Genomic DNA, 112510 nt, shown 5'->3' on the forward strand with positions numbered 1-112510 from the left:
CGACTCTCCAAAGCCAATGAATTCCGTCACCCTGAATCTGGTTCAGGGTCCATTTCTCCACATCGGGCTGAGCACGAAAAAGCTCGATGGATGCTGAAAAAAGTTCAGCATGACGAAAAGAGACAGATTATGACCAAACCCAAAGTCCTCATCTCCGACAAGATGGACCCCAATGCAGCCAAGATCTTTGCCGAGCGCGGCTGCGACGTTGACGTCATCACCGGGAAAGCGCCCGAAGAGCTCAAGGCGATCATCGGCCAGTATGACGGCCTGGCGATCCGTTCGGCGACGAAGGTGACCAAGGAAATCCTCGACGCCGCGCCGAACCTCAAGGTGATCGGTCGCGCCGGCATCGGGGTCGACAATGTCGACATACCTTACGCCAGTTCGAAGGGCGTCGTGGTGATGAACACGCCGTTCGGCAATTCGATCACGACCGCCGAACATGCGATTGCGATGATCATGGCGCTTGCCCGCCAGATCCCAGCGGCTGACCGCCGCACGCAGGCAGGCGAATGGCCCAAGAACGATTTCATGGGCATCGAAGTGACCGGCAAGACGCTGGGCCTTATCGGTGCGGGCAATATCGGTTCGATCGTGGCCAGCCGCGCGCAGGGTCTCAAGATGAAGGTGATCGCATACGATCCCTTTTTGACCGAAGATCGCGCGATCGAAATGGGCGTCGAAAAGGTCGATCTCGACACGCTGCTGAGCCGCGCCGATTTCGTCAGCCTCCATACTCCGCTGACCGATCAGACGCGCAACATCCTCAGCCGCGAGCGGCTCGAGAATGCCAAGCCGGGCATCCGCATCGTCAATTGCGCGCGCGGCGGGTTGATCGACGAAGTCGCGCTGAAGGACCTGCTGCTGAGCGGGCAGGTTGCCGGAGCCGCGCTCGACGTGTTCGAGAAGGAGCCGCCTGCCCCCGATCACCCGCTGTTTGGCACGCCCGGCTTCATCTGCACCCCGCACCTTGGCGCTTCGACCACTGAAGCGCAGGTCAATGTCGCGTTGCAGGTTGCCGAGCAGATCAGCGATTTCCTCGTCAATGGCGGTGTCACCAATGCGCTCAACATGCCTTCGCTCAGCGCGGAGGAAGCGCCCAAACTCAAGCCCTACATGGCGCTCGCCGAAAAGCTCGGCAGCCTGGTGGGCCAGCTGTCGCACGGCAATCTCGAGAAGATCAGCATCGAGCGCGAAGGCGCTGCGGCCAGCCTCAACGGCAAGCCGATCACCGGCGCGGTGCTGGCCGGCTTCATGCGCCGCTTTTCGGACAGCGTGAACATGGTCAATGCGCCCTATCTCGCCCGGGAGCGCGGGCTCGACGTGCGCGAGGTCCGGCACGACCGCGAAGGCGTGTACCACACGCTGGTGCGCGTGACGGTCGAAACCAGCCAGGGCCCGCGCTCGGTTGCGGGTACGCTGTTCGGCGATGCCGCGCCGCGCCTGGTCGAGATCTTCGGCATCGGGATCGAAGCGGACCTTGCCGGGCACATGCTCTATATCGTCAATGAAGACGCGCCGGGCTTCATCGGGCGCATCGGGACGCTGCTGGGCCAGTCTGGCATCAACATCGGCACCTTCCACCTTGGCCGCCGTCAGGCCGGTGGCGAAGCGGTGCTGTTGCTGAGCGTCGACCAGCCGATCGGTGACGATATCATCCAGCAGGCGGCCAAGGTCGAAGGCGTCAAAATGGTCAAGGCGCTGGAATTTTGAGCGCCAATCGGGCAAGCGCCCGGATGTCATGACCGAAGCTGACGACCTGCTGCCCGAAGGGCTCGAAGACCGGCTACCGCAAGAGGCGGAGCGGATCACGCGTGCCATGCGCGCCTGCCTGGATGTGCTGGCGAGCCATGGCTATGCGCGGGTCCGCCCGCCGCTGGTCGAATTCGAAAGGTCGCTCGCAGGCCGGATGGACGGGGTGCAGCCACGCCGCATGTTCCGCTTCGTCGATCCGTCCAGCCTGCGCACGCTTGCACTGCGTAGCGATATCACGCCGCAGATCGGGCGAATTTCGGCGACCAGCCTTGCAGCTGCGCCGCGTCCGCTGCGCCTTGCCTATTGCGGCGAGACAACTGTGATCAAGGCGGACCAGCTCGAACCTGCGCGCGAGCGGTTGCAGCTGGGTGCCGAGCTGATCGGAGCGGATACGGTCGTCGCGGCGGGCGAAGTCGTGGCGATCGCGGTCGAGGCTTTGGCGGCTGCAGGGCTGACCGGCATTTCGGTCGATTTCACCCTGCCGGACCTTGTCGACACGCTGGCGGTCGAGGCCATGCCGCTGGCGCCGGAGCAGGTCGATGCGGTGCGCCGCGAGCTCGACATGAAGGATGCAGGCGGACTCAAGGAAGCGGGCGGTGAGGCTTATTTGCCGCTGCTCTATGCCACCGGCGCATTCGACGAAGCGGTGGCCAAGCTGCAAGCGATCGATGCGGGCGGGGCACTTGCGAGCAGGATTGCCGGGCTCAAGGCGATCGCATCCAGAATTGGCGACCGTGCGCGCATCACGCTCGACCCGACCGAACGCCACGGCTTCGAATACCAGAGCTGGTTCGGCTTCACCCTGTTCGCCGAGGGGCTGCGCGGCACGCTGGGCCGGGGTGGCACCTATCTGATCAAGGGCAGCGAAGAAGCCGCGACCGGCTTCTCGCTCTATGTCGACCAGCTGGCGCAGGCGGTGGGCGATGCCGCGCCGTGCAACACGCTTTACCTGCCGTCGGGCCACGATGCAGCGGCTGCGGCGCAGCTGCGCGCCGATGGATGGCGGACGATAGCGCAGATCGGCGACGGTGAAGACCCCCGTGCGCTGGGCTGCACCCACGTGCTTGAGAGTGGGAAACCCGTCGAGATCTAGGCGGAGGCTGCAGTGGGCAGATTGTTCTGCTAGCCGCCAAACAGTTTCTTGAGCCAGGCATCGACCACGGGCGTCGCCGGATAGTCGGGATCGCCCAGCCTGCGGTTGATCTCCGCATGGCCTTGCAATCCCCGCCCTTCAAAGCCTTGCACTGTCGCATCCGTGCCGCCCTTGCGCAGCGCTTCGCCTAGTCCCTTGCTTTGCGCGGTCCCGTCCCTGCGCTGGACGTGCAGGATCAGGAAGGCGGGGGCATTGGGCGCGGCGGCGTGATGCGTTGGTGACAGCGCCTTCTGCCGCGCCGGACCGGTGCCGAACGCCTGCTTGTAGGTATCGCCCATCAGCCGCGCGTTCTCGTCCATCTGCGCGGGTACGTCATAGGCTGCGCCATCAAGCGGGATCACGCCTTTGACATCGCGATAGGAAAGGCCGGCGCCGCGCAGATATTGTGGGTCGGTGCCGACCAGTGCGACCAGATGCGCGCCCGCGCTATGGCCCATCAGGACCACGCGGCTGCGATCGATCTTCAGCCGGTCCGCTTCCGCCAACAGCTTGGCGAGCGCGGCGGCAACGTCGGCTGCCTGCTGTTCGACCGTAGCGTCGGGCACCAGCCGGTAGTTGATCGACGCGAAGTGATAGCCTTGCCCGTTGTAATGCGGGGCCTTGAACTCACCCGTGGCATTGCGCTTGTCGCCGCGCTGCCACCCGCCGCCGTGGACGAAAAGGACCAGCGGGGCAGGGCGTTCGGTCGATACCGGATGGAAATCGAGCTTCTGCAGCGGGTCGCTGCCATAGGCAATCTCTTGCGCCCCTTGGCGGAGCGACTGGCGCGCTTCTCTCTGCGCGTCGCCGCGATTCGCCTGGACGCGTTCGCGCAGGCTCTGGCGGCAAGATGCGCTCAGCTCGTCGCGCTTCTCGGCCATGCAGTTGCGCAACTGGCCGCGGTCGGTACCGCAAAGTCGCACGATCTCCTGTCGACATTCCGCAGGGAGGCGTGCGCGCTCTTGGGCCATGGCGGTGACTGCGCCACATACGGCAAGCCCGGCGATGATCATGCGAGTTGTGCGCATCGTCTATCTCCCTGTAAACGCGCCAAGGCTAGGCCGCGCGTCCGCGAATGCCAGTCGCGATTTGTCGCAAGCTGTCGCAACCGCCCGCACCATACACGCCGCGCCGCTTGACTTGCCTATGCCCCACGCTCTAACCCGCGCGGCGCATCCGGGGCCGCAAGGCTCCCTCTATTTCCGTCCCTTGGTCGAGTCCTGTCGAAGGACCATGAGGATCCCCCTGGCAGGGGGTAAGGTGTAAGCATGGCCAACGTAACCGTGATCGGGGCCCAATGGGGCGATGAGGGCAAGGGCAAGATCGTCGACTGGCTGGCCAGCCGCGCCGATGCCGTCGTCCGCTTCCAGGGCGGCCACAATGCCGGCCACACGCTGGTAGTGGGCAACACCACCTACAAGCTCAGCTTGCTGCCCTCGGGCATCGTCACCGGAACGCTTTCGATCATCGGCAATGGCGTGGTGCTCGACCCGTGGGCGCTCAAGGCTGAGATCGAAAAGCTCGAGGGGCAGGGCGTCACCATCACGGACGACAATTTCGCGATTGCCGACAATTGCCCGCTGATCCTGCCGATCCACCGCGATCTCGACGCCCTGCGCGAGACAGCAGCGGGCAGCGGAAAGATCGGCACAACTGGGCGCGGTATCGGCCCGGCCTATGAAGACAAGGTCGGCCGCCGTGCGATCCGCGTGTGCGATTTGGCGCATCTCGACAGCCTTGAACCGCAGCTCGACCGGCTCTGCGCGCACCACGATGCGCTGCGCGCCGGCTTCGACCAGCCGCCGGTCGATCGCGAGCGCCTGCTCGCCGACCTCGCTAAGATTGCGCCTTTCGTGCTGCGTTTTGCCCAGCCGGTGTGGAAGCGGCTGAAGAAGGTGCGCAAGGCCGGTGCGCGTATCCTGTTCGAAGGTGCGCAAGGCGTCCTGCTCGACATCGACCATGGCACCTATCCCTTCGTCACCAGTTCGAACACGGTCAGCGGCACTGCGGCGGCGGGTTCGGGCCTCGGCCCCAATTCGACCGGCTTCGTGCTGGGGATCGTCAAGGCTTACACCACGCGCGTCGGCAGCGGCCCGTTCCCGACCGAGCTCGACGATGATGTCGGCCAGCGGCTGGGCGAGCGCGGGCACGAATTCGGCACCGTCACCGGGCGCAAGCGCCGCTGCGGCTGGTTCGATGCCGTTCTGGTGCGCCAGAGCTGCGCTATCTCGGGCGTCACCGGGATAGCGCTGACCAAGCTCGACGTGCTCGACGGCTTCGACAAGGTGAAGATCTGCACCGGCTATCGCCTGAACGGCAAGATCATGGACTATTTCCCCAGCCATGCAGGCGATCAGGCAGCGGTCGAGCCGATCTATGAGGAAATGGACGGCTGGCACGAAACCACCGCCGGCGCGCGCAGCTGGGCCGACCTCCCGGCCAATGCGATCAAATATATCCAGCGGGTGCAGGAGCTGATCGAAACGCCCGTGGCGCTGGTTTCGACCAGCCCCGAGCGCGATGACACGATCCTGGTGCGCGATCCCTTCATGGACTGATCGCAGGCTGTGAGAATTCGTCTGAATTCTTGACCTGATCTATCTTTGTTCCTACCCTGTTCGCGATTTTCGTGAATCGGGAACGTGTTTGTATGAGCGGATCGGACGAATTCCGGCATTGGCCGGCAAGCGACGGAGCCGGATTGGCTGCGAGCGTCTCGGTCTTCGCGGATCGTCCGGCATTGCGCGACCAGATGGCGGAAGACCTGGCCGATGCCGGGTTCCGCCTGGTCAAGGCAGGCGAAGTAGCTGCGCTCCTCGATGGCGAGCTTGCCGCGCTGGGCGACGTAGTGCTGCTCGATTGTCCGGTGGTCGATGCGGGCAGGATGGCGGCACTGGCGCGGCTCGACATGAGGGTGGCGCGATCCGGAGCCCAGTTGATCGTCTCTACCTCGCTTGAGGCGCTGGATGACGTATTCGCCTGTTTCGACCAGTCGCAGCCGCAGATATTGGTCGATCCGGGCCGTGCGGAGCGGGTGGTGGCGGTGGGGCGCATCCTCGGCCATCTGGCAGGCAGGCGAGTGCGAGAGCTCTCTCGCGAGGACCGTGCGGCCCTGCTGCAGCTGACGCAGCAGGTCGATGCGATCGCGCGCCAGCTTGAAGGCCTTCGATCGCGGCTTGGCGACGATGAGGGTGAGCCGAAGCACCTTGGCGCTCGGCGCAGCGCATTTCGTGGCTTTGCGGATAGCTCGCGGGTCGAAAAATTGGCCAAGCCGGGCCTGCCCGAGGCGCGGCTTGTTCGCGAGATCATTCGCCATCGCCAGGCGCGCGCGAAGTTCTTCGATGCGGCACTGTTTGCCGATCCTGCATGGGACATGCTGCTCGATCTCACTGCCGCGCATGCCGAAAAACTTCAGGTATCGGTCACCTCGCTTTGCATCGCTTCAGGGGTGCCGCCGACGACGGCACTGCGCTGGGTGCGGCAAATGACCGAAGCGGGCCTCTTTGAACGGGTGGAGGATGCGGCAGACAAGCGCCGCGCGTTCATCTCGCTCAGCGACACGGCGCGCGATGCCATGGCATGCTATTTCGCGGAGATCGGCCAGCCTGCCTTGGCTTACGCAGCCTGAGCCTACCGAGGCTCGTAACGCAGGACTACCGTAAGCCCTTCGCGTTCCCTGTCGCGCTCTTCTTCGCTGAAAGGCAGCCGACTGGCGTCCGCACGGGAGCGGTTCAGGATCGCTTCGGGTATGGCGCCATCGAGCAGCAGCGTGTCTGCTTCGCCCAGCAGGCGCGCATGCCGAAGGGTCAAATCTTCCGGATCATCGCTCCAGAGCTCGACCGTCTCGGACTGAGAGGCAGCGGGTCGATGCGCGCCATCCAGCCAGCTTTCGACCCGTTCGGGCGCTGATGGGTCGAACGGATCAAGCGCGCCGCCCGCGCTCAATGCCTCGTCAAGCGCTCGCCGTCGTTCGCCGGCTTCGGGAAAGCGCGCATGCAACCGCTCGCGCGCATTCTGGAGGGCCTTCGCCAGCCGACCCAGCGATTGCGGCAGGATCGCTTCGAGCCGCAGCCGCAAATGCTTGGCCAGCCCCGCAGACGCTCCACCCGTTCCGACCGCCACGAGCACCGGGTCTCGATCGAGAATGCTGGGAGTGGTGAAGTCGCATAATTCCGGCATGTCGACCACATTCACCAGCATTCCGGCGCAGCGCAAATTGATCGCCGCATTCTCGCAGGCCCACGAATCCTCATAGGCGACAAACGCCAATCGCACGCCTTCGTCTAGCGCACGCTGCATATCGGCTTCGACGATCCCTCCGGCGCGTTCGACAAGGCGTCGCTTCGGTTCGGCGGCGGCACCATCGCCCAGAACCAGAACCTTATGGCCATTGATCCGGTGGAACAGCGGCAGCGAATTGATCATGCCGGCCGATCCGGATCAGAGCCAGTCGGGAACGCGCTCGGCGTCCATAATCGCTGCAGCCGGAATTCGGTCAGCCACCACAGCGTAGCGATCGCCGTCCACCAGCACTTCAGGCACAAAACCGCGTGAATTGTACGAGCTGGCCATGGACGCGCCATAGGCTCCGCCGGTACAAAACACTGCCAGATCACCCGCGACCAGCGCGTCACATTCACGATCGCGCGCAAAAGTATCGCCGGTCTCGCAGATCGGGCCGACGATATTCGCAGTCATCCGTTCGCCACTGGGCTCCACTGCTATGAAATCGTGCCACGCGCCATAGAGCGCCGGGCGCGCGAGATCGTTCATCGCCGAATCGACGATCACGAACGGTGGGCCATTGCCGCCGCGCTTTACACGCACGACCTGCGTCAGGAGGACTCCGGCATTGCCCGCAATCACGCGACCTGGCTCGAAGGTGAGGTGAACGCCCCAATCCTTGGTCACCCGCGCCACCATCGCGCCATATTCTGCAGGTGAAGGTGGGTTCTCGCCAGCCCTGTAGGGAACGCCAAGCCCACCGCCGAGGTCGACATGACTGATCGTGTGCCCTGCGGCGCGCAGGTCTTCGATCAGCTTGCCAACCTTCGCGAAAGCAGTTTCGAGCGGCTCAAGATCGAGCAACTGGCTGCCGATGTGGACCGCCACTCCGCGCAGGTTCAACCCTTGGAGAGAGGCCAGTTCATCATAGGCCTCGCGCGCATGGACCAGCGGGATGCCGAACTTGTTCTCCGCCTTGCCGGTCGAGATCTTCTCATGCGTTTTGGCGTCGACATCGGGGTTGATGCGCAGGCAGGCAGGTGCCCGTTCGCCACGTGCGGCGGCCAGTTCGGCCAACTCTCGCCCTTCCTCGCGCGATTCGATGTTGAATTGCCCGATGCCCTTGTCGAGCCCAAGTTCGAGTTCGGCCCGGGTCTTGCCGACGCCCGAGAATACGATCATTTCTGGCGCCATGCCCGCAGCCAGGGCGCGGATGAGCTCGCCACCCGACACGACGTCGGCGCCGAAGCCCTGTTGCTGCAGCACTTTCAGCACTGCGAGGTTGGGATTGGCCTTTACCGCAAAGGCGATCAGCTTCTGCGGCACGCCTTCAAGGCCTTCGCGGAACACCCGGGCATGCCGTTCCAGCGTGGCGCGCGAATAGACATAGACCGGCGTGCCGACTTCTTCGGCGATGCGCGGCAAGGGCACGTCTTCAGCGTGCAGCACGCCATTCTTCAGAGCGAAATGGTCCATGTGTGTCCCGTTGTGGCCTATTCCGGCGGGAGATCGAAAGGATCGTCGGCGCGCTCTTCCGAGCGGCGCCTCAGCTCGACGCTGCGCTGAGGTGCAGCTAGCGTCTCGATTTCGAGCAGTTCTTCGGCCTTGGGCTGCTCGGTTGCACCGTATGGCGCAGGCGGCAAATCCTGGTTGGCGAGCGGCTCAAGATCGGTTTTTTGCCCGCAGGCGGCAAGCAGCAGGCTGGCGGCAAGGATCAGTTTTTTCTTCATCTGCCGGTCATCCCCAATGCCTGCCGCGCTTCGGCCACGCGCCGTTCTACCTCCTTCGGCGCAGTCCCGCCATAGGAAGCGCGCGATGCGACCGAAGCATCGACCGACAGCGCCTTGTAGACGCGATCGTCGATGCGGCTGTCGATCGCCTGCAGCACGTCGAGCGGCAACTGGTCTAGCGCGACGCCGTCTGCCTCTGCGCGTTTGACTGCCGCTCCGGTGATGTGGTGCGCTTCGCGGAACGGAATGTCCGCCTCGCGCACCAGCCAGTCGGCAAGGTCGGTCGCTGTGGCATAGCCAAGCTCGGCCGCCTGCCGCATGCGGTCGGTGCGGAATTCGCTCTCGGCCACCATGCCGGTCATCGCGGCTATGCTGAGGGCGAGCAGGCCCGCCGCTTCGAAAACCGGCGGCTTGTCATCCTGCATGTCCTTCGAATAGGCCAGCGGCAGCCCCTTCATCGTCACCATCAGCGCGGTGGCGCAGCCGATCACCCGCCCGGCATGGCCGCGCACCAGCTCGGCTGCATCGGGGTTCTTCTTCTGCGGCATGATCGAGCTGCCGGTCGAAAGACTGTCGGGCAAGCGCACGAAGCCGAACGGCTGGCTCGCCCAGATGATGAACTCTTCCGCAAGCCGCGACAGGTGGAGCGCGCACTGGCTGGCCGCCATCAGGTAGTCGAGCGCGAAGTCGCGATCGGACACGGCGTCAAGGCTGTTGGCGGTGGGCCGTTCGAAACCGAGCGCCTGCGCCGTCGTCGCGCGATCGATCGGGAAGCCGGTCCCGGCCAGCGCCGCGCTGCCGAGCGGGCATTCATTGAGGCGGCTGCGCGCATCGGCGAAACGGCTGCGGTCACGCCGCAGCATCTCGTAATAGGCCATCAAATGATGGCCGAGCGTCACCGGCTGCGCGGTCTGGAGATGCGTGAAGCCGGGCATGGTGCTGGCGGAATGCTCCCCGGCGCGGGTCACCAACGCGCGCTGCAACGCGGCGAGCCCTTCGTCGGCCTGGTCCATCGCATCGCGCACCCAGAGGCGGAAATCGGTCGCGACCTGGTCATTTCGGCTGCGCGCGGTATGGAGTCGCCCCGCCACAGGGCCCACCAGTTCGGCCAGCCGTGCCTCGGTGGTCATGTGGATGTCTTCAAGATCCCAGTTCTCGGGCACGCCGTCGCGTTCATATTCGGCCGCGACCTGGTCGAGGCCGTCCGTAATCGTCGCTGCATCCTCTGCACCTACGATGCCCTGCGCGCCGAGCATGGCGACATGCGCTTTGGATGCGGCGATATCCTGCCGCCACAGCGCCTTGTCGAACGGGATCGAGGCGTTGATTTCGCGCATGATCGCGCTAGGGCCTTCGGCAAATCTGCCGCCCCACATCTGATTGGAGCCCGACATGTCCTTACGGCTATCGTTCACTATTCTCGCCTCGGCGCTGTTTCTTGCCGCCTGCGATAGTGGCGCAGGCGACGCGGCGCAACAGCAGGAGCAATTGGGCGAGGCCAAGCAGGAATTGGCGGGCGAGATCGATCGCAGCTTTGCGGGCGAACTGATGCCTGCCGTGACGGTCACTGACCCGACGGGCAAGCAGCTTAACCTGGGTGCGCTGCAAGGCCAGCCAGTGCTGCTCAACCTGTGGGCGACCTGGTGCGCGCCCTGCGTGGTCGAGATGCCGATGCTGGACCAGCTTGCCGCCACCAAGCAGGGCGAATTGCGGGTGATCACCGTGAGCCAGGACATGCGCGGGGCCGATGTGGTGGTGCCTTTCTTCGAAGCGCGGCAGTTCGCCCATCTCGAACCATGGCTTGACCCGCAGAACGACCTTGGCGCGAGCTATGACGGCGGCGGTGTCATGCCGCTGACAGTGCTCTACAATGCTTCGGGCGAGGAAGTGTTTCGCGTGGCGGGCGGCTATCACTGGGACAGCGAAGAGGCGCTGGCGGCGATAGAGGAAGCACTCAAGGAATAGCGTTCCGCGCGAGCATTTAGAGCACGCGAACGATGATGCAGGTGAGATTGTCCGGCGCGCCGCGGCTCAACACGATGGACTCGATCTCTTCGACGGCTTGGACCGGATTACGCGAGGCGACCAGTTCGCCGATTTCGGCGTCGGCCATGACCCTGGTTACGCCGTCGCTTGCCAGCAGGAAAAGATCGCCCGGAAGCGCTTTGCCCGCAACGCAATCGACTTCGAGTTCGCGCCTTGCGCCGACTGCACGGGTGATCACATTGGCATCGGGATGGTGGGCCGCTTCCTCCGGCGACAACATGCCTGAGCGGACCAGTTCGTCGACCAGGCTGTGATCGTGAGTGATCTGGGTCGCTTCGCGCCCGCGGATCAAATAGCATCGGCTGTCGCCCGCCCACAGGCAGCGATATTCGCCATCGCGAATGGCCAGGACGACCACTGTCGATCCGATGGTGCGCGGGATCGGCGATCCCTGGGCCAGTTTCAGCAGCTCGAGATTGACCTGCTGGACCAGCGCCTCCGCCTGCTCGGCAATTTCGCTCGAAGAACCGTCCGGCGGCAGCTTCGAAAGGGCCTCGACCAGCTTTCCTGAAGCGACTTCGCCCGCTTCGTGGCCACCCATTCCATCGGCCACCGCCCACACCGAGATTTCAGTGCGGTCGAGGTAATTGTCTTCGTTGACCTTGCGTTTCAAACCGACATTCGTCGTCGAAGCACTGAAGTATCTCACACTCACGCCCCACCTGCCGAAAATCCCGCTTGGAATAGAGGATATCCCATCTAACATGGCAAACGGATTCTCTAGTGGCAGGGGGAAAATAGCCCAATGAGCAAGGCGTATAGCAATCGTGCATTGCCAGCCGGAACGGTGCTGCGCGAATGGCGCCTCGAAGAGGTCCTTGGCGTCGGAGGCTTCGGGATCGTCTACAAGGGCCGCGGGATATATTTCAACGAACTTGTTGCAATCAAAGAATATTTCCCTTCCTCCATCAGCGAACGGGGAGAGGATGACACGGTCGTTCCGATCGATTCCGATGCTGAGGAGGTCCATGCGCTCGGGCTGAAGAAGTTCGTCGAGGAAGCCAAACTGCTGTGGAATCTCTCCACGCCAACGCGCCACCCGAACATCGTGAGCGTGCGCAGCTTGTTCGAGATTCACGGCACCGCCTACATGGTGATGGACTTCGAAGACGGCACTTCGCTGTCTCGCATGCTGAAAAAAGGCCAGAAATTCAACGAAGCCAGCCTGCGCTCAATGATCCTGCCGATCGCAGAAGGGCTCGAACGCGCGCACCGCGTTGGCGTGCTGCATCGCGACATCAAGCCACCCAACATCATCATCAATGACGACGGCCGATCGGTGCTGATCGACTTCGGCTCGGCTCGCTTCGAATCCGGTGAAGCGACAAGCACCAAGGTCACCTTCCACACGCCGCCCTATGCGGCGATCGAGCAATATGTCCGCACTTTCCCGCAAGGGCCCTGGACCGACATCTACGCGCTCGGCGTAGTGCTCTACGAGTGCATCACCGGCGAAAAGCCCGCGGAAGTACTTGAGCGGATGCATGGGGACGCCGGAACGCCGCTGGTTGAAGGGAATTGGCCGGGGTTCAGCCGCGGATTCCTGAGTGCGGTCGATCGTGCAATGGCAGTCAGGCCGACAGATCGTCCGCAATCGATTTCCGAGTGGATCGCGATGCTCGACGGGGCCGCCATCGAGGAAGAGGACGACGAAGAGGAAGCGGCAACTCGCATCGGCACCTGGGACACGACGACGCCGAGCATAGTGCCGGTAGCGCCGGCCAAGGAAGGATTTGCCGGTTCCGATCGAAAGATCGAGACAGGCGTACCCGACACGCCCAGCAAGGCCGAATTCAGCAAGCGCGCGGATGAAGCGAAGCCTGCGCCAATAGCGAGCGATGAGGCCGCTTCGAAACCGTCCACGAAGGCCAAGGACAAGGCGAAAGCCAAGGAAGAGCCCTTGGCAGAAACGCCTCCACCGCAGTCGACCGAAGTCGAAGGCTTCGTGGCCGAGCCGCAGCTTGTTCCGCCCGCTGCAGAGAAGTCGGCAGACAAAGCCAAGGCGGAGCCCGCCAAGGACAAGGCAGGCAAATCCGACCAGAAGCCCAAGCCAGCCGGGGCGAAGCCTGAAAGCAAGGGCGGCCTTCCGACGAAGGCAATTGCAGGCGGCGTGGCGGCGGTGACGCTGATCGCTATCGTCGGCTGGTCGCTCACCGGATCCGACACCGAGAGTCCCAGCACTCCGGCGGACTCGATTGCGCTCACGGAAGATCTTGCGGGCGTGGCGACGACCGAGATCGATGCCGCGACAGCTGCCAGGCTGGCTGAAGAAGCGCGGACCGCTGGTATGCCACGCGATCTCGTGGCGATGCTTGATCCCGCTTCGGGCGCGGCGGAAGCTGGTGGACGTTCAGGCGTTCCCAAGACCACGATCACGACGCTCGCCGGTTTCGGCCTCGCAGCCGTGGCCAAGGCGAGATCGCTGGTGTCCTCGGTCCAGCAGCCCGGCCAGCGCAATGCGCAGCGGATGAGGGACGGCGTGGCTGCGCTCGAGAAAAGCGCTGCAGCAATCAAGGCCAGCGAGCAGCCCGAAGCAGCGGTCGCTTCGACCCGAGAACTGATCGGCTCGTTCAGCCAATTGAGCGGCCTCGTGGCTTCCGCGCGGCTCGCCGCTAAATCGGACAATCCGGACGCGCAGCCGAACGAAGTGGCGAGTTTGGCGAGTTCGCAACCCGCCGCTATCCTTCCGCAACCCAGCGATACTCCTACCGCCAGTGCGGGCGGTGGCGCACCGGTTTCGGATCGTAGCCGTCGCGATTTTGCGAGCGCGCTGAGCGGAGCCCGATCGATCGCGCGGCAAGTTATCCGTTTGGAGGATCGCAACCGCCCGGGTTCCAACGCCACCGAGCAGGAAAAGCAGGATTACAGGGTGCGGCAGGCAGCGGCGACCGCGGCTCGGGATTATGACAAATATCTCGATGGGCTTGAGGCTTCGATGCGCGGAAACATCACCGATGCAGATGCCGTTCAGTCGATCGCCAAGGCTAACCAGACGCGCGCTTACCTGTCCGATCTGCTCAAGCGGTCGCAGCTGACCCTGCGATAGTCGGGCCCGCCTAAGCGGGAACCTGTAGCGACCTTTCGCTATAGGCCACCGTCCATTCGTTGAGGTCGGACAGCATGATTTCCGCCGTCCGCTCGAGCTCACCGGCCAGCGCCTCGATATCGCGCACTTGCGCAAGCTTCTGGGCATTGGTCGCAAGCGAATTGGCGGTATTCGCCGAGCGGCTGGCCGCGAGCAAATGCTCGCCATGACCACGCATGCCGAACACGGCTGCGCCAAGCGCAGGGAAGCCGGCCGTCACGAAAACAAAGCCGTATTTGAGGTCCTTGAGCAGTTGTGGGGCCGCCACGTTCAAGATTAGGTAGATCCCGCATGCCGCGATGACGCTGGCCATCACCACTTCGCCGACCAGATGCAGGCGGTGGTCGAGCTCGTGCATGCGTTTAGCGTTAATGCGGTGATAGGCGACCTGGTCTTCGACGTCGTTTTGCACAACCTCGTCGGCCAGATCGCGAATGGCCTGTGCATCCATGGTTCCGTCAGGGCTGGGCATTTCGCGCCAGATCGCTGCGGAATACCAGCGGGTCCAGTCACCCACTGCGCCCCGGCCGCGGCTCGCGGAGACATGTTCGTTGCGGAAGGGCGGTCCGACGAGGCCGGTGCGCTTGAGATATGGTAGTGGTCGCAGGCATTCGGCCAGATGGCGATATTGCAGCCATTTGCGATGCCAGCCGCCTTCACTGCCGACCTTGGTGTTGAACAGCAGCATTCCGATCAGCGTGAGTTCGCCGACCACCAGCCACGCCTTGATGTCCGGAAGCAGCAGGCCGGCGAGCGCCGTCAGGACAGCAAGTGCCGCTAGCATGTAGTTTGTGATGTGGCCGCCACGGAATAGCTGCGCATAGCGAATGGCCAGGAAATTGGACCATTCATAGGCGAGCGCTTGCCGCTCGTATCCCGATCCAAATTTGGCTTTGTAGCTCTCGAGCGCATCGGCCAGCGGCATCTGGTGCCACGGCGCCGAGGGCAATTTCTTTACACCCAGCATCGCCAGCAAGAGCGGGTATTCGATCCGTGGATTGAAGGTCACTTCCTCTTCGGCAAAGAATGTCTCAAGGTCGCCTAATCCCATTTCGACGGCAGGGGTCAGGACGTCGCGGACGATGGCTTCAAGGTCGTCATCGGTTTCGAGCGGTGCGATCTCCGGATCGACAATATCTCCGCCAGTCAACAGCCGGGTCTTGCCGAGCGTTTCGTTTTCGCGGTCCACCGGCACATGCAGCACCGGCACTCCGCCGCGCAGTGCCAGGTCGACGACATGGGCCGTCCCACCGGGGCCATTGCCTTCCTTGCCGTCCCACACGGCGATGAGCACGTCCGCAGCGGCAATTACCGCCTTGCCGACCATGACATAGGCGTGGTTCTCCGCCTCGCGTGTTCCCGGCAAGGCGAAATAGCTGTCGGCCGCCTCAAGGTGCTCGCAGAACTCGCGATGCTCGCTGCTGTCGGAGAAGTCGCGGCGATACTCGTCGACCGGGAAGGGCAGCAGTGCGCGAACCTGGTAGTTGCGCTTCTTGGCGGCAGTGGCGGCAAGCTGGTCAGCGCCTGTCGCCAGCGCTGTGTGCAAGCGCAGAAGTGGTGGTGCATCGGCGAACACGCTGTGCGGATCAGAGCTAATTGCTTGAGCGGCCGCCATCAACCGCTCGAAACAGCGGTCGATCCTCGTCTCGAGCTTGGCCACGATCGCATCGCTCAGCACATGCGCCCTGTGGCCGGTGATACCGACGTTGAGCGTCAGCTTGGGGCGAGGCGGGTGGAGGCTGGTCAAGTGCGATGAAGTCAAGCGAGTGCCGAAGTCCTGAGCTCGTGAACGAGTTCGCACTGCCCGATCTTGAGCACCGAGCCAACCGGCAGGATTGCTTGCCCGACAACCTTCTCGTCATCGACAAAGGTGCCATTGGTCGATCCCAAATCGTGCACGATCAGATCGTCGCCATCCAATTCCACCCTGCAGTGCCGACGCGACACATGCGGGTCTGCCAGGATCACCTCTGCAGGTGCGGTCCGGCCGATGTGCAGTCCGGCGCCGATCGGAAACTGCTTCTCGGCTCGTCCGTTCACGACCAGATGGAGGAAATGTTCGGGCCCCTGCGGCGCAGGCTCGAATGCAGAGAACTGCGTCGCCTCATAGGCTTCGTCCTCATCGTCATCATCAGTCGCCGCGAATGACGGGAAGGCCGACGGTGACGCTGCAGGCGAGATTACAGGATTAGCCGCGGGGGAAGGGGCCGCTTCCACAGCGCCGGCCTGCTGGCGCTTGCTGCGGATGGTACGATGCAGGTCGAGCAGGAACTGTTCCCACGCGGGGTCGGCGACGTCGCCGTTCCAATGGATCAGTTCAATCGTGTGCAGCAATTCGAAAATGATCGGCCGGGTGCAAGGTTCGATTACGACGGGTACCAGCTTGCCGGAGCGATCCGCCGAAGATGCTTCGGCGCGAACCCAGCGCGAGTTGACCGATTTGGGGGACCACAGCACGATGACAGCCTTGGCTTCGGCCAATTGCCGCTCGATCACCATGTCGAAACTTTCGCCCGAATGGATCGCTGCATCCCACCACACGACAAAGCCTTCGCGTTCGAGGCAGGTTGCCACGACGCGCGCCTTCGCGCGATCCTCCCGGCTATAGGAGATGAAAATATCCGTTTCAGGCAACGCCATGGCCCCTAGTTGCACTGGTTAAAGATGCGGTAATTCTGTTTTTATTGCAATGCCGCATATCAATTCAAAACCTAAAGTCCCCCGATAGGACACACGCTTACGCAAATGTGATCAACCGGACCGGTGGCGATGCAGTGCGGCGGGATTGACCAGGTTCCAGGAAAATTTTCGACTACCAACAAAAATGCCGCCCGGCCAAGGAGGCCGAGCGGCAAGTTTACGAGGCCACTCCAAAGAGTGGGTGGACGCGCCGGGCGGGTGTGGCGGTGGGGTAATTCAGCCCGACGCGTCCATAAGGCGGGGATCAGAAGCCGAAGCGCAATGATCCCCGAACCGTGTACGCCGTTCCGCCAAGCCGGTCCTCAAGACCGAGCTCGCCAAGCAAAGTGAATACTGAATTGCCGCCCATCGCCTTGAGCGAGGCGTACCAGCCGCCCGTGCTCTGCTCCGGATCGAGCGTGAAGCTTTCGCCGTCTTCGAAATGGGCCGTGGTCGAGCCAAGTTTGCCCGCGACGACTTCGCGCCAGCCGCCTTCGCCTTCGACACGGAACCAGTTCTTTTCGTATTGCCCCATGCCGACGAAATCGATGCCAAGGACAACTCCGCCATTGACCGCGAGCTCGTCGCTGCTGCGGCTTTCCACCGTCAGCGGCAGGCCTTCGTCACCACCATCCTCGGTATAGCCATCTTCGCTCAGTTTGATGTAGTCGACTGATGCTTGCGGACGGAAGAAGAAGTAGCGCCAGCCACCCTCCATCGACGCACCCGCGGTGAAGCTGGTGACCGTGCCGCCCCAATCGCGCAGAATCTTCTTCTCAATCGGCGTGTCGCCGACTTTGCCGGCAAAGATACGCTTTCCTTCGAAATCGGCCTTGCCAATCGAACCGCGGCCGAAGGCGCTGAATCCACCCCATTTGCCAAGCCAATGTGCAGCCAGTTCATAAGTATTGGACAGGACATTGTTATACTTGTTGTTGCCGGTGGAATACTCGTTCCAGAGCCAGGTGGCCGATACGCCGAACGCGCCCAGGTCGGTTTCGATCGCGCCCGTTGCCGACAGGCCGAGCCCGTTTAGGTCGATCGCTGCAGATTCGCCTTCGTCCTTGTCCGCACCCCAGCCGGCTGCGTTCAGCGTGAGGTTGAAATCGCCGGTCTGATACACCGGTCCGATCGGATCGTTCAGCTGGCGCGAAAAGGCGCGTATGCCCTGGCTTACGCCCAGGAAGGCGCCACCTGCATGGTCGGGCAGCATCTGGCCGACCGTATAGCGGAAATAGTCGGCATCAGTGATAGCGAGGAAGACTTCTTCAAGGTCTTCGTCATTCGCCAGGGCTTCAACAACAGCATCATATGCCGCAGATTGTGCCAGGTTGAGGCCCAGCTCGGTCGTAGTCCGGCGAGCAACGTCGATCGCCAATTGGTTAGGCCCCGCATTGTTCGCCACGGTTGCCTTGAACATGAAAGGTACGAAATCGTCATTCACCTTGAGGCCCGAGGCGCCGGTCAGCGTGCCCGCCGACAACACGACATAACGGCCTTCCGCATCATGCACATCGGCGAGGATGATGCCGAGCGTGGCATCCTTTTCGATCACCGCGTTTCCGGTGACGGTCAGGGCGGTTCCATCGCCCGATGCCGGGTTGAGCGTGACGAGCAGGACGCCGTCCTTGCCCAGGTTGAGCGAGCCCAGCGTGGCAGGCTGGCGAATGTCGAGCACGCCGCCGTTGACGGTAACCGCAAGGCCGCCCGCGTTCAGCACAGAGCCGCTGAAGCGCGACGTCCCGCCGAGTGTGAGCGTGTCGCTGCCACCGCCGAAATCGACGGTACCAGAGAAGATGGAGGTCCCCAGCAGGCTCATCACATCATTGCCTGCACCGAAGGTGGCTTTACCCGAAACGACCGCATCGCCCGAGAGGTTGAACGTGTCGTTGCCCCCGCCAAAGGTCACGTCGCCCACGACCTTGCCGTCGGCGACGCTGAAAAGATCGTTGCCGCTGCCGAGGCGGATGTTGCCTTCGATTGAGGGAGCAGCAACCCCCGCACCGACTTGCGTCTGTCGCAAGGTCACGCCGGTGGTATTGGCCGACAGGTCGATCGCAATGTTCCGCCCGGAATCGGCCTTTGCCCCAGTGGCGACAATTGCACCGCTGTTTTCGACCAGCGTCACGGTGCCGCTGGCATCGACGATCGCGATTGCGGTCGCCTTTTCGCCGGCAGTCGCCTTGATGGTGCCGCTATTGCGGATCGTGGGCAGGTTGGCGCCCGCGTCGACCCGGATCGCCGTGCTGATGGCCCCGGTGGTGTTGCCCGTGACGCTACTGATTGTGCCCGAATTCTGGAGCTGCGGCGTGCTCGCTCCCGAACCGAAGCGCAGTGCCGTGGCGTCCGAATCCCTCGACGTCGCGGCGATTTCGCCGGCAACCCCGATACCGTTGGCTATGGTGACACTGCCGCCGCGCCCGCCGATAAGCATGCCGTTTCCGTCAACCCCGGCGTATACGCCGTGTCCGGCGATCTTGCCATCGACCAGAATGCCGAATTTCGAGGCGCTGTTGGCGATCTCACCGATGGTGATGTCGCGACTGGCTGAGCCGATGACGACCGCAGGCGCGGCGCCATAGGTCAGGATGCTGGCATTGCCTTCCTTGTCATCGTCGATGCCGTCGCCATCTTCGTCCTTGTTGGCGGCGTTCGTATCCTTTGGGGCGATGGCGAAGCGAATGCCACCTGTAACATTCCCTTCCACCATCAGCGCGGATCCGCCCTGAAGCAGGTCGTCTGCATCGAGCTTCGAGGGGTCGGTCGGCGAAGTCGTGTAGCGATAGCCGGTCGACTTGATGTTGCCCTGGACTTCCATCGTGCCGTTAACGTCGCCCGTGAACTGTGCGGCGACCGCTCCCGCACCGGTCGCTGAGACCGTGCCGGCGAGGCGGACGTTGCCGTTGATGGCTTCTGCGCGAATTGCGGTGCTGCCTTCCCCCACCACGGTCGTCGTGCCATTGTGCGTGAAATTGCCGGTGAGCGTGCCGCCCAGCCAGATACCGGCGGAATAATTGCCTTCGACAGTGATTTTGCCGTCATTCACGACATTGCCGGTGTGCGCGCCCAGCGTACGGATCCCGTATCGGCCGTTCCCGATTGCAAAGGGGCCATCGAGATCGCCGTCATTGTCGGTGTCGGTCGGAGTATAGCTTTCGGCAACTTCGATATTGCCCGTGTTCACGATGTTGCCCGTGGTGTCGGCAATGGCAACGATGCCATGCGCCCCATTGGCATTGTTGACGGTGATGTTGCCCGCATTGGAGACGTTGTGATTGGTGTCCATCCTTACAGCGGTTCCGCCGCCGGTGATGGTCACCGAGCCGTCCTTGGTAATCGACACTTCTCCGGGCGCGCCAGCGTTGGCGGTCGAGGTCTGCACCGGCGCAGTGACCGGTGTCGAAATCGGCGCGGCCGAAAGCGCGGGGGTAATGGCAATAATGGCCGTGGAGGCCATAAGGCTGCGGTACATCTGCAAGTAACTCCTGAACGGTTTTGCTCAGGAGACGGAGACAAAACTCCGCAGCCTTGGCCGCAGCCTTGGCCGCAGCCATATTTTTTTAGAAGGAAGCGTCGATTCCCAGCCGCAGCGTGCGCGGCCGCAGCGGCGTGATTTGCGCCCGCCCGGTCGTGAACGGGGTACCCAGCGCAAACCGGTTGCCGGTCTCGTCGGTCAGGTTCGAGACCCCCAGCGACAGGCCGAAGCGATCGTTGCCAAGGCGCAGGTCCACACCGGAATCGAAATAATTGCCCTGGCTTTCGCCCAGTTCGGGGCCGACACCAAGGCGAGATCGGCCGATGAATTGCGCCCAGCCATTGGCGGTGAATTCGAGGTCGCGCCCAACGGGCCGTACGTATTCGAAGGCGAAGCGCCCGGTGAACGCAGCGATATTGGGTATCTGGGTGACCGGCCCGGCCAGAATCTCGGGAACGGGCTTGTCGACATCGCTGTCGTTGACCGTGAAGCCGCTATCGAGCCGCAGCGCGTCGGTGATTTGGAACCCGGCCGAAATTGTCGCTGCAAGAATGCGCCCGTCGCCGATGTTGGCGGTACTCGGCAGGCCGACCGGGTCGATGAAGTCGGCCTGGATATCCTTCCACCTGGTGAACGAGACATTGGCCGCGAAGTTGAAGTCGCCTCGCCCCTGCCTCCCGTAACGTCCGCCGATCTCAATCGTCGATACGTGGTCGTTAAGGAAACGGCTGACATAGTCGCCGGTCACCGCCAGCCCGCCGGGCCGGAACCCTTCCTGGTAGCGGAAATAGAGCGAGGTCTTATCCAGCGGGGTGGCGACAATTGAAAAAGCCGGGAGGAATGCAGTCTCGCGTCGGCTAGATGTATTCGCCTCCAGCAAGCGCACGCTTTCCGGAGTAAGCGCGAAGAACCGGATGTTCGTGCCTGACCCGCCCAGCCATGAGGCGGTGAAGCGTCCACCGAAGCTGGCGACCAGAATATCGCCGAGCCGCTTGCTGGCTTCGCCATAGAGCGTGAGCTCGTCGATGGCGTTGCGCACGCCGGCCGAAGGGAGCGGGTCATCGGGGGCACCGAACGAGCGGTTGAGCGTCGAACGGTTGTGAACGTAGCTCGCGCCGACCAGCCAGCCCCAGTCGCCCTCGAGCGGCTTCCAGACGCGCGTTTCATTGGCGATCATGTCCGTGTCATTGGCTTGCACGAATATGCGCTCGGGTCCGTCCGGCGCGGTCGCGTCATAATTCTCCTTGACCGATTGCCAGCTAAGGCCGGTCGAACTGCGGATGAGGATATCGTCGGCCAGCTCTCCCGACACGACCAGCTGGCCCTGCACATAATCCGCCGCAAAGCCCTCGGTCACGCTTGCCGCGCGCGACAGGGGTGGACCATCACGGTCGGCATATTGGCTGTCATCGCCGTCGGTGGTCTTGCCGATCGCGATCATGTCGACGAACCAGCCGCCGCCTGCATCGACCCGCAATGCCGCGCGGCCGCTGATCGTGTCGGTTCGGTTGACGTCGCGCCTGCCAAGCAGCGGCTTGTCGATATAGCCGCCCTGACTGTCGGCATCGATGTTGAGCCGCAATGCCGCGACATCGCCTGCCACAGGCAGGTTGATCACGGCGCTTGCATCCGCGCCCAATGCCCCATGCTGTGTGGCGCTGCCGCCGATGGCGGCCGATCCGCTCGCAAAGCCGGGCTCGGGCAGATTGGGGACGAGGCGGATGATGCCGCCGAGCGAACCCGCACCGTAGAGCGCGCCTTGCGGTCCCTCAAGCACTTCGACGCGCTCAAGATCGGACAGGCGCAGGTCAGGATCCGGCGCATTGTAGCTGAGCCGCAAATCGCCGAAATACTGGCCCACCGTCGACTGGGTGGGGCCAGTGAAGCTCGAATCCGCGATCCCGCGAATGAAAAGCTTGTTGCGCCCGCTGCCGAGATGGGTCGAGGTGAGCGACGACATGCGCCGTGCGAGCTTCTCGGTCCCGCCGACTCCGCCGATCGTAAGCTCCTCGCCATCGACCATCGTGAGATGGCCGGGATAGTCCTCGATCCGCGTGTCGCGCTTGCTGCCGATGACGACGATTGGTTCGGGTGCTGCCTCTTCCAGCGGTGCTGCGGTAGTCACTATAGCGGCGATCTTGCGCGGCGGCTGGGCGGCGCGCCGGGTGCTTGCCTTTACCGGCACAAGCCGCCAGCTGCTTTGCCCGATGCGCACCGCAGTGGCGTTGGCCGCGCTTGCGAGTTGCTGGATCGCTTCTTCTGCGGAAAGCGTTCCGCGGATCGCTGGCACGCGCCGCTTGGCGAGCGCGCGATCGGTGATGACCACGCTGGAGCCAGTCTGTTGTGCGATCATCACCGCCGCGTCACCCGCCTTGCCGGCAGGAACGGCGATCTCGACGTCCCGTGCATTGGCCGAAACGGCCAGCAGTGCCGCCAGAGGCGCGATAAAGGCGGGCAGCAGGCGCATTTCAGCTGGCTGAGATCACCCACTTCTCGCCCGATTTGCGCACGCTGACGCCGAGCAGCGCGCCGAGCGATGCCGGGTCGTCACGGACCGGAGCGAACAACAGGCTGCCCGATACGCGCATGTCGGAAGCACCGGGCGCAACTTCGAAGTCGATGCCGGTCGAGCGCGAAAGGTCGGCGACGAGGTCGACCAGCAATTCGTCACGGAAAGTGAGCCTGCCCTCACGCCATTCGCCGACTTGCGACAGCGAAACCGCGCCGAGTTCATACGAAGCGCGACTTTCGTCGAGCGTCAGCAGCTGTCCCTTCGCGACTTCGACGTTTTCATCATCGGGATTGAGCAGCACGGCGCCATCGGAAACAGCGACCGCGATCTTCGTGCCGGAAAATTTGACGTCGAAAACCGTGCCGATGTCGACCAGCGTATTGTCACCCACTTCGACCCGGAAGGGGTGATCCGCGTCATGCGCCAGCGTGAACAGTGCCTGCCCGCGGTCGAGCACTACTACGCTCGGGTCGTCGCGGTCGAAGGTCATCTTGGAGCCTCCGGCCAGGTACACTTCGCCGCCCGCCTCCAGCTGGACGAGGCGCGAGGCACCCGGCTGCGTCTCGATCGAATAGGTCGGGTCGTTGAGCAGCCACGCGCCGAACACGGCCGTGATCGCCGCAGCCATGCTCGCCGCCAGCGCAAACCAGCGGCGGTTGACCATGGGCCCCGCCGTTTCGTTGTCGTTTACCGGAGCGGCGGCATCGCCAAGCGCCTCGGCCGCATCCTCCACGCCGGCCTTGACCCGATCATAGGCTTCCGCATGAGCAGGATCGGCTTCGAGCCATTCGATAAAGCTGTCCCAATCGGCGAAATCGGGCTCGCCGGTGCGCACTGCCCAAGCGGCAGCTTGCTCAAGGATCTGATTGTCATGCGTCACGATCTTGTACTCCTGACTGCAAGACGGAGACGATCGGTTCATGCCTCATCGATGCGCTCCTTCAGTTCCGCCAGCGCACTATAGGCACGCCGCAAATCGCTTTCGACCGTGCTCAGGCTCACTCCCATTTCCTCGGCCACCGCGCGTTGCGGGATCCCGTCGATGCGATGACGCCGGAAAATGGCCGAAGTCCTTTCCCCGAGCGAGTCGAGAACCTGCCTCACTTCGCGCAAATATTGTTCGGCGATCAGTTTCCGTTCGGCCGAGGGCGCGTCCGAAACGCCGGGATCGTCTCCGCCAGTCGCTTCGCTCCAATTGCGATTGCGCAGCGCGGCCTGGCGCTCGGAACGATAGCGGTCGATCATCAGCAGGTCGGCGACGCGGAAAAGATAGGGCAGGGGTGCGGAAATCGGGCCTGTCGCCGCGGTGTTGATCCTGACCCACACTTCGTGCAGCAAATCTTCCGCAGCATCGCCCGCCCCGCGCGCCAGCAGGAAGCGCAGCAACCGCTCGCGATGCTCGACAAAGGCGCGAGCAAGTCCATCGGCTTGCGGTGTCTGTGTCATGGTATGGGGTGCGCCGAAGGTTCCGGAATTTGAGCGACGATTTGCCGTGGTTGAGCGATTTACAATGAAGATTGGTGCGCGGCCAGCGTAAGGCGCAAGCAACTAGTCGCAAATCGGGCCAAGGGGAAGCGCTGCACGTCGCGATTTGATGAACCGATACTTTGAAATTCGGGCAGGGCGAGCCCGCCGCATGAAGGAAGCCAGATGATCGAGACCGAAAGATTGTTGCTGCGCCGCTGGAAAGCCAGCGACCTCGATCCGTTCAGCGAAATGGGGCAGGACCCTGAAGTGATGCGGCATTTCCCCAAATTCCTCAGCCGCGAGGAATGCGAAGTGATGATCCGGGACCGGATCGAAGTGCATCTGGAGCGGCACGGCTTCGGGTTTTGGGCGGTCGAGCGAATCGAAGACCAGGCGTTCCTCGGCTTTGTGGGCATCGCGCATGTCGGCTTCGCTTGCCCGATCGAGGGGGAGGTCGAGATCGGCTGGCGGCTGGCGAGGCACGCCTGGGGCAAGGGCTATGCCTTCGAAGCTGCATCGGCGGCGATGGAGTTCGGCTTCGGCAATCTGGACCTCGACCGGATCGTGGCGATGACTGTGATCGGCAACGAGCCTTCGTGGCGGCTGATGCAAAAGCTCGGCATGACCAGGACACCCGAACTCGATTTCGACCACCCGTGGATCGAGGAGGGGCATTTGCTGCGCCCGCATATTGTCTATTGCAAGGACGCTCCGGCCCGATAGCGCCCTGGCCGTCGATCAAGGCATGGTGGGCGGTGACGGGCTCGAACCGCCGACCCTCTCGGTGTAAACGAGATGCTCTACCAACTGAGCTAACCGCCCCCCCTGCCTCGCTGCGGAGAAGCGCGCTATCTAGCGTGGCTTCGCGCAAAATCAATTGCCCATTGCTTGCCGGTCGGTTTAGGCGGGCGCCATAATGATCAAACGGGTTTCAGTATTTGCCACGGGCGGCACCATCGCCGGGATTGCGGGGTCCGCGATCGCAAGGGATTATCGCGCGGGCCAGATCCGGATCGAGGATTATCTCGAACAGGCAGGCGGGCTGGGGCTGGAGGCGGAACTGTCCGGCCGCCAGATCGCCAATATCGATTCGGCAGACATGGGCCCGGCGGTTTGGAGCGACCTTCATCCGGCGATCATGGGCGCACTCGCGGACGGTAATTGCGACGGCGTGATCGTGACGCATGGCACCGACACGCTCGAAGAAACCGCTTTCCTGCTCGATTTGACTCTACCCGCCACCAAGCCGGTGGTGGTCGTGGGCGCGATGCGTCCGGCCGATGCCGTTGGGTATGACGGCCTGAGGAACTTCGCCAATGCTGTGCGCGTAGCATGCGATTCCGAAGCGGCCGGGCGCGGCGTGCTGGTGGTGATGGGGGACCGCGTGTTCGCCGCACGCGATGTGCGCAAGGTGCGCACGCGCGAGGTCGATGCCTTCCGCGGCTTCCCGCGCGAATCGGTTGGGCTGGTGACGCCTGCCTCGCTCGACTGGTTCGGCGCGCCGTGGCGAAGCGATGTGGAGGCGCGGCTCGAATGGCATGACGATCTGCCCGACGTGCCGATACTTTATGTCTATGCCGGGATGCGGCCGGATGCGCTGGCCTGCATGATTGGCGATTCGACGCGTGGAATCGTGGTGGCTGGCGTGGGCGAAGGCAACATGCCCGAGCCGGTGCGGCAAGAGCTTGTCCGCCTTGCACGAAAGGGGCTGGTTGTCGTGCGCGCCAGCCGCACCGACGAAAGCCTTGTCGACCGCGAGCCGGAGGACGATGAGAACGGCTTTGTCGCCGCTCGCGCGCTCGGCCCGGCTAAGGCGCGAATCCTGCTGATGCTGCTGGTCGCGAACGGGATCACCGATCCCGCCGCGATCCAGGCTGCGTTCGACAATCGCTAAAATTTAGCTCCAAGGCGTGACGAGGTATTTCTCGCCCGTCTTCATCGCGCGATAATCGGTCACGGCGTCCTTGGTCAGCATCTCTTCAAGGTTGACCCGGCGCTTGTAGCTGCTGGCGAAAGTGGTGGTGAGGTTGTCGAGCACGCGCTTGCGCATCCGCATCATCGTTTCCATCCCCGCCATCTGCAGGAACGGCGTGAGCAGCCAGCCCGACAGCGTCCAGCCGAAGCCGTAGCTGGGCGTCAGGATGGTCGGGCCGAGGTCCAGCCTGCCGTATATGAACATGCGCTTCTGCTGGTTCGATCCATAGCGGCTGTATTCGGTCATCTTGCTGACCGCGACCTGCTCCATCGCCTTGAACACATTGTCGACCGCCTGCCCGCCGCCGATCGGGTCGAAGCCATAGAAGGCGTCGGTCGCATCGATCGCATCGCGCAATTGCGCCATGAAGTTGCCATCGGACGAGTTGACCACGTATTTGGCGCCGAGGCCCTTGAGCATGTCGACATGTTCTGCCTTGCGCACGATGTTGACCAGCTCGATCCCGTCTTCCTGGCAGATCTTGATCAGCATTTGGCCAAGGTTCGATGCGGCGGCGGTGTGGACGATCGCTTTCGCGCCATCCATCCTGGCATTCTCGACGAAGCCGAGCGCCGTCATCGGGTTGACGAAGGCGCTCGCGCCGTCCTCCGAGGAATGATCGCCCAGCGGCAGGCACATCGCCGCATCGGCGATGCAATACTGGCTGTAGGCATTGCCGGGCACGCAAGCGACGCGCTGGCCCATCAGCGCCTTCGCCATGTCGCTGTCACCCGTGGCGACCACCGTGCCCGCGCCTTCATTGCCGGCGGGCAGCTTTGCGCCGTGGCGCGCCTTGGACCCGGTGTTGAAGGGTTCGGGCATGTTCGCGACATATTTGCCGTGCGAATATTCGGCGTTTTCGAGATCGGCTGCGCCGGTCAGGATTGCGAGGTCCGAGGGGTTGATGGGCGCCGCTTCCATCTTCACGAGCACCTGGTTGCCCGTGGGGTCGGGGAAGGTCACTTCCTCGATCGCGACTGTGAGCGTGCCATCGCTTTCGAGCGTGGTGAAAAGCTGCTTTCCGGTGGTGCTCATGTCGTAGTGTCCTCTCCTGGATAGATTGCCCTCACGAAGTAGAGGCCGTGGGGCGGTGCATTCAAGCCCAATTCCTGTCGGTCGCGCGCTTCCAGCGCTTCGGCAAGCTGTTCCTCGCGCCAGCGGCCCATGCCGACAAGGGCAAGGCAGCCTACCATGCTGCGCACCTGGTGGTGCAGGAAACTGCGTGCTGCGGCGTGGATGCGAACTTCCTCGCCAATTCGTTCGACATCGAGCCGGTCGAGCGTCTTGAGTGGGCTTTCGGCCTGGCAATGCGCCGAGCGGAAGGTGGTGAAATCGTGCAGCCCGACCAGTGCCTGTGCGGCGCGGTGCATCGCCTTTTCGTCGAGTTCCTGCGGTACTTGCCAGGCTCGGTTGAGATCGAGCGTCAAGGGCGCACGGCGGTTGGCGATGCGATAGACGTAAGCGCGCCCCAAGCAGGAAAAGCGCGCGTGCCAATCGTCGGGCACGATCTCGCAATGGGTCACTGCAATGGGATTTGGCCGCAAATGCGCGTTGAGCGCTTCCATCAGCCGAAAGGGAGCAATCTCCTTCCCCATGTCGAAATGGCTGCGCATGGCCAGCGCGTGGACCCCGGTGTCGGTGCGGCCCGCGCTGTGCAGCGTCACCTTTTCGCCGGTCACCGCCTGCGCCGCTTCCTCGACCGTTTGTTGCACGCTGGGCCCGTGCGCCTGCCGCTGCAGGCCCTGGAACGGCGTGCCGTCGAATTCGAGGGTGAGCGCGAAACGGGTCACGGCAGGATCGTGCCCTTCGCCACTGGCCGCCCGCGCAGGAATTCTGCCCGGTCCATCGCTGGCTTGCCCGCGCGCTGCAGCCGTAGGGGGCGGATCGCGCCTGAACCGCAAGCGATGGCGAAATCCTCATCGAGCACTTCGCCTGGCGCGCCCGAGCCCGCCGCCAGCTCGGCGCGCAGCAATTTTACGCGTTCCAGCCCATTGGAGCCTTCAAGCTCGAACCACGCGCCGGGGAATGGCGCGAGTCCGCGCGCCAGTCGTTCGATCGCTTCGGCAGGCTGCGCCCAGTCGATCCGCGCCTCGGCCTTGTCGATCTTGGGGGCATAGCTCGCCTGCGCATCATCCTGTGGCTCAGCGCTGAGGCGATCGAGCTTGCCGAGCGTTTCGAGCATCAATTGGGCGCCAAGTTCCGCCAATTCCGCGGTCAGTTCGCCGGAGGTCTTCCGGTCGACCGGCGTGGTCGCCTTGGCCAGCATGGGGCCGGTGTCGAGCCCCGCTTCCATCTGCATGATGGTGATGCCGGTCACTTCGTCCCCCGCCATCACCGCACGATGGATCGGCGCGGCACCGCGCCAGCGCGGAAGGATCGAGGCATGGATATTGAGGCAGCCGTGCTTCGGTGCGTCGAGTATCGCTTGCGGCAGGATCAGGCCGTAAGCGGCCACTACCGCAACGTCGGCCTGCAAGGCCGCGAAGCGCTCCTGCTCTTCGACGCTCTTCAGCGAGGTGGGATGGCGCACCTCGATTCCCAAACTTTCGGCTGCCGCTTGCACGGGCGAGGGTTGCAGCTTCTTGCCCCGGCCCGCCGGGCGCGGCGGCTGGGTATAGGCGCACACGATCTCGTGCCCGGCGCCGTGCAGCGCTTCCAGCGCCGGGACGGCGAAATCAGGCGTTCCCATGAAGATTATGCGCATCGAAACAAAAAACCGTTCACCGTGAGCCTTTCGAAGGGTCGTCCTTACTTTGAGCGAGGGAAAAAGAAAGTGCAGGGCTTCGACAAGCCCAGCCCGAACGGTTAGTGGAAGCCCATGGCATCGCAAGAGATCGAGACATTGGCGAATGCGCTGGCGCGGCTGCCCGGGCTGGGCCCGCGCAGCGCGCGGCGCGCGGTGCTGTGGCTGGTGAAGAACCGCGAACAGGCACTGCCCGCGTTGCTCGGCGCATTGTCCGCAGTGCGCGAAACGCTGGTCGAATGCGACACCTGCGGCAATGTCGACACCAAGAACCCTTGCGGCATTTGCGCCGATCCGCGCCGCGACGCGAAGGCGCTTTGCGTGGTGGAAGACGTCGCGGACCTCTGGGCGCTCGATCGCGCGCGGCTGTTCACCGGGCGCTATCACGTTCTGGGCGGGCGGCTTTCGGCGCTCGACGGGGTGCGGCCCGAGGATCTCAACATCGCCGCGCTGCTTGCGCGGGTCGAGCAGGGCGGGATCGACGAGGTGGTGCTCGCCATGAACGCCACGCTGGAGGGGCAGACCACCGCGCATTACCTTGCCGAGCGGCTCGAGACCTTCCCGCTGCGGATCACCCAGCTTGCTCATGGCCTGCCGGTGGGCGGCGAGCTCGACTATCTCGACGAAGGCACGCTGGCGCAGGCACTGCGCGCGCGCAGGCCGGTCGGCTAGCCGATTACAATCATCGGAAACGCTCGCTTGCGATAGCGGCTGGCGGGCACTAAATGAGCGCCATGGCTATTCGTGAAATCCTGGAAGTGCCGGACCCCCGGCTCAAGGTCGTGTCCGAACCCGTGACGGTGTTCGATGATGAGCTCAAAACCCTCGTCGCCGACATGTTCGAGACGATGTATGACGCGCCCGGCATCGGCCTTGCGGCGATCCAGGTGGGCGTGCCGTTGCGCCTGCTGGTGATCGACCTCCAGCCCGACGATCCCGACGCGCCGCCGGTCGAATGCGATCACGGCGGCCACAAGCACACCCATCCGGCGACCAGGAAGGAGCCGCGGGTGTTCGTGAACCCGGTGATCGTCGATCCGGCGGAAGAGCTGGCGACCTACCAGGAAGGCTGCCTTTCGGTCCCTGAAATCTATGCCGATGTCGATCGCCCGGCGACCTGCACGGTCCGCTATCAGGACCTCGACGGCAACCATCACGAAGAGCAGATGGAGGGGTTGATGGCCACCTGCATCCAGCACGAGATGGACCACCTTGAGGGCATCCTCTTCATCGACCATCTCAGCCGACTCAAGCGCAGCATGGCGCTGAAGAAGCTGCAGAAGCTCCGCGCGGCGGCGTAATGATTGCGCACGCCATCCGGCGTGCGATTTCCTCGCTCATTGCGATCAAAGATCGCATCGCTGCGGACGGGCGGTCGCCCTTGCGACCCTTCGGGCCGTTCTCTCGCGCCTTCCGTCACCCCGGCCTTCGAGCTGGGTTCGAGCTTTCTTTGGAAAACTCGCTTCGGCACTAGCGTTCCCTGTCCGTTCCGCATAGAGTTGTGCGATGGATCCAACGCTTCTTGCCATTATCGCGCTTGTCCTCGGCCTCGCTATCGGGGCGGGTATCGGCTGGTTCATCGGTGCTCGTCCGGTTGCCGAGCTGAAGGCGCGCGCGGAAGAGCGCGAGAGCGAGTTCAAGCGCGCGGTGGCGGAACTGGGCGAAGCGCAGATCGAGCTGGCGACGCTCAGGGCCAATGCCTCCAATTTCGACAAGCAGATGGCGCAGATGCGCGAAGCGCGCGAGGAAATGCTTACGCAGTTCAAGGCGCTGGGCAGCGAAGTCCTGTCGCGCAGCCAGGAGGAATTCCTCAAGCGCGCCGAGGAACGCTTCAAGCAGTCCGAGGATGCGGGCGAAGCCAAGATCAAGGCCTTGCTCAACCCAGTTGGCGAGCGGCTGCGGCAATATGAGCAGCAGGTCGAAACGCTGGAGAAGCAGCGTGTCGACGCCTTCGGCCAGCTCACGGGGCTGATCCAGTCGATGCGCGAAGGGCAGGAGCAGGTCCGCCGCGAAGCGCAGCGGCTGGGCAATTCGCTCACCAATGCGCCCAAGGCGCGCGGTCGCTGGGGTGAGCGAGCGCTGCAGAACCTGCTGGAACAGTGTGGCCTCGCCGAACACACCGATTTCATGATGGAGCATTCGATCGATACCGAGGACGGGCGGCTGCGCCCCGACGCGATCGTTCGCATTCCCGGCGGCAAGGTGCTGGTGATCGATTCCAAGGTTTCGCTCAACGCCTATCAGGAAGCTTTCGAGGCCGACAATGATACGGCGCGCGATGCCGCGCTGGCCGATCATGTCCGCTCGATGCGCAATCACGTGCAGACGCTTGGCGCAAAGAGCTACCAGAGCCAGTTCGAGGAAGCGCCCGACTATGTCGTGATGTTCGTGCCGGGCGAGCATTTCGTCGCCGCCGCACTCGAACACGATCCCGATTTGTGGAACTTCGCCTTCGACAAGCGCGTGCTGCTGGCGACGCCGACCAATCTCGTCGCGATCGCGCGAACGGTGGCGCAGGTGTGGCGGCAGGACGGGCTGGCACGCGAAGCGCAGGAAATCGGCAAGATGGGCGCGGAGCTTTACGACCGGCTTCGCGTTGCGGCGGACCACCTCAAGCGCGTGGGCGGGGGGCTCGAAACCGCAGTCAACAATTACAACAAGTTCGTCGGCAGCTTCGAACGCAATGTGCTTTCGTCGGGCAAAAGGCTGGCGGAAAAGGGCATCGAAATCGGCAAGGCCGAAATCGAGGAAGTGCCGCTGGTCGAAGCCGCGCCACGCTATACCAGCGACGATTTGCTGGCCGACGGATCGCAGGAAGCCGCGGAGTAAGCGCACCCTCGCGAAGCCGCCGCCACGCGCGCCGGCCATTTTTCGCAAGCCAAAACCGATTCGTGCGCGTATGGGGCAGCGCAACATACGCGGGACCGGTTGCGTCCCGCCTGCCCACTTTCGAAATCTGACCGGCCCGATCTTGTCGCTCGCCGCGCTCCAGCGCGCATCTTCCTTATGAGTTTACGCCATGACCTTCGATGACCTTCCTTCGAGCCTGAAAGCCGCGCTGGCCGAACGGAATTACGAATCCGCCACGCCTGTGCAGGCTGCAGTTCTCCAGCCGGAAGCGCTTGGCCGCGACCTCGTCGTGTCCGCCCAGACCGGATCGGGCAAGACCGTCGCCTTCGGCCTCGCCATGGCGGGCGAATTGCTCGACGCCTCGGGCGCGGTGCGCAGCGCGCCTTCGCCGCTGGCACTGGTGATCGCGCCAACCCGCGAACTGGCGCTGCAGGTCAGCCGCGAGCTGGCGTGGCTCTATCGTGGTGCCGGGGCGCGGATCGCGACTTGCGTCGGCGGCATGAACCCGTCGCAGGAACGCAAGGTTCTGCGCGCCGGCGCCACGATCGTCGTCGGTACACCGGGGCGGTTGCGCGACCATCTCGAACGCGGCGCGCTCGACCTCTCGGCGCTCGCCGCCGTCGTGCTCGACGAAGCTGACGAAATGCTCGACATGGGTTTTCGCGAAGAGCTCGAGGAAATTCTCGACGCGACCCCCGAAACGCGCCGCACGCTGCTGTTCTCGGCAACCATGCCGCGCCCGATCGAAGCGCTTGCACGCCGTTACCAGCATGACGCATTGCGCATCGCCACGATCAGCGACCAGCGCGGCCATGGCGACATCGCCTATCAGGCGGTCACGGTCTCTCCCCCGGAGATCGAGAACGCGGTGGTCAATCTGCTGCGTTTCCACGAGGCTGAAACGGCGATCCTGTTCTGCGCCACGCGCGACAATGTGCGGCACTTGCACGCCACCCTGCAGGAGCGCGGCTTTGCGGTTGTGGCGCTGTCGGGAGAACATTCGCAGTCCGAGCGCAACCACGCCTTGCAGGCGCTGCGCGACCGGCGCGCGCGGGTATGCGTCGCCACTGACGTTGCCGCGCGAGGGATCGACCTGCCGACGCTGAGCCTTGTCGTCCATGTCGAGATTCCGCGCGATGCCGAAACCCTGCAGCACCGTTCGGGCCGCACCGGGCGCGCGGGCAAAAAAGGCACGGCTGTGCTGATCGTGCCGTTTTCGCGGCGCAGGCGCGTCGAGGAAATGCTGCGGCGCGCGCGGATCGAAGCGCAATGGACCGACGTGCCCGATCGCGAGGCGATCAAGGCGAAGGATCGCGAGCGGCTGCTCGACGTGCTGTTGCGCCCGGTCGAAGTGGACGAGGGCGATAGCGAACTGGCCGAACGCCTGCTGGCTGAGAAGTCGCCGCAGGAAATCGCAGCCATGCTGGTGCAGGCGCACCGTTCGAAAATGCCCGAGCCTGAAGACATTGCCGCCAACACGCCCGAAGCGCGCCGCGCCGCGCAGCAGGAACGGCATCGGCCCGGCTTCGAAGACGTGGTCTGGTTCCGCATGGACATCGGCCGGCGCCAGAATGCCGATCCGCGCTGGATCCTGCCGCTGCTGTGCCGCCGTGGGCATATCACCCGCAACGAGATCGGCGCGATCCGCATCGGCCCGATGGAAACCTATTTCCAGATCCCGCAAGCGATTGCAGAGAAGTTCGGCGCGGCGGCCATGCGTACGGCGGGCGCTGACGGTGACGAGGAAAGCATCCTGATCGAAAGGTCGGACGGCGGCCCGCGCGAGGCTGCGCGCAGCCATCGCAAGGGCCAGCCTTCAAGGCATGAGGGGGCAGGCAAGCCGCACGTCAAGGCCAAGCCATTCCACAAGGGTGGCGACAAGGGCAGGCACCGGAATGCGGGCGCGGCGCAGGATCAGGCGCGCAAGCCGACCCGCAAGCCGAAGCATGCGAAGCCAAAGGGCAGGTGATCGCGCGGCGCGCTTGCCAGCTTCAGTTGTCTAGCGCCGCTAACACCTCGTAGGCCAGCACCGCGCCGGCAACCGCCGCGTTGAGCGAATCCGCACGGCCCTTCATCGGCATGGTCACGCGCAAATCGCTCGCCGTCTCGTATTCCTCGGGCAAGCCTTGCGACTCGTTTCCGACAAGGATGAAGCAAGGCGCCCGATAGGGCGCGCTGCGATAGGGCACTGCATCGCGCAGCGAAGCGGCCACCAATTGCCCTTCGCCAGCGCGCAACCACGGCAGGAAGTCCTCCCACCGCGCCTGCGCGACCTGCTGGGTGAAGATCGCGCCCATGCTGGCGCGCACCGCCTCGACGCTGAAGGGATCGGCGCAATCGTCGATCAGGATCAGCCCGCCAGCGCCAACGGCATCGCCGGTGCGCAGCATTGTTCCAAGATTGCCGGGATCGCGCAGCGCCTGCGCCACCAGCCAGATTTTCGCCTTGCCGCGGTTTAGCGCGGCGAGCGACGTGTCGAATTCGGCGAAAACGCCCGCCACCGCCTGCGGGTTGGCCTTTCCGGTGATCTTCGAAAGGATGTCGGGCGAAGTCTCGATCACATCGCCACCCGCCGCCAGAACCTCGCGTTCGAGCGCGTCGAGCAGGGGATGTGGATCGCGTCCGCTCGCCATCACCAGCATTTCAGGCAAATGCCCGCATTCGCGCGCGTCGGTCAGCAGCCGCAGCCCTTCGGCAAGGAACTTGCCCGAAGCCTTGCGGTGCTTCTTTTCGCGCAATGAGCGCAAATATTTTACCGTGGGATTGGAAAAGCCGGTGATCTGGCGGCGTTCGGGCTGCGGGCTCACTCTTCGCCGAATCCGTCTTCGATCATCGCGCAGAGATCGGCAAAAACCGTCTCGGCATTGTCACCCGCCACGATCAGCTCGACCTCGTCGCCCTTGGCCGCGCCCAGCATCATCAGGCCCAGGATCGATCCGCCCGCAGCCTCGTGCCCGTCTTTCGCCACGCGCACCTGCGTATTTCCGGGAAGAGTGGCCACAGCGCCGACGAATTTGGCGCTGGCGCGCGCATGCAGCCCGCGCTTGTTGACGATGGTGAGGGACCGCCGGAGTTCGCTCACGCCTTCGCCTTCTCCGGTGCGGGGCTTTCGCCCAGGAACTCGCTCGCAACCGTGATGTAATTGCGCCCGGCCTGCTTGGCCGCGGCTACGGCATCGACCACGTTCATCGATTTGCGCGCGCCGGCCAGCCGGATCAGCATGGGCAGATTGATCCCCGCGATCACTTCGACATGCCCGCGGTCGAGCAGCGAGATGGCGAGGTTCGACGGGGTGCCGCCGAACAAATCGGTCAACACGATCACGCCCTGGCCCTCGTCGACGCGCGCGATGGCGTCCGCAATGTCCTTGCGCCGCCGCTCCATGTCGTCATTGGGGCCAATGCAAATCGTCGCGATCGCCTGTTGCGGACCGACTACGTGCTCCATCGCATCGACGAAGTGTTCTGCCAATTGGCCATGCGTGACCAGGATCATACCGATCATGAGAAAGTGCCAGGTCCGTTCATTCCTGCGGCGCGACGCCGTGTTGTTCGTTCCAGGTATTCAACGCTTCATTCCTTCGATTTCGTCGGTCGTGCGCGATCCCAGATTGCGGTGGCGGACAGTGGGCGAAAATCCCGCATCGCGCAAGCCTTGGGCAATCTGTTCGGCGGTGAATACCGAGCGGTGCTTGCCTCCGGTGCAGCCGAAGGCGATGTGAACATAGCCCTTGCCTTGGGCGCGATAGCGCGGGAGCAGGGTTGTGAGCAGTCCCAGGATGCGCTCAAAGCTTTCGCCGAAGCCGGGATCCTTGCGGATATGCGCGGCAACCGGCTCGTCGAGCCCGGTCAGCGGGCGCAGTTCGTCGACCCAATGCGGATTGTCGAGAAACCGCATGTCGAACACGAGGTCGGCAAGTGGCGGGGTGCCGCGTGCGAAGCCGAAACTCGACACCGTGACCGTCATCGGCCCGCCCGGCCCTTCGGCGAAGAGGTCGCGAATGTGCTGCTGCAAATCGTTTAACGCAAAATCGCTGGTGTCGATCACCACGTCCGCCCAGCGGCGCAGCGGGTCGAGCAGGTCGCGTTCGGCCCTGATGCCTTCGGGCAGCGGGCGGCCTTCCGCCATCGGGTGTCTGCGGCGGGTTTCGTTATAGCGGCGCTCGAGTTCCTGGGTCGAGCAATCCATGAACATGGTCGAGATCGAAATGTCCTCGCGCTCGCCAAGCCGGGCAACCAGCTCGATGACATCCTGCGGCACGAAACCGCGCGTGCGCGAGTCGAAGCCGATCGCCAGCCGCCCCGGCCGCGCATCCGGCGCGGTGATCATCGGTTCGAGCAGGCGTACCGGCAAATTGTCGACGGTTTCCCAGCCGAGATCTTCGAGCACATGCAGCGCGGTCGACTTGCCCGCGCCGAGCATTCCGGTGACCAGCAGGATCCGCTGGCGGGCAGGTGCGCCAGTCGGCGGCGAGGCAGTGCTTTGCGGGTCGCTCATGCGGCGCATTGTCGCGCGAGCCGCGCGCCATGGGAAGGGGCAAAGCGCAGCCGCACTCGATCAGTCCTCCAACGGTCGCAGGCCATGCACATGCAAGGCCCATTCGGCGCGCAGGGCTTGTATCGCATCGCCGGGGCGGAACCGCAGGAGCGGGAGGGCCAGCCCAAGAACTTCCCGCGTTTGAACCGGATCGGGGAAGCGCGGCGCTTCGGCCTCGAGCGTCAGGATCAGCGCGAGTGGAGCGCTGGTCGCTGGCAGGTCGACGATCCCGACACCGCGGATTTCGAGCTTGTTGGCGATGTTGGGCGGTGGCGAGGCGATGACTGAATCGCCTTCGCGAATAAGCCGGACCCCGTCGTCCCCGATTAGTTGCGCGCCGCGATCGATCAAGGCCAGTGCTAGGCTCGATTTGCCGCTGCCCGGCGGCCCCTCAATGAGCAGCGCCCGGCCGCCGATTGCGACCGCTGTGGCCTGGACGAGAAACTCGTTACCGCTCATGGCGCGGCCGGAAGTTCGAGCCTGAGGCAGGCTCCGGGCTTCCCGTCAGGGCGTGCGTCCGCTGAAAGCGTGCCATCATGCGCCTCTGCAATGGCGCGGGCGATGGCGAGACCCAGGCCTGAGTGGTTGCCGAAATCCTCTGCCTCTGGCCGCACCGAATGGAAGCGTTCGAACACTTTCTCGCGCGAGTCCTCGGGGATGCCGGGACCCGCGTCGCACACCGTGAGAGTCACGCGCTGGCCGTCGCTGGCGACCCCCACTTCGATCGGTGCATCTGCGGGCGAGAAGGACACCGCATTGTCGAACAGGTTTTCGATCACGCGTTCCAACCGCGGCACCACCCCGGTCACCACGGCGGCGCGTCCGTTGGTTGCCAGCACGATCCGGTGATCGGCATTTTCCGCGCGGTCCTCGCGCGAGCCGATGATCGCCGCCACCAGCTTGGCCAGGTCGATCCGTTCGCGCGTGGCGCGCGACATTTCGGCGTCGATGCGGCTGGCATCCGAAATTTCCGTGACCAGCCGGTCGATCCGCCGGACGTCATGCGTGGCGATGTCGAACAGCTTGCCGCGCAATTCGGGATCCTCGACGCGCGGCAAAGATTCGATCGCGCTGCGCAGCGATGCAAGCGGGTTCTTGATCTCGTGCGCGACGTCGGCTGCGAAACTGTCAACCGCGTCGATCCTTTGACGCAGCGCGCCGGTCATGTCCGATACGGCGCGCGCGAGCCTGCCGATCTCGTCGCGCCGCTCGGGCAGGCGGGGAACTTCGACGTCGCGCCCCCGGCCCTGGCGAACCTTCACCGCCGCATTGGCGAGCAGCCGCAGTGGAGAGACGATCGTGCGCGCGAGGAACAGCGAAAGCAGGATCGAAGCGGCGAGCGCCAGCAACACTGCGATCCCCAATGTCGTGCGTGCCGCACGCACGGCCATGGTGATGTCGACTGCGTTGCGGGTGGTGAGCAGGGTCGCTCCGTTGAGCCCCACAGGAGCCGCAGCATTGATCACCGGGCTGCCATCGGGCGCGTCGCGTAGCTGGATCTGGGTGACGCCTTGTTCGCGCGCGCGGCGCAGTTCGGGCCATGCGTCGGCCGACGAATCCTCCGGCTCGAAATAGTCGGGGATCGGGTCTGCACCCACGATCGTGTCCACGCCGCGGTCGAGCGCGCGGGCGAAATCTTCCGCAAAGGTCTCGTCGCCCGGCACATCGAGCACAAAGGCGGGCTGGTCGAGGGCGAAGCTGTCGGCCCAGAGGCGTCCTTCGGCATCGAACATGCGCAGCCGCATCCGCTGTTCCTTGCCGATTTGCACGAGCAGCGCTTCCTGCCGCGTGCGCGACGCACCAGCGAGCGCTTCGGCGGTGATCTGCGCTTCGATGCGGGCAAGCTTGTAGCGTTCGTTGAGGAGCTGCGTGCGATAGGAGTCGAGATAGAAGATCCCGCCGCCCAGCAGCGCCAGCGGCAGGATGTTCACCACCAGGATGCGCGAAGTGAGCGGCAGCCGTGCGCTCCAGCCCAGCGGGCCGATCGTGCCTTCTGTCAGTGATTTGCCGTCGCTGTCAGCCATCGGTGAAGCTGTATCCCGCGCCATAGAGCGTATCGATCGCCGAGAAGTCTGGGTCGACCTGCCGGAACTTGCGGCGCATCCGCTTGATGTGGCTGTCGACCGTGCGATCGTCGACGAACACATCGTCGGGATAGGCCGCGTCCATCAGCTGGTTCCGGCTCTTGATCACGCCGGGGCGTGCGGCGAGAGCCTCGAGAATCAGGAACTCGGTCACTGTCAGGGACACGGGCTGCCCGCCCCATGTGACCTGGTGCCGCGCCGGGTCCATGAACAATTGGCCGCGCGTGATCGAAGTAGCCGCCGGCTGGGATTCCCCGGCTTCGCTCGACCCCGGCGGAAGCCCGGCATCGGCCCGCCGCAAGATCGCACGAATCCGGGCTGTCAGCAGCCGAAGGCTGAAGGGTTTGGCGATATAGTCATCCGCGCCGAGCTCCAGCCCGGCCTCTTCATCGGCCTCATCGTCCTTGCTGGTCAGGAAAATCACCGGAAGCTCGGAATGCGCGCGCACTTTGCGCAGCAGTTCCATCCCGTCCATCTTGGGCATCTTGATGTCGAACACCGCAAGGTCGGGCGGGTTGTCGAGCAAGGCCTTGAGGGCGGTTTCCCCGTCAGAATAGACGCGCGTGACAAAGCCTTCGGATTGCAGCGCGATCGAAACGGTGGTGAGGATATTGCGATCATCATCGACCAGCGCGATCACAGTATCTCCGCTTTTATCCGCCGGATCGCCTGTCGGCTCGACCATTGCCGGTCCCTTCATCGTCATTGCGTATCATCGACTAGCGGTTTGCGCGCCGCGAAACAACGAGTCGCCGCAGTTCCATACCGCTAAATAGGTAGTTTCCGCCTCGTCGTTTGACGGGCGGGGCGGCGGAGTTTAGAGGGCGAATCCGAATCCACGCATTCGTATGCACAGATGTAACCGCGATGCGTCGGAACGAGCGCTGAGGGATGTGCCCCATGTGGGCCAACCGGTAAAATCCAGGAGATACGCGTGTCCATTTCGCTTGCCCTTCCTCTTTCCAGCCAGGGTATTGAAACCGCCGCAACAATTCACGCCAATCTTGGCACGCCGCAGCTGGTCGAGCATGCGCTCGGCAATGGTGAAGGCGAGCTGTCGCGCTACGGCGCGCTGGTGGTTAAGACCGGATCGCACACCGGCCGCAGCGCCAAGGACAAGTACATTGTCCGCAACGGCGAGACCGAGAACAGCGTGTGGTGGGGCAAGGTCAATGTCGAGATGTCGCCTGAACATTTCGCCGCGCTCAAGGCCGACTTCCTCGCTGCGCTGAAGGACAAGCAGACGCTCTACGTCGCCGACCTGTTTGGCGGTTCGCAGCCGGAGCATCGTGTCAATGTGCGCGTGATTAACGAGCTGGCCTGGCACAATCTGTTCATCCGCACGTTGCTGGTGCGCCCAACGGCTGACCAGCTGGCCGATTTTGCGCCCGAATACACCATCATCGACCTGCCCAGCTTCCGCGCTGACCCTGAGCGTCACGGTTGCCGCAGCGAAACGGTGATCGCGGTCAATTTCAGCGAAAAGCTGATCCTGATCGGCGGCACCAAATACGCCGGCGAAATGAAGAAGAGCGTGTTCGGCATCCTCAACTATTTGCTGCCGACCAAGGGCGTGATGCCGATGCACTGTTCGGCCAATATCGGAGCCGACGGCAAGACGGCGGTGTTCTTCGGCCTGTCGGGCACCGGCAAGACGACGCTGTCGGCCGATGCCAGCCGCACGCTGATTGGCGATGACGAGCATGGCTGGTCGGATACGGCGGTCTTCAACTTCGAAGGCGGCTGCTACGCCAAGATGATCCGCCTTTCGGAAGAAGCCGAACCTGAAATCTATGCCACCACCCGCCGTTTCGGCACTGTGCTCGAAAACGTGGTGATGGACCCGGAAACGCGCGAACTCGATCTCGACGACAATTCGCTCGCGGAGAATACCCGCGGCGCTTACCCAATCGACTTCATCCCCAACGCTTCGGCTGAAAACCTGGGGCCGGTGCCGAGCAATGTCATCATGCTCACCGCAGATGCTTTCGGCGTCCTGCCTCCGATCGCGCGGCTCACGCCCGACCAGGCGATGTACCACTTCCTGTCGGGTTACACCGCCAAGGTTGCGGGCACTGAAATCGGCGTGACCGAGCCCGAAGCGACCTTCAGCACCTGTTTCGGCGCGCCCTTCATGCCGCGCCACCCCAGCGTCTACGGAAACCTGCTCAAGGAACGCATCGCCAAAGGCGGGGTTGCCTGCTGGCTGGTCAACACCGGCTGGACCGGCGGCAAGTATGGCGTGGGCAGCCGCATGCCGATCAAGGCGACGCGCGCGCTTCTCAATGCCGCGCTCGATGGCAGCCTCAACAATGCGGAATTCCGCAAGGACCCGAATTTCGGCTTCGATGTTCCCGTCAGCGTGCCCGGCGTCGACAGCGCGATCCTCGATCCGCGTTCGACTTGGGAAGACAAGGACGAATACGATCGCACCGCCGAAAAGCTGGTGCGCCTGTTCATCGATAATTTCGCCCAGTTCGAAGCGCATGTCGACCAGGGCGTGCGCGAAGCGGCTCCGCATGGAGTGGTTGCCGCCTGATCCATTTTGGCGAGTGGAGAGGAGAGGCCTCGTTCCCGATCGGGAACGGGGCCTTTTTTATGACATAAGCTGCTGTCATCCTGCCCGGATTGTGGAACCGGAGGAGGTTAAGACATGAGCCTGTTTGACGGGATACTTAAGGCCATCCTGGGGGCGCCCGACGACGTGAGGAATCTTGCGGCGCAAGTCGGGATAGATGCGGACATGGCGGAAAAGGCCATCGCGGCGCTCGCGCATGCGCACCAGATGCAGGGCGATACGGTCGAACTTGCATCGGCCAATACCGGGCTCGATACAGATGTGCTGTCCGAAATCGTCAAGCAGATCGGAGGCGAAGGCTCGCTGATGGAATTTGCGAACGCGGTTGGGGACAACCCCTAGGCGGTTGAAGGGCGGCTTGGCTCCTAGGCCTTTGTCCCCGCAATATAGCGATCGACATTCTTGGCGAGCACATCGAGCGGGGAATTCCCGCCCAGGATCACCGCATCGTCGAATGCCTTGAGGTCATAGGCCGCGCCCAGTTCCTGCTGCGCCCGGCTGCGTTGGCGCACGATCTCGCTATGCCCGATCTTGTAGCTGCACGCCTGGCCCGGCCAGCTGCAGTAACGATCGACCTCGCTGGCGACTTCCTCTTCCTTCGAACCATTGCGCTCGACGAAGAAGCGCCGCGCTTCCTCGCGCGTCCAGCGCTTGTGGTGCAGGCCGGTGTCGACCACCAGGCGGCAGGCACGGAAGGCGAGCGATTGCAGATAGCCCAGCCGCCCGACCTTGAAGTCGTCATAGGCGCCGAGTTCGTCCGCGAGCTGCTCGCCATAGAGCGCCCAGCCTTCGCTGAACGCGCCGAAGGCGAGGATCGAGCGGATCGGCGGCAGGCGGTTCGAATATTCGCCTTCCCAGACATGGCCGGGGATTGCCTCGTGATAGGTAAGATCGGCCAGGTCATATTTGCGATGGAGGTCGGTGCTGCGCAAATTGATCCAGAAGCGCCCGGGGATCGTGCCGTCCTTGCTGCCCGAGCCGCCATAGGCGCCCGGCGCGCCGGCTTCCTCGATCACGGGGATACGGCGGACCTCCATATTCGGATCGACCAGCGTGTTGAACGCACGCGGCATCTGCGCCTTGATCCACGCCAGCCGCTCGTCGATGAATTCGAAGATCTGCTTGCGGCCCGGATCGCCCTCGGCAAATTTGTAGCGCGGGTCTTCGCTCAGCGCCTGCATCCGCTCTCCGACGGTGCCGGTGGTGTATCCGATTTCCTTCAGGATCGGGTCCATCCGGCCATGGAGTTCTTCGAGTTCGGCAAGTCCCTGTTCGTGGATTTCGTCGGGCGACATGCTGGTGGTGGTCGATGCCTTGATGGCCCAGGCATACCATTCGTCCCCGCGCGGCTGCGCCCACATCCCGGCATCGCCCTTCGCTTCGCCGCGCAGCGACTTGAGTTCGGCGAGCTGGCGCTCGAGTGCGGGAACCACGCTGTCACGCACGATCGCTCCGGTCTGTTCGGCGGCTGCTTTGGCGGCGGCAATTTCGCTGCGTTCCAGGGGCGCGCGATAGATCGCCTCGGCACTGGCGACGCTCTGCTCCATCTGGGAGATCGCCTTGTCGAGAAGGAAGTCGGGCGGAACGAGGCCCATCGCGCGGGCCTGCTGCATGCGCACCAGTTCGCCGTCGAGTTGCGCCGGAAAGGCTTCGATCCGCGCGACATAGGCTTCGGCATCGCTCGCATCGCGGACCGGCTGGGTCGAATCCATGAAGCGCGGCATGTCGATATAGGCGCCGACGTTCTGGATCACGACGTAGGGCGCGTTGCGCCAGCTGCCCACGGCGACATCGCCATAGGGCAGGGCGAAGCCTTCGACTGCGGTGGAATAGGCGCTTTCGACCACGTCGAAGCCGGTCAGCTGGTCCGCCGTCATCCCTTCGCGTGGGTAGGCGCGCACCGCCTCCAGATCGGTTTCGAGCGCGGCGGCGTAGCGTGCAAGCCCTTCCGGCGTCTTGTCGCTCAGCTTGGCGCGTAGCGCTGCGAAATCACCTGTGTCGACGCCAAGGTTGGTCGCCCGCTCGGGCTCATGGCCAAGCAAATTGTAGGCGATCTGGTCGAGCATGGCGTCGGGCGCAAGCTCGGGAGCGGGCGCCATGCGGCAGGCCGGAAGCAGGGCGATGAGCGATGCACCGCCGATCCCCTTCAGGGCATCGCGGCGTGTGAGCGAGAATGTGGGCTGAGTCATTTGCTCCTGTTATCGGGAGCAATTGCTGTGTCAATCGGCCATCCCTGTGCATGGATTGCCGGTTTCGCGGAGCATCGAAATCGCCTAACGCGCGCGGCAAGGGAGCAAGCGCCGAATATGAATATGGTACTTTCGATCGTGATGCTGGCGGCGGGTGCGCTGATCCTTGGCGCCTTCGTGTTGTGGCGTCGCGGCGTGCCGGCCAAGCAGCCGCTGCTGATGTTGCTGCTGGCAGCGATCGCTATCGTGAATGTGCTGATCTGGACACTGCCCGATGCGAGCGGCGAAGCGCCGCTCGACCGGGTGCAGAAGGAAGCGGGAGACTAGCTCCCGCCCCGTATCAATCGGGCAGGATCCAGCGGATCGAGCTCGAATAGGTTCCGGCGACGGATTTGCCGGCGCTGTCGGTTGCCGGATCGAAGCGCGCCCGCTGCGCGATCAGCCTGCAAGTGGCCTGATCGAGCACGTCATGCCCGGTCGACTGCGTGATGCGGCAAGAAGTGACCCGCCCGCTGGGTGCAATCGCAAGGTTGAACTTCGCAGTCCCGGTCAACTCGCGGTTGATCCAGCTGGTCCTGTAGTCGCCGGTTGTGACCCAGCTGCCCGGATCGTTGCGCGGCGCGGCGCGGCCCGCGTTGAATGTCGGGCCGGTCGAGCTTGCAAGGCCATCCAGGAAGGGCAGGGTCACGGTTTCAACCTCGCCGCCAAGCGGAGGGAGCAGGGTGGTGCCATCCAGCTCGACATTGGTTATCAGCGGACCCTTAGGCGGGATCGGCGTGACCACTTTCGTGGAAGTGGTCTTCGCTGCCTTTCTTGCCTGATCGGGCTCGGGCGGAGGCGGGGGTGGCAGCGGGATAGTCGTGCCGACCAGCGGCGGCGGTTTGGGTTTGGTCACGATCTGGGTGACGGCCAGCCCGGTGATGAGCAGCGCGCCCAAGGCGCCGGGGATGATTAATGCGCCCGCGAGCCCCGCGCTGCGCTGCCTGATGCTTGTCTGGTCTGCGAATGCCATATGCGGCTCCTCTCTTCCTGCGGGCCGCCAAATGGCATTTGTGCTCTGTTGCGAAGGCGACTCCGCAAACATAATGTTACAACATTACATGCATCGAGCAAGAAGTTTCGCGTTGCAGATCAGGACCTTTCGCGCGCGCTAGTTTCAGGAATTTCCGGAATCGGCTGCAAAGCAGCCGCAAGCGCGGAGTCGAAGCCGAAGGCGCAGACGTGCAAAGCACACCTGCAAGCCCGCCCGCAGCGACGCGACCTTTAGGTCGCATGAGCGAGGATAGCCAAGCGAGCGGACGCGAGCGCCGGCGCTTGAGGCCGAACTATTTTATGGGGCAGTCGGGGTTCAGGCGGAAATCGAGGTAATTGTCGACCGAGCCCATCAAATCTTCGAGTTCGTTCTCGAAGAAGTGGTTGGCGCGCGGGATTTCCTCGTGATGGATAGTGATGTGCTTCTGCGTGCGCAGCTTGTCGACCAGCTTCTGCACGGCATTGGGCTGCACCACAGTGTCCGCCGCGCCCTGGATAAAGATCCCCGATGCGGGGCAGGGGGCGAGGAAGCTGAAGTCATACATGTTCGCGGGCGGAGCCACGGAGATGAATCCGCGCACTTCGGGGCGGCGCATCAGCAATTGCATGCCGATCAGTGCACCGAAGCTGTAGCCGGCGACCCAGGTCGTCTGCGCTTCGGGGTGGATCGACTGCACCCAGTCGAGCGCGGATGCCGCGTCGCTCAGTTCGCCAATGCCATTGTCGAAGCTGCCCTGGCTGCGGCCCACGCCGCGGAAATTGAAGCGCAGAGTCGCAAAGCCGCGATCGGCAAAGGTCTTGTACATGCGCTGCACGATCCGGTCGTTCATAGTGCCGCCGCCTTCGGGATGCGGATGCAGGATCATCGCCACAGGCGCGCGCGGGCGCGGCGGCGGAGAGAAACGACCTTCAAGACGGCCTTCGGGGCCGGGAAAGATGACTGAGGGCATCGGAAACCTTGCAGAATTGGGCCAAAACGCGCGCGGCCTGCTGGCGCCCGCGAAGTCGCTGGCTATATAGGGAGCGATGTAAAAATCGCAATCATTTCGCGCATTCGGCCACAGGGGCGACCCATTCCAGAACGCATCTATCTCGATCATGCCGCAACATCGCCGCTGCGCCCCGAAGCGAAGCGCGCGATGGACGAGGGTTTTGCGATCTGGGCGAACCCGTCGAGCCCGCATGCCGAGGGGCGCAAGGCCAAGGCGGCATTGGAGGATGCGCGCGAGCGGATCAAGGCAAGCTTGGGGTGGGACGGCGAACTGATCTTCACAAGCGGCGCGAGCGAGGCGCTGTGGATCGCGCTAAACCGTGCCAAGGTCGATCGCCGCATTGTTAGCGCGGTCGAGCATGACGCAGTGTTTCGCGCTGCGCCAGATGCTGAGCTGTTCTCGGACGAGATATCGATTGGCGCGGGCTCGCTCTGCGCGATCCAGCACGTCAATTCGGAGACCGGCGTGATCAATCCGGTGTCGCAGATGGCGGAAACGATCCGTTCCACCGGCGCGCTGCTGCTATCGGATTGCGCCCAATCGGCCGGCAAGCTCGATCTTCCAGATGCCGACATGCTGGTGATTTCCGCACACAAGTTCGGCGGGCCGATCGGGATCGGCGCGCTGCTGGTGCGCGATTTCAACCTGCTTGAGCCTGTCGGCGGGCACGAGCGCGGATACCGCCAAGGCACCGAGAATTTGCCGGGAGCGATGGGAATGGCTGCGGCGCTCGAATCCGTACCTTGGCAGACTTCGCCGGATGACCGGGCGGCCTTCGCAGACCGGCTTTCCGCAGACCGGATCACGCTAGGCGAGCAAGCCGATTACATTCTGGCGCTGGCGCACCCGATGCTGAGCGCGCAGGCGCTGCTGATCCGGCTCGACGCGATGGGTTTCGCGGTTTCAGCGGGGAGCGCCTGTTCCTCCGGCACGCTCAAGAAAAGCCGCGTGCTAGATGCTTTCGGCGTGTCGGACGATGTCGCGGCGCGCACGATCCGCGTCAGTATCGGATGGAACACCACGCCCGGGGATCTGGAACGGTTCGCGGATGCCTGGAGGTCGCTCACATGATCTACCTCGACTACCAGGCCACGACCCCGCTTGCGCCCGAAGCGCGCGAGGCCATGCTGCGCTGGCTCGGCGGGCCGGACAGCGACAGTTTTGGCAACCCACACTCGCCGCATCGCATGGGGCGCATGGCCGCTGCCGCTATCGAAGTCGCCCGCGAGAAGATCGCAGCCCTGTTCCCCCGGGGCGGGCGGGTGATCTTCACCAGCGGAGCGACCGAAGCGATCAACCTCGCGATCCGGGGATCGGGTGGCGACGGCCCGATTGCCGTCTCCGCGATCGAACATGCCGCCGTGCTGGATACCGCGCAGGCCCTTGGGCGGGCGCACCTTCTGGGTGTCGATAGCGAAGGCTTGTGCGATCCCGCACAAGGCCTGCCTGCCGGAACGCGGCTTGCCTGCGTGATGCAGGTCAATAATGAGATCGGGACGATCCAGCCGACCGACGAATGGCGCGCGAAGGCGAAGGAAGCGGGCGCGCTTTACCTGTGCGACGCGGTGCAGGCCTATGGCAAGCTCGCCATTGCCGATGCCGACATAATCGCGGTTTCCGCGCACAAGCTCCACGGGCCCAAGGGCGTGGGCGCGCTATGGGTCCGCGACGGGGTCGAACTTGCCGAGCAGCAGACCGGCGGCGGGCAGGAAGGCGGGCTTCGTTCCGGGACGCTCAGCCCGGCATTGATCGCCGGTTTCGGCGCAGCCGCGGCGCTTGCGCGGGAATCGATGGAGATGGACGCCGCCCATGTCGAGACGCTGTGGGCGCGGGTGCGTGAACTGTTTGACGGCTGGACGCTCAACGGCAGCGGCACCGCCCGCTGGCACGGCAATCTCAATATCCGTAGAGATGGGCTCGATGTCGCGCGATTGATGAGCGACTGTCGCGACGTGATGTTCAGCGCCGGAAGCGCCTGCGCCAGCGGTTCGGGCCGCCCCAGCCATGTGCTGAAAGCAATCGGCCTGTCCGACCGCGAAGCGAAAAGCTCGATCCGGCTCGGCTTCGGGCGCTACACCACGCTTGACGAGATCGAACGGGCCGCGCAGCAGATTAACGCAGCAGCGAAGGAGCAAGGGCTTTGACGATCCGGGTGCGTTTCACCGATTCCAAGGGCGATGTGACCGAAGGCGTGGGCGAACCGGGCCAGTCGCTGCTCGAATTGGGGCAGGCGCTCGGCGTCCCGCTAGAGGGCACCTGCGAAGGCCAGATGGCGTGTTCCACCTGCCACGTGGTGGTCGACCCGGAATGGTTCGATAAGCTGCCGCCCGCGAGCGAGGAAGAGGAAGACATGCTCGATTTCGCCGCTGGCGTGCGCCGGACGAGCCGCCTCTCCTGCCAGATCGACCTCACGCCGGAGCTCGACGGGCTGTTGGTAACGGTGCCCATCGAAGCGCACGACATGCGGCGGATGTAAGGCGCTATCCCGCCCTGCCGGAGATTATTCTCCGATCCTGACGGGTGCAAGGTGCTGGTAATCGTATGAAAAGTCGGTGCTGTCCGACAATGCGCGCAGCTTCATCGACGCGATTTTGCCGTCGGCATCCTTGACGAAAGTAACCAGCGCATCGGCATCGAGGCTGCGATCGGGCCAGCGGGCAAGGAACGTGTCGCCATCCCATTGGACCAGGGGTCCGTTGAGCAGCTTCGAGCGAGGAAAATGCAGCGTCAGGCCGCTTTCGTTCCGGCCCACGACGATCTCGCCGTACCACGGGTCACGATAGCTGCCAGCATAGGCATCGAGCGGCAGCGAAGGCGCCGCTGCATTGGCGGGCGCGGAGCCCTGCTGCTGCCGGGCCTCGATGAACCGCGCCGCGCGCCTTTTGTCGGCCCCGATCACATATTCGATCCAGTCCGAAGCCTCGTCGCCGCGCACGACCAGATCGGCAAAGCGGTATGTCAGGAAAGTCGCGGGAACCATATCGTTCACCAGCACCACCACCGCCGCGTCCTTTTCGGGAAGCAGGACCATGTTGGTCAGTCCGCCGGGACCGGTGCCGCCGTGTTCCACCAGCAGCGTCCCGGCAAAGTCGGAAGTGAACCAGCCGAGCGCGACATTGTTGAAATGAGCATTCCCGAGGCGGCGCATGAAGTTCGGCAGGCCGAGCGTGACAACCGGCGCGTGCATTTCCCTGATTCGATCGGGCGAGAGCAGCTGCGTGCCATCCGCCAGCTTGCCGCCGCTGAGCTGGAGCTGCGTCCATTTGGCGACGTCGCGCACCGAGCAGCTTATGCTTCCCGAGGGTTCTTCGAGCATGCGGATGTCGGCGCGGGCGGCGGGCTCGCCACCGGGTTCGCGCGAATGCTGGACCGCCGTGGATGCAGCGCGAGTGCCGGCCGATGAGGTCGAACAGCTGGTCATTCCCAGCGGCGCGAACAGGCGCGCCTGCACGAATTCGCCCCATGTCATGCCTGACGCCCGGGCTACGACCTCTCCGGCGACCATGTAGAGGATGTTGTCATAGGCGAAGCCTTCACGAAAACTCGTTTCCAGTGGCAGATATTTGAGTGCGGAGATGAATTCCCCGGTGGTCGATGCCTGGTCGGGCCAGTGCAGCAAATCGCCTGCACCCAGCGCGAGGCCCGAATTGTGCACCAGCAGGTCGCGCACGGTCATGTGCTCGGTCACATAGGGATCGCTCATTTCGAATTCGGGGATGTGCTTGCGCACCGGGTCGGACCAGGCGATCTTGCCTTCGTCCACCAGCAGCGCGAGCGCGGCCGAAGTGAAGCTTTTGGTCATCGAGTGAATGGGGAATGCCGTATCCGCATTCACCGGCTCGTTGTCGCCAAGCTCCAGCGATCCATATCCCTGTAGCCAAACGGGTTCGCCTTCGCGCACCACCGCCACAGCCATTCCCACCGGCGCCATCTGTTCGAAAGCGGCGGCAGCTTCCCGTTCGAGCTGTTCGTTCGTCAATTGGGCCAAAGCCGGCTGGCTTGTCGCCAGCGCGACGATAGCGGCGAAGGTACGGGTCATTTGCAAGTCCTTGTGATTTGAGAGGCGCACCGCTTTCGATCAGCCGGGCAGCGGAAACGAGCGACGGTCTATCAAGGGCAGGCAAGCGTCGATTGGCGCCATTGCCGCTCTGCCAATGGCCGCTCTGCTTCGATGAACGGGTTGAAGGGGGCAAAAGGCCGCATATTTCCGCCGCCGATCAGCGTTCCTGTGGAAACGCCTCTCCCGCTCGCCCGCGCGCATTGCTAAGCGCGTGAGCAATGCCTGACGTAATCGATATGACCGAACCCGATCCCTTTGATGCAATCGTCGACGCGCCGTTCGATTCCGCGCTGGAAGAGCGCTATCTCGTCTATGCGCTGTCGACCATCACCGCGCGTTCGCTGCCCGACCTGCGCGACGGGCTGAAGCCGGTCCACCGCCGCCTGCTGTGGGCGATGCGCCAGCTCAAGCTCGATCCCAATTCGGCGTTCAAGAAATCGGCTCGCGTCGTGGGCGACGTGATCGGCAAATACCATCCGCATGGCGATGCCTCGGTCTATGACGCGATGGTCCGCCTCGCGCAGGATTTCGCGCTGCGTTACCCGCTGGTCGAAGGACAGGGCAATTTCGGCAATATCGACGGCGATAATGCCGCCGCCTATCGCTACACCGAAGCGCGGCTGACCAAGACCGCGCTGCAATTGATGGCCGGGCTCGACGAAGGCACGGTCGATTTCATCCCGACCTACAATGGCGAAGAGCAGGAGCCGGAGATATTCCCCGGCCTGTTCCCCAATCTCCTCGCCAATGGCTCGAGCGGGATCGCGGTGGGGATGGCCACCAATATCCCGAGCCACAACGTCGCAGAGATCATCGATGCCACGCTTGAGCTGATCGACAACCCGCATGTCGAGCATGCGCGGCTGATGGAGCTGTTCCAGGGCCCCGATTTCCCCACCGGCGGGCAGATCATCGACAGCAAGCAGGTGATCGCGGATGCCTATGAAACCGGGCGCGGATCGTTCCGTGTGCGCGGGGTGTTCCATGCCGCCGAGGCGAAGGATGCGGCCGACCGTGATGCCGGCATCGAGCGGCTGGGCGGCGGCCAATGGCAGCTGGTGATCTCCCAGATCCCCTACCAGGTGCAGAAGGGCAAGCTGATCGAGCAGATCGCGGCGGCGATTGCAGACAAGAAGCTGCCGATCCTCGAGGATGTGCGCGATGAGAGCGACGAAGCGATCCGCATCGTGCTGGTGCCGCGCAGCCGCAATGTCGATCCGGACCTGCTCAAGGAATCGGTCTTCAAGCTGACCGATCTCGAAACCCGCTTCGGGCTCAACCTCAACGTGCTCGATGCGAACCGCACACCCATGGTAATGGGGCTGAAGGAACTGCTGCAGAACTGGGTGGCGAGCCAGATCGACATTCTCCAGCGTCGCGCCCAGCACCGGCTGGACCAGATCGCGCGGCGGCTGGAACTGGTCGAAGGCTATATCATCGCTTTCCTCAACCTCGACCGGGTGATCGAGATCATCCGTACCGAGGATGAGCCCAAGCCGGTGATGATGGCGGAATTCAACCTCACCGACCGGCAGGTCGAAGCGATCCTCAATATGCGGCTGCGCAGCTTGCGCAGGCTCGAGGAAATGGAGCTGCGGCAGGAGAAGGACGACCTGCTGAAAGAGCAGGACGAGCTCGAGAAGCTGCTCGAAAGCCCGGCGCGCCAGCGCACGCGGCTGAAGCGCGATCTTGGCAATCTGCGCAAGGAATATGCCGAGGATACCGCGCTGGGCGCGCGCCGCACGCGGATCGAGGAAGCTGCGCCTGCGGTCGAATTCAGCATGGATGCGATGATCGAGAAGGCGCCGGTCACGGTGATCCTGTCTCGCAAGGGCTGGATCCGCGCGGCGAGCGGGCATGTCCCGCTCGACCAGGAATTCAAGTATAAGGAAGGCGACGGTCTCGCTTTCATCGCCCATGCGCAGACCACCGACAAGATCCTGATCGCGGCAGAGAACGGGCGTTTCTACACGCTGGGGGCTGACAAGCTGCCCGGCGCGCGCGGCTTTGGCGAGCCGGTGCAATCGATGGTCGATCTCGAGGCCGAGGCGGGGATCGCAGGCATGGTGGTGCACCGGCCCGGCGCCCGCCTGTTGCTCGCTTCGACCCCGGGCAAGGGCTTCGTCGCGGAAGAGAGCGAGTTGCTGGCCGAAACCCGCAAGGGCCGCCAGGTGGTGAACCTCAAGGACGGCGCGAAGCTGAATGTCGTCCACCCGATCGGAGAGGGGCATGACCACGTCGCCTGCGTGGGCGACAATCGCAAGCTGGTCGTCTTCAACCTGGAGGAAGTGCCGGTGCTGGCGCGCGGGCAGGGCGTGACGCTGCAGCGCTATCGCGACGGCGGCCTTTCGGACGCGACAACCTTCGTACTCAGCGAGGGGCTAAGCTGGCAGATGGGCGGGAAGGGCGATCGCACCCGGACCGAAAGCGATATCTGGCAGTGGAAGGTTGCGCGCGGTGCGGCCGGGCGCCTTCCGCCACAGGGCTTCCCCAAGGACAATTGCTTCAGCCCGCCGCCTTCGAAAGAAGACTGAGCCGGAAACGAAAAAGGGCCGCAGGCAATGCCGGCGGCCCTTCGTTCAATCCGGCGAGATGGCTTAGCCGCCTACGGCTTCCAGCGCGGCCATGATGTCATCGTAATTGGCCAGCGCCATCACACCGCCCTCGGGGTGCGCGGCAAGCAGGCTGATCGGCAGGGTGACGAGCAATTCGTCTTCGCCCTTGATGACGACGTTCTGTCCGGCAATCTCGTCAACCATGCCAAGCGACTGCGCGTCGGCGGTGATGACCGGAGCGCCCACGACCAGCGCCGCAACCAGCGCGGCTTTGGCTTCGGCTTCGGCCTTGGCCTTGGCTTCGGCCATGGCCTGTTCCTGGGCGGCCTGGGCTGCGGCAAGCTGTTCTTCGATGGCAGCCTTGGTAATGTTCAGCGTCGGGCCGCTTTCGCCCTGTCCAAACGCGCTCAGCGGCAGCGCGGCGCTATATTTGCCGGTGTTGATCACGGCATTGGTGCCGTCATTGCTCTCGATCGTGCCGATGGGCTGGCCATCATTGCCATAGACGGTGGAGCCAACGTCCTGCGCGTGCGCTGCGATCGAAGTTGTGGCGAGCGCGGTTGCCAGAAGGGCGAGCTTTGCAAATTTCATTCATTATCTCCGTTCAAATCGATTCCAACGGCGCCGCGATCCGGAAATTCGCGCCGCGCCGGACTTCAGTTTCAATTGTGGCGGAACACTGAAAAAGGCCAGAATCCCTCAATGCAGCCGCGCATGGGGCCGCATTGGTTTCACCCTATAGCCAGACAAAACATGGCGAGGCAACCACGCCGCCCTTTTACCGACCGGGCCTGAAGCTGCGCTTAAGCGGGATCGCCTTGGCCGGAAAGCTCGCGATCGAGCAGTTCCAGCACGCGGGTGCGCGAAGGGAAACCTTCGTCGATCCAGCACTGCTCGACCTTGCGCAGCGTCCGCGCGACCTGCGGGCCAGCCAACACTCCCCGGGCAACGATTTCACCACCCTTGAGCGGGAATTGCGGGATATCCCAATGCCTTAACGGGCTTGCGTCCGCCCCCTGCAGCAGCAGCCGGTCGATCGCCACTGCGCTGCCTTCGCTATAGGCGAGTGCTTGCGGATTGTCGCAATCTCCGGGCTCCCGGGCGGCAATTGCGACGAGGTGCCCGCGCTGCGCGCGCGACAGGCGCAGGCGCGCCGAAACGGTTTCTGCCACTTCGACCATCGGCGGCAAAAGCGCTGCCATTCGCCGCATCGGTTCGGGTGCGAATCCCTGTTGGCGCTCGGCTGCGACCACTTGGCCGAGCAGTTCGACCTGTTGCGGAGAAGCTTCGGGCAGCACGACCTGCAGCACGCCCAGCTGTCGCATCCGCGCGACTGTCGCATAGGGATCGGGCAATGAAAGCAAGGCCGCGAGTTCGGCGGCAATACGCTCGCGGCTCAGTCCCTTGAGCGTCGGGGCAAGCTCGGCGCAGGCTTCTTCGGCTTCGCGGTCGAGTTCGGCCCCGAACCGCGCCTGGAACCGGAAATAGCGCAGGATGCGCAAATGGTCCTCGCGAATCCGCTCGCGCGCGTCACCGATGAAGCGTACGCGCCGCGCGGCCAGATCGTCCATCCCGCCGAAATAATCCGAAATCTCAAGCGTTTCCGGATGCGCATAGAGCGCGTTGATGGTGAAATCGCGCCTTGCCGCGTCCTCTTCCCACTTTTCCGCAAAGGCCACAGTGGCGCGCCGTCCGTCGGTCGCGACATCGCGCCGCAGTGTCGTGATTTCGACCGGCCCGCCCTTGAGGATGGCGGTGACCGTTCCGTGCTCGATCCCGGTGGGCACGGTGCGGATGCCGGCATGGCGGCAACGCTCCATGACGTCATCGGGCAGCAACACGGTCGCGCAATCGACATCGCTCACATCCGCGCCGAGCAGGCTGTCGCGTATCGCGCCGCCTACCCAGCGGATATTCTCCGCTCCCAGCGCATCGGTGAGCGCCTTCAGCCCTTCGCGCCGTGTCCATGCGGCATCGGCGAGGTCAGCGAACATCGGCCAGCTCCTCGGGCGCGATCCGCCGCGCAAGATTGGCGATGATCGCCGCAGTCACGCCCCAGATGCGAAAGCCCTCGTAATGCAGCTCGAGGTAGCGCCGCGTTTCGCCGCGCCAGAACACTTCCTGCGTGGACCAATGCTCGCGCTCGAGCAGCAGCTTGAGCGGTGCCTCGAACCATGCCTCGACCTCGGTGGGGTTCGGGCTGAGGTCGAGGTCGGGCGGCACCACGCCCAGCACGGGAGTGACATTGAAGCCGGTGCCGGTCAGGTAGCGGTCGGTCTGGCCGATCACGCGGACATGGCTGCTGGGCAAGGAGAGCTCTTCTTCCGCCTCGCGCAGCGCGGCAGCAATCGCGTCTTCGCCCGGGTCGATTTTGCCGCCGGGAAAGGCGACTTGCCCCGGATGGTCGCGCATGTCGCGCGGGCGCTGGGTCAGGATCACGCCCGGCTCGGGTTTGTCGGTAACGGCGATCAGCACTGCGGCGTCGGCGGTCCGCCCCGCCTGTGCAAAGCGCGCATCGCTCAGCAGGTCGGGAATATCTCTTTCATGGCCGCGCTCAAACAGCTGCGACAGGTGATCGTAGAGCGCGCTCATTGCGGCACCAGCGAGAAGGTTTCGCCCATGCTGGTGACGCTCCAGTCGCCGCTTTCGGCCAGCGCGATCTCGGCCAGCTGCTGGTAGGTGCTGCGGTTGAGCCGTGCCTCGCATCCGCGCCGCACTTGCAGGTAAAGCGCCGGGGTCTCAGGATTGCCGGTAGCGCGCAGGCGGTGCTCCGGCCCTGCGATAACCAGCTCGTCAGTGTTGAGGCGGAAGGCGAGGCCTCCATCGCGCCGCGCGACGTCGACCGCGATGAAGGCGGCATCCTCCACTTCGATTGCGGCCTTCTCGAACGGAGTGACCAGCCAGTGATTTCCGGCATCGTCGCGCAGCAGCAGCCCGGCAAAGGCACGCACCATCGCCTCGCGCCTGATCTTTTCGCCCTGGTGGAACCATGTGCCGTCTGCGGCGATCCGCATGTGGCTGTCGCTCACCTTTTCGGGCTGCCAGCTCTCGACCGGAGGCAGCTTGCGCGCGGCCACCTGCTCGGCGATCTGCGCCAGCGTCAGTTCGGCAAGGTAAGGCGGCGGTTCATAAGGCATTGCGGGGCGAGCGATGCCAGATCGCGCTCAATCCGCCAAGTCCCGCGCAGCCGCTTCGGTCAGCCAGGGGCCGAGCATGCCCTCTTCGGGGAGCACGGCGGGGTTGTCGCAGCGGGCCAGCAACCGCCCGCGTTCGAACGGGCCGGGGCAGTACCATTTGCCGGTATGCTGCGCGGAAAAGCCGAAGAAGCGGCCATAATAATCCTCGTCGCCGATCAGCACCTGCGGCAGCGCGCCGCCAGCAGGCGAAGTCTGGGCGATCGCTTCGAGCGAGGCCAGCATCAATGCCTTGCCGTAGCCTTCGCCCTGGTGCTCGGGTAGCACCGCGACCGGGCCGACCATCAGCATCGGGTGCGGCCTGCCCGTCGGGTCGGTCAGCGCGACCGGCCAGATCTGGATCGTGCCCACCAGCATGTCTTCATCGTCGAGCGCGGCGAAGCTCAGCGCTTCGAGCCAGTCGGTCCCTTCGCGGATACGATAGGCGGTGCGCGCGTGCCGGTCAGGACCGAAGGCACGGTCGAGCAATTGCTCGATCAGATCGGCATCGACATTGCTCAGGGGGATCAGACTCGCCATTGCGCGGGCGCGCTTAAGCGGCGCGATGCCCCCTGTCGATGTAAATCGTGCGGTATCGGGCGGGGCTTACTTGGGCGTGACCTTGAGCAGCCGCGCGCCTTCGCCGTCTTCGAGCACCCACAGCGCGCCGTCCGGCCCTTCGTCGATCGAACGCAAACGCCCGCCAAGCTGGAAACGAGCCGCTTCATGCGCGGTTTCGCCGTCGATCTCGACGCGCACCAGCGCTTCGCTGCCGAGCCCGGTGATCAGCGCATCGCCCTTCCAGCCGCCGAACATGTCGCCGCGATAGAAGATCATGTCGCCCGGTGCGATCACCGGGGTCCAATGCGCCGCGGGCTGGGCGAAGCCGTCATCCGCTGTGTGATCGGGGATCGGATCGCCATTGTAATGCTCGCCGAACGAGCGCTCGGGCCAGCCATAGTTCGCGCCCGGCTTGACGAGGTTGAGTTCGTCGCCACCGGCCGGGCCGTGCTCCACTTCCCACAAGCGGCCTTCGGCATCCCAGTCCATGCCCAGGATATTGCGGTGGCCCCACGACCAGATCTGCGCGGTCACCCCGCCTTCGCCGGCGAGCGGATTGCCTTCTGCGGGCGTTCCATCGAGGTTGAGCCGCACGATCGAGCCGAGCGTATTGGTCGTGTCCTGCGCGGGCTGCATCTTCTGACGGTCACCGCTGGCGACGAACATGTAACGCTCGTCGGGCGAGAAGCGGATGCGGTGCGAATAGTGGCCGCGCCCGGTCACCTTGGGTGACTGGCGCCAGATCACCTCGAGCCCCTCGACGGCGCAGTCGCCGCCAGCCACGCAGTTCAGCGTGCCGCGGCCCACCACTGCGCCGCGCGTGTCGCCTTCGCCCGCTTCGGCCCAGCTGAGGTAGATGGTGCGGCTGCCAACGGTTTGCGCCGCTTCGCTGGGGAGGAAGGCCACATCGCCCAAGCCGCCCTGGCCGCCGAAATCGACCTGCGGCGCGCCGGCTATGGCGAACTGGCGGCCGGTCGAAGTATCGATGCCGCGCAGCTCGCCGGCCTTGAGCGTGATCACCAGCACTTCGGTGCCGGGCACGAAAGCGGCGGCCCAGGGGCGTTCAAATGTCGCTACTTCCTCGACCGCCACGTCGGCGGCAGCAGGCCCAGTGTCCACATTTGCGGTGGCGCCGCAGCTTGCGAGCAGGATCGAGGCAGGGAATATGGCGGGTGACAGTTTCGAGATCATGGTCATGGCTTCTGCAACTCACGAAATGGATTTCGGTGCCCGGCCGCTGATCGTCGGAGTGGACGAGGCGGGGCGCGGGCCCTTGGCGGGGCCGGTGGTAGCCGCGGCGGTTGTGCTTTGCCAGCCCGTTCCGAACGGGCTTGCCGATTCCAAGCAGCTTTCCGCCAAGCGCCGCGAAACACTCGACACGCGCATCCGGGCCGATTGCGCCTGGGGCCTTGGCGTGGTGGAACCGCAAGAGATCGACCGGCTCAACATATTGGTCGCGACCATGCATGCGATGACGCGTGCGGTCGCCCAGCTGGTCGAGCGCCTCGGCGCCGAGCCCGACGTCATCCTGATCGACGGCAATTTCACTCCGCACGGGCGCTGCGCCGAATGGCGCTGGCATCAGGCACGAGCGATCATCGGCGGCGATGCCAGCGAGCCTGCGATTTCGGCCGCGTCGATCGTCGCGAAGGAATGGCGCGACCGGCTGATGTGCGAAGCGGCAGAGGCGCATCCGCATTACGGATGGGAACGCAACAAGGGCTATGGAACGCCCGAGCACCTTGAAGCGTTGCGCGAGCATGGACCAACCCCCCTGCATCGGCAAAGCTTTGCCCCGGTTGCGCAATTGGCGCTTCTCTAATCCCGCAATTCGTCTAACCGCCGCGGCATGATCGAAGCGATTCTATACAGCCTGGCAGGCCTTGCCGGCCTTGCCATCGGTGGCGAACTGCTGGTGCGCGGCGCGGTCGGCATCGCCCAGCGGCTTGGCGTGTCCAACCTCGTGACCGGGCTGGTGATCGTGGGGGCCGCAACTTCCATGCCCGAAATGGTGGCGAGCGTGGAAGCGGCAATGGCGGGTTCGCCGGGTATCGCATGGGGCAATATCGTCGGATCGAACATTGCCAATACGCTGCTGATCCTGGGCGCGACCGCGCTGGTGATGCCGATCGCACTCAGCGGTTCGGGGCGGCGCGATGCGGTCGTGGCACTGGCCGCGACGCTGCTGCTGTGGGGCATCACCGCCATGCAGATCGGTTCGGTGTGGCTCGGCGCGGCGCTGCTCGCGGGGATCGTCGCCTATGTCTATTGGCGCTACAACCATCCGCATAGCGATGCGGGCGATGAAGAGGACGAGCCCGAGGCGCAGGTGCGCCTTCCGGCGGCGCTGCTGTTGTTCGCGATCGGGCTGGGCCTGCTGGTCGCTGGCGGGCAGGCGCTGGTGACCGGTGCGATCGATCTTGCGCGGCTCAGCGGCATTTCCGAAACGGTGATCGGACTTACGGTGGTGGCCATCGGCACTTCGCTTCCCGAGCTGGCGGCGTCGGTTGCGGCTGCGATCCGCGGCAAGCCCGGCCTTGCGATCGGAAATGTCGTCGGCTCGAACATCTACAACATATTGCTGATTGGCGGCGTGACGATGACGATCGCCCCCTTCGCAGTGCCGGTCGAAATGCTGGCCTATGAAATGGTGCTGCTGGCGCTCAGCGCGGTCGCATTCCTGCTGCTGGTATGGCGTGCCAGGGAAATCAGCCGCATGATCGGCGCGCTGCTGCTGGTCGCCTTTGCCGCCAACACCGCGATGATGTTCGCCTGACACTTCGCCCAGGCACTTCGCAATCCGATTGAGTCCTCTGGGCAACACCGCAGCATGTCGAGTCTGAGGAATCGCATCAGACTCAATATCTTGTGTGGGACTCTTTTCGTTCTCCCTTAGCTAACGGCCTGTTAACCATAATCGACGATCATTTGGTGCTTGACCCGGAGTCCGTCAGGACTCACCCTGTGGATAACTGATCTGAGGGGAATGCATCATGGGGGTCCTCGAGACCGCAAAAGCGCGCGAAATGCGCGCCCGAACTGCTGTTGCCGCACCGGTGGAGCTGCCTCTTGGGCAGATCCTTTCGGGCGATTGCATCGAAGCAATGCGCAGCCTGCCGAGCGCATCGGTCGACTGCGTCTTTGCCGATCCGCCGTATAATCTGCAGCTGGGCGGCGACCTCAATCGCCCCGACGGCAGCCAGGTCGATGCCGTTACCGATCACTGGGACCAGTTCGAAAGCTTCCGCGCGTACGACGAATTCACGCGCGACTGGCTGACCGAAGCGCGCCGCGTGCTCAAGCCCGACGGTTCGCTGTGGGTGATCGGCAGCTATCACAATATCTACCGCGTCGGCGCGATCCTGCAGGACCTCGGCTTCTGGATCCTCAACGACATCGTGTGGCGCAAGTCGAACCCCATGCCCAATTTCAAGGGCACCCGCTTCACCAATGCGCATGAAACGCTGCTGTGGGCGAGCATGGGCGAAAAGGCCAAATACCACTTCAACTATCGCGCGATGAAAACGCTCAATGACGAGCTGCAAATGCGCAGCGACTGGCTGCTGCCGATCTGTTCGGGCCCCGAGCGGCTGAAAGAGGGCGGGCACAAGGTCCACCCGACGCAGAAGCCCGAGGCGCTGCTCTATCGCGTGCTGCTCGCCACCACCGAAAAGGGCGACGTCGTGCTCGACCCGTTCTTCGGCACCGGCACCACCGGTGCGGTCGCCAAGCGGCTTGGCCGCGAATGGATCGGCTGCGAGCGCGAGAATAACTATCGCGACGCCGCACTGAAGCGGATCGAGAAGGAACTGCCGCTCGACGAAAGCTCGCTGATGACGATGCAAAGCGCCAAGACCGCGCCGCGCGTGGCCTTCGGATCACTGGTCGAAAGCGGATATCTCAAGCCCGGCACTGAAGTGTTCGACAAGAAGCGTCGCTGGATCGCCAGCGTCCGTGCGGACGGCTCGCTCACGCTCAATGGTTCGGGCGGCAAGCAGACCGGCAGCATCCACAGCTTGGGCAAGGATTTGCAAGGCGCGCCGAGCTGCAACGGCTGGACCTTCTGGCACTATGAAGATGGCGGCGAGGTCAAGCCGATCGATGCCGCGCGCCAATTGTACCTGCTCGCGACCGAGGATTGAGGCGCTGTCCTACACGCAGATTGCTTGTTAGACTGGGCAAATGCCGTGCAAGCGCACCTTTTCTCTGGAGCCTGACGTGCGGTTGATCGCAAGGCGGATTTTCTTGTTCAGGACTATGTCGCATGTGTCGCATCGGTCCGCCCGATCCGAATTCACCGAGGCCCGATGACCGACAGCATCTACATTCGTCCGATCGGCTTTGCCCCCGGCCCCCAGCATGAAGAGGGCAATACGATCCGCCTTGCGGGTGGTATGATCTATGCGCATCGCTTTGCCGTGATCCTGCGGCGCGATGGCAAGACTGCCGAACGTTGGCTCGCCAGCCCGGCAGAGATGGCTGAAGTGCTGGAGGGCTTGCCCGCCAGCGTAGCCGACGAAGCGCAGGCGCAATGGTGCCATCTCGCTTTGGTGCATCCGGCGCTCGAATGCGGGGCGCGCACCATCCGGCTCGACCAGCCGCAAGTGATGGGCATCCTCAATGTGACGCCCGACAGTTTCTCCGACGGCGGCGAGTTCCTCGACCGGCCCGAAGCGGGGCGCGAACATGCCGCAGCCATGCTCGAAGCGGGCGCGGCGATCATCGATATTGGCGGCGAAAGCACGCGGCCGGGCGCAGCTGCGACCTGGGAAGGCGACGAGAAGGAGCGCGTGCTCCCGGCAGTCGAATATTGCGCCGCCATGGGGGCTGCGATCAGCGTCGACACGCGCCGCGCGGGCGTGCTCGAAGCGGCGCTGGCGGCGGGTGCGCATATCGCGAATGACGTGTCCGCGATGCGGCACGATCCGCGCAGCTTCACGCTCGCGGCGAACAGCGGCTGCCCGGTCATCCTGATGCATGCGCCGGGTGACGGGGAAGACCTGCATTCCAACGCCACTTACAGCAGTGTGGTGTTCGACGTGTTCGACTGGCTGAAGGAACGGCGCGATGCGGCGATTGCCGCGGGGATTTCGCGTGCGAACATCATCCTCGATCCGGGCATCGGTTTCGGCAAGTCGCTGGCTGACAACCTTGCGCTGGTGGGTGCGCTGCCCCTGTTCCACGCGCTGGGCCAGCCGCTGCTGCTGGGTGCCAGCCGCAAGCGGATGATCGGGGCGCTGTCGAACGAAGCTCCGGCCCACCAGCGGCTGGGCGGGAGCATCGCGCTGGCGATCGCCGGGATGAACGCCGGGGTCCAGCTGCTGCGGGTGCACGATGTCGCCGACACCGTGCAGGCCCGCAATGTATGGCGGGGCCTGCGCGATGCCGCGTTGACGGACTTTTCGAATTTACCCGTCTGATTGGCCGGGGGAGGCCGCCGAACCTGCCAGCAAGCCGCCATCGAGCGTCAACTCGCTGCCGGTCATATAGGCGCTTTCGTCGCTGGCGAGATAGACGCACAACGCTGCTACTTCCTCGACCGTGCCGAAACGCTTTAGCGGGGTATCGGCCACCATCGCCTTCATCCGTTCCTCGCGCCCGGGCTCGTCGCCCAGCAGCGCTTCCCACATCGGGGTCAGGATTGCTGCCGGTTGCACCGAATTGCAGCGGATCGCCCATCCTTGGCCCGCCGCATAGAGCGCAACGGATTTGGAGTGGTTGCGGATCGCTGCCTTCGAGGCGGCATAGGCCGCTGCGGCGGGAATCCCGACGACGCCCGAACGCGATGACATGTTGATGATCGAGCCGGTGCCCTTGGCCTTCATCGCCTTCAATGCGTAGCGGCAGCCGAGGAAGGTTCCGTCGGTGTTGACCGCGTGCACAGCGTGCCATTCGGCTAGCGAGGCATGTTCCGGATCGTGCGGGCCGGGCGAGGATTCGAAGCCGGTGATCCCGGCGTTGTTGACGAGCACGTCGATCGCCGGATGTGCTTTCGCCAGCCGGTTCCATTGTGCTTCATCGCGCACGTCGAGTTCAAAGAACTCGCAGCCAATCTCTTGTGCGGCTTTCCTACCTGCGGCTTCCTCGATATCGGTCAGGACAACCGTCGCGCCTTCGCGCTTGAAAGCTTTGCAAACACCGCGACCGATGCCGCGGGCACCGCCGGTTACAATACAAATTTTTCCCTTGAGACGGGGCATATGAAATTCCTGTTTTACAATTGGTCATGTCGCGCCATCCGCGGCGCTGTGTTGAGTGCATTTCATCCGCCTGGGCGGTGTCACTGGACCAATTGAGGAACTCCTTTTCTTGAGGCGCGCATTAAACCGCTCAGGCGGCGTTGTCGATACCCAGGTCCGCCAGCTTGCGGTAAAGCGTCGAACGGCCGATGCCGAGCCGACGCGCCACCTCGGTCATGCGGCCGCGATAATGGCCGATGGCGAGGCGGATGACATCGGCTTCGATATCTTCGAGCGGCCGGAGGTTTCCGTCCTCCGTGTAGAGCATCACACCGGCGCCATCATGGAACGAGCCGTCGATGTCCTGCGGCTGTTCGCCCAGCAGTTCGCTCAGTTGCGGGAAGCTTTCGGCAGTCAGTGCTTCATTGTCGCAGAACACGGCTGCGCGGAACAGCACCGCCTGCAACTGGCGGACATTGCCGGGCCAGTCATAGGCCTTGAGCAGCGCCAGCGCCGAATCAGCGATCGAGAGGTGCCTGAGCCCCGGCTGGTCGCCAATGCGCCCGAGGAAATGCCGCGTGAGCGCGGGAATGTCGCCAGCGCGTTCGCGCAGCGACGGAAGCTTGATTGCAGTGTGCGCGAGCTTGTCGAGCAGCACCGGATCGAATTTTCCGGCCTTCGCCAGTTCCCCCAGCGGCAAATTTCCCGCACTCAGCAAGCGTACGTCGATGCGGAACCCGTGGCTCGCGCCGAGCGGGCGGACGATGCCGGTTTCGAGCATTTCGAGCAGCTTGCCCTGAAGCCGCTCGCTCAGCCGGTCGACCTCGTCGAGCACCAGCGTGCCGCCATCGCATTGCTGCAGCGCGCCGATCTGGCGGTCGAAGGCCCCGGCAAATGCGCCGGGCTCGTGTCCGAACAGCACCGATTCGATCGAGTTCGCGGGAACGCCCGCAAGGTTGATGATGCGGAAGGGCGCCTTCGAACGCGGGCTGGCCGCGTGCATCGCGCGCATCAGCATTTCCTTGCCGGTGCCGCTCTCGCCTTCGATCAGCACATGGCCGTGGCCGCGCGCAGCCTTGGCCGCTTGCGCCAGTGCAGTGCGGAACTTGGGCTCGTTGCCCACCATGGCGTCGAAATCGAGCTTGGCCGGCATTTTTTCGGTGAGCGGCTGAAGCTCGTCCTGGGGGCGCTCGCGCTCGGTCGCAGCACGCAGCGCTTCGAGCAAGCGATCCGGAGCGACCGGCTTGATAAGGTAGTCTGCAGCGCCAGCGCGCATCGCTTCCACGGCGAGCAGCGGCGATGCGCTGGTGGTGAGCATCAGGATCGGCAGGGCGGGGCGGCGGCGCTTCAATTCTTCGATCAGCTGGCAGGCATCGTCGCCTGGAACCCACTGATCGAGGATGATGGCCGAAAGCTGCATGCCGTCGCGCGTGCCCAGCATGGCGACCGCGGTGTCGGGATCGCCCGCGATGATCGTGCGCCAGCCTTCGCGCGCGGCGAGCGCACTGATCAACCGGCATTGCGCCGGTTCGTCATCAATCAGCATCAGCACGCGCTGTTCGCCCGTCGTCATCGCCACAAACCGTCCCGTCATGAAACAGGACCCCTGATTAGCGCGTGCGGGTAAAGACCCTATTAAGGCTGATCCGATGGGATGAGATTGCCCCCGATGGCCTTGTGATAGGGAGTTTTGCGCGATAGAGCGGTGCGACACTTCAATCCAGTAGGGGACGCGTAAATGGCTTCGCATGACATGAAATCGGCCGAAAAGACCTATGGCGGCTTCATCAGCATGCTGAAATGGTCGGTTCCGGTGATCGCGGTGATCGCCCTGATCGTCATTGCAATGATCTCAAACTAGGCGCGTCGTTTTGCGCATTGCGGTTCTGAAGGAACGCGCCGCCGGCGAGCGGCGCGTGGCAATCACTCCCGAAACGGTGCGCAAGTTCGCCGCTCTGGGCGCTGAAATCGCAGTAGAGGCAAGCGCGGGCGAACACGCTGCGATCGCCGATGGCGATTACGCGGAAGCGGGCGCTGCCGTGGGTCCTGCCGCTGAAACGGTGAAGGGCGCTGACATCGTGCTGGGTGTGCAGGCACCCGATGTCGAGCTGTTGGCCGGCGCAAAGCCGGGTGCCTGGGTTGCAGCGACCTTCGATCCGTTCGGGCGCAAGGACCGCGTGGCGGCCTATGCCAAGGCGGGGCTTGAGGCCCTTTCAATGGAGTTCATGCCGCGCATCACCCGCGCGCAGAGCATGGACGTGCTTTCCAGCCAGTCGAACCTGTCGGGCTACAAGGCGGTGATCGCCGCGGCCGACCAGTATGGCCGTGCATTTCCGATGATGATGACCGCTGCAGGCACGGTTCAGGCGGCGCGCGTCTTCATCATGGGCGTGGGCGTGGCAGGCTTGCAGGCGATTGCGACCGCGAAGCGGCTGGGTGCGCAGGTTTCCGCCACTGACGTTCGTTCCGCAACCAGGGAACAGATCCAGTCACTCGGCGCGAAGGCGATCTTCGTCGAAAGCGTCGCAGGGATCGAGGGCGAAGGCAGTGGCGGCTATGCCACGGAAATGTCGGAAGAATACCAGAAGGCGCAGGCCGAGCTGGTATCCGGCCATATCGCCAAGCAGGATATCGTGATAACCACTGCCTTGATTCCGGGGCGCGCTGCTCCCCGGCTCATTTCGGACGAGCAAATCGCCACGATGAAGCCGGGCAGCGTGATCTTCGACCTCGCGGTGGCCCAGGGCGGCAATGTCGAAGGATCGAAGCCAGATGAGCTGGTGGTGCGCCACGGCGTCACGATCATGGGCTATTCGAACACGCCCAGCCACCTCGCGGCGGACTCCTCCGCACTGTTCGCGCGCAACCTCTACAATTTCCTTTCCGCCTTCTGGGACAAAGAGCAGGGAAAGCCGGTGCTGGACGAAAAGATCGGCAATGCCGTGCGCCTGACGCAGGGCGGTGAAATCGTTGACGAGAGGCTGAAGGGGTAAGCCAGATGGACTTCATTTCAATCCTCTCGATCTTCGTGCTGGCGTGCTTCGTCGGTTACTATGTTGTGTGGTCGGTGACCCCGGCGCTGCACACGCCGCTGATGGCGGTGACCAATGCGATTTCTTCAGTGATTATCGTCGGTGCGCTGATTTCCGCGGCCGAAGCTAGCAGTGACATCGCCAAATGGCTGGGGCTTGCGGGCGTGGTGCTGGCGAGCGTCAACATTTTCGGCGGCTTCGCCGTCACTGAGCGCATGCTGGCGATGTACAAGAAGAAGGAGAAGAAGTGATGCCCTCCTTCCTCTCCAGCGGCGCCGTTGCCGAGTGCTTACGAGATGATTGCAGCCCCACTATTCCGCTGACCTACGACCAGATGGCAATGCAGGCCGGTGAAACGGTCGCATCTCACGGAACAGTGAACCCCTGGGTCGCAGTCGCCTACCTCATCTCCGGCGTGCTCTTCATCCTCGCGCTGCGCGGCCTGTCCTCGCCCGCGACGAGCCGGACGGGCAACCGCTTCGGCATGGCCGGCATGCTCATCGCAGTGGCGACCACGCTCGTCACGCATGACATCGCGAACCTGCCCGAGATCGGAATTGCGATCTTCCTGGGCGGTATCCTCGGCTTCACCATAGCGCGGCGCATCGCGATGACGCAGATGCCCGAACTGGTCGCGGCGTTCCACTCGCTGGTCGGCCTCGCCGCGGTGCTGGTCGGCTGGGCGGCCTATCTCAGTCCGGGCGCGTTCGGGCTGCTGCTGGCTGATGGCGGCATCGCGCCTGTCAGCAAGATCGAGATGGGGCTCGGCATCGCGATCGGTGCAATCACATTCTCAGGCTCGGTCATCGCCTTTGCCAAATTGTCAGGCAAGATGAGCGGCGCGCCGATCCTGCTTCCCGCACGGCATTTCATCAATCTCGGCACGCTGGCGGCAATCATAGTGCTGACCGGCCTGTTTGCGGCTGCGGCACCCACCGAAACTATGACGCTGATCGTGGCGCTGACCGTCCTGTCCTTCGCCATCGGCTTCCTGCTGATCATCCCTATCGGCGGCGCGGACATGCCGGTGGTTGTGTCGATGCTCAATTCCTATTCGGGCTGGGCCGCAGCGGCGATGGGCTTCACGCTAGGCAATACGGCGATGATCATTACCGGCGCGCTGGTAGGCTCGTCGGGCGCTATCCTGAGCTACATCATGTGTCGCGCGATGAACCGCAGCTTCATCTCGGTGATCGCGGGCGGTTTCGGCGCCGAATCCGGAGCGACTGCGGCGGCAGGTGGAGGCGAGCAACGCCCCTACAAGCAGGGTAGCGCGGAAGACGCGGCCTTCATGCTCGAACAGGCCGAAAAGGTCATCATCATCCCCGGTTATGGCATGGCCGTGGCGCAAGCGCAGCACGCTCTGCGTGAAATGGCGGACCTGCTCAAGGAAAAGGGCGTGGAGGTCAAATATGCGATCCACCCCGTCGCGGGCCGCATGCCGGGCCACATGAACGTGCTGCTGGCGGAAGCCAACGTGCCCTATGATGAAGTTTTCGAGCTGGACGACATCAACAGCGAATTCGCCCAGTGCGACGTCGCCTTTATCATCGGCGCAAACGATGTCGTGAACCCGGCCGCGAAGACGGACAAGACCAGCCCGATCTATGGCATGCCGGTGTTCGACGTCGACAAGGCCAAGCAGGTGTTCTTCATCAAGCGCAGCATGGGCGGTGTTGGCTATGCCGGTGTCGACAATGACGTGTTCTACATGAACCAGACCGTGATGCTGCTGGCTGATGCCAAGAAGATGGTCGAGGAAATCGTGAAAGCGTTGGACTAGTACCCTTGCAATCGCTCGACCGTCGGGCAGAATGGTGCCGACGGGAGAGATAGCAATGTTCAGACTTTCAATCACGGCGCTGCTGTTGGCGAGCGCTGCTCCGGCGGTCGCCGGAACCCACACAATTGCTCCGGGCGAGGGTGCGCAAGAGCGCCTGCAGGAAGCCCTGATCCTGGCCGAGCCGGGCGATGAAATCGTGCTTGAGGCGGGTCGTTTCATGCTTACGGATGGCCTTAGCCTCGACGTTGACGGAGTCACCCTGCGCGGCGCCGGTTCGAAGGATTCGATCCTCGACTTCACCGGCCAGAGCGATTCGGGCGAGGGGCTGCTTGTCACTTCCGACAATGTCACGCTGCGCGATTTCGCAGTCGAAAATCCCAAGGGTGACGGCATCAAATCCAAAGGCGCGGACGGAATCGTCTATCAGGGCATTCGCGTCACCTGGACCGGCGGACCGCTGAGCTCCAATGGCGCTTATGGCATCTATCCGGTCGAAAGCACCGGGGTGCTGGTCGTGGGCTGCGAAGTATCGGGCGCGTCCGACGCAGGCATCTATGTCGGCCAGAGCCGCGACATCACCGTGCGCCACTCGCTGGTGCAGTTCAATGTGGCTGGAATCGAGATCGAGAACAGCCGCAACGCCGTGGTCGAGGAAAACCTCGCGACACATAACACTGGCGGCATCCTGGTGTTCGACCTTCCCGGCCTGCCGGTAATGGGCGGCGGCGATGTGGTGGTCCGTCGGAATCTCGTCACGGAAAACGACGTCGACAATTTCGCGCCTCCCGGAAACATCGTCGGCGGGGTAAAGCGCGGCACCGGCATATTGGTGATGGCCAATGACAATGTGCTTTTGGCCGAGAACGTCCTGACGAAGAACGATACGGCGCAAGTGATGGTGGTTTCCTACACGCTTCCGTTCGATGACGAGCGCTACAATCCCTATCCGCGCAATGTGGTGGTTGCCGCCAATATCTATGAGGATGGCGGAAGCGCGCCGGATCTCGACGGGGCCGAGGCCTTGCTCGAGGCGTTTGGAGGGGCGCTGCCCCCGGTCCTTTGGGACGGATTGCAGGATGGCGATGCGATAGCCTTGAGCGTTGCGGAGGGAACGGCAGGCTGGTCGCTCAACCTGCCGCGGCAGGGTGCCGACCTTGCCGAAGCCACTCCTGGCCCGCTTGAGGCGCCGGTCAGCGACGTAGCTTCGCTGTCGCAAGTCACCGGTGCGCCCGCAGAGCTTGAAGCGCGTTTGATGTGAAGCAGGGCCTGATTTTTCTGGCTGCCGGTACGCTGGCCTTCGCTACGGCGGTGGCACAGGCGGCGCTTGGGACAACTGAAGTTTCCGACACTGCGATCCTCGAGGATGCGCTGCCCCAGACGCTTGGGGAGTTCGGCTTTTTCGCGGACGGCCCCCGGCAGGTTCCAGCTGCCGGTGTAGTGCCCTATCGCCTCAATGTTCCGCTCTATTCGGATGGTGCCGAGAAGCTGCGCTTTGCCTATGTACCGAAGGGAAAGCGGGCGGTAGCTGACGGCGAAGGCCTGCTGAAATTCCCGGTCGGCAGTGCGCTGATCAAGACATTCGCGTTCGGCGAGGGAAGTGGCCGCCGCCTGATCGAAACACGGGTGCTGCTCCACCGCGCCGATGGCTGGGTGGCTTTGCCCTATCGCTGGAACGCCGAGCAGACCGAGGCGCGGTTGGCGCTGGCAGGTGCCCGTTTGCCGGTCACCACACCTTCAGGTGAAGAACTGAACTACCGCATCCCCAACAAAAACCAGTGCAAGGAATGCCACGGTCTGAATGGCGAAGTGACGCCAATCGGGCCCAAGGCGCGCAACCTTTCGGGGGCATGGCTCGAGCAGATGGTCGCAGCCAAGCATCTCGACGCCTTGCCTGCGGGCGCCGATGTACTTCCCTTGTGGGAGGCGCGCGACCGGGCGGAACCTGCGGCGGCCGCGCGCGCATATCTCGACGTCAATTGCGCGCATTGCCATCAGCCGGGCGCAACCGCTTCGAATTCGGGCCTCGACCTGCGCTGGGAGCAAACCGATCCGCATTCGATCGGTTTTTTCAAGCGCCCGGTGGCTGCCGGACGCGGGGCGGGCGGGCATGAATTCAGCATCGTCCCCGGCCAGCCCGAAGATTCGATCCTGCTGTACCGTATGCGATCGATCGAGCCAGGTGTGGCAATGCCCGAACTGGGCAAGGGCACGGTGGATGCCGAAGGCGTGGCTGCTGTCACGAAATGGATCGCGGGAATGGAGAGCGAGCGATGAAATGGGTTCTGCGCATAGTCGGCATTCTGTTCGCACTTCTGCTGGTGGCATTCCTGCTGCTGCGCACACCGGATACCGATCCCGCCGAGATGCGGGCCAAATATGCGGGCGCGCCTTCCCAATTCGTCGAGCTCGGCAATGGTTTGACTGTCCATCTGCGTGACGAGGGGCCGCGCGATGCGCCCGTCATCATCCTGCTGCACGGCTCCAACGCAGACCTTTCTACCTGGCAGCCGTGGGTAGAGGCGCTCAAGGCGGATTACCGCGTGATCCGCTTCGATCAGCGCGGCCATGGCCTTACCGGGCCAGCGCCCGATGATGACTATTCCCCGGCAAGCTTCGTCGGCGATATCCAGGCGGTGGCCGATAATCTCGGGCTTGAGCAATTCGTGCTCGGTGGAAACTCGATGGGTGGCGGGCTTACCGTTGCCTATGCGATCGAACATCCGGACCGGCTCTATGGCATGGTGCTGGTCGATGCGGGCGGCGCGCCGATCCAGCGCGAAGGCGGCGGGAATATCGGTTTCACCATTGCCCGCACGCCGGTGATCAACAAGCTGATGGAGCATGTGACTCCGCGATCGATGGTCGAGAAGTCGCTCAGGCAAAGCGTCAGCAACGAGGAGGTCGTGACCCCGCAAGCGGTCGATCGTTATTGGGAAATGCTGCGTTATCCGGGGAACCGCGCGGCCACCGTGGCGCGCTTCTCGCTTCCGCGGACGCCGTTCACTGAAGAGCAGGTTGCTGCGCTCGACATGCCCGCTCTGGTTATGTGGGGCGTAGAGGACGCGTTGATCCCGGTCGAGGCGGGACGCTGGTACGACCGTGTGCTGCCCGCAAGCACGCTTGTCGAATATCCCGGCATCGGTCACTTGCCGCAGGATGAAGCGCCCGAACAAAGCGTCGACGATCTGCGTGCCTGGCTGGAGCAGCTGTTCCCGCTGGCTCCGGAGGGCTAACGGGCAAAGCCGGTCAAGCACCGGTTTGGCCGGTGTCGCGCGATTGTTTCGCTTGTCGCCTCGCGGCGCCTCACCTAAGTCGCAGCCACCGATGAACCGAGCTCCCTACGCCGCCGATCCAAGTGCCAGCCGTGGCCGCGAATTCCCGCTGGAGCACGCGGGCACACGCGGCCCGCGCAGCGAATTCCAGCGCGACCGCGACCGCATCATCCATTCGATGAGCTTCCGGCGGCTGCGCTCCAAGACGCAGGTGTTCATCTCTCCCGAAGGCGACCATTACCGTACAAGGATGACGCACAGCCTTGAAGTGGCGCAGATCGGGCGGGTGATCGCGCGTGCGCTGGGCCTCGATGAAGACCTGACCGAAGCGCTCTGCCTCGCGCATGATCTGGGCCACCCGCCGTTCGGCCATGCGGGGGAGGATGCGCTTGAGGAAGCGATGCAGCGGCATGGCGGGTTCGACCACAATGCCCAGGCGCTGCGCACGGTCATGCGGCTGGAAAGCCCCTATCCGGGGCATGAGGGGCTCAACCTGACATGGGACCTGCTCGAAGGGCTGGCGAAGCACAATGGACCGATTGCCGCGCCGAACTGGGCGCTGGCCGAGCTGGACGAGGCCTTCCCGCTCGACCTTGGCCAATGGCCTTCGCTCGAAGCGCAGGTAGCGGCGGTGGCGGATGACATCGCCTATGACAATCACGATATCGACGATGGCTTGCGCGCAGGATTCCTGACGCTCGAAGATCTGCTTGAACTCGATTTCCTCGCCGACCAGTGGCGCGAAGTCGAGCGCCGCCATCCGCGCGAATCGCGCGACCGGCTGCTGCGCGAGCTTGTCCGCGACCAGATCGGGCTGATGGTGAACGATGTAATCACGCACACGCGAGAACAGGCGCATGGGCTCGGTTCGGTTGACGAAGTTCGCGACGCCGGGCGCCAGCTCGGCGGCTTCTCGCCCGCCATGGCGCAGGCCGAACGCGGGCTGAAGCGCTTCATGTACGAACGACTCTACTTCCACTCTGACCAGGTTGCAGCGGCCCAGCGCGCGCGTGACGTGGTTGCGCGGCTGTTCGCCGCCTATTCGCAGGATGCCAGCTTGATGCCGCAGGAATGGCAGGATCGCCTGCCTGCAAACGATCCGCACCGTTCGCGGGTCATCGCCGATTTCATCGCCGGGATGAGCGACCGCTTCGCAATCGAACGCTGCGCTGCGATCTATGGCGAGCGGCCAAGGGGGCTGACCAATGTCTGAGCCGCTTCGCCTGGCACTGGTGGGCGCGACCGGGCTGATCGGCCGCGCGGTGATCGATGCGTGCATCGGCCGCAGCGACGTGCGCCTCGTCGCGATCGCGCGACGCGAGATGAAGCTGCCGCGCGGCGCACGCATGGAACTGTTCGTGGCAGAGCCGGACAAGTGGGGCGAAGTGTTCGAAGCCTTGCAGCCCACCGCGCTGATTTCCGCGCTCGGCACAACGTGGAAGAAGTCCGGCGAGGATGAGGAGGCCTTTCGCGCGGTCGACCAGCAACTGGTGCTGGCGACGGCGCGGGCGGCGCATGCGGCCGGTATCCAGCGATTGGTATCGATCAGTTCGGTTGGGGCCGATCCTCGTTCGAAGAACCTGTATCTGCGGGTCAAAGGCGAGGTCGAAGGCGAACTCTCGAAGGTCGGATTGAAGCGGCTCGACCTGCTGCGCCCCGGATTGCTGAAGGGCGCGCGCGAGAATGACCGGCGCCTCGGCGAACGGCTGGCTATCATCGCCAGCCCGCTGGTCGACCCGTTCCTCAACGGAAAATTGCGCAAGTACCGTTCGATCGAGGCAAGCGAAGTGGCCATGGGAGCAATCGGTCTTGCAACGCGCCGCGCGGGCGGGCGCTTCACCCACGACAATGACAGTATCCGTCGTGCCGCTCGAGAATGGGCCAAGCAGGGCGGCTAGCCACCCGCGTCTGCGCGCGCTAAGCCCGCAGGAAATGAGGGGGAGAGTGCGCCGCGATGATCCGCTGGGCGACCAATCTGTTTGCGGTCTGGACAGTGCTCGGCACCGCCTGGGCGTGGGTCATTCCCGAGCATTTCCTGTGGGTGGTTGACGGCAGCTTCAGGCCTTTCGGCCAATCGCTGGTGAGTGTGCTGCTGGGCGTGATCATGCTCGGCATGGGGCTTACTCTTTCGCCGCAGGATTTCGCGCGTGTCCTGAAGCTGCCGCGTGCTGTTGCGAGCGGCGTGGCGTTGCAGTTCACGGTGATGCCGCTGGCGGGGATCGCCTTTGCGACATTGTTCGGGCTAGAAACCGGGCTGGCGGTCGGGCTGATCCTGGTCGCCTGCTGCCCCGGAGGCACTGCCTCGAACGTGGTCACCTATCTCGCGCGCGCCAATCTGGCGCTGTCGGTTACCCTCACGCTCGCTTCCACGATGATCGCAGTGGTGGCGACGCCGCTGCTGACCGGCTGGCTGGCGGGCGTCTATGTCGAGATCGACCGATGGGCGCTGTTCCAGGGGATGATCACCGTCGTGCTGCTGCCAGTGGTGGCGGGCGTTGCGCTCAATCGCCTGTTTCCCGCCGTTACAGCGCGGATTGCCACGGTTTCGCCGCTCGCCTCGGTGATCGGTGTGGTGCTGATCGTCGGCGGGATCATCGCCCAGTCGAAGCCGCTGATCGTGGAATATGCGGGCGTGCTGCTGCTTGCGCTGCTGGCGCTTCACGCGACCGGTTTTGCGCTAGGCTATGCGCTCAGCGGCTTGCTGGGGCTGGGCGAGGCGGAGCGGCGCACCTGTGCGATCGAAGTGGGGATGCAAAACAGCGGCCTCGGCTCGACGCTCGCTTCCGCCCCCAGTTTCGCGTCGCAATTTGCCTCGCCGATGCAGGCTGCGCTGGCACCGGTGCCGAGCGCGGTTTCCGCAGTCTATCACGTGGTCATCGGCAGCCTGCTGGCGGCGTGGTGGCGGCGCAAGAACCAAGGAGAGAGTGAATGAGCTGGGATGCTATTTTCGGGGCGGCGAACATGCTTGCCATGATCAGCTGGGCGGCGCTGATCCTGTTGCCGCGCTGGCCGGCCTTGCTCAGCGCATTGCTCTATCTCGTGGTCGGCCTGCTCAGCCTGCTCTACGCAGGGATACTGGTCGGCTTGGTCACTGGCCTGGCCGATCCGGGCGGCAGCATGGCGGGCGGCAATTTCAGCTCGATCGAAGGCGTGCAGACGCTGTTCTCAGCGAAGGGCGGGCTCACGATGGGCTGGGTGCATTACCTTGCCTTCGACCTGTTCGTCGGAATCTGGATAGCGCGCGACGCCGACGCCAAGGGCTTTTCGCGCTTCATCCAGGCTCCTATTCTCGTCGCGACCTTCATGGCCGGACCGCTCGGGCTGTTCCTCTGGATGTTGCTGCGTGAGCCGCGCGCGCGGGCAAGCGGTCGCTGGAACTGATGTGGCCGGGCCGGGAACCGTTGGCGCACTGGCACTTTGTAGGCTTGGAAAGCGCGGGGAGGCCTTGGTAGGCGCAAACTGAGCCAAAGCCCTGGGGAGGGGACATGAACGGATACCACACCTACATCACCTATGATGAGATCCTGAACTTCTGGGCCAAGGAACGCCCGGAAGGCCCCGCCATCGAGCAGGATGGCCGCATCACCAGCTTTGCCGAGACCGATCGGCTGACGCGCCAGATCATCGGCTTCTATTGGGACAAGGGGCTGAAGGCGGGCGACCGGATTGCCTGGCTCGGCAAGAATTCGGACCTTTATTGCCTGCTCTATATGGCTGCCGCGCGATGCGGCGTGGTGATGGTGCCGATCGGCTGGCGGCTTGCTCCGCCTGAAGTAAGCTATATCCTCGAGGATACTGGTGCGAAGCTGCTGTTCACCGGCGACGAATTTGCCGAAGTCGGCCGCGAAATCGCGCCGAACCTTCCGGCGGCTCCACAGGTTTTCTCCGAGAGCGAAATGCGACTTGCGATCCCGCGTTTTGCCGCTGCGGACTATGAGCCGGCGGGTGCAAACGACCCGGTGCTCCAGCTCTATACTTCAGGCACCACGGGCAACCCCAAAGGTGCGGTGCTTTCAAACGCCAACCTCTTTGCACTGCGCAATGATGCGTTGGATGCGGAGTTGCCGTGGACCTATTACGAGCCGAACGATTGCATGCTGGTGGCCATGCCCTGCGCGCATATCGGGGGCACCGGGCTGATCAACATCGCCGCCGTTAGTGGAATCCGCGCGCTGGTGCAGGCGGAATTCACTCCGCTGGGCGTGCTCGAGGCGATTGAAAGCGGCGCGAGCCAGATGTTCATCGTGCCTGCCGCCCTACAGATGGTAGTGCAGCATCCGCGCGCCCGCGAGACCGACTTCAGCAATCTCAAATATCTGATGTATGGCGCCGCGCCGATGCCGCTCGAATTGCTCAAGGAAGCGGTGGGGACCATGCCCAACGCCCGCTTCCTGCAGGCCTATGGGATGACGGAGACCACGGGCACCGTCTCGATGCTGCCGCCGGAGGATCATTCGCTCGAAGGCAACAAACGCATGCGATCGGCGGGCAAGGCAGTGCCGGGGGTCGAGATTCGCGTGGTCGATCCGCAGGGCAATGAAGTGCCGCGCGGCGAGATCGGCGAAGTCGCGATCAAATCGCCATCGAACATGGTCGGTTACTGGCACTTGCCCGAAGCCACAGCAGAGGCGCTGCGCGGCGGGTGGATGCATACGGGCGATGCGGCCGTGATGGACGAGGATGGCTACATCTACATCCAGGATCGCATCAAGGACATGATCATCTCGGGTGGCGAGAACGTCTATCCGGCTGAAGTCGAAAGCGCGATCTATGGCCACCCGGCTGTTGCGGAAGTGGCGGTGATCGGCGTGCCGAGCGACAAATGGGGCGAGGAGGTCAAGGCCTGTGTCGTCGCCAAGCCGGGGATGGAAGTGGACGCGAATGACGTCATCGCCTGGGCTCGCGAGCGGGTCGCTGCGTTCAAGGCGCCCAAAAGCGTCGATGTGATCCCGGTCATGCCGCGCAATCCTAGCGGCAAGATCCTGCGGCGCGAATTGCGCAAACCCTATTGGGAAGGGCGCGAGCGCCAGGTCAATTGACGCTCGACGGGTAGGACATTGAAGAGACGCGCCCCCGCAACTGAGCGCAATCGCGATCCACTGGCCGAAGTGTTGGTGCGCGAGCTGCCCGAAAGCGGGCTGGTGCTGGAGGTCGCAAGCGGGACCGGCGAGCATGCGTTCCACTTCGCCGGGCGCTTCCCGACGCTCGATTGGCAACCTAGCGATCCGGATGCCGATGCGCGCGCGTCTATCGCGGCATGGCGAGCCGATTACGAAGGCCCGAACCTGCGGGCGCCGCTTGAACTGGATGCAGCGTCAAATAACTGGCCGATCGCGCAGGCAGATGCGATCCTCTGCGTCAACATGGTGCACATCAGCCCATGGGAGGCGACCATGGGCCTGTTTGGTGGGGCCGCAAGGCTGCTCAAGCAAGGCGCTCCGTTGGTCCTCTATGGCCCGTATTTTGAGGACGGGGTCGAAACGGCACCATCGAACCTGGCCTTCGATGCAAGCCTGAAGGAGCGGAATTCGCGTTGGGGGCTGCGCAAGCTGGCGGATATCGATGTGCTGGCCGAGGAAAGCGGATTTGTGCGCACCGCGCGTTATGCGATGCCTGCGAACAATCTTACACTGGTTTATCGCCGGGTCTGAGCGCCGGACCTAAAATACAAAGCACCCGCCAATTGCTTGGCGGGTGCGAGGTATCCGTTTCTTACTGCGACGTCGAAGGTCGGATGCAACGGACCTGTAAAATCAGGTCTCTTCGTCAACCGCGTCGGCCGCCGATTTGAGGTCGTCACCGATCCCGCGCACGGTATTGCATGCGGAGGCGGTGAGGGTCATCGCGGCAAGGGCAGCAACAATCAGCGTCTTGCGTAGCATGAATCGAATCCTTCTTATTGCCGGGCTTTCATAGCCGGTTTTGCCGTAAATGGCGACGTTTGGGCCGCCAAAGCTATAACGTAGCGGTGGATTGTTCGCGCGGACGGGCGAGCCGATGCTCGCGCCATGCGATCAGCAATCCTGCGCCGATCACCAGCGGTGCTCCGAACCAGGTTGCCGCGGGAGGCAGCCGCTCGAACAGCCACCAGCCAAACAGCGTCGCCCAGATCAGCGCCGAGTAATCCATCACGATGACGCTTGCGACCGTGCCATAGCGCAGTGCCGTGGTGAGCAGGTACTGGCCAAGCAGGCCAGCCACTCCCAGTGTGATCAGCAGCGCCCACTGCTCGGCATTTTTCGCGTGCCAGAAGAAGGGCAGGGCAAGCAGCAATAGGGGCACTGAGAGCAACGAGAAATAGAACACGATGGTGAGCGGGTCTTCGGTCTGCGCAAGGTCGCGGATGTAGATCGAGATCACGGCAATCATGAAGGCAGCCCCCAGCGCCACCGCTGCACCGGCCAGCGGGATGTGGCCGTCGCCGGGCTGGGCAATCACCAGCACCCCCGCAAAACCCAATGCCACCGCGCTCCAGCGCCAGATCCCGATCCTTTCGTGCAGGATCAGCGATGAGAGGATCACCGCCCAGATCGCCGAAGTGAAATTGAAGGTCGTCGCTTCGGCAAGCGGCAGCAAGGTTACCGAGCCGAAATTGAGCAGCATCGCGGCGAGGCCGATCATTGCACGCATGCCGTGTTGCGGCATGCGCGTGGTGCGCAACTTGCCCAATCCGCCCGTCGCCCAGAAAAACAGCAGGATCAGCGGAATAGTCGGCAATTGCCGCCAGAACAGGATCTCGGGGAGTGCCAAGCCGCTTTCGCTCGCGAGCTTGACCAGCGCCATCATCAGCGAAAGCGTTGCAGCGGCCGCCAGCCGGATCAGCAGGGCAAGCAAGGGACGTTGGCGGGATGGAGGGCTCACCTTTGCCGGTCTAGGGCCTGCGAAGAAAGGTGCAAGCGCGCAGGGGATTGCATGGTGCTGCAAGCCCCCCCATGTGCCCTTCGATGTTCCACGAACCCGAATTCCTGCTGTTTGCCAGCGAAGCGGACCTGGTTGCCCTCGCTGGAGGGGGCTTCCTGATCCTGGCGTTGCTTGCCCTGTTGGGTGATCGCATGCGCAACCAGCGCGAACGGGTGGAACGGCTCGATCGGGTCGGCTGGGTTCCCTGGACGGGCGTCTTCGTCGCCTGCGCGATCATCGGCGGCGGGTTGCTGGCGATGTCGCTGCCGCAGGCGTTGTTTGGCGGTTAGTGCAGCGCGCCGCGAACGGCGCGCCGCGGCGTATCAGAGGCACGCCTCCAGATAAGCCTGGTCGAAGCCGAACTGGCGCGCCTTTTCGAGCGTGTAGGGACGCAAGCCGCTCGACCGGAACTCGCCGAGGATCTTCCCGTCGTCGGTTTCGTCGAGATATTCGAACTTGAACAGTTCCTGCGTCACGATCACGTCGCCTTCCATCCCGATCACTTCGGTAATGTTGGTGGTGCGGCGAGAACCGTCGCGAAGGCGCTTCACCTGCACGATCAGGTCGACCGATTCGGCGATCTGGCGGCTGATGGCTTCCTTCGGGATCTTGATGTCGCCCATCAGGATCATGTTTTCCATACGGCCCAGGCATTCGCGCGGACTGTTGGCGTGCAGCGTACACATCGAACCGTCGTGGCCGGTGTTCATAGCGGCGAGGAGGTCGAAACATTCCGCGCCACGAATTTCGCCCAGGATGATGCGGTCTGGGCGCATACGCAGTGCGTTCTTCACGAGGTCGCCAATGGTGATGGCGCCCTGGCCTTCGAGGTTCGGCGGACGCGTTTCAAGCGGCAGCCAGTGTGGCTGTTGCAGGCGAAGTTCGGCCGCGTCTTCGATGGTCAGCACGCGCTCGCCGGGGTCGATCATCTTCGACAGGGCGTTGAGCATGGTCGTCTTACCCGAGCCCGTACCGCCCGAGATGACCACGTTCATGCGGCAAGCGCCGGCAATCTTGAGCGCCGTAGCCATCTTTTCGCTCATCGAGCCGAACTCTTTGAGCATGTCGATGGTGATCGGCTTCTCGGAGAATTTACGAATCGAGATCGCGGTGCCGCGCAGCGAAAGCGGCGGCACGATCACGTTGACGCGGCTGCCGTCCTTGAGGCGGGCGTCGGCCAGCGGCGTGGTCTGGTCGACGCGGCGGCCGACCTGGTTCACGATGCGCTGGGCGATCTGGAACAAGTGCTGTTCGTCGCGGAACTGGATCGGCGCGATGACCAGCTTGCCCTTCTTTTCGATGTAGGTCTGCTTCGGGCCATTGACCATGATGTCCGACACATCCGGATCGTTCAGCAGCTCTTCGAGCGGGCCAAAGCCGAGCAACTCGTCGATCAGCACCTTTTCGAGCGCGAACTGTTCGCGGCGGTTGAGCGTGACCTTGAGCTCGGCCAGCACTTCCATGATGATCGGGCGGAATTCTTCCGACAGCTCTTCCTTGGACAGGGTAGCCGCCGCTTCAGGGTCGACGCGTTCAAGCAGGCGTGGCAGCACCTGTTCCTTGATCTTGTGAATGCTGGCTTCGAAGCCACCAACCTCGGAATCGCCCGAGTGGTCGGAGTTCATCCGGTCGTCGAGCCGGGCCATCGCATCGTCGGCGCCGCGCCCGGCGTTGGGCGCGGAGGCCTGCTGGGCAGGCTTTGGTGCAGGTTCGTTAGGCAGCGGCGGGAACTGTTCTCCGCCGCCAGCCGGATTCGACGAAGCTGGCGCTGCTCCGCCCGACTTCATCGGGCGGGCTACGCCAAAGGACGGACGGCCTCCGGGATTCATCCCTGCAGGTCCATTCTTCCTTCCGAATGCGCTCATTCCGAGGCCCCCAAGCGGTTAATTGCGTTTCCACGAGCCATCGTCGCGCTAGGCGAAGATGCTCTCTCGAAGATTGGTGAATAATTCGGAAAGGTTGTTTTTTTCCTAAGGCGGCAATGATTGGAGCAAGGGAATTCTCACGGCCCAATCGTTGCAGCTGTCCATGCGCCGCATGGTTTTGTGGGTAATGCTGCCAAGCGCTTGCTTTGTAGTTAAAACGTCGAAAGGGACGGCGCCGACGACGCAACTCCGGAGGAACCCGCGTGCAGCAAAACGAACGCATAGGCTTGCTGTTCGCCATTGCCGGATTCGCCACGCTTTCCGTGGGCGATGCCGTGATCAAGAGCATGGCTGGTGCGTGGCCGGTCGTCGCGGTTGCCGCCCTGCGCTTCAGCATTGGTGCGGCGGGGCTTTCAGCGATCCTTGTGGTGAAGGAAGGGGGTGCCGGCTTCAGGCCGAGCAACCCATGGCTCCAGCTTGCTCGTGGCACTTGCCTGGCGCTTTCGACCCTGGCTTTCTTCTCCGCGATCTACGTGATGCCGCTGGCGGAGACCATGGCGATAACCTTTCTTTCTCCGGTGCTCACCGCGATCCTGAGCGGTCCGCTTCTTGGCGAGAGAGTACGCCCCGCGGTGTGGGTGGCATCGCTGTTTGCGCTGGTCGGCGTGGCGTTGATCCTGCGCCCCAATCTGGCCGAGCTTGGCTGGCCTGCGCTCCTGCCGCTCGTGGCCGCGGTGTTCTTCTCCCTGATGATGATCGCCCACCGCGCCTCCGCCGGGCAGGGCAGTGCACTGGCGATGCAGGCATATATGGCAATCGTTGCCGCGCCGTTGCTCGTTGTCGCGGCGCTTGGCGCCAAGGTTACCGGCATCGGTGGTCTCGATTTCGGCTGGCCGGATTGGGACGTGGTGCTGCGCTGCGCTTTCGTTGCCTTCACCGCAACATGCGCCCACTGGATGGTCTTTCTCGGCACATCCCGTGCGGGCGCATCGCAGGTAGCACCAGCATCCTACGTCCAGATGCTAGTCGCGACAGTGCTCGGCTGGTGGTGGTTCGGTGATGCGCCAGACTTTCTGACGCTGGCAGGTGCATCGGTGATCATCGGTGCGGGGCTGTTTCTATGGCGCGCCAGCCTGCGTCGCTAGTGGCGACAAGAAGGCATTTGAAGTGCTTGCCCCGTACGCTAGAGGCAAGCTTCCATTCAGCCGGGGCGCTATAGCGGCGCTAAACCTGGCCTGTTCACTTCAGCGAGATTTTTATGTGCGGCATCATTGGCATAGTGGGCACAAGCCCGGTGGCGGACCGGCTGGTCGATGGCCTGAAGCGGATGGAGTATCGCGGCTATGACAGCTCCGGGCTTTGCACGATCCAGCATGGCGCGTTGGTAAGGCGCCGCGCCGAAGGCAAGCTCGCGAACCTTGTCGCCGTGCTGGCAGACCAACCTGCGGGGGGCAATGTGGGCATCGCGCATACGCGCTGGGCCACGCATGGAGCGCCCACTTCGATCAACGCGCATCCGCACGCGACCGACCGTGTGGCTATAGTCCACAACGGGATTATCGAGAATTTCAAGGAGTTGCGTGACGAACTTAAGGCCAATGGCCGGCAGTTCGAAAGCGAAACCGACAGCGAAGTGGTGGCGCACCTGATCTCGCGACGGATCGAGGCTGGGGACACGCCTGAAGCGGCGATGCGCGATGTCCTGCCGCGGCTGCAAGGCGCATTTGGCCTGGCGATCGCCTTCCGCGACTACCCCGACTTGCTGGTAGGCGCGCGGCTCGGCTCGCCGCTCGTGGTCGGCTATGGCGAAGGCGAGATGTATCTCGGTTCAGACGCGCTCGCATTGGCCCCGCTGACGCAGCAGATCGCCTATCTCGAAGAGGGCGATTGGGTCGTCATCACGCGCGACGACGCGCAGGTTTACGATGCGGAACACAATCCGGTGACGCGCGCGAAGCAGCACTCCGGCGCTTCGGCTGCTGCGGTCGAGAAGGGCAATTATCGCCACTTCATGCAGAAGGAGATTTTCGAGCAGCCCACCGTGGTGGCGCAGACGCTCTCTTCCTATCTGCGCCGCTCGGACAATTCGGTCGCCCTGCCGCAGTTCGATGTGGATATGTCAGCGATCAGGCGGCTCACCATCGTCGCTTGTGGCACATCCTATTACGCCGGGATGGTCGCGAAATACTGGTTCGAACATTTTGCGCGGCTGCCGGTCGACATCGATGTTGCGAGCGAATTCCGGTATCGCGATCCAGTGCTCGAAGAAGGCGGGCTGGCGCTGTTCATCTCGCAAAGCGGCGAGACTGCAGACACGCTCGCAGCGCTGCGCCATTGCCGCAAGGAAGGGCAGAAGATCGCGGTCGTCGTCAATGTCCCGACCAGCACCATGGCGCGCGAAGCGGACTTGTTGCTGCCCACCCACGCCGGCCCGGAGATCGGGGTTGCATCGACCAAGGCCTTCACTTGCCAATTGGCCGTGCTGGCCGCCCTGGCAGCGCATATGGCCGTGGCCAAGGGGCGAATGAGCCGCGAAGAAGAGCAGGACGTGGTTCGCCACCTGCTCGAAGTGCCTGCTGCGCTCAACTCTGCGCTCGATCACGATGACGATATCGCGGCGATGGCGCATCTCATCGCCCCGGCGCGCGACGTGCTTTACCTCGGGCGCGGACAGGATTATCCGCTTGCCCTCGAGGGTGCACTGAAGCTCAAGGAAATCAGCTATATCCACGCCGAAGGTTACGCTTCGGGTGAAATGAAGCACGGGCCGATCGCGCTGATCGACGAGCAGGTCCCGGTTATCGTGATCGCTCCATCGGGGCCGCTGTTCGACAAGACCGTTTCCAATATGGAAGAGGTGCGCGCGCGCGGCGGGCAGGTGGTGCTGATATCCGATGCCAAGGGCCTTGAGCAGGCGAGCGAAGGGTGCATTGCGACGATCGAGATGCCGATGGTTCACCCGCTGATCGCGCCGCTGGTATACGCTGTGCCGGTCCAACTGCTGGCCTATCACGTGGCTGTAGTGAAGGGCACCGATGTCGACCAGCCGCGCAATCTGGCGAAATCGGTGACGGTAGAATAGTTGCCTTATGGCGGCGATGTAGCGGTTCGCCCGGTGCGATTGCTCGCTGTGTAGGTCGCAGTTAGCACGCTGGAATGACAGCAGCTTCGACAGACTGGAGTGACCTCCCACTGGCGGATCAGCCAGTGTCCGAAAACGATATCCTGCAGGATCTCGAAGATCTTGGGAAAGGGATCGTCCCACCCAAGCTGAATTTCGCGAGTCTGCGCAAATCTATCCTTGAACCCGCCTTGTTCGAACTTGGCTTTCACCGCCAGGGCATCGGCTATTGCAAAGAATTTGATGCCTTCATCGCTTCGATCGAGATCATGCGAAGCAAGGATAACCGTGCTTTCCGGATCGATCTGGGCCTTCAACCCGCCGCCATGTGGAATCCCGCAGCGCATGGCGAATGGCCGGCGACAGCCTCCATGTTCCGTGGCGACATAAATTTTCCCGACGGACTGTGCTGGTGGAAACACGGGCTGGACGAGGCAGTTACGCGAACGGTCCTGCATGCAGCAGCAGGCTACCTTCGCGCAGAGCTCTTGCCCGGATTGCAGCAAATGGCGGACTTTTGCGAAGCCGCTAAGCCGCCACAACTGGCTGACGCTCCGGCATGGCTATCTCTGGCAATGAGCGATGAGGTAAGCTTTGCGCGTTACCGGCATGCGGCGGGGCGCAAGGCCGAGGCTGCCGAATTTGCGCGCGCTGCGCTCGCTCAAATGCCACAACCGGGCCCTCTGACGCCCTTACAGTCGCCGCGCCCCGTGGAACTGGAGATGCGCGACCTAGCCGAGGGAGGAGGGTGACGGTTTGGTGTCCGCCTGCATTTGGTTTCGGCTTGCACTTATAAAATGAACGCCGCGCTTTTCGCCCTGGCCGTTTCCACGATTTTATCCGCCAGCTCAGCATTTTAGGGCCAAATTAACCACGTTTCCCGGTTTAGCTTTACTGGCGCATAACCTTTCAAGGTTAATCGCGAGTGGGTGAGCGAACATGAAGCCGCCTTGCCCAGCACTCCGACGCGCATGTCGGTCGGTGCGATTCTCGGCCTGACCGTACCGGTCAGTGGCGACTGGTCACGACTGCGCGGCCTGCAATATTCGGCTGTGGCGCAGCTCAGCTACCGGCGCATGGCAGGGCATCTGGTTATGGCCGCATTCGCGATTGCGATCCTGTTCGGGAGCGTTTCCCCGGTCTGGCTTGGCCTGTGGGGTTTGGCGCATGTTGCGGTGCAAGTGCGGGGCGTGTCGGTCGATCGCAGCCTTGCCGATGCGGATCGTCGCCGGATCAGCAAGAAAGATATGCTGCGTCACACGCTTACACCGGCACTATCAGGTCTGCTGTGGTCGGTTCCGCTGGTGGCCTTCTTGCCCGGCACGTCGGCAGCTCAGGCCGCTGTGGTAGGGACCATCGTGGCGATCCTCGCGATCGGATCGGTGCTCTTCTATTGCGCGGTGCCGGTGGGCGTATTGAGTTTCGTTTCCATCGTCGGTCTCACTGTGCTGGTTGCGCTCGCGGTCCATGAGCAATGGGCACTAGCTCTGGCTGTAGTGGTTTTCCTCGGCGTGGCATTGGCGGGCACGATCAAGGGAAGCCGGGCATTCCTGAAGGCCCGGATCTCGGAAATCAGCATGGCCGAGAAGGAAGCAGTCGTTTCACTGCTGCTTCGCGAATTCGAAGAAAACGAGGCCGACTGGCTGTGGGAAGTCGGCCCGACACGCCGTATCCGCGGGGCCTCGCCGCGCTTTGCCTATGCCTTGTCCAGCAGGAAGGCTGATGTTGAGGGCAAGCCCTTCCTTGAAGTGATCGCAGGCAAGGGCTGGGACGGATCAAGGCTCTCTCCGAGCCTCCATGAACTTGCCGACAAGCTGCAGAACCGGCAGAATTTCTCCAACCTCATGGTCGAGGTTTCGATCAAGGGGCAGCGTCGCTGGTGGGAGCTGTCGGGTACGCCGATGCTCGATGAGCGCGGAAAGTTCCTGGGTTTCCGCGGCGTCGGATCGGATGTCACAGCGCAGCGCGAATCGTCGGAAAAAATCGCCTATCTCGCGCGCTTCGACACGCTCACGTCCCTGCCAAACCGGCTGCAATTGACCGAGGCGGCGGGAACGGCACTGCAATATGCGAACCAATGGCGCACGCATTGCGCCTTCCTGATGATCGATCTCGACCGCTTCAAGTCGGTCAATGACTCGCTCGGACACCAGATCGGCGACCGGCTGCTGGCGCAGGTTTCTGCCCGCCTCAAGGCGTTGATCGGCGAGAACCAGCTGTGTGGGCGCCTTGGCGGCGACGAGTTCGCCGTGGTTATCCGCGACGCGACCGATCACCGGGTGATCGACAAGGTTGCGCAGATGGTGATCGAAAGCCTCTCCGAACCCTATGTGGTCGACAATCATACGCTCTATGTCGGCGCCAGCGTTGGCTCGGCAATCGGCCCGCGCGACGGGAAGACCGTGGAAGAGCTGATGCGCAATGCCGACCTTGCGCTCTATCGCGCAAAAGACGGCGGCGGCGGGCGGCATTGCCAGTTCGAGCCGATCCTGCATGCCTCGGCGGAAGAACGCCGCAAGCTCGAGCTCTCGCTGCGAGGGGCACTCGAGCGTGACGAGTTGGAGCTCCAGTTCCAGCCTGTCGTCGACGCCAAGAGCGAAGAGATCGTCAGCTTCGAGGCGCTGGTGCGCTGGCACAGCCCTGAGCATGGCTTCGTAAGCCCGGCGAAGTTCATCCCGGTGGCAGAGGATACGAGGCTGATTGTGCCGATCGGGCGCTGGGTGCTACGCAAGGCTTGCGAAGAGGCGCTTGCCTGGCCGGAGCACATCAAAGTCAACGTCAACGTATCGCCCGAGCAGCTGCTTGATCCGGACTTTACCGATGACGTCGTGCGGTCGTTGTCCGAAACCGGCCTACACCCACAGCGGCTCGAGATCGAAGTGACCGAGAGCATCTTCCTGCGCGACGCCAGCGTCGCGAGAAGCGCCTTGGAACAGGTCATGGCGCTCGGCTGCGGGGTCGCGCTCGACGATTTCGGGACCGGCTATTCCTCGCTCGGCTACATCCGCAAGCTGCGCTTCTCGACGATCAAGGTCGATCGCACTTTCGTGAAGGGCGCCGAGCAACAGAGCGCCGAAAGCCTCGCGATCATCCGTGCAGTGGTGGCAATGGCGCAGAGCCTCGATATGACCACCACGGCGGAAGGTGTTGAAACGATCGAAGAGGCCGAACTGATCCGCGCGCTCGGTTGCGACAAGATCCAGGGCTATTACTTCGGAAGGCCGATGTCGGCCTCGGATGCACTGAAGCTGTTCAGTCGGGTCGATCGGCAGATCGCCTGAGCCGCCGCTGTTGAGGCGTCAGGCGGCTACGAGGCTTCCGACGACGCTTTCGAACAGGGCGCGGCCGTCGCTGCTGCCGAGCACATCCTCGATCGCGCGCTCAGGGTGAGGCATCATGCCCAGCACATTGCCCTGTGCATTGAGGATTCCGGCGATGTCGCGGCGCGAGCCATTGCACGGTTCAGCATAGCGGAACGCCACGCGGCCTTCGCCTTCAAGCCGGTCGAGCGTTGCGTCGTCGGCAAAGAAATTGCCATCATGATGCGCCACCGGGATGCGAACCACTTCGCCCGCTTCGTAGGCGCTGGTGAAAAGCGACTGGTTGTTCTCGACCGTCAGCGGAACAGTGCGGCAGATGAAGTTCTGGCTGGCATTGCGCATCAGCGCGCCGGGCAGCAGGCCTGCTTCGGTGAGCACCTGGAAGCCGTTGCACACGCCCAGGACCGGCACGCCGCGTTCTGCGGCTTTCACGACAGCCTGCATGATCGGGCTTCGTGCTGCCATTGCGCCCGAGCGGAGATAGTCGCCATAGGAGAACCCTCCGGGCAGGGCGATGAAATCGAGCCCTTCGGGAAGTTCGGCATCACCGTGCCAGACGCGGATCGCCTGCACACCCGAGACTTTCTCCAGGGCCACCGCCATATCGCGGTCGCAATTCGAACCGGGAAAGGTGATGACAGCTGAGCGGAATGCCATCAGGCGTGCTCCGCCTGGCTGAGCTTTTCGACCGCGTAGTCTTCGATCACCATATTGGCGAGCAGCTTGCGGCACATCTCGTCGATCGCTTCGTCGCTTGTGCCGTCTGCAAGGTCCATTTCGATCACCCGGCCCATCCGTACATCTTCAACTCCGGCGAAACCGAGGCCTTCGAGCGCATGGTGCACCGCGCGTCCCTGCGGATCGAGCACGCCGGGCTTGAGCCGGACCAGGACACGAACTTTCATGGGGTGCTCCTCGCTATGCTGGATCGGACGGCGCGTGGGCGCCTGTCGCGGAGCCTATAGCGTGCTCCTCGCCAAGCGCAATCGGCATGCAGGACATTGCCCACCGTGGCGAGGGATCACTCGTCCTTTGCAGGCTCCGGCACTACCAGCAATTCGACTGCAGCGTCGGAGGCGAGATATTGCTGCGCCGCTGACACGATATCCTGTGCGGTGAAGCTCTTCAGAATGTCGGGCGCGGCGAAATAGCGATCGAGCCGATCCGCTTCGCTTTGCGCACGGTCGGTCAGCGACATCCAACCACCCAGCGACTTGAGCAGGTTGTCATAGTTTTCGAGCAGCGGCTGGCGCGCGCGGTTGACGGTATCGTCGTCGAGCTTGCCGTCCCGCAGGCCGCCCAGCATCGCTCCGATCGCTGAGCGGGCCGGATCGAGCTGGGCGCGATCCACCGCAACATTCAGGCTGAACGTGCCATAGCCGCGCCACACGCGCGACGGGGAGCTTCCGGCGGAAGGCGAATAGGCCTGCCCCAGCGCTTCGCGCAGCTCTTCCTGCAAGCGCACGCGCACTACCAGGCCCAGCAGTTCAAGCCGCAGCGCTTCACGCAGGTCGCTGTCGTCAGTGGTCGGCCAGACCATCCGAATGAGTGCCTGATCGGCCTCGCCGGTATGGGTTATCGTGCGTGTGCCGCGTTCTGCAGTGAACGGCCGCTGGCGGGCCTCCTCACGCGGGTTGAACTCGGCTTCGCGCGGTCCAAGTGCTCCCAGCGTCTTTGCCACGGCATCGATCGCGGTCTGCTCGTCGAAATCGCCGACCAGCGCCAGTTCGATTGTGCCCTTGGCCAGCCGGTCACCGATATCGGCCGCGAGCTGTTCGAAGGTGCGCGCTTCATAGGCTTCGCGCGATTGCAGGGTGAAACGCGGGTCGTCGTCGGAGAGGATGCCCCCGATCTTGTTGTTTAGCGCTTGTCCGGGGGTTGCGTCGAGGCTGGCAAAGAATTGTGCGATACCGCGCCGGTAGCGCTCGACGCCTTCGCTGCGATAGCCGGGATCGACCAATGCCGCGGTCAGCAATTGCAGCTGCAGCGCAAGGTCGCGCGGAGTGGTGGTGCCGCCCATCTGGAATGAATCGCCGTTCGCGCCGATCGAGATGCCAACACTGCGCCCGGCAAGGATGGTCGCCAGCTCATCTTGGCTGTGCTTGCCGAGGCCGCCCGCAGGAAGCATTGCAACGAGTGCAGTCTTGAGCGGGTCGTCGGCGGTGTTGAGCAGTTCGCCGCCATCGAGTGTAAGGCGATAGCTTACCTGGTCCTTGCGGATATCGGTCTGCTTCAGATTGAGCCGCACGCCATTGGCGAAGCGGATCAGCCGGATCCCCAGCCGCTCGTCGCGCGTGTCGGACACGATTGTGCCGGGCGTGCCGAAGTCCTGATATGCAAACTCCGCCTGTTCGGCCCATTCGGGCGCGGCGATTTCAGCTGAGGCAACTTCGTTCCATGCCGCGCGCAGCGCAGCGGCTCCCCCTTCGGGCATGCTGCGGCCCTGGTACCGGATCAGCGGGTTATCGAGCGCGGCTGCTTCCGCCAATATGGCGGCCAGGGCAGCATCGGGGGTAATCTGGCCCGCGAATTCCTCGAACCGGTCAAGCGCGCTTTGCGGTGTCGAGGGAATGCGCTCATCGTCGACCAGCGAGAGCGCCATGGCTGCGAGCGCGGCATGAGTGCGAGTATCGGAACTGCTGGCTGCATTCTCGAGCGAGGTGCGGATTGCGGCAAGCTGCTCGTTTACCTCGGCCTGGCTGAAGCCATAGGAAAGCGCGGTCCTCACCGCGATACCGGCGGCGTTTAGCCCTTTGCGCCATTCCCCATCGGGCGTGCTCACCGTGAGCGTGGTCGAGCGTGCATCTTCGAACAAATCGCCAGTGCCGAAGCTCGCGCCGCGGAACGGCGCATCCGCGCCACGCGCCAGCGCTTGCAACCGCCGGTTGACGATGCCGTATCCGACCTGCCGCAGCAGGCCTTGCTGCCGATTGGCGATCGTGTCGGGCCGATCTTCCCACGCGGCATTGCGCGAGAGGCTGACGCTTTCGGGAAGCGCGGGATCGACATAGATGTCGGTCTCACCGCTCCGCGCGATATCGAACGGGCCGGTGACCGGCTCGACCGGATCGGGGGCGGCGGTCCAGTCGGCAAACCAGTGCCGCACGCGCGCTTCCATCAGGTCGATCGGGAAATCGCCGACTATCACCAGCGTCGTGTTGGCGGGGACATAGGTGCGGCGATAGAAGCCGTGCAAAGTGGCTGCGGGGGCGTTCTCGAGCACTTCCAGCGCACCGATCGGCAGGCGATCGGCGAAACGCGCACCGGGAGCCGTGAACTCGAGCTGGTCGATCAGCGATTTATAGGCGAAATTGGTTCGGTCACGCCGTTCGGCCAGGATGATGCCGCGCTCGCGCGCCACGGCATCTTCTTCGATCAGCAGTTCGCTCGCAGTCTCGCGCATCAGCATCAGCACGGTTTCGAGCAGGCTTTCGTCATTGCGCGGCAGGTCGAGCCGATAGACCGTCTGTTCCAGCCCGGTCGAGGCATTGGTGTCGGCGCCGAAGGCCAGTCCTTCGCGCTCGAGCAGCTTGATCATCTCGCCTTCGGGAACGCGCTTCGATCCGTTGAAGGCCATGTGTTCGAGGAAATGCGCGAGCCCCCGCTCATCTTCGTTCTCGTCGAGCGATCCCGAACCGATGTGCAGCCGCACCATTGCCGTGCCTTCGGGCGTGGCATTCTGGCGCAGGATGTAGCGCATGCCATTGTCGAGCACGCCGAAGCGATAGGCCGGGTCGACCGGGATATCGCTTGCCTCGAAGGCCCAGAGCGGTTCAGCCGCCGTTGCGGCAACTGGCGGTGCAGTCTGCTCGGCGAAGGCAGGGGTTGGCTGAAGGGCGAATGCGGCAAGCGCCGCAAGCATCACGGGAAAACGCATGGCACCTGCTTACCTGCTAAACGCAGGCTGGCAAGGGACCGCAAATTCTATCCTGTTGGCGCGCTTACTTCTTCGCCTTTGGCGGTGCGCCGCGCAGCCGGCCGCGATGGGCCGAAAGGTCGAACACTTCACCTGGGGTGCTGTCGTCGCCCTGCAGCAGGCCGAGACGGCGTGCGACTTCCTGATAGGCTTCGCTTTCGCCGCCCAGGTCGCGCCGGAAGCGATCCTTGTCCAGCTTTTCGCCGGTCTTCATGTCCCACAGTCGGCAGCCGTCGGGGCTGATCTCGTCGGCCAGGATCACGCGGCTGAAATCGCCGTCATAGATGCGGCCGAACTCCAGCTTGAAGTCGATCAGGCGAATGTCGATCGCGGCGAACATGCCGCACATGAAGTCGTTGATGCGGATCGCCATCGCGGCGATGTCCTGCATCTCTTCGGGGCCGGCCCAATTGAAACAGGCGATGTGTTCTTCGGCGATCAGCGGGTCGCCCAGCGAATCGTCCTTGTAGTAATATTCGATCAGCGTGTGAGGCAGCGGCTCGCCTTCGGGGATGCCGAGGCGCTGCGAGATCGAGCCCGCCGCGACATTGCGCACCACCACTTCGATCGGAATGATTTCGACCTGGCGGATCAGCTGCTCGCGCATGTTGAGACGGCGGATGAAGTGCGTCGGAATGCCGATATGCGCCAGCCGCGTGAAAACATATTCCGAAATGCGGTTGTTGATCACGCCCTTGCCGTTGATCGTGCCCTTCTTCTGGGCGTTGAAGGCGGTCGCATCGTCCTTGAAATACTGGATCAGCGTGCCCGGCTCTGGGCCCTCGTAAAGGATCTTGGCCTTGCCTTCGTAAATCTGGCGGCGACGCGACATGGTGGGATCATCCTGCTGCAAAAAAACGCCGCCCCGGCAGGCGATGCGGCAGCGCAACGCGGTGGCCGGGGCGAGGCGAGAAGCCTTACTCGCAACGGTTGAAATTGGCAAACGCGCTCTGGTGTGTCTCGTCGCGCATCGCGCGCAGGCGCAGTGGTGCCTCGGGGCGGAGCATCGATTCCCTGTAAGAATAATAGCTTGCTGTTGTCCAACCTTGCCTGACAACCAATGGAAACCTGCGGCGTCCGGCGCACCGATGTCCAACCCTTTGCACGATCAGCTTTGCTTGGGTAGCATTGCTAAACCCCTTCCCGACCCATGCCCTTGCGGCAGCTGCAGGATCTCGGAAGGGGATGTCTTCGACATCGTTGCATTTCGTCAAGATAATGTGAAGTATGACTTGACAAAGTGTGAAGTGTTACTTATCAAGATCACATGATCAAGAGCATCCGCAGCAAGCCGCTTAAGCAATTCGCTTCAACCGGCGATTCGTCGAAGCTGCCCGTTCAGGGCAATGCGTCGATCGCCAAGCTGACCCGCCAAATGCAGGTGCTGGACGCCGCGGTCCAACCCGATGACATGAACCTGCCGGGCTGGCGTTTCCACGGGCTGCAAGGCGCGCCGAAGCGTTATTCGGTCAGCGTCACCGCGAACTTCCGGCTGACCTATGGATGGGAAGAAGCGGACGCTGTGGATGTCGATCTGGAGGATTACCACTAACTGAAACCTTTTGTGGCAAGGAGGAGACAACGCCATGATGAACGGACTGATGAAAGGACTGCCGCCGGTTCACCCTGGCGAAGTGCTGCGCGAAGATGTGATCCCTGGCAGCGGGATGACGAAGACCGCTTTCGCTACCCAGCTGGGGATGTCGCGCGAGGCGCTGCACAATGTCCTGAGCGGCAAGAGCGCGGTTTCGACGCTGATGGCGCTGAAGCTGGCCAGGCTGCTGGGAACCAGCGCGAAGATGTGGCTGAACATGCAGCAGGCTTATGACCTGGCGGTCACTGCCGAGAGCAAGAAGACCGAAATCGAGAAGGTCGAAAAGGTTGAATTCGCCTGACCGGCCAAAAGGCCGAACGACCGGAAAAAGAGGGGCGGACGCCTATGGCGCCCGCTCCTTCGCTTATCCGGTGATGATCAGTTCGCCAGCGCGTAGCGGCTTGTCGCTTCCAGCCAAAGCCAAGTTCTCTGGCTCAAATACGAGAAGACGGCCGGGCTGTTCGACCCGACCGTCCCTTGGGTATTATGCTATCGGCGCCGAAGCCTATCGGCGCTCGGGGTGCTTGATGCGTTCACGCTCAGTCGTCGCGGGATGCGAGTTTGCGTAACGTTCGGTTACGAAGCGTCCAGTCCGCGAGCTGCGGTGAGAGACTTGGGTTGGTACCTTTGTCTTCGACATCGTGCTTTCCTTTCCAAAGATTGACCATGCAGTACTTGCAGTCGGGGGAAGGTCCCCGGACCGCTGGGCAAACAGCGATCCGGGGGGATCAGGCTATTCGTTCACGTAGATCGGGAAGGCGCGAATACCGTAGTTCTTCGCGTAGATGCGCTTCCCTTCTTTCGTGATGTATGGACGCCAGGTCACGCGCTTCCCCGGAGGGATGGCAAATTCCGACATAGTACACCTCAATTCGAGGGTGGCCCGACAATCTTTGCGCCCGCGAGATTTCCGTGTAATACACGAATTGCACAACCTCGTTGCGGATCGCGCACCCGACACAGGGGCCACGTTCTGTGCGAGAGATCAGGGGGAGCTTTTCATCAGAAGAGCTCCCCTTGAATTTTCGTAACTTCGTCGAAGCGTTGTTCCGCACGTTCAAGCGGAACTGAGTACCGCTCGGCGACTTCCTCAGCTGTAACGCAAGTTCGCACACCGGCTCGCGGCATTAGAAATGCATCCGCGAAGTAATCTGCCTGCCACTCGGGATCCACGTGGCGGTCGTATTCTGAACGACGCGCGTACGCAGTAGGCGCCTGCGAATGGAGAAGTAGGTGGCCCAGTTCGTGGGCCGCCGTATGCCTCGCCTCAGGATTGCCTTCGTGGAGCGCAAGGTAAGTGCTGTTGGAGAGGCAAATCTCGTAGTGTTCCAGGCCGGTATAGCCGTCCATGCCTGGCATCGCGTCGTCTTCTTGTACTGTAAAGATGTAATCGGGCAGCCACTCTTCCATCAGCTCAAGCATTTGGATCATGGCCACCCGCTTGGTCTGGTCGAGCCCAAGGGTGCGCTTCATGGCGCCGGCTAGTCCCTCGATTTCGTTTTCGGTCATTTTTTTGACCGCCCTGAACCTTATGTCCAACTCACTACTCCTCGTCTTCCAGCACTTCGATGATCTTCTGCCTCTTAATGGGGGTCATCCTTGCGAACTGGTCTTGCAGCTTGAACGCCAGCGTGCGCTCCCAGGGATCAGGATGATCGCTGATAGTGAGCCGGTACTCTCTCGCTGAAAGCGCAGCAGCATTCTGGAGCTCTTTCGCCCTGCGCTGGTGAAGGTCGAGGCCGTTCACCAGTTTCGATACGAGTCCATCGGGAATGGGTTTGCGCCCGGTTTCGACCATACTAAGGAATCCTGGTGTCACCTCGGCAGCTTCGGCCATATCCAGCAGTAGCAACCCTTTTTCTTTTCTGATCTCCCTGCACTTTTGACCGAAAGGTGTGAGCTTTGTCGGCCCCTGTTGCCTGCCCCCTTTCGTCGCACTTGTCATGATAGCCTCCTCGTTGCGGGTGGACATAAATTCACCTCGAGAGGTAAATTTGTCAAGGTTCGTTTAACCTTTGCTGGTAAATTATGCACAGGCGGGCGCGTGCGCATTTTGTCTGCGCGGGCTAGGCCTTCTCAGCCCAGCAATCCGATGTCGGTCGAATGCATGGGCGGTTCTGCAATGGGTCATGCCGAGGTTAGATTCGGTAGCGTGGGGAACTGCCGATGGCTTGAGGCCGGCGAGCGATACGATCGTACGAGCCTGACCGACAAGTCGCGCATTTGCGCGGATTATGGCCAACCTTGAGCCATTCAGAGCTGTCCAACTCGGAAAATATCAATGTAATCAGATATTTAGATAGAAAATGGTGCCTCGGGGCGGGATCGAACCACCGACACTACGATTTTCAGTCGTATGCTCTACCAACTGAGCTACCGAGGCATCGCTGCAGCGACGGTGCAAAACACCGGCGAGCGAATGAGAGCGCGCCTATGGCGAAGCTGTGCGCCCTTGGCAAGCGCCAATTGCCCGAAATTCGGCTAGTCGCGGTCGTCGCGGATGATTTCCCCGGCGATTTCTTCGGGCATGGCCGGTCGGCCGGGCACGGCATAGCCATCCCCAAACCATTGCGCGAGGTCGCGGTCCCGGCAGCGGCTCGAACAGAAGGGGGCGAATTGCGCTTGCCGTGGTTTCTTGCAGATGGGGCAGGTCTTGGTCTTGCTGGTCATAGCGGCACTGCCTGGGCGAATCCGGCCTCCGGCGCAAGGCCGGGATCGGGTGCCACACGCACTTCGCGGCCGGTCCTGCGGGCAAGTTCGGCGAGCCATTCGGGAGTGAGGCGCGCGGCGACCGCCGGGTGGCAGCTGAGCAGGATTGCGCCGGGATCGGTCACCGCTTCGGCCCGGCGCAGCAATAGGCGAGCAGCGGCTCCGCTGCGATCGAGCGAGATCAGGCGCAACACCGAAGCGCGCGCCAGCCGCGCGACGATCTGGACGAAGCCGAAACCGTTCATCGCAGTGCGCTCATGCGGCCAGCCCGCCAATTGCTCGTCGAGTTTTGCATCGACCGCGCGCCGGTCGCCCTTGTCGGACAGCGTAGGAAAATCGATGCCGATGTTGCCGCCTATGTCGAACCGGTGCAGCGCGCTTGCCAGCGCAGGGACTGCATTGGAGCAGATCGCCTCGACCGGATAGCCGTCGACATCGACCAGCGTCATCGCGGGCGTGTCCGAAAAAAGCAGCGAGCCCCCGTGGAAAGCAACCTCGCCGGTCCATGCTTCGGAAAACAGCTCTTCCCAATCGGCGTCATCCGGGAAACGACGAACGACCCGGACTTCATGGCCTTCTTCGCGCAGGCTTTCGGCAAGCGAAGGTGCGGGGTTGAGCGGCTGCTCGGTCTTGACCGCCTGCGCACGCTTCAACCGCCCGCGTTCGGCAATCGCCTCGCGCTCGACCAGCATACGCACCGTCGATCCTTCGCTGTCCGCTTTGGGCAGGCGCCGCCCGATCGCTTCCTCTCCTGTGGCGAAGCGGACAATAGCGTTGGGCGAAAGCGGGAACCGCTCCACCACAATCGCCTCGGCAACGGCGCCCTGCACGAGCCGCCCGGGCCAGCGCAGTCGCGCGGCGACGATGCGCCCTTGTTCGAACCGGATCGCGCGCTCCTCGCCGATCCCCTCCTCGACGAGCCAGGCCTCAGCCAATGTCGAACCCCGCCGCCTTCAGCAGCGCGCGGGTCTCGTAGAGCGGCAAGCCGACCACGCCCGAATGGCTGCCTTCGATCCATGCGATCAGGCCCTCGGCTGCACCCTGGATGGCATAGCCGCCCGCCTTGCCGTGCCATTCGCCGCTGGCGAGGTAGGATGCGATTTCCTCTTCGCTCAGTCGCTTGAAGCGAACGGTGGTCTCGCTCAGCTTTTCGCGCAGTGCGCCGTCGGGCGATTTCAGCGCGATGGCAGAGAGAACGCGGTGCCTGCGGCCAGACAGCAGTTCGAGGCAATGCCGCGCGGTCGCTTCATCCTCGGCCTTGGGCAGGATGCGGCGCCCGACAGCGACCACTGTGTCTCCGGCGAGAATGTGCCCCTCGTCCTTGACCGCCATGGCTTTCTCGCGCGCCATGCGCACTGCATAGTCGCGGGGGAGCTCGCCCTTAAGGGGGCTCTCGTCGATTTCGGCGGGGGCAATTGCATCGGGCGCGATGCCGAGCCGCGCGATCAGCTCGCGCCGCCGGGGACTGGCCGATGCTAGGATGAGCTTGGGCGAACCCACGCCGGATTACTGCGGGCCAGGACCGCCGCGACCTGGCATGAAGCGGTAAGTGATGCGCGCCTTTGTGAGGTCATAGGGCGTCAGCTCGCACAGCACTTCGTCGCCCACCAGCACGCGGATGCGGTTCTTGCGCATCTTGCCGGCGGTGTGGCCCAGGACTTCGTGACCGTTTTCGAGCTCCACCCGGAACATCGCGTTTGGCAGCAGTTCGACCACCTTGCCGCGCATTTCGAGGAGTTCTTCCTTGGCCATGTAAATCCTTAGTTCAGTTTATGGAGGCGAATTGGCGCGCGCTTTAGCCGCGCCGGGAGCAAAATGGAAGCCTCGTGCGTTGCAGGGCCGATCCACGGCGTAACCCGATTGCGCCACGGTTCGTGTCGATTGATGCAAATCAATACATTTCAGCCGATTGTGCTTGTCTTGGAATTAGGAGAAGGGCGCTCGCCATGAGCCCGAAACATACCCTTTTACTGGGGACTTGCCTTGCCTGGACGCTTTCCGGCGTTGCCCAGGCGCAGGCCCCGATCGCCGCTGCCGCCGCTGCGCAGGGGCAGGATACTCTGGTCGAAGAAGCCGAGATCGCCGCCGAAACGGGGATCGTGGTGAGCGCGCAGCGCATGCGTGGCCAGCTCGATGTCGAGCAGGCGCCGGTTCTCGAACTCAACGAGGAAGACATCCTTGCAGTCGGTGCGAACTCGGTCGAGGAATTGATCGCTGCAATCGGCCCGCAGACGGGCTCGTCGCGCGGGCGCGGTGGCGGCCCACCGGTGTTCCTCGTCAACGGCATCCGCATTGGCAGCTTCCGCGAAATGCGCAGCTATCCGCCCGAGTCGATCGCCAAGATCGAAGTCCTGCCTGAGGAAGTGGCGCAGCGCTTTGGCTTCCCGCCGGACCGGCGGGTGGTCAACATGATCCTGAAGGATAGTTACTCCAGCCGTGAGCTCGAGCTTGAGTTCGAAGGGCCCGACCGTGGCGGATATTTCCGCAACGAGCAGCAGTTCACCATGCTGCGGATCAAGGATGGCGGGCGGCTCAACGTCAATCTCGAAGCCGGCGACGTCTCGATGCTGACCGAGGCGGAAAGGGGAGTGATCCAGACGGAAGGATCGCAGCCGGATGTCACTGGCGATCCCGATCCGGCGAAGTATCGCAGCCTTGTGGCCGACAGCCGCAGCTTCGAGGCAACGGCGAACTGGGCCAAGGCCTTCATCGAAAGCGGCTCCTCGCTCAGCTTCAACGGCACTTATGAACGCAGCGAAAGCCTCAGCCTGTCGGGCCTCAACAACGTGCTGCTTGTCGCGCCTGACGACAGCTCGGCGCTGCGCACATTCGGCGAGCGCGATCCGCTGCAGCGCCGCAGTTCCAGCGATACGTTCTCGACCGCCGCGACATGGACCCGCCCGGTCGGCGGTTTCCAGCTCACCGCGACGATCGACGCCAGCCACGCGCTCAGCACAGTCGAGATCGATCGCCGGTTCGATACGCAAGACCTGATCGATGCGGCCGCCGCAGGCACGCTCGCGCTCGACGCGCCGCTGCCCGATGTCGCGGACAATGGATTCGACACTGCCGAAACCAAGACCTGGGCCGGGCGCGGCAAGTTTACTGCGCGCGGTGCGCCGCTTTACTTGCCTGCCGGCGAGTTGAGCACGACTTTCGATCTTGGCTATGAGTGGGACCGGATCGAAAGCAGCGATACGCGCACTGCCTTCGACACGCGCCTGACGCGCGGCGATCTGGAAGCGGGCGTAAACGTCGTGATCCCGATCACCAGCCGCCGCGACATGGTGTGGGACGCGCTGGGCACGATCACGCTCAACGCGCAGGCCGGTATCAACCATTTGTCGGACTTCGGTACGCTGGCGGACTGGAGCACAGGGATCAATTGGTCGCCGTGGGACAATCTCAACCTGCAGGCGACGCATGTGTGGCGCGAAGTCGCGCCTTCGCTCGGCAACCTCGGCAATCCGCGCGTCGAAACCTTCAACGTTCCGGTGTTCGACCTCGCCAATGGCGAAACGGTGCTGGCCACGGTGATTTCGGGGGGCAATCCCGATCTCCTGGCCGAAACCCAGCGTGACTGGCGCTTCAACGCTTCGTGGGAACTGCCTTTCATCAAGGACACACAGTTCTCGGCGGAATATATCCGCAACCGCTCGCGCGACGTGACTGGCGACTTGCCGGCGCTTTCGGCTGCGGTCGAAGCGGCATTTCCGGACCGCGTGACGCGGGACATCGACGGCAGGCTCTTGTCGCTTGACCGGCGGCCGGTCACTTACGCGCGCACTCGCGGCGAGCGGCTGGTGTTTGGCCTCACGACCCGCGGTTCGATTGGCACGCCGGCTCCGCGCGGTAATGGCGAAGCGCGCGGCGGCGCGCCGACAGGGGCTGGAAGCCCGCCGAGTGCCCCGGGCGGCGAAATGCGCCGTGGTGGACCTCCGGGCGGCTTTGCGGGCGGCCCGCCGACCGAAGAACAGCGCGCGCGCTTCATGCAGTTCCGCGAGCGGCTTTGCGCCGATGACGGGATGGCTTTCCTTGACCAGGTCGCAGGTGCGATCGAACGCGGCGAAGACCTCACGGCATTGTTCCCTGATTTCGACCTTACCCGAGCGCAGGGCATGCTGCAGCGCTTCAAGGGCGACGACGGCACGATCGACCGTGCTCGGCTGAGCGAATTCCGCGAGCGGATTTGCAGCATGGACCCCTCGCAGATGCGCGGCGGATCGGGTGGACCGGGCGCCGCCCCTGCTGGCGGAGCGCCCGGCGCTGCTCCCGCTGGCAGGCCTCAGGGCGGCCCGATGATGGGCGGTCGCGGCGGGCCGGGCGGCTTCGGCGGCGGTTCGGGCCAAGGGCGATACTTCTTCAACCTCACCCATACGATCGAACTCGACAACCAGATCGTGATTGCAGAGGGCGGTCCGGTGCTGGACCTGCTCGATGGCGATGCACAGGGCGATTTCGGCCAAGCCAAGCACTCGACCCGCGTCGAAGCGGGGCTGTTCCTCAATGGCAAGGGGCTGCGGCTTTCGGGTACCTATACGGGTAGCGCGCGGATCGACGGCAATTCGGTCACCGGCACCAGCCCGCTCTATTTCGACGATCTGGTGCGGATCGACATGCGCGTATTTGCCGATATCGGGCGGTTGACCGGAACTGAATCGGGCTTCCTGAAAGGGTTCACCATTTCGATGCGGGCGGACAACCTGTTCGACGCCCGGCGGCGCGTGCGCGATGCGGACGGCAATACGCCGCTGCGTTACCAGCCGTTCCTGCTCGATCCGACGGGCCGATATCTGGGCGTCGACCTGCGCAAGATGTTCTGAGCCGGGGTGCCGCCCCGGCCGGGATCAGTTGAACCCGGTATTCGGGAACATCCATTGCTGGGCCAGCGTCGGCTCGAACGGCGTCCACTCGCCTTCGGGCTGCGCCAGCCGGTCGGCCAGGGCAATCATCACGCTGGGATTGACGCCCAGGCCGATGTGGCTGGCATAGACCTCGATGTTTTCGCTGGGAGTCCGGCTCGGCTTCTGCACCGATCCGCGCCAGTGGACCACACCGTCGGTCTTGGTCAGGATCGAAGTGGTCGGCACCGGCGGCGCTTCGTCTAGCCCCTGGAACCTGCCGCCGCGCATCGGCTCAGGCTCCTTGCCGTTGAGCAGTTCGAACAGCCGGCGCGCATTGGTGTGCCCGCGGTCGTCCGAGATCGGGCTGCCGAGCGAGATGACCTGCCGCACGCGCTCCGGATGAAGCTTGGCTAGTTCGCGTGCGAGCACGCCGCCAAGGCTCCATCCCACCAGCGAGACCTTGCCGCCGCTATTGTCGTTGAGCCGCTTGAGCTGGTCTTCCAACCGCTGGATCAGGGCATTGTCGACCCGCACATTGCGTCCGCTGGCCCAGCCATGTGCGTCATAGCCAAGGTCGCGCAGCAAATTGCGCATCGGCCCGGTCGAATTGTTGGTGGCCATGAAGCCGGGCAGCACCTTCACCGCATGCCCGTCGCCGCGCGGCAATTGCGCCAGCCATGGGCGCATCATGTAGAAGGCGCCGAGTTCGAACAGCGCACGACCTTCCGCGAGGGTCCAGAACGTGCTGGGCGGGCGCGCTGCGCGGTCCAGTTCCTCTTCAACCATTGCCAATGTGGCCATCTTTGCTTCCCTTGTCTTGTTGTGGTCCCGGCCCATCAGGGCTTCTTGGCCTTGCGCGAGGCAGTCTTGCGCTTCGCAGGCGTTTTGCTTTTCGGCTTGGCTGCAGCGGGCTTCGCTGCAGCTTTGGCTGCGGGTTTTGCGTCGAGCGCCTTTGCCGCTGCGAGCAGTTCGGCAAAGCTGTCTTCAATGCACTGCACATAGAATTCAGGATCGGGCATCAACTCGCGGCAGGCGGTGAAGCTGACTGTCGCCTCATCGCAATAGCTCTGCACCACATGCCCTACGCCCATACCGTCGGTCAGGCAGAGCAGGCCCATCATGCTCTCGAGCCGCGCTCCGCTCGAATAGATCGGCACCGGCGGCCCCGGAACGTTGGTAACGACAGTGCTGAAGGGCGGGGCCATGGTGCGATTGGCAAGGCCGAGCCGCGTGTAGAGCTGCGCGCCCAATGCCATGAACAGTGCCGGGCTGACCTTGCTGATCTCGGTCATGTTGCGCGCGCCCAGCGCTTCGGTCATCGCCTTGCTGTTGGTGGTCTGTGAATGGACGAATTGAAGCCGTTCGGCCGGGTCCGCAATATGAGTGCCGAGCGGCGCGATCATCGCCGCGACCTGGTTGCCCATGTCGCCCTTTTCGCCTGCCGCCCGGACCGAGATCGGCGCCATCGCGGTAAGCGTTTTCTTGGGCAGGTCCTGCTTGGAAAGCAGGTATTTGCGCAATGCGCCGCCGACGATCGCCAGGAACACGTCATTGACCTTCGCTCCGGGCGCGAGCGCGCGGATCGTCTTGATGTCGTCCAGCTTGAAGCTGCGCCCTTCGACAACGCGATGCGGCGAGATCACGCGATTGAACCGCGTCTTGGGAGCGACGAGGTCCGAACTGACTGCGAAATCCTTGACCGCCAGCCCCTTGATCGCCTTGGCCAGGCCGGGCGCGGCTTTGGCCGCGACTTCGATCTGTTTCCACGGGTTGGTGACCGCGTGAAGGTAGCTCTTGCCGAGCAGTTCGACCGGGCTGGGCACCTTCTCGGGCTTCCAATTGTCGGGCTTGTCGGGCGGCGGCTCGTCCGCGCGCAGCGTGTGCATCGCTTCCATCAGGTCGATGCCACTCATCCCGTCGATCGCGGCATGATGCACCTTGGTGACCATGGCGAAACTGCCCTTGGCTACGCCGGGCACATTGTCGAGCCCTTCGACCACGGTGAATTCCCATGGCGGACGATCAAGGTCGAGCGGGCGCGCGAAGATGCGCGCGGCCTGGATGCACAGCTGGCGCCAGTCACCCGGTTTGGGGAGCGCGACGTGACGGACATGGTATTCCAGATCGAAGTCGGGGTCTTCGATCCAATAGGGATAATCGAGATCGAACGGCACCCGGACCAGGCGCTGGCGGACGGTCCGGCTCAGCTGCATGCGGCTTTCGAAGAAAGACAGGATATCCTTGAAACGGACGAACCCCCCGGGCGCGGTCGCCGGATTGTAGATCAGGATCGAACCGATATGCATCGGCGAATTGCGCGATTCCATCGCGACGAACGAGGCATCCATGCCCTGCAATTGGCGCAAGTGTCTCTCCTGCTGCAGCCGCTGTTGTGCGGTCTTGGTTGCAGACGCTAACAGAAGGGCGCTTCCGGTCAACTTGCCGCCCTCGTCAAGCGCTTCCCCTGCGGCAAGCTGCGGGAAAGGGGGCTCTAGAGTGCCTCGCCCGCGGCTACCGCGCTGGCCCAGGCCCATTGGAAATTGTAGCCGCCCAGCCAGCCGGTCACATCGACCGCCTCGCCGATCGCATAGAGCCCCGGAATCCGCTTCGATTCCATCGTCTTGGAAGAAAGTTCTGCGGTCGAAATGCCGCCCACCGTCACTTCAGCCTTGGCAAAGCCTTCGCTGCCATTGGGGTGGAAGCTCCATCGGGCAAGGCGCGCTGCAGCTGCTTGCAAGGCCTTGTCGGGCGTGTTTCCAAGTTCTGTATGGATGCCGATTTTCTCCGCAAGAATATCCGCCAAACGGTCAGGCAGCGCCTCGCGCAGCAGCGATTTGAGCGTTGCGCGGGGGTTTTCGCGCTTGCGCTCCACCAGCCAGTCGGCCGGGCGGCCCGGAAGGAAATCGATGCTCACCTCGTCACCCGGACGCCAATAGGAGCTGACCTGCAGGATCGCCGGACCGGACAGGCCGCGATGGGTGAACAGCGCGGCTTCGGCAAAGCTGGTCTTGTTGGCGGTCGCCACGACCGGCGCCGACACACCAGAGATCTCGCGGAACAACACTTCCTCGCCGCCCAGCGTCAGCGGTACGAGGGCAGGGCGCGGCTCGACCACTTTCAGCCCGAACTGGCGGGCGAGGTCATAGGCATATCCGGTCGCGCCCATCTTGGGGATCGAAGGGCCTCCGGTCGCGATCACAAGGCTGGCGGCAGTCGCGATCTGCCCGTTGGCCATGACGGCAAACCGCCCTGTATCGTGTTCGACAGCTGTCACCTCGGCATTGCAGCGTACTTCCACAGAGCCTTTCGCGCATTCGGCCAGCAGCAAATCGACGATCTGCTGCGCCGAACCGTCGCAGAACAGCTGTCCCAGTGTCTTCTCGTGCCAAGCGATGCCGTAACTATCGACCAATTCGATAAAGTCGCGCGGAGTGTAGCGGGCCAGCGCGCTTTTCGCGAAATGCGGGTTGGCTGAGAGGTAATTGGCTGGGCCTGCGCCGATATTGGTGAAATTGCAGCGCCCGCCGCCCGAGATGAGTATCTTCTTGCCGGGCCTGTCTGCTTTTTCGAGCACAAGCACGCGCCTGCCGCGCTGCCCCGCGCGCGCGGCGCACATCAACCCGGCCGCGCCAGCGCCCAGCACAATTGCATCGTAACTCTCAGCCATGGATCACGCAGCTTCGGTCCCGATTGCCGAATTGCGCCTTGCGAACAGGAACAGGATTGTCCCGAAGATAAATAGCCCACCAAAGGTCAGCCAGGATTGCGTGGTGGCTTGGGATGCAATCCAGACACAGGACGCCAGCGAGAGGAGGGCCAAGGCCAGGTGCAACCAGTTGATCCTGCCTTCCCGACTTTCGATTTTCGGCAACGCTCCAGCGCTGATCGCGTAGGTCAGCAGGCGGGTCAGCGTACTCGCTGATGCAAGCGCGGCGAAACCGCCAGTCAGACTGAACAGCGCACCGGCAAAGCCATAGAACATGATCGAGTTGGCGGGGGTTAGGAACTGCGGGTGGATCTTGTCGAACCATGCAGGCAGCATGCCTTGTTCGGCCATGCCATAGGAGAGCCTGGGGACCACCACCATGCCGGCAAAATTGTTCGCCATGATGGAAAAGCTTGCGGCGAAGACGATCATGATTGCCCCGACCTCGCCAAAAGCGATGTTGGCCGCCCCTGCCAGCGCGTTTGTATCTCCAGTCGGTTCGGAAACAATTGCCATATAGGCCCAGATGACGGCCACATAAGCCAGCGTAACACCGGCCAGGGTGATCAGGATCACTCGCGGCAGGTCCCGCTTGGGATTGTTCAGTTCTCCCGCAGGTACAACCACACCTTCGAAGCCGATGAATGCATAGAAGGTGAGCAAGATGACTGTCTCTGCCCGGGTAAATTCGGGCAGGACGATTGCGGGCGCATTGTAGTTTCCGAACACTGCCGCAAGTACAAGGATGGCCAGCGGTGCAAGCTTGAGCACAGTCAGCAAGCCCAGAGCATTGACGGAACTGCGCATCCCCAGAACTATGTAGAGTGTCGAAAGCACGAGGATCATGAAAGCTGCCACCGATGCGATCCACGGTGTCTCCAGGACAGGAAACAGGGCCGCGAGATAGCTCACCATCACATGGGTGTTGGCGCCCATTGCGACGATCCCTGACGCATAGCGGCCCCAGCCAGCATGGAACCCTGCGAAGCTGCCGAATGCCGCTTTGCCGTAGAGCACTGGCCCGCCTGTCTCTTCGAAGCGGGTCGCGAGCCACGCGAAAACGAAGCAGGTCGGCAGGATCAGGATTGCGCCGATCACGATCATCGCAGGGGCGAAGCTGCCCACTGCAGCCACAAGCATTGCGGGCAAGGCAAAGATTCCTGCGCCGATCATCCCGTTGATCTGGAACAGCGAACTGCCCCAGAAACCGACCGTGCGCGGCGGTGCTATCGTCTTGTCCATCAATTCCCCCAAATGAGCCGCTACGCTGCCCGTAAAGCGGAACAAGCGCAAGCAATTGAGATTGTTCGTGCCTCCGCCTATCTCTGCCACCATGTCTCGCAGCAAGGCCGGATCACCGCACAACCCCAGAGGTGTCGAACGCTTCCATGAGGAGCGGGCGACCTATACCGTCGCCAGCGCGCAGCCGGATCTGGAAGCCGGGATCGCGGCGATCCGCGAGACGGTGAAGACGCTCAAGCCGGTTCCCGGCGTCTATCGCATGCTCGATGTGCGCGGCGACGTGCTCTATGTCGGCAAGGCGCGCGCGCTGAAGAACCGCGTCGCCAATTACACGCAGGTGCAGGGGCTGACCAACCGGCTGCTCCGCATGGTCAGCCAGACCCGCGGCATGGAGATCGTGACCACCAATTCGGAGGCGGAGGCGCTGCTGCTCGAAGCGCAACTGGTCAAGCGCTTCCGCCCACCGTTCAATGTCCATTTGCGCGACGACAAGAGCTTTCCCTTCATCCTGCTGCGCGCCGAGCACGACTTCCCGCGCATCATGAAGCATCGTGGCGCGCGCAAGGCGAAAGGCAATTACTACGGCCCCTTCGCCAGCGCGGGCAATGTCAACACAACCATTAACGCGCTGCAGAAACTGTTCCTGTTGAGGAGCTGCACCGACAGTTTCTTCAGCCGCCGCGACCGACCCTGCCTGCTCTACCAGATCAAGCGCTGCAGCGCGCCCTGCGTCGGACGGATCGGCGAGGCGGACTACGCCGCGCTGGTCGACCAGGCGAAGGACTTCCTGTCGGGCAAGTCCTCCGCCGTGCAGGCCGATCTTGAGCGCCAGATGGCCGAGGCAGCCGAAGCGCTCGATTTCGAGACCGCCGCGATCCTTCGCGACCGGCTGCGCGCCGCGACCTTCATCCAGGGTTCGCAGGCGATCCACGCGCAAGGGCTGGGCGATGCCGACGTTTTCGCGCTGGCGGCCAAGGGCGGCCATGTCGGCATCCAGGCTTTCTTCATCCGCGGGGGGCAGAACTGGGGCCATCGCGCTTTCTTCCCGACCCACACGAAGGATGTAGAGGAAGAGCAGGTGCTCGCCGATGTGATCCTGCAGTTTTACGAGGAAGTGCCGCCGCCGCCGACGGTACTGGTCGACCGCGAGCTTCCCGAAGCCGAGCTGATCGAGCAGGCATTTGGCGAGCTAGCAGGACGCAAGGTCGCCCTCTCGGTCCCGCAGCGCGGCGAGCGGCGCAAGCTCATGCAGCAGGCGGAACGCAATGCGGGTGAGGCGCTCGACCGGCGGCTGGCGGAAAGCGGCACCAAGGCCAAGGTGCTGCGCGACCTGGCCGAATTCTTCGAGCTCGACGGGGTGCCCCAGCGGATCGAAGTGTACGACAACAGCCATATCCAGGGCGCAAAGGCGGTCGGCGCGATGGTTGTCGCGGGGCCGGATGGCTTCCTCAAGAACCAGTATCGCAAGTTCAATATCCGCGAAGCGCAGACCAATGACGATTTCGGCATGATGCGCGAAGTGATGCGGCGGCGCTTCAGCCGCGCGATGGAGGAGGACCCGGAGCGGGAAGGCGGAACCTGGCCTGACCTCGTCCTGATCGATGGCGGCAAGGGCCAGATGTCTTCGGTGCGCGATACGCTGGAGGAACTGGGGATCGAGGACGTGCCGCTGATCGCCATCGCCAAAGGGCCGCACCACGGGCGCGAGGGGAGGGAAGTGTTCCACTTCCCCGACGGGCGCGAGAAGACGCTGCCGGTCAATTCGCCGCTGCTGTTTTATCTCCAGAACCTGCGCGACGAGGTGCACCGTTATGTCATCGGCGCGCACAGGGCGAAGCGCAGCCGCGCGATTTCCGCTTCACCGCTAGACGAGATCCCCGGCATCGGCCCGGCTCGCAAGCGCGCGCTGCTGCTGCATTTCGGCACGGCGAGCAAGGTGCGTGCGGCGGCGCTGGAAGACCTGCAACGCGCGCCCGGTGTCAGCGATGCCGTGGCCCGCAAGATCTACGATTTCTACCACGCGGGCGGGTGAGGGCATCTGGCCCGCCAACCGTCGGTTGAGCCGGGCAGTTGCCCTTTCCGCATCAAGTCGCTAGGTGCGCCGCGGGGGCTTTCACAAGGAAAGCAAAATGAAATTCGGCAAGACTTTTGCAGTGCTTGCGCTGCTCGCGGCGGGGCTTGCGGCCTGCAACGCGCCAGCGAATGAAACCGCTACAACACCGGCGGCTTCGGAAGATGGCGTCACTCTGATCATCCGGTTCGAAGCGAGCGATGAAGGGCTGGCAGAGCTCAAGGGCATTCTTGACGGCGTTTCCGACGCGATGACGAGCGAAGCGGGTTTCGTTTCGGCCAAGGTCTATCGCAATATCGACGAGCCCAACATCTTCGTGCTCGAGGAAGTCTGGACCACAAAGGAACTCCACCTCGAACATTATGACCGGATCAACCAGTCCGGCGACTGGGCGCATATCAAGAGCCTGCTCGTGGCAGAGCCGCAGATGGGCTATTACTCGGTCGATACGGCGGGCGCGGAATAAACGCGAACCGGCAATAGCGCGGCGCGGCCGGGATTTGCTCCTGTCGCGCCGCGCATTCGTTACTGACGCGCCCCTATTTCCTGATTGGCGGCATCAGCTTGAGCGTTTCCTTTGCGACATTGCGGCCGACCGCTTCGCCTGCCTCGTTCGAGAAGCGGTAGTGGAGGCCGCCCAACGTACGCGAGAACGACACTTCGCTCACCCACTGGTCGAATGTGGGCACCACCTGCGTGGCGGAGAATTCGAGCGAACGCGATCCCACCTGAACCCCGCCCGGCGGCGCATTGCCCACTTCGGCCTTGAGCACTTCCGCGACAGTCGCTGACCAGCTGCAATGGGCGCAGGGATATTCGGGGAAGTTGGGAGTGCCGATAAAAGGCACCCAGTCAGGGTCGATCTCCGTATCCGGGTTTCCGTCCTGGTCGGCGTTTCGAATGGCGGTGAGCGGGCGCCAGAAATTGTAATCCAGCTTGGCGTTCGAAGTGACGATCCCGGTATCGTCTCCTGCCATGTTGAACAGCGCCAGCATGCGCGCGTTCTGAACCGTGCTGCGGCCCGGCATGTCGGCGATGGCGCTGAGCGTCGGGAAGATCACTGGAGTGATGCGGTAACGCGCGATGCGGCTCTGGACCGAGGTTCGTTCGGTGCTGCTGCGCCCGCCCAGCCGCTTCACTTCGTTGAAATCGCGGGTCCAGATCTCGCTCTTCATCGATGGCGGCGGGGGCGGCATATAGGCTTCCACACTGTCGATCGCCCAAAGCGGCAGGATCCGGTATTCGTCGCGCAGCGATGGAAGCTGGACCGGCACCCATACGCCCGGCGCGGTGAGCGGGCGGTAAGGCGGGGCCTTCTTGTCGGGATCGGCCTTGGCGGTAGCGAGCGCGGCTTCGGCGGCGCGCTTGCCGACCGCAATGCCCTTTTCGCGGGCCGACTTGTCGGTGATCATCGAAAGCGCGAGCTCGTAGCTGTATTCGATGTCCTGCTTGCGCGCGGGGTAGCGCGCGACCAGCACGTCGCGCGCGGCTGTGATGACGGCGGCATCCACCGATGCGTCGGGCTCGCCGGTTTCGAGCCCGAGGTGGCTTTCATATTTGTGGTCGATCGCATTGGCCGCTTCGAACATTGCCAGCGCAAGCTGGGTCTGGGCGAAGTAGAGCTCGGGCGACCACGGGCTCTCGTCCTTGGAATCGATCGAATTGCCGAATTCGGCCCAGTCGGTGACGACATCGGCGTTAGCGGCAGGCGCGAGCGCCAGCCCGGCACTGGCCAAAGAAAGTGATAGAATCGCGCGCATATTCCCCCCTTATGCAGCGACCCGTGAACTGGTTATCGCAGAACGCTCGTCGGGGGAAGTTCGGGGTGCGATGGCGCGCTTCGGTTGGCCAAGGTGTGGGCTTGCCTGAGCACAGCTTTCCCGACCGATGCGACACATGCGACATAGTCCTGAAGAAGAAAAACTTCTCCCGCATTTGGACGCGAGGGTTGGTTTTGGGGCGATACAACGATGGCAAAGAGCGAGCGTCGCGCTTTTGCCAGAACGCGGCCATGTAGGAAACTCGGAATGTCCGCTTACGACCCAATTGCAGACGAACACGATTGCTCATGAATGAGTTGAACTAACGCCAATTTAGCATCACATTCGACTGATGTCTGATGTGAAAATCCTTCATGAGTTTCGTCACATTTTCTACCTCTCGCGAGCATTGCTCAATCGCAAGAAAAGGCCTGTGCGGACCAGATTTTGGCTTGATAAGGCATTAGCACTCAAAACTGGTTCAGATCTTTATTCATGGGTTCTCGCCGCCGACGGGCTGCATAAGGTCAATGAGGATAGACTAGACGACGCCAGGAAAGCATTCTCTGAAAGCCTAGAACTGTCGAGCCGACTCCGCGACGAAGATGAACAATTCGTCTACGCATACAGTGAGCTTTGGCTGGCAATCGGGGATAGCAAAGTCGGATATGAGCGTATCAAAGAACTAGGATTAGCAGCTCAGATGGCGAGCGATGGCGTTTCAAGCTTTCTCAGGCGGTTACTTCCTCTTGCCTCCATGGAAAGACTGGAAGAGATCTGCGGGCATCGCCGAAATGAAACTCAGCCATTGGTCAGTGCGGAACGGGATATTCCTGAAACAACGGTAGCTATCAATTTTGTTTTCTAGCGTCCGCTTTCCACCCAATTGCAGACGTTCAGGCGCATCGCCCCAGATCCCCGTTTCACCCAGGTCGCATGGACCCCGCTGCTGATCTTGTGCGGCAGGGCTTTCCACGCGGCCACAGCTCAATGCTTTCCTGTCGGGCTGCGGCAAAACCTCAGGCAATCACATATTTAGTGGAACGGGACGGCAGAACGGGCGTAGAATTCCTGAATCAGCGGGATTAACCTGCGGCGCGGGTCGAAATTGATCGTGATCAATGTAACAATGCGCCGAAAGCGTAGGTTGCATGTCATAGGGAAGTGGTTCGCCGAAGCGAAAGGAGAGACGCGCCATGAAATCGATCTTGCTGCACATCAACGACGATTCGGGGCTAGAGGCCCGCACACAGGCTGCGCTCGACCTTGCGCGCGCATTCGGCGGGCATATCACCTGCCTGCAGTCGGTGACTTACGAGATATTCGCGCCGGGCGATTTCTACGGTTCGGCCATGGCGGCCGCGATGCCGGTGATCCGCGAGAATGCCGAGGCTTTGCGCAAGGAAGTCGAAGCGGACCTCTCGAACGAAGACGTTCCGTGGGAATATATCTTCCAGTTCGGCATGGCTGAAAGCCGCCTGCTGGAAAAGTCTGCGATCAACGATGTCGTTGTGCTTGGCCCCAACGACATTGGCGATGAAGGCCCGCGTCCCTCGCGCATGGTGGGTGACCTGCTGCTGCATTCGCGCACGCCCGTGCTGGTGGTGCCGAAGGACCAGAAGCGGGTCGACTGGAGCGGGCCGGCCTTCGTCGCATGGAACGGCTCGACCGAAGCTTGCGTCGCGCTGCGCGCGGCGGTGCCGCTGCTGGCCAAGGCGAGCAAGGTCTACCTCGCATCGGTGGCGGAAAAGAAGCCGCGTGAACGGCATGATCTGCCGCCGGTGGAAGGCGCCGAATACCTCAGCCGCCATGGCATCCAGGCCGAACTCGTCGAAATCCCGCAAGGCGACGAGTCTGTCGCCGAGACGCTGGTCGACGCCGCTTCGATCCGCCACTGCAGCTATATGGTGATGGGCGCCTATGGCCACTCGCGGCTGGCGGAATTCCTCGTCGGCGGGGTCACGCGCAATGCGCTGACGGATCCGAAGCTACCGATCCTGCTCGCGCATTGACGATTTGGCTTCAAGCGCCAGCGCTCGCGTCCGCTCGCTCGGCTATCCTCGCTCACGCTACCTGAAGGTCGCGTCGCTGCGGGCGCCTGCTTGGGCTTGCGGGCCTTCGGCCCGAACGCGGGGCTTACGTCAGGTCAGTCCTTCCTGACCCTTTTCCGCATCATGCCTTCCTGAGCCACGCTGGCGACCAGCTCGCCAGCGCGGTTGAAGATCCGCCCGCGGTTGAAGCCGCGCCCGCCGCCGCTCCATGGAGCGTCGGTGGCGTAGAGCAGCCATTCGTCAGCGCGGGCAGGGCGGTGGAACCAGATCGCATGGTCGAGGCTGGCGCCGACCAGTTCGCCGCGCATCCAGCTGAGGCCATGCGGTAGCGCGCTGGTGCCGAGCAGGGTGAAATCGCTCGCATAGGCGATGATGGCGCGGTGTAGCGCCAGATCGTCGGGCAGCGGTGCGGCGGCCTTGAACCAGCTGTGCGCGCAGGGCTTGCGCGGCTCTGAATTCATCCAGTGCAGCTTGTCCGTCGTGCGCATCTCGATCGGGCGCGGGCGCAGCATCATCGCGCGTGCCGTGCCGCTGATCCCCGCCTTCTCGGCATATTCGTGGCGCAGCTCCATGTCGCTGCGCAAATCTTCCGGCCCTGGCACGTCGGGCATCATGTAGTCGTCATGTTCAAGCCCCGGCTCGGGCAGCTGGAAGCTGGCCGTGAGGTTGAGGATCGGGCGGCTGGTGCCGTCTTCCTCCATCTGGCTGGCGACGACACGGCGGTTGGCGAAGCTGCGCCCGTCGAAATCGGCGGCGACTTCGTAGCTGATCGGCGGGCCTTCCTTGCCTCCGCGCAGGAAATAGGCGTGGAGCGAATGCGCTTCCTTCCCGTCCCCGACGGTCGCTTGCGCCGCCTGCAGCGCCTGGGCGATCACCTGCCCGCCGAACACGCGGCCAACACCGCCCTTCTGCGGCTTGCCGGTGAAATGCATCGGAGCGCCGGGCTCTACCGTGAGGAGCCTGACCAGCCCGGCGACGAGCCGTTCGGGGGTGGGGGGATCGGAAGGTGCGTCTGCCATGGCGCATCCCTTGCGGCGCGCGTGAGCGAAGGTCAACGCGGCAAATTTGAGAGGGATGTGATTCCCGACCTGTCGGTTCGCTATAGGATCACACAAAAAGAAAGCCCCGCCCGGCGCAGTGCCGAGCGGGGCTCTCCAGTCCCGTCAATGCGGGTAAGCGATTACATCGCGTGACCGCCAGCCAGAGCCGCGAGCAGCAGCAGCGCGACAATGTTGGTGATCTTGATCATCGGGTTCACGGCCGGGCCCGCGGTGTCCTTGTACGGGTCACCCACGGTGTCGCCGGTCACGGCTGCCTTGTGGGCTTCAGAGCCCTTGCCGCCGTGATTGCCGTCTTCGATATACTTCTTGGCGTTGTCCCAGGCACCGCCGCCGGCCGTCATCGACAGCGCGACGAACAGGCCGCCGACGATCACGCCGAGCAGCAGTGCGCCGAGCGCCGCGAAGCCGTTGGCTTCACCCGCGATCGCGGCGATCACGAAATACACCACGATCGGCGCAAGCACCGGAAGCAGCGACGGGATGATCATTTCCTTGATCGCGGCCTTGGTCACCAGGTCGACGGTGCGGGCATAATCCGGCTTCGACTCATAGGTCATGATGCCGGGGTTGCTCTTGAACTGGTCGCGCACGTCGATCACCACGTCACCCGCAGCGCGGCCCACGGCGGTCATGCCCATCGCACCGAACAGGTACGGGAGCAGGGCGCCGAGCAGCAGGCCGACGATGACGTAGGGATTTTCAAGGCTGAAATCGACCGTCAGGTTCGGGAAGAACTCGCGAAGGTCGGTGGTGTAGGCAGCGAACAACACCAGCGCGGCGAGGCCGGCCGAACCGATTGCGTAACCCTTGGTCACGGCCTTGGTGGTGTTGCCCACAGCGTCGAGCAGGTCGGTCTTTTCGCGCACAGCGTCATCTAGGCCAGCCATTTCGGCAATGCCGCCGGCATTGTCGGTGACAGGACCATATGCATCCAGCGCCACGACCATGCCCGCCAGCGCCAGCATGGCAGTGGCAGCATAGGCAATGCCGATCAGGCCGGCGAGCTGGTAAGCCACGACGATGCCCGCCACGATCACGATCGTGGGCAGTGCGGTCGATTCAAGCGAAATGGCGAGGCCCTGGATCACGTTGGTGCCGTGGCCCGTTTCCGAAGCCTTGGCGATCGAGCGCACCGGACGGAAGCCCGTGCCGGTGTAATACTCGGTGATCCAGATGATCAGGCCGGTGATGACGAGGCCCAGCAGCGCGCACCAGAACAGGTCCATGCCGGTGAAGGTGGTGCCGGTTTCGCCCACGGTGATGCTGGTGGCGAGGCCGCCCAGGGCAACGTCGGTCGAGAACCAGATGGCCGGGATCGCCAGCACTGCGCTGACGAGGAAGCCCTTGTACATCGCGCCCATGACGTTCTTGCCGCCACCGAGGCGGACGAAATAGGTACCGATGATCGAAGTGACGATGCACACGCCGCCGATCAGCAGCGGAAGCGCCATCAGGTTCGGCAGCAGGTCGCCTGCGCCCTTCAGCAGCAGCGCGGTCAGCACCATGGTGGCGCCGACGGTGACGACATAGGTTTCGAACAGGTCGGCGGCCATGCCGGCGCAGTCGCCCACATTGTCGCCCACGTTGTCGGCGATCACAGCGGGGTTGCGCGGATCGTCTTCGGGGATGCCCGCTTCGACCTTGCCGACGAGGTCGGCGCCGACGTCGGCAGCCTTGGTGAAGATGCCGCCGCCAAGGCGTGCGAAGATCGAGATCAGCGAGGCGCCGAAAGCGAGAGCGACGAGGCCATCGACCACGGTGCGGTCTTCACCGCCGACCGAGTAGCCGCCTGGGCCGGTGAGGTACCAGTAGAACACTGCGATCGCGAGCAGCGCGAGGCCGGCCACGAGCAGGCCGGTGATTGCGCCGGCGCGGAAGGCGAGCGTCAGGCCCTGCTGCAGCCCTTCGCTTGCGGCCTGCGCGGTGCGGACGTTCGAGCGCACCGAGATGTTCATCCCGATGAAGCCCGCGACGCCCGACAGGATCGCGCCGATCACGAAGCCGGTGGCCGAAACGGTGCCGAGGAAATAGGCGACCAGCACGGCAACCGCCACGCCGACGAAGGCGATGGTGGTGTACTGGCGCTTCAGGTAAGCCTGCGCACCCTCCTGGATCGCCGCAGCGATTTCCTGCATCTTCTCGTTCCCGGCGGAAGCGCCGAGAACCTGGCGGCTGGTGACGAAGCCGTAGAGCACGGCCAAAAGTCCCAGCACGATTGCAATCTGAACTAGGTCCACGAAAAGTCCCCTCTTTTATGCGTGGAATTGCAGCCCTGCGGACGCAGGACCTGTTTGTGGCGGAGGCTATAGGGCCTTCACCACGAGTGACAAGGGGCGAATCGGCCTAGGCCATCGCTGTCACCAATTTGCAGAGGGGCGCTCAGTGCCGGTAGCCGAGCCCGTCCTGCGGGCTCATCGGATTGCCATCGACCAGCAGAGCGCTCGCCCCTCTGGCAGCGACAGTGCCGATCCGGGTCGCCTCGACCGGCAATGCGGTCCCGGCAGGCGCGGCGAAGAGCAATTCGTAATCGTCGCCCCAGCGCACGCAATCGTCTCGCCGGGCAGGGTCGGCCACCGGAAAGTGTGCACTATCCAGCGCCAGCGTCACTCTGCTGGCTTCGCCCAGTCGCCAGGCGTCGAGCAGCAACC

104 protein-coding genes and 2 tRNA genes (2 of these 106 cut by a window edge) are annotated in these 112510 nt (G+C 63.4%); 49 read left to right on the forward strand and 57 right to left on the reverse strand.

The window, feature by feature from the left end; translation table 11 throughout:
- From ACUJ47_RS00550 to ACUJ47_RS00560, 3 genes are all read left to right on the forward strand, one after another.
- Positions 1-20, forward strand: the end of a protein-coding gene (locus ACUJ47_RS00550; protein ID WP_445536533.1) for a phosphoserine transaminase. 1111 nt of this gene lie to the left of the window's left edge; only the last 20 of its 1131 coding nucleotides appear in the window; the start codon falls outside the window, past its left edge; the stop codon is at positions 18-20.
- A gap of 109 nt (positions 21-129) precedes the next feature.
- Positions 130-1716 carry a phosphoglycerate dehydrogenase gene (gene serA, locus ACUJ47_RS00555; protein WP_445536534.1) on the forward strand — a complete coding sequence of 529 codons (1587 nt, stop codon included), beginning with the start codon at positions 130-132 and terminating at the stop codon, positions 1714-1716.
- Between the two features lie 28 nt (positions 1717-1744).
- Positions 1745-2851, forward strand: coding sequence for an ATP phosphoribosyltransferase regulatory subunit (locus ACUJ47_RS00560; protein WP_445536535.1), 1107 nt, complete (start codon positions 1745-1747; stop codon positions 2849-2851).
- A gap of 29 nt (positions 2852-2880) precedes the next feature.
- Here the strand turns inward: ACUJ47_RS00560 and ACUJ47_RS00565 are convergent, their stop codons facing one another.
- The gene (locus ACUJ47_RS00565; protein ID WP_445536536.1) at positions 2881-3918 is read right to left on the reverse strand and encodes an alpha/beta hydrolase; all 1038 of its coding nucleotides are present in this window, start codon (positions 3916-3918) and stop codon (positions 2881-2883) included.
- Positions 3919-4158: 240 nt separating this feature from the next.
- Here ACUJ47_RS00565 and ACUJ47_RS00570 point away from each other — a divergent pair, with 240 nt between their 5' ends.
- Positions 4159-5448 carry an adenylosuccinate synthase gene (locus tag ACUJ47_RS00570; protein WP_445536537.1) on the forward strand — a complete coding sequence of 430 codons (1290 nt, stop codon included), beginning with the start codon at positions 4159-4161 and terminating at the stop codon, positions 5446-5448.
- Positions 5449-5540: 92 nt separating this feature from the next.
- Entirely contained in the window at positions 5541-6518 is a 978-nt protein-coding gene (locus ACUJ47_RS00575) for a winged helix DNA-binding protein (RefSeq protein ID WP_445536538.1), read from the forward strand.
- A 2-nt stretch (positions 6519-6520) separates the two neighbouring features.
- On the opposite strand, the gene ACUJ47_RS00580 is transcribed toward ACUJ47_RS00575, so the two are convergent.
- From ACUJ47_RS00580 to argH, 4 genes are read right to left on the reverse strand one after another with little or no spacing between them, the layout of a single operon-like run.
- Entirely contained in the window at positions 6521-7315 is a 795-nt protein-coding gene (locus ACUJ47_RS00580; protein WP_445536539.1) for an NAD(P)-dependent oxidoreductase, read from the reverse strand.
- 15 nt (positions 7316-7330) lie between these two features.
- The gene (gene lysA / locus ACUJ47_RS00585; protein ID WP_445536540.1) at positions 7331-8590 is read right to left on the reverse strand and encodes a diaminopimelate decarboxylase; all 1260 of its coding nucleotides are present in this window, start codon (positions 8588-8590) and stop codon (positions 7331-7333) included.
- Positions 8591-8607: 17 nt separating this feature from the next.
- A complete protein-coding gene (gene lptM, locus ACUJ47_RS00590) occupies positions 8608-8844 on the reverse strand; it encodes an LPS translocon maturation chaperone LptM (protein WP_445536541.1) in 237 nt (78 codons plus the stop codon).
- Complete coding sequence (gene argH, locus ACUJ47_RS00595; RefSeq protein ID WP_445538829.1) at positions 8841-10220, reverse strand: argininosuccinate lyase; 1380 nt, start codon at positions 10218-10220, stop codon at positions 8841-8843. Before argH ends, lptM begins: the two co-directional genes overlap by 4 nt.
- 16 nt (positions 10221-10236) lie before the next feature.
- Between argH and ACUJ47_RS00600 the strand changes: the two genes are divergently transcribed.
- Positions 10237-10809 (forward strand): TlpA family protein disulfide reductase, encoded by a 573-nt coding sequence (locus tag ACUJ47_RS00600; RefSeq protein WP_445536542.1) that lies wholly within the window; start codon positions 10237-10239, stop codon positions 10807-10809.
- A 16-nt stretch (positions 10810-10825) separates the two neighbouring features.
- Here the strand turns inward: ACUJ47_RS00600 and ACUJ47_RS00605 are convergent, their stop codons facing one another.
- Entirely contained in the window at positions 10826-11545 is a 720-nt protein-coding gene (locus tag ACUJ47_RS00605) for a PP2C family protein-serine/threonine phosphatase (protein ID WP_445536543.1), read from the reverse strand.
- A gap of 90 nt (positions 11546-11635) precedes the next feature.
- Here ACUJ47_RS00605 and ACUJ47_RS00610 point away from each other — a divergent pair, with 90 nt between their 5' ends.
- Complete coding sequence (locus tag ACUJ47_RS00610; RefSeq protein ID WP_445536544.1) at positions 11636-13936, forward strand: protein kinase domain-containing protein; 2301 nt, start codon at positions 11636-11638, stop codon at positions 13934-13936.
- Between the two features lie 10 nt (positions 13937-13946).
- Here ACUJ47_RS00610 and ACUJ47_RS00615 read toward each other — a convergent pair whose 3' ends face one another.
- The 6 genes from ACUJ47_RS00615 to ACUJ47_RS00640 form a co-directional block, all read right to left on the reverse strand.
- Positions 13947-15722 carry a hypothetical protein gene (locus ACUJ47_RS00615; RefSeq protein WP_445536545.1) on the reverse strand — a complete coding sequence of 592 codons (1776 nt, stop codon included), beginning with the start codon at positions 15720-15722 and terminating at the stop codon, positions 13947-13949.
- Positions 15723-15733: 11 nt separating this feature from the next.
- Positions 15734-16630: a TIR domain-containing protein gene (locus tag ACUJ47_RS00620; RefSeq protein WP_445536546.1), complete on the reverse strand. Its 897-nt coding sequence runs from the start codon at positions 16628-16630 to the stop codon at positions 15734-15736.
- A gap of 289 nt (positions 16631-16919) precedes the next feature.
- Positions 16920-20126, reverse strand: a complete 3207-nt coding sequence (locus ACUJ47_RS00625) for an autotransporter domain-containing protein (RefSeq protein ID WP_445536547.1) — start codon at positions 20124-20126, stop codon at positions 16920-16922.
- 88 nt (positions 20127-20214) lie between these two features.
- Positions 20215-22596 carry a TonB-dependent receptor domain-containing protein gene (locus ACUJ47_RS00630; RefSeq protein ID WP_445536548.1) on the reverse strand — a complete coding sequence of 794 codons (2382 nt, stop codon included), beginning with the start codon at positions 22594-22596 and terminating at the stop codon, positions 20215-20217.
- 1 nt (position 22597) lies between these two features.
- Positions 22598-23521, reverse strand: a complete 924-nt coding sequence (locus ACUJ47_RS00635) for a FecR family protein (protein WP_445536549.1) — start codon at positions 23519-23521, stop codon at positions 22598-22600.
- A 38-nt stretch (positions 23522-23559) separates the two neighbouring features.
- Positions 23560-24087, reverse strand: coding sequence for an RNA polymerase sigma factor (locus tag ACUJ47_RS00640; RefSeq protein WP_445536550.1), 528 nt, complete (start codon positions 24085-24087; stop codon positions 23560-23562).
- A gap of 204 nt (positions 24088-24291) precedes the next feature.
- On the opposite strand from ACUJ47_RS00640, the gene ACUJ47_RS00645 reads away from it, so the two are divergent.
- The gene (locus tag ACUJ47_RS00645) at positions 24292-24831 is read left to right on the forward strand and encodes a GNAT family N-acetyltransferase (protein ID WP_445536551.1); all 540 of its coding nucleotides are present in this window, start codon (positions 24292-24294) and stop codon (positions 24829-24831) included.
- 23 nt (positions 24832-24854) lie between these two features.
- Here the strand turns inward: ACUJ47_RS00645 and ACUJ47_RS00650 are convergent.
- Positions 24855-24930, reverse strand: a tRNA-Val gene (locus ACUJ47_RS00650).
- Between the two features lie 94 nt (positions 24931-25024).
- Here ACUJ47_RS00650 and ACUJ47_RS00655 point away from each other — a divergent pair.
- Positions 25025-26002 carry an asparaginase gene (locus ACUJ47_RS00655; RefSeq protein WP_445536552.1) on the forward strand — a complete coding sequence of 326 codons (978 nt, stop codon included), beginning with the start codon at positions 25025-25027 and terminating at the stop codon, positions 26000-26002.
- Between the two features lie 3 nt (positions 26003-26005).
- Here ACUJ47_RS00655 and ACUJ47_RS00660 read toward each other — a convergent pair whose 3' ends face one another.
- Genes ACUJ47_RS00660 through fmt form a run of 3 tightly spaced genes read right to left on the reverse strand, consistent with a single transcriptional unit; the run spans position 26006 to position 28787 of the window.
- Complete coding sequence (locus tag ACUJ47_RS00660; RefSeq protein ID WP_445536553.1) at positions 26006-27118, reverse strand: zinc-binding dehydrogenase; 1113 nt, start codon at positions 27116-27118, stop codon at positions 26006-26008.
- A complete protein-coding gene (truA, locus tag ACUJ47_RS00665) occupies positions 27115-27873 on the reverse strand; it encodes a tRNA pseudouridine(38-40) synthase TruA (RefSeq protein ID WP_445536554.1) in 759 nt (252 codons plus the stop codon). The genes ACUJ47_RS00660 and truA overlap by 4 nt, the downstream gene beginning before the upstream one ends.
- Positions 27870-28787, reverse strand: coding sequence for a methionyl-tRNA formyltransferase (fmt, locus tag ACUJ47_RS00670; protein ID WP_445536555.1), 918 nt, complete (start codon positions 28785-28787; stop codon positions 27870-27872). The genes truA and fmt overlap by 4 nt, the downstream gene beginning before the upstream one ends.
- A gap of 114 nt (positions 28788-28901) precedes the next feature.
- Here fmt and recR point away from each other — a divergent pair, with 114 nt between their 5' ends.
- From recR to ACUJ47_RS00690, 4 genes are all read left to right on the forward strand, one after another.
- Complete coding sequence (recR, locus tag ACUJ47_RS00675; protein ID WP_445536556.1) at positions 28902-29498, forward strand: recombination mediator RecR; 597 nt, start codon at positions 28902-28904, stop codon at positions 29496-29498.
- A 62-nt stretch (positions 29499-29560) separates the two neighbouring features.
- On the forward strand, positions 29561-30127 hold the full coding sequence (locus tag ACUJ47_RS00680; RefSeq protein WP_445536557.1) for a peptide deformylase: 567 nt from the start codon (positions 29561-29563) through the stop codon (positions 30125-30127).
- 205 nt (positions 30128-30332) lie between these two features.
- A complete protein-coding gene (gene rmuC, locus ACUJ47_RS00685; RefSeq protein WP_445536558.1) occupies positions 30333-31655 on the forward strand; it encodes a DNA recombination protein RmuC in 1323 nt (440 codons plus the stop codon).
- A gap of 190 nt (positions 31656-31845) precedes the next feature.
- A complete protein-coding gene (locus ACUJ47_RS00690; RefSeq protein ID WP_445536559.1) occupies positions 31846-33645 on the forward strand; it encodes a DEAD/DEAH box helicase in 1800 nt (599 codons plus the stop codon).
- A 22-nt stretch (positions 33646-33667) separates the two neighbouring features.
- Here ACUJ47_RS00690 and ACUJ47_RS00695 read toward each other — a convergent pair whose 3' ends face one another.
- From ACUJ47_RS00695 to ACUJ47_RS00725, 7 genes are read right to left on the reverse strand one after another with little or no spacing between them, the layout of a single operon-like run.
- Positions 33668-34483: a TrmH family RNA methyltransferase gene (locus ACUJ47_RS00695; protein ID WP_445536560.1), complete on the reverse strand. Its 816-nt coding sequence runs from the start codon at positions 34481-34483 to the stop codon at positions 33668-33670.
- Complete coding sequence (locus tag ACUJ47_RS00700) at positions 34480-34758, reverse strand: HPr family phosphocarrier protein (protein WP_445536561.1); 279 nt, start codon at positions 34756-34758, stop codon at positions 34480-34482. The genes ACUJ47_RS00695 and ACUJ47_RS00700 overlap by 4 nt, the downstream gene beginning before the upstream one ends.
- Positions 34755-35180: a PTS sugar transporter subunit IIA gene (locus ACUJ47_RS00705; protein WP_445536562.1), complete on the reverse strand. Its 426-nt coding sequence runs from the start codon at positions 35178-35180 to the stop codon at positions 34755-34757. Before ACUJ47_RS00705 ends, ACUJ47_RS00700 begins: the two co-directional genes overlap by 4 nt.
- Before the next feature lie 60 nt (positions 35181-35240).
- Entirely contained in the window at positions 35241-36173 is a 933-nt protein-coding gene (rapZ, locus tag ACUJ47_RS00710; protein ID WP_445536563.1) for an RNase adapter RapZ, read from the reverse strand.
- Positions 36174-36233: 60 nt separating this feature from the next.
- The gene (locus ACUJ47_RS00715; protein ID WP_445536564.1) at positions 36234-36671 is read right to left on the reverse strand and encodes an HPr kinase/phosphorylase; all 438 of its coding nucleotides are present in this window, start codon (positions 36669-36671) and stop codon (positions 36234-36236) included.
- On the reverse strand, positions 36668-38236 hold the full coding sequence (locus tag ACUJ47_RS00720) for an ATP-binding protein (RefSeq protein WP_445536565.1): 1569 nt from the start codon (positions 38234-38236) through the stop codon (positions 36668-36670). Before ACUJ47_RS00720 ends, ACUJ47_RS00715 begins: the two co-directional genes overlap by 4 nt.
- Positions 38229-38981, reverse strand: coding sequence for a response regulator (locus tag ACUJ47_RS00725; RefSeq protein WP_445538830.1), 753 nt, complete (start codon positions 38979-38981; stop codon positions 38229-38231). The genes ACUJ47_RS00720 and ACUJ47_RS00725 overlap by 8 nt, the downstream gene beginning before the upstream one ends.
- A gap of 249 nt (positions 38982-39230) precedes the next feature.
- Here ACUJ47_RS00725 and ACUJ47_RS00730 point away from each other — a divergent pair, with 249 nt between their 5' ends.
- Entirely contained in the window at positions 39231-40835 is a 1605-nt protein-coding gene (locus tag ACUJ47_RS00730; RefSeq protein WP_445536566.1) for a phosphoenolpyruvate carboxykinase, read from the forward strand.
- A 114-nt stretch (positions 40836-40949) separates the two neighbouring features.
- Complete coding sequence (locus ACUJ47_RS00735; protein ID WP_354145404.1) at positions 40950-41216, forward strand: hypothetical protein; 267 nt, start codon at positions 40950-40952, stop codon at positions 41214-41216.
- Between the two features lie 23 nt (positions 41217-41239).
- Here the strand turns inward: ACUJ47_RS00735 and ACUJ47_RS00740 are convergent, their stop codons facing one another.
- The gene (locus tag ACUJ47_RS00740; RefSeq protein WP_445536567.1) at positions 41240-43063 is read right to left on the reverse strand and encodes a DUF885 domain-containing protein; all 1824 of its coding nucleotides are present in this window, start codon (positions 43061-43063) and stop codon (positions 41240-41242) included.
- Positions 43064-43180: 117 nt separating this feature from the next.
- On the opposite strand from ACUJ47_RS00740, the gene ACUJ47_RS00745 reads away from it, so the two are divergent.
- Entirely contained in the window at positions 43181-43390 is a 210-nt protein-coding gene (locus ACUJ47_RS00745) for a hypothetical protein (protein ID WP_445536568.1), read from the forward strand.
- A gap of 13 nt (positions 43391-43403) precedes the next feature.
- Here ACUJ47_RS00745 and ACUJ47_RS00750 read toward each other — a convergent pair whose 3' ends face one another.
- Complete coding sequence (locus tag ACUJ47_RS00750) at positions 43404-44075, reverse strand: energy transducer TonB (protein WP_445536569.1); 672 nt, start codon at positions 44073-44075, stop codon at positions 43404-43406.
- A 313-nt stretch (positions 44076-44388) separates the two neighbouring features.
- Positions 44389-45045 (reverse strand): alpha/beta hydrolase, encoded by a 657-nt coding sequence (locus tag ACUJ47_RS00755; RefSeq protein WP_445536570.1) that lies wholly within the window; start codon positions 45043-45045, stop codon positions 44389-44391.
- Between the two features lie 135 nt (positions 45046-45180).
- On the opposite strand from ACUJ47_RS00755, the gene ACUJ47_RS00760 reads away from it, so the two are divergent.
- Genes ACUJ47_RS00760 through ACUJ47_RS00770 form a run of 3 tightly spaced genes read left to right on the forward strand, consistent with a single transcriptional unit; the run spans position 45181 to position 47563 of the window.
- Entirely contained in the window at positions 45181-46158 is a 978-nt protein-coding gene (locus ACUJ47_RS00760) for a cysteine desulfurase family protein (RefSeq protein ID WP_445538831.1), read from the forward strand.
- On the forward strand, positions 46155-47231 hold the full coding sequence (locus ACUJ47_RS00765; protein WP_445536571.1) for a cysteine desulfurase family protein: 1077 nt from the start codon (positions 46155-46157) through the stop codon (positions 47229-47231). Before ACUJ47_RS00760 ends, ACUJ47_RS00765 begins: the two co-directional genes overlap by 4 nt.
- Positions 47228-47563: a 2Fe-2S iron-sulfur cluster-binding protein gene (locus ACUJ47_RS00770; protein ID WP_445536572.1), complete on the forward strand. Its 336-nt coding sequence runs from the start codon at positions 47228-47230 to the stop codon at positions 47561-47563. Before ACUJ47_RS00765 ends, ACUJ47_RS00770 begins: the two co-directional genes overlap by 4 nt.
- A gap of 24 nt (positions 47564-47587) precedes the next feature.
- On the opposite strand, the gene ACUJ47_RS00775 is transcribed toward ACUJ47_RS00770, so the two are convergent.
- Positions 47588-49126 carry a serine hydrolase gene (locus ACUJ47_RS00775; RefSeq protein ID WP_445536573.1) on the reverse strand — a complete coding sequence of 513 codons (1539 nt, stop codon included), beginning with the start codon at positions 49124-49126 and terminating at the stop codon, positions 47588-47590.
- 239 nt (positions 49127-49365) lie between these two features.
- Between ACUJ47_RS00775 and parC the strand changes: the two genes are divergently transcribed.
- On the forward strand, positions 49366-51681 hold the full coding sequence (parC, locus tag ACUJ47_RS00780) for a DNA topoisomerase IV subunit A (RefSeq protein ID WP_445536574.1): 2316 nt from the start codon (positions 49366-49368) through the stop codon (positions 51679-51681).
- Between the two features lie 63 nt (positions 51682-51744).
- Here the strand turns inward: parC and ACUJ47_RS00785 are convergent, their stop codons facing one another.
- The 6 genes from ACUJ47_RS00785 to ACUJ47_RS00810 form a co-directional block, all read right to left on the reverse strand.
- Positions 51745-52293, reverse strand: coding sequence for a hypothetical protein (locus tag ACUJ47_RS00785; protein WP_445536575.1), 549 nt, complete (start codon positions 52291-52293; stop codon positions 51745-51747).
- Positions 52294-52505: 212 nt separating this feature from the next.
- A complete protein-coding gene (locus tag ACUJ47_RS00790) occupies positions 52506-53696 on the reverse strand; it encodes a CCA tRNA nucleotidyltransferase (RefSeq protein WP_445536576.1) in 1191 nt (396 codons plus the stop codon).
- A complete protein-coding gene (locus tag ACUJ47_RS00795; protein WP_445536577.1) occupies positions 53686-54294 on the reverse strand; it encodes a CoA pyrophosphatase in 609 nt (202 codons plus the stop codon). Before ACUJ47_RS00795 ends, ACUJ47_RS00790 begins: the two co-directional genes overlap by 11 nt.
- Positions 54291-54839 carry a DUF1285 domain-containing protein gene (locus tag ACUJ47_RS00800; RefSeq protein WP_445536578.1) on the reverse strand — a complete coding sequence of 183 codons (549 nt, stop codon included), beginning with the start codon at positions 54837-54839 and terminating at the stop codon, positions 54291-54293. The genes ACUJ47_RS00795 and ACUJ47_RS00800 overlap by 4 nt, the downstream gene beginning before the upstream one ends.
- 27 nt (positions 54840-54866) lie before the next feature.
- Positions 54867-55415 (reverse strand): GNAT family N-acetyltransferase, encoded by a 549-nt coding sequence (locus ACUJ47_RS00805; RefSeq protein WP_445536579.1) that lies wholly within the window; start codon positions 55413-55415, stop codon positions 54867-54869.
- Between the two features lie 66 nt (positions 55416-55481).
- Complete coding sequence (locus ACUJ47_RS00810) at positions 55482-56633, reverse strand: PQQ-dependent sugar dehydrogenase (RefSeq protein ID WP_445536580.1); 1152 nt, start codon at positions 56631-56633, stop codon at positions 55482-55484.
- Between ACUJ47_RS00810 and ACUJ47_RS00815 the strand changes: the two genes are divergently transcribed.
- From ACUJ47_RS00815 to folP, 4 genes are all read left to right on the forward strand, one after another.
- Entirely contained in the window at positions 56632-57258 is a 627-nt protein-coding gene (locus ACUJ47_RS00815; protein WP_445536581.1) for a ribonuclease HII, read from the forward strand. The genes ACUJ47_RS00810 and ACUJ47_RS00815 overlap by 2 nt on opposite strands.
- Before the next feature lie 27 nt (positions 57259-57285).
- Entirely contained in the window at positions 57286-58212 is a 927-nt protein-coding gene (locus ACUJ47_RS00820) for a calcium/sodium antiporter (RefSeq protein ID WP_445536582.1), read from the forward strand.
- Between the two features lie 217 nt (positions 58213-58429).
- On the forward strand, positions 58430-59578 hold the full coding sequence (locus ACUJ47_RS00825; RefSeq protein WP_445536583.1) for a site-specific DNA-methyltransferase: 1149 nt from the start codon (positions 58430-58432) through the stop codon (positions 59576-59578).
- 165 nt (positions 59579-59743) lie between these two features.
- Positions 59744-60856: a dihydropteroate synthase gene (gene folP, locus ACUJ47_RS00830; protein WP_445536584.1), complete on the forward strand. Its 1113-nt coding sequence runs from the start codon at positions 59744-59746 to the stop codon at positions 60854-60856.
- On the opposite strand, the gene ACUJ47_RS00835 is transcribed toward folP, so the two are convergent.
- Positions 60845-61636 (reverse strand): SDR family NAD(P)-dependent oxidoreductase, encoded by a 792-nt coding sequence (locus ACUJ47_RS00835; RefSeq protein WP_445536585.1) that lies wholly within the window; start codon positions 61634-61636, stop codon positions 60845-60847. The two genes, folP and ACUJ47_RS00835, sit on opposite strands and share 12 nt — an antisense overlap.
- 130 nt (positions 61637-61766) lie before the next feature.
- Complete coding sequence (locus ACUJ47_RS00840) at positions 61767-63209, reverse strand: sigma-54-dependent transcriptional regulator (RefSeq protein ID WP_445536586.1); 1443 nt, start codon at positions 63207-63209, stop codon at positions 61767-61769.
- A 144-nt stretch (positions 63210-63353) separates the two neighbouring features.
- On the opposite strand from ACUJ47_RS00840, the gene ACUJ47_RS00845 reads away from it, so the two are divergent.
- The 13 genes from ACUJ47_RS00845 (at position 63354) to ACUJ47_RS00905 (ending at position 75353) form a co-directional block, all read left to right on the forward strand.
- Complete coding sequence (locus ACUJ47_RS00845) at positions 63354-63476, forward strand: aa3-type cytochrome c oxidase subunit IV (RefSeq protein ID WP_445536587.1); 123 nt, start codon at positions 63354-63356, stop codon at positions 63474-63476.
- 10 nt (positions 63477-63486) lie between these two features.
- Positions 63487-64608 (forward strand): NAD(P) transhydrogenase subunit alpha, encoded by a 1122-nt coding sequence (locus ACUJ47_RS00850; protein WP_445536588.1) that lies wholly within the window; start codon positions 63487-63489, stop codon positions 64606-64608.
- Between the two features lie 5 nt (positions 64609-64613).
- On the forward strand, positions 64614-64898 hold the full coding sequence (locus ACUJ47_RS00855; RefSeq protein ID WP_445536589.1) for an NAD(P) transhydrogenase subunit alpha: 285 nt from the start codon (positions 64614-64616) through the stop codon (positions 64896-64898).
- An 83-nt stretch (positions 64899-64981) separates the two neighbouring features.
- Positions 64982-66430, forward strand: a complete 1449-nt coding sequence (locus ACUJ47_RS00860; protein ID WP_445536590.1) for an NAD(P)(+) transhydrogenase (Re/Si-specific) subunit beta — start codon at positions 64982-64984, stop codon at positions 66428-66430.
- A gap of 55 nt (positions 66431-66485) precedes the next feature.
- Positions 66486-67688: a parallel beta-helix domain-containing protein gene (locus tag ACUJ47_RS00865; RefSeq protein WP_445536591.1), complete on the forward strand. Its 1203-nt coding sequence runs from the start codon at positions 66486-66488 to the stop codon at positions 67686-67688.
- A complete protein-coding gene (locus ACUJ47_RS00870) occupies positions 67685-68704 on the forward strand; it encodes an SO2930 family diheme c-type cytochrome (protein WP_445536592.1) in 1020 nt (339 codons plus the stop codon). Before ACUJ47_RS00865 ends, ACUJ47_RS00870 begins: the two co-directional genes overlap by 4 nt.
- Positions 68701-69663, forward strand: coding sequence for an alpha/beta fold hydrolase (locus tag ACUJ47_RS00875; RefSeq protein WP_445536593.1), 963 nt, complete (start codon positions 68701-68703; stop codon positions 69661-69663). Before ACUJ47_RS00870 ends, ACUJ47_RS00875 begins: the two co-directional genes overlap by 4 nt.
- 91 nt (positions 69664-69754) lie before the next feature.
- Positions 69755-70915 carry a deoxyguanosinetriphosphate triphosphohydrolase gene (locus tag ACUJ47_RS00880; RefSeq protein ID WP_445536594.1) on the forward strand — a complete coding sequence of 387 codons (1161 nt, stop codon included), beginning with the start codon at positions 69755-69757 and terminating at the stop codon, positions 70913-70915.
- Positions 70908-71600, forward strand: coding sequence for an NAD(P)H-binding protein (locus ACUJ47_RS00885; protein WP_445536595.1), 693 nt, complete (start codon positions 70908-70910; stop codon positions 71598-71600). The genes ACUJ47_RS00880 and ACUJ47_RS00885 overlap by 8 nt, the downstream gene beginning before the upstream one ends.
- A 56-nt stretch (positions 71601-71656) precedes the next feature.
- Positions 71657-72634 (forward strand): bile acid:sodium symporter family protein, encoded by a 978-nt coding sequence (locus tag ACUJ47_RS00890; protein WP_445536596.1) that lies wholly within the window; start codon positions 71657-71659, stop codon positions 72632-72634.
- A complete protein-coding gene (locus ACUJ47_RS00895) occupies positions 72631-73083 on the forward strand; it encodes an ABA4-like family protein (RefSeq protein WP_445536597.1) in 453 nt (150 codons plus the stop codon). The genes ACUJ47_RS00890 and ACUJ47_RS00895 overlap by 4 nt, the downstream gene beginning before the upstream one ends.
- 104 nt (positions 73084-73187) lie before the next feature.
- Positions 73188-74741, forward strand: coding sequence for a long-chain-fatty-acid--CoA ligase (locus ACUJ47_RS00900; RefSeq protein WP_445536598.1), 1554 nt, complete (start codon positions 73188-73190; stop codon positions 74739-74741).
- An 18-nt stretch (positions 74742-74759) separates the two neighbouring features.
- Positions 74760-75353 carry a DUF938 domain-containing protein gene (locus tag ACUJ47_RS00905; protein WP_445536599.1) on the forward strand — a complete coding sequence of 198 codons (594 nt, stop codon included), beginning with the start codon at positions 74760-74762 and terminating at the stop codon, positions 75351-75353.
- 102 nt (positions 75354-75455) lie between these two features.
- Here ACUJ47_RS00905 and ACUJ47_RS00910 read toward each other — a convergent pair whose 3' ends face one another.
- Positions 75456-75584: a hypothetical protein gene (locus tag ACUJ47_RS00910; protein ID WP_354145440.1), complete on the reverse strand. Its 129-nt coding sequence runs from the start codon at positions 75582-75584 to the stop codon at positions 75456-75458.
- A gap of 73 nt (positions 75585-75657) precedes the next feature.
- Entirely contained in the window at positions 75658-76563 is a 906-nt protein-coding gene (locus tag ACUJ47_RS00915; protein WP_445536600.1) for a DMT family transporter, read from the reverse strand.
- A gap of 83 nt (positions 76564-76646) precedes the next feature.
- Between ACUJ47_RS00915 and ACUJ47_RS00920 the strand changes: the two genes are divergently transcribed.
- Positions 76647-76892 (forward strand): hypothetical protein, encoded by a 246-nt coding sequence (locus ACUJ47_RS00920; RefSeq protein ID WP_445536601.1) that lies wholly within the window; start codon positions 76647-76649, stop codon positions 76890-76892.
- 33 nt (positions 76893-76925) lie between these two features.
- Here the strand turns inward: ACUJ47_RS00920 and ACUJ47_RS00925 are convergent, their stop codons facing one another.
- Entirely contained in the window at positions 76926-78431 is a 1506-nt protein-coding gene (locus ACUJ47_RS00925; RefSeq protein ID WP_445536602.1) for an ATPase, T2SS/T4P/T4SS family, read from the reverse strand.
- 299 nt (positions 78432-78730) lie between these two features.
- Here ACUJ47_RS00925 and ACUJ47_RS00930 point away from each other — a divergent pair, with 299 nt between their 5' ends.
- From ACUJ47_RS00930 to ACUJ47_RS00945, 4 genes are all read left to right on the forward strand, one after another.
- Positions 78731-79612, forward strand: coding sequence for a DMT family transporter (locus ACUJ47_RS00930; RefSeq protein ID WP_445536603.1), 882 nt, complete (start codon positions 78731-78733; stop codon positions 79610-79612).
- 113 nt (positions 79613-79725) lie between these two features.
- A complete protein-coding gene (glmS, locus tag ACUJ47_RS00935) occupies positions 79726-81549 on the forward strand; it encodes a glutamine--fructose-6-phosphate transaminase (isomerizing) (RefSeq protein WP_445536604.1) in 1824 nt (607 codons plus the stop codon).
- Between the two features lie 74 nt (positions 81550-81623).
- The gene (locus ACUJ47_RS00940; RefSeq protein WP_445536605.1) at positions 81624-82340 is read left to right on the forward strand and encodes a hypothetical protein; all 717 of its coding nucleotides are present in this window, start codon (positions 81624-81626) and stop codon (positions 82338-82340) included.
- A 219-nt stretch (positions 82341-82559) separates the two neighbouring features.
- On the forward strand, positions 82560-84869 hold the full coding sequence (locus ACUJ47_RS00945; protein ID WP_445538832.1) for a putative bifunctional diguanylate cyclase/phosphodiesterase: 2310 nt from the start codon (positions 82560-82562) through the stop codon (positions 84867-84869).
- 18 nt (positions 84870-84887) lie between these two features.
- On the opposite strand, the gene purQ is transcribed toward ACUJ47_RS00945, so the two are convergent.
- The 4 genes from purQ to purC form a co-directional block, all read right to left on the reverse strand.
- Complete coding sequence (purQ, locus tag ACUJ47_RS00950) at positions 84888-85565, reverse strand: phosphoribosylformylglycinamidine synthase subunit PurQ (RefSeq protein WP_445536606.1); 678 nt, start codon at positions 85563-85565, stop codon at positions 84888-84890.
- A complete protein-coding gene (gene purS / locus ACUJ47_RS00955) occupies positions 85565-85813 on the reverse strand; it encodes a phosphoribosylformylglycinamidine synthase subunit PurS (protein WP_445536607.1) in 249 nt (82 codons plus the stop codon). Before purS ends, purQ begins: the two co-directional genes overlap by 1 nt.
- A gap of 116 nt (positions 85814-85929) precedes the next feature.
- Complete coding sequence (locus tag ACUJ47_RS00960) at positions 85930-88785, reverse strand: M16 family metallopeptidase (RefSeq protein ID WP_445536608.1); 2856 nt, start codon at positions 88783-88785, stop codon at positions 85930-85932.
- 64 nt (positions 88786-88849) lie between these two features.
- Positions 88850-89656, reverse strand: a complete 807-nt coding sequence (purC, locus tag ACUJ47_RS00965; protein WP_445536609.1) for a phosphoribosylaminoimidazolesuccinocarboxamide synthase — start codon at positions 89654-89656, stop codon at positions 88850-88852.
- Between the two features lie 435 nt (positions 89657-90091).
- Here purC and ACUJ47_RS00970 point away from each other — a divergent pair, with 435 nt between their 5' ends.
- Positions 90092-90376, forward strand: coding sequence for a type II toxin-antitoxin system RelE/ParE family toxin (locus ACUJ47_RS00970; protein WP_445536610.1), 285 nt, complete (start codon positions 90092-90094; stop codon positions 90374-90376).
- Between the two features lie 34 nt (positions 90377-90410).
- Positions 90411-90719, forward strand: a complete 309-nt coding sequence (locus tag ACUJ47_RS00975; RefSeq protein ID WP_445536611.1) for a HigA family addiction module antitoxin — start codon at positions 90411-90413, stop codon at positions 90717-90719.
- A gap of 701 nt (positions 90720-91420) precedes the next feature.
- Here ACUJ47_RS00975 and ACUJ47_RS00980 read toward each other — a convergent pair.
- From ACUJ47_RS00980 to infA, 7 genes are all read right to left on the reverse strand, one after another.
- A complete protein-coding gene (locus tag ACUJ47_RS00980; RefSeq protein WP_445536612.1) occupies positions 91421-91927 on the reverse strand; it encodes an ImmA/IrrE family metallo-endopeptidase in 507 nt (168 codons plus the stop codon).
- Between the two features lie 34 nt (positions 91928-91961).
- Positions 91962-92390 (reverse strand): helix-turn-helix domain-containing protein, encoded by a 429-nt coding sequence (locus ACUJ47_RS00985; RefSeq protein ID WP_445536613.1) that lies wholly within the window; start codon positions 92388-92390, stop codon positions 91962-91964.
- Between the two features lie 335 nt (positions 92391-92725).
- Positions 92726-92801 (reverse strand) — tRNA-Phe (locus tag ACUJ47_RS00990).
- A 98-nt stretch (positions 92802-92899) separates the two neighbouring features.
- Positions 92900-93088 carry a DNA gyrase inhibitor YacG gene (locus ACUJ47_RS00995; RefSeq protein WP_354145451.1) on the reverse strand — a complete coding sequence of 63 codons (189 nt, stop codon included), beginning with the start codon at positions 93086-93088 and terminating at the stop codon, positions 92900-92902.
- Entirely contained in the window at positions 93085-94062 is a 978-nt protein-coding gene (locus ACUJ47_RS01000; protein ID WP_445536614.1) for a ribonuclease, read from the reverse strand. The genes ACUJ47_RS00995 and ACUJ47_RS01000 overlap by 4 nt, the downstream gene beginning before the upstream one ends.
- Positions 94055-94627, reverse strand: a complete 573-nt coding sequence (locus ACUJ47_RS01005; RefSeq protein ID WP_445536615.1) for a Maf family protein — start codon at positions 94625-94627, stop codon at positions 94055-94057. Before ACUJ47_RS01005 ends, ACUJ47_RS01000 begins: the two co-directional genes overlap by 8 nt.
- 6 nt (positions 94628-94633) lie before the next feature.
- Positions 94634-94879: a translation initiation factor IF-1 gene (gene infA, locus ACUJ47_RS01010; RefSeq protein ID WP_047806247.1), complete on the reverse strand. Its 246-nt coding sequence runs from the start codon at positions 94877-94879 to the stop codon at positions 94634-94636.
- A 194-nt stretch (positions 94880-95073) separates the two neighbouring features.
- On the opposite strand from infA, the gene ACUJ47_RS01015 reads away from it, so the two are divergent.
- Positions 95074-97950: a hypothetical protein gene (locus ACUJ47_RS01015; RefSeq protein WP_445536616.1), complete on the forward strand. Its 2877-nt coding sequence runs from the start codon at positions 95074-95076 to the stop codon at positions 97948-97950.
- A 24-nt stretch (positions 97951-97974) separates the two neighbouring features.
- Here ACUJ47_RS01015 and ACUJ47_RS01020 read toward each other — a convergent pair whose 3' ends face one another.
- The 4 genes from ACUJ47_RS01020 to ACUJ47_RS01035 all read right to left on the reverse strand — a co-directional run bounded on the left by ACUJ47_RS01020 (position 97975) and on the right by ACUJ47_RS01035 (position 102919).
- The gene (locus ACUJ47_RS01020) at positions 97975-98772 is read right to left on the reverse strand and encodes an esterase/lipase family protein (protein WP_445536617.1); all 798 of its coding nucleotides are present in this window, start codon (positions 98770-98772) and stop codon (positions 97975-97977) included.
- A 35-nt stretch (positions 98773-98807) separates the two neighbouring features.
- A complete protein-coding gene (locus tag ACUJ47_RS01025) occupies positions 98808-100337 on the reverse strand; it encodes a WS/DGAT/MGAT family O-acyltransferase (protein WP_445536618.1) in 1530 nt (509 codons plus the stop codon).
- 125 nt (positions 100338-100462) lie between these two features.
- Positions 100463-101638: an NAD(P)/FAD-dependent oxidoreductase gene (locus ACUJ47_RS01030; RefSeq protein WP_445536619.1), complete on the reverse strand. Its 1176-nt coding sequence runs from the start codon at positions 101636-101638 to the stop codon at positions 100463-100465.
- Between the two features lie 3 nt (positions 101639-101641).
- Positions 101642-102919 (reverse strand): APC family permease, encoded by a 1278-nt coding sequence (locus tag ACUJ47_RS01035; RefSeq protein ID WP_445536620.1) that lies wholly within the window; start codon positions 102917-102919, stop codon positions 101642-101644.
- A 91-nt stretch (positions 102920-103010) separates the two neighbouring features.
- On the opposite strand from ACUJ47_RS01035, the gene uvrC reads away from it, so the two are divergent.
- Both uvrC and ACUJ47_RS01045 read left to right on the forward strand, forming a co-directional pair.
- Positions 103011-104951 (forward strand): excinuclease ABC subunit UvrC, encoded by a 1941-nt coding sequence (gene uvrC / locus ACUJ47_RS01040; RefSeq protein WP_445536621.1) that lies wholly within the window; start codon positions 103011-103013, stop codon positions 104949-104951.
- Positions 104952-105048: 97 nt separating this feature from the next.
- Positions 105049-105456, forward strand: coding sequence for a putative quinol monooxygenase (locus ACUJ47_RS01045; RefSeq protein WP_445536622.1), 408 nt, complete (start codon positions 105049-105051; stop codon positions 105454-105456).
- Positions 105457-105529: 73 nt separating this feature from the next.
- On the opposite strand, the gene ACUJ47_RS01050 is transcribed toward ACUJ47_RS01045, so the two are convergent.
- Positions 105530-106750, reverse strand: a complete 1221-nt coding sequence (locus tag ACUJ47_RS01050) for a vanadium-dependent haloperoxidase (protein ID WP_445536623.1) — start codon at positions 106748-106750, stop codon at positions 105530-105532.
- A gap of 352 nt (positions 106751-107102) precedes the next feature.
- Between ACUJ47_RS01050 and ACUJ47_RS01055 the strand changes: the two genes are divergently transcribed.
- Both ACUJ47_RS01055 and ACUJ47_RS01060 read left to right on the forward strand, forming a co-directional pair.
- Positions 107103-107618 (forward strand): hypothetical protein, encoded by a 516-nt coding sequence (locus ACUJ47_RS01055; protein ID WP_445536624.1) that lies wholly within the window; start codon positions 107103-107105, stop codon positions 107616-107618.
- Between the two features lie 328 nt (positions 107619-107946).
- Complete coding sequence (locus ACUJ47_RS01060) at positions 107947-108762, forward strand: universal stress protein (RefSeq protein ID WP_445536625.1); 816 nt, start codon at positions 107947-107949, stop codon at positions 108760-108762.
- Between the two features lie 134 nt (positions 108763-108896).
- On the opposite strand, the gene ACUJ47_RS01065 is transcribed toward ACUJ47_RS01060, so the two are convergent.
- The 3 genes from ACUJ47_RS01065 to thiL all read right to left on the reverse strand — a co-directional run.
- Positions 108897-109820 carry an acyl-CoA thioesterase gene (locus ACUJ47_RS01065; RefSeq protein ID WP_445536626.1) on the reverse strand — a complete coding sequence of 308 codons (924 nt, stop codon included), beginning with the start codon at positions 109818-109820 and terminating at the stop codon, positions 108897-108899.
- A gap of 161 nt (positions 109821-109981) precedes the next feature.
- Entirely contained in the window at positions 109982-112099 is a 2118-nt protein-coding gene (locus tag ACUJ47_RS01070; protein WP_445536627.1) for a sodium-translocating pyrophosphatase, read from the reverse strand.
- A gap of 142 nt (positions 112100-112241) precedes the next feature.
- A protein-coding gene (gene thiL / locus ACUJ47_RS01075) for a thiamine-phosphate kinase (protein WP_445536628.1) crosses the window boundary here: on the reverse strand, positions 112242-112510 show its 3' portion. It continues 610 nt past the right edge of the window; 269 of the gene's 879 nt are visible here — the last part of the coding sequence; its start codon lies beyond the right edge, outside the window; its stop codon occupies positions 112242-112244.

The sequence above is a fragment of the Altererythrobacter sp. Z27 genome, from assembly GCF_052683155.1.

Bases quoted from the DNA above. Each gene is read 5' to 3' on its own strand.
- folP (WP_445536584.1), top strand. From the start codon at position 59,744: ATGACCGACAGCATCTACATTCGTCCGATCGGCTTTGCCCCCGGCCCC.
- ACUJ47_RS00600 (WP_445536542.1), top strand. From the start codon at position 10,237: ATGTCCTTACGGCTATCGTTCACTATTCTCGCCTCGGCGCTGTTTCTT.
- ACUJ47_RS01050 (WP_445536623.1), bottom strand. From the start codon at position 106,750: ATGCGCGCGATTCTATCACTTTCTTTGGCCAGTGCCGGGCTGGCGCTC.
- ACUJ47_RS00875 (WP_445536593.1), top strand. From the start codon at position 68,701: ATGAAATGGGTTCTGCGCATAGTCGGCATTCTGTTCGCACTTCTGCTG.
- ACUJ47_RS00925 (WP_445536602.1), bottom strand. From the start codon at position 78,431: ATGAATCCCGGAGGCCGTCCGTCCTTTGGCGTAGCCCGCCCGATGAAG.
- ACUJ47_RS00890 (WP_445536596.1), top strand. From the start codon at position 71,657: ATGATCCGCTGGGCGACCAATCTGTTTGCGGTCTGGACAGTGCTCGGC.
- ACUJ47_RS00820 (WP_445536582.1), top strand. From the start codon at position 57,286: ATGATCGAAGCGATTCTATACAGCCTGGCAGGCCTTGCCGGCCTTGCC.
- rmuC (WP_445536558.1), top strand. From the start codon at position 30,333: ATGGATCCAACGCTTCTTGCCATTATCGCGCTTGTCCTCGGCCTCGCT.
- ACUJ47_RS00580 (WP_445536539.1), bottom strand. From the start codon at position 7,315: ATGATCAATTCGCTGCCGCTGTTCCACCGGATCAATGGCCATAAGGTT.
- ACUJ47_RS00705 (WP_445536562.1), bottom strand. From the start codon at position 35,180: ATGATCGGTATGATCCTGGTCACGCATGGCCAATTGGCAGAACACTTC.
- ACUJ47_RS00725 (WP_445538830.1), bottom strand. From the start codon at position 38,981: ATGGTCGAGCCGACAGGCGATCCGGCGGATAAAAGCGGAGATACTGTG.
- ACUJ47_RS00795 (WP_445536577.1), bottom strand. From the start codon at position 54,294: ATGAGCGCGCTCTACGATCACCTGTCGCAGCTGTTTGAGCGCGGCCAT.
- ACUJ47_RS01060 (WP_445536625.1), top strand. From the start codon at position 107,947: ATGAAATCGATCTTGCTGCACATCAACGACGATTCGGGGCTAGAGGCC.
- ACUJ47_RS00995 (WP_354145451.1), bottom strand. From the start codon at position 93,088: ATGACCAGCAAGACCAAGACCTGCCCCATCTGCAAGAAACCACGGCAA.
- ACUJ47_RS01020 (WP_445536617.1), bottom strand. From the start codon at position 98,772: ATGGCCACATTGGCAATGGTTGAAGAGGAACTGGACCGCGCAGCGCGC.
- ACUJ47_RS00880 (WP_445536594.1), top strand. From the start codon at position 69,755: ATGAACCGAGCTCCCTACGCCGCCGATCCAAGTGCCAGCCGTGGCCGC.
- ACUJ47_RS00575 (WP_445536538.1), top strand. From the start codon at position 5,541: ATGAGCGGATCGGACGAATTCCGGCATTGGCCGGCAAGCGACGGAGCC.
- ACUJ47_RS00610 (WP_445536544.1), top strand. From the start codon at position 11,636: ATGAGCAAGGCGTATAGCAATCGTGCATTGCCAGCCGGAACGGTGCTG.
- ACUJ47_RS00865 (WP_445536591.1), top strand. From the start codon at position 66,486: ATGTTCAGACTTTCAATCACGGCGCTGCTGTTGGCGAGCGCTGCTCCG.
- rapZ (WP_445536563.1), bottom strand. From the start codon at position 36,173: ATGAGCGACCCGCAAAGCACTGCCTCGCCGCCGACTGGCGCACCTGCC.
- ACUJ47_RS01065 (WP_445536626.1), bottom strand. From the start codon at position 109,820: ATGGCAGACGCACCTTCCGATCCCCCCACCCCCGAACGGCTCGTCGCC.
- ACUJ47_RS00640 (WP_445536550.1), bottom strand. From the start codon at position 24,087: ATGACACAGACACCGCAAGCCGATGGACTTGCTCGCGCCTTTGTCGAG.
- ACUJ47_RS00810 (WP_445536580.1), bottom strand. From the start codon at position 56,633: ATGACCATGATCTCGAAACTGTCACCCGCCATATTCCCTGCCTCGATC.
- fmt (WP_445536555.1), bottom strand. From the start codon at position 28,787: ATGCGCATAATCTTCATGGGAACGCCTGATTTCGCCGTCCCGGCGCTG.
- ACUJ47_RS00775 (WP_445536573.1), bottom strand. From the start codon at position 49,126: ATGACCCGTACCTTCGCCGCTATCGTCGCGCTGGCGACAAGCCAGCCG.
- ACUJ47_RS00645 (WP_445536551.1), top strand. From the start codon at position 24,292: ATGATCGAGACCGAAAGATTGTTGCTGCGCCGCTGGAAAGCCAGCGAC.
- ACUJ47_RS00975 (WP_445536611.1), top strand. From the start codon at position 90,411: ATGATGAACGGACTGATGAAAGGACTGCCGCCGGTTCACCCTGGCGAA.
- ACUJ47_RS00835 (WP_445536585.1), bottom strand. From the start codon at position 61,636: ATGCCCCGTCTCAAGGGAAAAATTTGTATTGTAACCGGCGGTGCCCGC.
- purS (WP_445536607.1), bottom strand. From the start codon at position 85,813: ATGAAAGTTCGTGTCCTGGTCCGGCTCAAGCCCGGCGTGCTCGATCCG.
- ACUJ47_RS00565 (WP_445536536.1), bottom strand. From the start codon at position 3,918: ATGCGCACAACTCGCATGATCATCGCCGGGCTTGCCGTATGTGGCGCA.
- ACUJ47_RS00745 (WP_445536568.1), top strand. From the start codon at position 43,181: ATGAATATGGTACTTTCGATCGTGATGCTGGCGGCGGGTGCGCTGATC.
- ACUJ47_RS00740 (WP_445536567.1), bottom strand. From the start codon at position 43,063: ATGACTCAGCCCACATTCTCGCTCACACGCCGCGATGCCCTGAAGGGG.
- ACUJ47_RS00980 (WP_445536612.1), bottom strand. From the start codon at position 91,927: ATGACCGAAAACGAAATCGAGGGACTAGCCGGCGCCATGAAGCGCACC.
- ACUJ47_RS00680 (WP_445536557.1), top strand. From the start codon at position 29,561: ATGGCTATTCGTGAAATCCTGGAAGTGCCGGACCCCCGGCTCAAGGTC.
- ACUJ47_RS00790 (WP_445536576.1), bottom strand. From the start codon at position 53,696: ATGTTCGCTGACCTCGCCGATGCCGCATGGACACGGCGCGAAGGGCTG.
- ACUJ47_RS00920 (WP_445536601.1), top strand. From the start codon at position 76,647: ATGTTCCACGAACCCGAATTCCTGCTGTTTGCCAGCGAAGCGGACCTG.
- ACUJ47_RS00840 (WP_445536586.1), bottom strand. From the start codon at position 63,209: ATGACGGGACGGTTTGTGGCGATGACGACGGGCGAACAGCGCGTGCTG.
- ACUJ47_RS00735 (WP_354145404.1), top strand. From the start codon at position 40,950: ATGAGCCTGTTTGACGGGATACTTAAGGCCATCCTGGGGGCGCCCGAC.
- ACUJ47_RS00970 (WP_445536610.1), top strand. From the start codon at position 90,092: ATGATCAAGAGCATCCGCAGCAAGCCGCTTAAGCAATTCGCTTCAACC.
- ACUJ47_RS00570 (WP_445536537.1), top strand. From the start codon at position 4,159: ATGGCCAACGTAACCGTGATCGGGGCCCAATGGGGCGATGAGGGCAAG.
- ACUJ47_RS01035 (WP_445536620.1), bottom strand. From the start codon at position 102,919: ATGGACAAGACGATAGCACCGCCGCGCACGGTCGGTTTCTGGGGCAGT.
- ACUJ47_RS00785 (WP_445536575.1), bottom strand. From the start codon at position 52,293: ATGAAATTTGCAAAGCTCGCCCTTCTGGCAACCGCGCTCGCCACAACT.
- ACUJ47_RS00765 (WP_445536571.1), top strand. From the start codon at position 46,155: ATGATCTACCTCGACTACCAGGCCACGACCCCGCTTGCGCCCGAAGCG.
- ACUJ47_RS00910 (WP_354145440.1), bottom strand. From the start codon at position 75,584: ATGCTACGCAAGACGCTGATTGTTGCTGCCCTTGCCGCGATGACCCTC.
- ACUJ47_RS00900 (WP_445536598.1), top strand. From the start codon at position 73,188: ATGAACGGATACCACACCTACATCACCTATGATGAGATCCTGAACTTC.
- purC (WP_445536609.1), bottom strand. From the start codon at position 89,656: ATGTCGCGTCGCCGCCAGATTTACGAAGGCAAGGCCAAGATCCTTTAC.
- ACUJ47_RS00660 (WP_445536553.1), bottom strand. From the start codon at position 27,118: ATGAGCACCACCGGAAAGCAGCTTTTCACCACGCTCGAAAGCGATGGC.
- parC (WP_445536574.1), top strand. From the start codon at position 49,366: ATGCCTGACGTAATCGATATGACCGAACCCGATCCCTTTGATGCAATC.
- ACUJ47_RS00855 (WP_445536589.1), top strand. From the start codon at position 64,614: ATGGACTTCATTTCAATCCTCTCGATCTTCGTGCTGGCGTGCTTCGTC.
- ACUJ47_RS00560 (WP_445536535.1), top strand. From the start codon at position 1,745: ATGACCGAAGCTGACGACCTGCTGCCCGAAGGGCTCGAAGACCGGCTA.
- ACUJ47_RS00945 (WP_445538832.1), top strand. From the start codon at position 82,560: ATGTCGGTCGGTGCGATTCTCGGCCTGACCGTACCGGTCAGTGGCGAC.
- lysA (WP_445536540.1), bottom strand. From the start codon at position 8,590: ATGGACCATTTCGCTCTGAAGAATGGCGTGCTGCACGCTGAAGACGTG.
- ACUJ47_RS00885 (WP_445536595.1), top strand. From the start codon at position 70,908: ATGTCTGAGCCGCTTCGCCTGGCACTGGTGGGCGCGACCGGGCTGATC.
- ACUJ47_RS01045 (WP_445536622.1), top strand. From the start codon at position 105,049: ATGAAATTCGGCAAGACTTTTGCAGTGCTTGCGCTGCTCGCGGCGGGG.
- purQ (WP_445536606.1), bottom strand. From the start codon at position 85,565: ATGGCATTCCGCTCAGCTGTCATCACCTTTCCCGGTTCGAATTGCGAC.
- ACUJ47_RS00860 (WP_445536590.1), top strand. From the start codon at position 64,982: ATGGCAATGCAGGCCGGTGAAACGGTCGCATCTCACGGAACAGTGAAC.
- ACUJ47_RS01030 (WP_445536619.1), bottom strand. From the start codon at position 101,638: ATGGCTGAGAGTTACGATGCAATTGTGCTGGGCGCTGGCGCGGCCGGG.
- ACUJ47_RS00800 (WP_445536578.1), bottom strand. From the start codon at position 54,839: ATGCCTTATGAACCGCCGCCTTACCTTGCCGAACTGACGCTGGCGCAG.
- ACUJ47_RS00845 (WP_445536587.1), top strand. From the start codon at position 63,354: ATGGCTTCGCATGACATGAAATCGGCCGAAAAGACCTATGGCGGCTTC.
- glmS (WP_445536604.1), top strand. From the start codon at position 79,726: ATGTGCGGCATCATTGGCATAGTGGGCACAAGCCCGGTGGCGGACCGG.
- ACUJ47_RS00895 (WP_445536597.1), top strand. From the start codon at position 72,631: ATGAGCTGGGATGCTATTTTCGGGGCGGCGAACATGCTTGCCATGATC.
- ACUJ47_RS01055 (WP_445536624.1), top strand. From the start codon at position 107,103: ATGTCTGATGTGAAAATCCTTCATGAGTTTCGTCACATTTTCTACCTC.
- recR (WP_445536556.1), top strand. From the start codon at position 28,902: ATGGCATCGCAAGAGATCGAGACATTGGCGAATGCGCTGGCGCGGCTG.
- ACUJ47_RS00825 (WP_445536583.1), top strand. From the start codon at position 58,430: ATGGGGGTCCTCGAGACCGCAAAAGCGCGCGAAATGCGCGCCCGAACT.
- ACUJ47_RS00655 (WP_445536552.1), top strand. From the start codon at position 25,025: ATGATCAAACGGGTTTCAGTATTTGCCACGGGCGGCACCATCGCCGGG.
- serA (WP_445536534.1), top strand. From the start codon at position 130: ATGACCAAACCCAAAGTCCTCATCTCCGACAAGATGGACCCCAATGCA.
- ACUJ47_RS00755 (WP_445536570.1), bottom strand. From the start codon at position 45,045: ATGCCCTCAGTCATCTTTCCCGGCCCCGAAGGCCGTCTTGAAGGTCGT.
- ACUJ47_RS00805 (WP_445536579.1), bottom strand. From the start codon at position 55,415: ATGGCGAGTCTGATCCCCCTGAGCAATGTCGATGCCGATCTGATCGAG.
- argH (WP_445538829.1), bottom strand. From the start codon at position 10,220: ATGTGGGGCGGCAGATTTGCCGAAGGCCCTAGCGCGATCATGCGCGAA.
- ACUJ47_RS00630 (WP_445536548.1), bottom strand. From the start codon at position 22,596: ATGCGCCTGCTGCCCGCCTTTATCGCGCCTCTGGCGGCACTGCTGGCC.
- ACUJ47_RS00960 (WP_445536608.1), bottom strand. From the start codon at position 88,785: ATGCGTTTTCCCGTGATGCTTGCGGCGCTTGCCGCATTCGCCCTTCAG.
- ACUJ47_RS00715 (WP_445536564.1), bottom strand. From the start codon at position 36,671: ATGAGCGGTAACGAGTTTCTCGTCCAGGCCACAGCGGTCGCAATCGGC.
- ACUJ47_RS00625 (WP_445536547.1), bottom strand. From the start codon at position 20,126: ATGTACCGCAGCCTTATGGCCTCCACGGCCATTATTGCCATTACCCCC.
- ACUJ47_RS00750 (WP_445536569.1), bottom strand. From the start codon at position 44,075: ATGGCATTCGCAGACCAGACAAGCATCAGGCAGCGCAGCGCGGGGCTC.
- ACUJ47_RS00690 (WP_445536559.1), top strand. From the start codon at position 31,846: ATGACCTTCGATGACCTTCCTTCGAGCCTGAAAGCCGCGCTGGCCGAA.
- ACUJ47_RS00940 (WP_445536605.1), top strand. From the start codon at position 81,624: ATGACAGCAGCTTCGACAGACTGGAGTGACCTCCCACTGGCGGATCAG.
- lptM (WP_445536541.1), bottom strand. From the start codon at position 8,844: ATGAAGAAAAAACTGATCCTTGCCGCCAGCCTGCTGCTTGCCGCCTGC.
- ACUJ47_RS00985 (WP_445536613.1), bottom strand. From the start codon at position 92,390: ATGTCCACCCGCAACGAGGAGGCTATCATGACAAGTGCGACGAAAGGG.
- ACUJ47_RS01015 (WP_445536616.1), top strand. From the start codon at position 95,074: ATGAGCCCGAAACATACCCTTTTACTGGGGACTTGCCTTGCCTGGACG.
- uvrC (WP_445536621.1), top strand. From the start codon at position 103,011: ATGTCTCGCAGCAAGGCCGGATCACCGCACAACCCCAGAGGTGTCGAA.
- ACUJ47_RS00815 (WP_445536581.1), top strand. From the start codon at position 56,632: ATGGCTTCTGCAACTCACGAAATGGATTTCGGTGCCCGGCCGCTGATC.
- infA (WP_047806247.1), bottom strand. From the start codon at position 94,879: ATGGCCAAGGAAGAACTCCTCGAAATGCGCGGCAAGGTGGTCGAACTG.
- ACUJ47_RS00720 (WP_445536565.1), bottom strand. From the start codon at position 38,236: ATGGCTGACAGCGACGGCAAATCACTGACAGAAGGCACGATCGGCCCG.